This is a genomic window from Microvirga sp. BSC39 (genome assembly GCF_000739015.1).
Lineage (GTDB): Bacteria > Pseudomonadota > Alphaproteobacteria > Rhizobiales > Beijerinckiaceae > Microvirga.
In genome coordinates this window covers 1-92572 of the sequence record NZ_JPUG01000069.1, presented here as the reverse complement: position 1 = coordinate 92572, position 92572 = coordinate 1, and the positions used below count along the sequence as shown (strand labels likewise).

At 63.9% G+C, this 92572-nt stretch carries 96 protein-coding genes, 1 tRNA gene and 1 pseudogene; 71 read left to right on the top strand and 27 right to left on the bottom strand.

What is annotated here, in order from left to right; translation table 11 throughout:
• Positions 1 to 481, bottom strand: a pseudogene (locus tag MA07_RS17675) (hypothetical protein); the annotation flags it as partial.
• A gap of 196 nt (positions 482 to 677) precedes the next feature.
• On the opposite strand from MA07_RS17675, the gene recO reads away from it, so the two are divergent.
• From recO to MA07_RS17660, 3 genes are all read left to right on the top strand, one after another.
• A complete protein-coding gene (gene recO / locus MA07_RS17670; RefSeq protein WP_036353933.1) occupies positions 678 to 1409 on the top strand; it encodes a DNA repair protein RecO in 732 nt (243 codons plus the stop codon).
• A gap of 66 nt (positions 1410 to 1475) precedes the next feature.
• On the top strand, positions 1476 to 3722 hold the full coding sequence (parC, locus tag MA07_RS17665) for a DNA topoisomerase IV subunit A (RefSeq protein WP_036353930.1): 2247 nt from the start codon (positions 1476 to 1478) through the stop codon (positions 3720 to 3722).
• A gap of 73 nt (positions 3723 to 3795) precedes the next feature.
• On the top strand, positions 3796 to 4194 hold the full coding sequence (locus tag MA07_RS17660; protein WP_052003279.1) for a hypothetical protein: 399 nt from the start codon (positions 3796 to 3798) through the stop codon (positions 4192 to 4194).
• 24 nt (positions 4195 to 4218) lie between these two features.
• Here the strand turns inward: MA07_RS17660 and MA07_RS17655 are convergent, their stop codons facing one another.
• The 5 genes from MA07_RS17655 to hemB form a co-directional block, all read right to left on the bottom strand.
• Positions 4219 to 4965 (bottom strand): arginyltransferase, encoded by a 747-nt coding sequence (locus MA07_RS17655; protein WP_036353926.1) that lies wholly within the window; start codon positions 4963 to 4965, stop codon positions 4219 to 4221.
• A 362-nt stretch (positions 4966 to 5327) separates the two neighbouring features.
• Complete coding sequence (locus MA07_RS17650) at positions 5328 to 5807, bottom strand: RDD family protein (RefSeq protein ID WP_052003278.1); 480 nt, start codon at positions 5805 to 5807, stop codon at positions 5328 to 5330.
• Positions 5808 to 5817: 10 nt separating this feature from the next.
• Positions 5818 to 7059: a threonine ammonia-lyase gene (locus MA07_RS17645; protein ID WP_036353922.1), complete on the bottom strand. Its 1242-nt coding sequence runs from the start codon at positions 7057 to 7059 to the stop codon at positions 5818 to 5820.
• A 28-nt stretch (positions 7060 to 7087) separates the two neighbouring features.
• The gene (locus MA07_RS17640) at positions 7088 to 8443 is read right to left on the bottom strand and encodes a branched-chain amino acid ABC transporter permease (RefSeq protein ID WP_052003277.1); all 1356 of its coding nucleotides are present in this window, start codon (positions 8441 to 8443) and stop codon (positions 7088 to 7090) included.
• 26 nt (positions 8444 to 8469) lie between these two features.
• Positions 8470 to 9510, bottom strand: coding sequence for a porphobilinogen synthase (gene hemB, locus MA07_RS17635; protein WP_036353919.1), 1041 nt, complete (start codon positions 9508 to 9510; stop codon positions 8470 to 8472).
• A 187-nt stretch (positions 9511 to 9697) separates the two neighbouring features.
• On the opposite strand from hemB, the gene MA07_RS17630 reads away from it, so the two are divergent.
• The 12 genes from MA07_RS17630 to MA07_RS17575 all read left to right on the top strand — a co-directional run bounded on the left by MA07_RS17630 (position 9698) and on the right by MA07_RS17575 (position 22365).
• Positions 9698 to 10750: an enoyl-CoA hydratase/isomerase family protein gene (locus MA07_RS17630; protein WP_036353915.1), complete on the top strand. Its 1053-nt coding sequence runs from the start codon at positions 9698 to 9700 to the stop codon at positions 10748 to 10750.
• Complete coding sequence (locus tag MA07_RS17625; RefSeq protein ID WP_036353913.1) at positions 10750 to 11208, top strand: DUF6163 family protein; 459 nt, start codon at positions 10750 to 10752, stop codon at positions 11206 to 11208. The genes MA07_RS17630 and MA07_RS17625 overlap by 1 nt, the downstream gene beginning before the upstream one ends.
• Before the next feature lie 258 nt (positions 11209 to 11466).
• On the top strand, positions 11467 to 12738 hold the full coding sequence (locus MA07_RS17620) for a L,D-transpeptidase family protein (protein ID WP_036353992.1): 1272 nt from the start codon (positions 11467 to 11469) through the stop codon (positions 12736 to 12738).
• 385 nt (positions 12739 to 13123) lie between these two features.
• On the top strand, positions 13124 to 14428 hold the full coding sequence (glyA, locus tag MA07_RS17615; RefSeq protein WP_036353909.1) for a serine hydroxymethyltransferase: 1305 nt from the start codon (positions 13124 to 13126) through the stop codon (positions 14426 to 14428).
• Positions 14429 to 14443: 15 nt separating this feature from the next.
• Complete coding sequence (gene nrdR / locus MA07_RS17610) at positions 14444 to 14950, top strand: transcriptional regulator NrdR (protein ID WP_036353905.1); 507 nt, start codon at positions 14444 to 14446, stop codon at positions 14948 to 14950.
• Positions 14947 to 16095, top strand: a complete 1149-nt coding sequence (ribD, locus tag MA07_RS17605) for a bifunctional diaminohydroxyphosphoribosylaminopyrimidine deaminase/5-amino-6-(5-phosphoribosylamino)uracil reductase RibD (protein ID WP_036353902.1) — start codon at positions 14947 to 14949, stop codon at positions 16093 to 16095. The genes nrdR and ribD overlap by 4 nt, the downstream gene beginning before the upstream one ends.
• Positions 16095 to 16730: a riboflavin synthase gene (locus MA07_RS17600; RefSeq protein ID WP_036353897.1), complete on the top strand. Its 636-nt coding sequence runs from the start codon at positions 16095 to 16097 to the stop codon at positions 16728 to 16730. Before ribD ends, MA07_RS17600 begins: the two co-directional genes overlap by 1 nt.
• A 154-nt stretch (positions 16731 to 16884) precedes the next feature.
• A complete protein-coding gene (gene ribH / locus MA07_RS17595) occupies positions 16885 to 17373 on the top strand; it encodes a 6,7-dimethyl-8-ribityllumazine synthase (protein ID WP_036353894.1) in 489 nt (162 codons plus the stop codon).
• Positions 17374 to 17377: 4 nt separating this feature from the next.
• A complete protein-coding gene (gene nusB / locus MA07_RS17590; RefSeq protein ID WP_036353891.1) occupies positions 17378 to 17860 on the top strand; it encodes a transcription antitermination factor NusB in 483 nt (160 codons plus the stop codon).
• 26 nt (positions 17861 to 17886) lie between these two features.
• Positions 17887 to 18876: a thiamine-phosphate kinase gene (gene thiL / locus MA07_RS17585; RefSeq protein WP_036353887.1), complete on the top strand. Its 990-nt coding sequence runs from the start codon at positions 17887 to 17889 to the stop codon at positions 18874 to 18876.
• Complete coding sequence (locus MA07_RS17580; protein ID WP_052003276.1) at positions 18851 to 20089, top strand: MFS transporter; 1239 nt, start codon at positions 18851 to 18853, stop codon at positions 20087 to 20089. The genes thiL and MA07_RS17580 overlap by 26 nt, the downstream gene beginning before the upstream one ends.
• A gap of 149 nt (positions 20090 to 20238) precedes the next feature.
• Positions 20239 to 22365, top strand: coding sequence for a sodium-translocating pyrophosphatase (locus tag MA07_RS17575; RefSeq protein ID WP_036353884.1), 2127 nt, complete (start codon positions 20239 to 20241; stop codon positions 22363 to 22365).
• 117 nt (positions 22366 to 22482) lie between these two features.
• On the opposite strand, the gene MA07_RS17570 is transcribed toward MA07_RS17575, so the two are convergent.
• Entirely contained in the window at positions 22483 to 22938 is a 456-nt protein-coding gene (locus MA07_RS17570; RefSeq protein ID WP_052003275.1) for an outer membrane protein assembly factor BamE, read from the bottom strand.
• A 104-nt stretch (positions 22939 to 23042) separates the two neighbouring features.
• Here MA07_RS17570 and MA07_RS17565 point away from each other — a divergent pair, with 104 nt between their 5' ends.
• From MA07_RS17565 to MA07_RS17535, 7 genes are all read left to right on the top strand, one after another.
• The gene (locus MA07_RS17565) at positions 23043 to 23573 is read left to right on the top strand and encodes a ubiquinol-cytochrome C chaperone family protein (RefSeq protein WP_036353983.1); all 531 of its coding nucleotides are present in this window, start codon (positions 23043 to 23045) and stop codon (positions 23571 to 23573) included.
• Between the two features lie 12 nt (positions 23574 to 23585).
• A complete protein-coding gene (locus MA07_RS17560; RefSeq protein WP_036353881.1) occupies positions 23586 to 24101 on the top strand; it encodes a DUF177 domain-containing protein in 516 nt (171 codons plus the stop codon).
• Between the two features lie 141 nt (positions 24102 to 24242).
• A complete protein-coding gene (gene plsX / locus MA07_RS17555) occupies positions 24243 to 25277 on the top strand; it encodes a phosphate acyltransferase PlsX (protein WP_036353879.1) in 1035 nt (344 codons plus the stop codon).
• Positions 25278 to 25369: 92 nt separating this feature from the next.
• On the top strand, positions 25370 to 26347 hold the full coding sequence (locus MA07_RS17550; RefSeq protein ID WP_036353876.1) for a beta-ketoacyl-ACP synthase III: 978 nt from the start codon (positions 25370 to 25372) through the stop codon (positions 26345 to 26347).
• 125 nt (positions 26348 to 26472) lie between these two features.
• Positions 26473 to 26784, top strand: a complete 312-nt coding sequence (locus MA07_RS17545) for an integration host factor subunit alpha (RefSeq protein WP_009491113.1) — start codon at positions 26473 to 26475, stop codon at positions 26782 to 26784.
• Between the two features lie 5 nt (positions 26785 to 26789).
• Complete coding sequence (locus tag MA07_RS17540) at positions 26790 to 27305, top strand: MerR family transcriptional regulator (RefSeq protein WP_244445276.1); 516 nt, start codon at positions 26790 to 26792, stop codon at positions 27303 to 27305.
• Positions 27306 to 27457: 152 nt separating this feature from the next.
• Positions 27458 to 27534, top strand: a tRNA-Asp gene (locus MA07_RS17535).
• Positions 27535 to 27706: 172 nt separating this feature from the next.
• Here the strand turns inward: MA07_RS17535 and MA07_RS17530 are convergent.
• Positions 27707 to 28606, bottom strand: coding sequence for a hypothetical protein (locus MA07_RS17530; protein WP_036353872.1), 900 nt, complete (start codon positions 28604 to 28606; stop codon positions 27707 to 27709).
• 355 nt (positions 28607 to 28961) lie between these two features.
• On the opposite strand from MA07_RS17530, the gene MA07_RS17525 reads away from it, so the two are divergent.
• The 36 genes from MA07_RS17525 to lpxB all read left to right on the top strand — a co-directional run bounded on the left by MA07_RS17525 (position 28962) and on the right by lpxB (position 70109).
• Positions 28962 to 29327: an NADH-quinone oxidoreductase subunit A gene (locus MA07_RS17525; RefSeq protein ID WP_036353869.1), complete on the top strand. Its 366-nt coding sequence runs from the start codon at positions 28962 to 28964 to the stop codon at positions 29325 to 29327.
• Positions 29318 to 29902 carry an NADH-quinone oxidoreductase subunit B gene (locus tag MA07_RS17520; protein ID WP_036353867.1) on the top strand — a complete coding sequence of 195 codons (585 nt, stop codon included), beginning with the start codon at positions 29318 to 29320 and terminating at the stop codon, positions 29900 to 29902. Before MA07_RS17525 ends, MA07_RS17520 begins: the two co-directional genes overlap by 10 nt.
• Before the next feature lie 14 nt (positions 29903 to 29916).
• The gene (locus MA07_RS17515; protein ID WP_052003274.1) at positions 29917 to 30543 is read left to right on the top strand and encodes an NADH-quinone oxidoreductase subunit C; all 627 of its coding nucleotides are present in this window, start codon (positions 29917 to 29919) and stop codon (positions 30541 to 30543) included.
• Positions 30540 to 31730 (top strand): NADH-quinone oxidoreductase subunit D, encoded by a 1191-nt coding sequence (locus MA07_RS17510; protein ID WP_036353861.1) that lies wholly within the window; start codon positions 30540 to 30542, stop codon positions 31728 to 31730. The genes MA07_RS17515 and MA07_RS17510 overlap by 4 nt, the downstream gene beginning before the upstream one ends.
• Positions 31731 to 31843: 113 nt before the next feature.
• A complete protein-coding gene (gene nuoE, locus MA07_RS17505) occupies positions 31844 to 32902 on the top strand; it encodes an NADH-quinone oxidoreductase subunit NuoE (RefSeq protein ID WP_036353859.1) in 1059 nt (352 codons plus the stop codon).
• Positions 32903 to 32916: 14 nt separating this feature from the next.
• On the top strand, positions 32917 to 34218 hold the full coding sequence (nuoF, locus tag MA07_RS17500) for an NADH-quinone oxidoreductase subunit NuoF (RefSeq protein ID WP_036353856.1): 1302 nt from the start codon (positions 32917 to 32919) through the stop codon (positions 34216 to 34218).
• A gap of 8 nt (positions 34219 to 34226) precedes the next feature.
• Entirely contained in the window at positions 34227 to 36305 is a 2079-nt protein-coding gene (gene nuoG / locus MA07_RS17495) for an NADH-quinone oxidoreductase subunit NuoG (RefSeq protein ID WP_036353853.1), read from the top strand.
• Between the two features lie 12 nt (positions 36306 to 36317).
• Positions 36318 to 37343: an NADH-quinone oxidoreductase subunit NuoH gene (nuoH, locus tag MA07_RS17490; RefSeq protein WP_036353850.1), complete on the top strand. Its 1026-nt coding sequence runs from the start codon at positions 36318 to 36320 to the stop codon at positions 37341 to 37343.
• Between the two features lie 12 nt (positions 37344 to 37355).
• Complete coding sequence (gene nuoI, locus MA07_RS17485) at positions 37356 to 37844, top strand: NADH-quinone oxidoreductase subunit NuoI (RefSeq protein WP_036353847.1); 489 nt, start codon at positions 37356 to 37358, stop codon at positions 37842 to 37844.
• A 140-nt stretch (positions 37845 to 37984) separates the two neighbouring features.
• Positions 37985 to 38599: an NADH-quinone oxidoreductase subunit J gene (locus tag MA07_RS17480; protein ID WP_036353844.1), complete on the top strand. Its 615-nt coding sequence runs from the start codon at positions 37985 to 37987 to the stop codon at positions 38597 to 38599.
• An 11-nt stretch (positions 38600 to 38610) separates the two neighbouring features.
• A complete protein-coding gene (gene nuoK, locus MA07_RS17475; RefSeq protein ID WP_036353841.1) occupies positions 38611 to 38919 on the top strand; it encodes an NADH-quinone oxidoreductase subunit NuoK in 309 nt (102 codons plus the stop codon).
• An 88-nt stretch (positions 38920 to 39007) separates the two neighbouring features.
• Positions 39008 to 41068, top strand: a complete 2061-nt coding sequence (nuoL, locus tag MA07_RS17470) for an NADH-quinone oxidoreductase subunit L (RefSeq protein ID WP_036353838.1) — start codon at positions 39008 to 39010, stop codon at positions 41066 to 41068.
• Positions 41068 to 42579, top strand: coding sequence for an NADH-quinone oxidoreductase subunit M (locus tag MA07_RS17465; RefSeq protein ID WP_036353835.1), 1512 nt, complete (start codon positions 41068 to 41070; stop codon positions 42577 to 42579). The genes nuoL and MA07_RS17465 overlap by 1 nt, the downstream gene beginning before the upstream one ends.
• Positions 42580 to 42586: 7 nt before the next feature.
• Positions 42587 to 44026 carry an NADH-quinone oxidoreductase subunit NuoN gene (gene nuoN / locus MA07_RS17460; RefSeq protein WP_036353977.1) on the top strand — a complete coding sequence of 480 codons (1440 nt, stop codon included), beginning with the start codon at positions 42587 to 42589 and terminating at the stop codon, positions 44024 to 44026.
• Between the two features lie 2 nt (positions 44027 to 44028).
• Positions 44029 to 44859 (top strand): biotin--[acetyl-CoA-carboxylase] ligase, encoded by an 831-nt coding sequence (locus MA07_RS17455; RefSeq protein ID WP_052003273.1) that lies wholly within the window; start codon positions 44029 to 44031, stop codon positions 44857 to 44859.
• On the top strand, positions 44859 to 46532 hold the full coding sequence (locus MA07_RS17450; RefSeq protein WP_036353832.1) for a ribonuclease J: 1674 nt from the start codon (positions 44859 to 44861) through the stop codon (positions 46530 to 46532). Before MA07_RS17455 ends, MA07_RS17450 begins: the two co-directional genes overlap by 1 nt.
• 24 nt (positions 46533 to 46556) lie before the next feature.
• Positions 46557 to 46961 (top strand): methylmalonyl-CoA epimerase, encoded by a 405-nt coding sequence (gene mce, locus MA07_RS17445; RefSeq protein WP_036353829.1) that lies wholly within the window; start codon positions 46557 to 46559, stop codon positions 46959 to 46961.
• Between the two features lie 7 nt (positions 46962 to 46968).
• Positions 46969 to 47307: a DUF1467 family protein gene (locus MA07_RS17440; RefSeq protein WP_244445278.1), complete on the top strand. Its 339-nt coding sequence runs from the start codon at positions 46969 to 46971 to the stop codon at positions 47305 to 47307.
• A 391-nt stretch (positions 47308 to 47698) separates the two neighbouring features.
• The gene (gene proS, locus MA07_RS17435; protein ID WP_036353826.1) at positions 47699 to 49027 is read left to right on the top strand and encodes a proline--tRNA ligase; all 1329 of its coding nucleotides are present in this window, start codon (positions 47699 to 47701) and stop codon (positions 49025 to 49027) included.
• 6 nt (positions 49028 to 49033) lie between these two features.
• Positions 49034 to 50323, top strand: coding sequence for a lipoprotein-releasing ABC transporter permease subunit (locus tag MA07_RS17430; RefSeq protein WP_036353822.1), 1290 nt, complete (start codon positions 49034 to 49036; stop codon positions 50321 to 50323).
• A gap of 2 nt (positions 50324 to 50325) precedes the next feature.
• Positions 50326 to 51021, top strand: a complete 696-nt coding sequence (locus MA07_RS17425; RefSeq protein ID WP_036353819.1) for an ABC transporter ATP-binding protein — start codon at positions 50326 to 50328, stop codon at positions 51019 to 51021.
• 391 nt (positions 51022 to 51412) lie between these two features.
• Positions 51413 to 54886, top strand: a complete 3474-nt coding sequence (dnaE, locus tag MA07_RS17420; RefSeq protein WP_036353816.1) for a DNA polymerase III subunit alpha — start codon at positions 51413 to 51415, stop codon at positions 54884 to 54886.
• Positions 54887 to 55687: 801 nt separating this feature from the next.
• Positions 55688 to 56713, top strand: coding sequence for a 30S ribosomal protein S2 (locus MA07_RS17410; protein ID WP_036353809.1), 1026 nt, complete (start codon positions 55688 to 55690; stop codon positions 56711 to 56713).
• Between the two features lie 105 nt (positions 56714 to 56818).
• Positions 56819 to 57748 (top strand): translation elongation factor Ts, encoded by a 930-nt coding sequence (tsf, locus tag MA07_RS17405; protein ID WP_036353805.1) that lies wholly within the window; start codon positions 56819 to 56821, stop codon positions 57746 to 57748.
• A gap of 69 nt (positions 57749 to 57817) precedes the next feature.
• Positions 57818 to 58534: a UMP kinase gene (pyrH, locus tag MA07_RS17400; RefSeq protein WP_036353966.1), complete on the top strand. Its 717-nt coding sequence runs from the start codon at positions 57818 to 57820 to the stop codon at positions 58532 to 58534.
• A gap of 70 nt (positions 58535 to 58604) precedes the next feature.
• Positions 58605 to 59165 (top strand): ribosome recycling factor, encoded by a 561-nt coding sequence (frr, locus tag MA07_RS17395; protein ID WP_036353802.1) that lies wholly within the window; start codon positions 58605 to 58607, stop codon positions 59163 to 59165.
• 89 nt (positions 59166 to 59254) lie between these two features.
• Positions 59255 to 59962 carry an isoprenyl transferase gene (locus MA07_RS17390; RefSeq protein ID WP_052003281.1) on the top strand — a complete coding sequence of 236 codons (708 nt, stop codon included), beginning with the start codon at positions 59255 to 59257 and terminating at the stop codon, positions 59960 to 59962.
• Between the two features lie 2 nt (positions 59963 to 59964).
• Positions 59965 to 60819 carry a phosphatidate cytidylyltransferase gene (locus tag MA07_RS17385; protein ID WP_036353799.1) on the top strand — a complete coding sequence of 285 codons (855 nt, stop codon included), beginning with the start codon at positions 59965 to 59967 and terminating at the stop codon, positions 60817 to 60819.
• 6 nt (positions 60820 to 60825) lie between these two features.
• Positions 60826 to 62010: a 1-deoxy-D-xylulose-5-phosphate reductoisomerase gene (dxr, locus tag MA07_RS17380; RefSeq protein WP_036353795.1), complete on the top strand. Its 1185-nt coding sequence runs from the start codon at positions 60826 to 60828 to the stop codon at positions 62008 to 62010.
• Positions 62011 to 62028: 18 nt separating this feature from the next.
• Positions 62029 to 63192 carry an RIP metalloprotease RseP gene (gene rseP / locus MA07_RS17375; RefSeq protein WP_036353792.1) on the top strand — a complete coding sequence of 388 codons (1164 nt, stop codon included), beginning with the start codon at positions 62029 to 62031 and terminating at the stop codon, positions 63190 to 63192.
• 166 nt (positions 63193 to 63358) lie between these two features.
• Positions 63359 to 65659, top strand: a complete 2301-nt coding sequence (gene bamA / locus MA07_RS17370) for an outer membrane protein assembly factor BamA (RefSeq protein WP_036353789.1) — start codon at positions 63359 to 63361, stop codon at positions 65657 to 65659.
• Positions 65660 to 65697: 38 nt separating this feature from the next.
• Complete coding sequence (gene lpxD / locus MA07_RS17365) at positions 65698 to 66762, top strand: UDP-3-O-(3-hydroxymyristoyl)glucosamine N-acyltransferase (protein ID WP_036353787.1); 1065 nt, start codon at positions 65698 to 65700, stop codon at positions 66760 to 66762.
• Positions 66763 to 66801: 39 nt separating this feature from the next.
• Positions 66802 to 67266 carry a 3-hydroxyacyl-ACP dehydratase FabZ gene (gene fabZ / locus MA07_RS17360; protein WP_036353784.1) on the top strand — a complete coding sequence of 155 codons (465 nt, stop codon included), beginning with the start codon at positions 66802 to 66804 and terminating at the stop codon, positions 67264 to 67266.
• A complete protein-coding gene (gene lpxA, locus MA07_RS17355) occupies positions 67266 to 68075 on the top strand; it encodes an acyl-ACP--UDP-N-acetylglucosamine O-acyltransferase (RefSeq protein ID WP_036353781.1) in 810 nt (269 codons plus the stop codon). Before fabZ ends, lpxA begins: the two co-directional genes overlap by 1 nt.
• A complete protein-coding gene (gene lpxI, locus MA07_RS17350; RefSeq protein WP_244445275.1) occupies positions 68072 to 68938 on the top strand; it encodes a UDP-2,3-diacylglucosamine diphosphatase LpxI in 867 nt (288 codons plus the stop codon). Before lpxA ends, lpxI begins: the two co-directional genes overlap by 4 nt.
• Positions 68931 to 70109, top strand: coding sequence for a lipid-A-disaccharide synthase (gene lpxB, locus MA07_RS17345; protein WP_036353779.1), 1179 nt, complete (start codon positions 68931 to 68933; stop codon positions 70107 to 70109). Before lpxI ends, lpxB begins: the two co-directional genes overlap by 8 nt.
• Before the next feature lie 180 nt (positions 70110 to 70289).
• On the opposite strand, the gene gltA is transcribed toward lpxB, so the two are convergent.
• Both gltA and gltX read right to left on the bottom strand, forming a co-directional pair.
• Complete coding sequence (gene gltA, locus MA07_RS17340) at positions 70290 to 71582, bottom strand: citrate synthase (protein ID WP_036353776.1); 1293 nt, start codon at positions 71580 to 71582, stop codon at positions 70290 to 70292.
• A 169-nt stretch (positions 71583 to 71751) separates the two neighbouring features.
• Entirely contained in the window at positions 71752 to 73179 is a 1428-nt protein-coding gene (gene gltX, locus MA07_RS17335; protein ID WP_036353773.1) for a glutamate--tRNA ligase, read from the bottom strand.
• Between the two features lie 140 nt (positions 73180 to 73319).
• Here gltX and MA07_RS17330 point away from each other — a divergent pair, with 140 nt between their 5' ends.
• Positions 73320 to 74045, top strand: a complete 726-nt coding sequence (locus tag MA07_RS17330; protein WP_036353769.1) for a DUF4131 domain-containing protein — start codon at positions 73320 to 73322, stop codon at positions 74043 to 74045.
• Between the two features lie 143 nt (positions 74046 to 74188).
• Here MA07_RS17330 and MA07_RS17325 read toward each other — a convergent pair whose 3' ends face one another.
• The 7 genes from MA07_RS17325 to MA07_RS17295 form a co-directional block, all read right to left on the bottom strand.
• A complete protein-coding gene (locus tag MA07_RS17325) occupies positions 74189 to 74794 on the bottom strand; it encodes an exopolysaccharide biosynthesis protein (RefSeq protein ID WP_052003271.1) in 606 nt (201 codons plus the stop codon).
• A 64-nt stretch (positions 74795 to 74858) separates the two neighbouring features.
• The gene (locus MA07_RS17320; protein WP_052003270.1) at positions 74859 to 75956 is read right to left on the bottom strand and encodes an SDR family NAD(P)-dependent oxidoreductase; all 1098 of its coding nucleotides are present in this window, start codon (positions 75954 to 75956) and stop codon (positions 74859 to 74861) included.
• A gap of 81 nt (positions 75957 to 76037) precedes the next feature.
• Complete coding sequence (locus tag MA07_RS17315) at positions 76038 to 77150, bottom strand: patatin-like phospholipase family protein (protein ID WP_152568908.1); 1113 nt, start codon at positions 77148 to 77150, stop codon at positions 76038 to 76040.
• 146 nt (positions 77151 to 77296) lie between these two features.
• A complete protein-coding gene (locus MA07_RS17310; protein WP_052003280.1) occupies positions 77297 to 78676 on the bottom strand; it encodes an NAD(P)/FAD-dependent oxidoreductase in 1380 nt (459 codons plus the stop codon).
• Between the two features lie 148 nt (positions 78677 to 78824).
• On the bottom strand, positions 78825 to 79127 hold the full coding sequence (locus MA07_RS17305; RefSeq protein WP_036353949.1) for a hypothetical protein: 303 nt from the start codon (positions 79125 to 79127) through the stop codon (positions 78825 to 78827).
• Positions 79128 to 79171: 44 nt separating this feature from the next.
• Complete coding sequence (locus MA07_RS17300; RefSeq protein ID WP_036353767.1) at positions 79172 to 79498, bottom strand: hypothetical protein; 327 nt, start codon at positions 79496 to 79498, stop codon at positions 79172 to 79174.
• Positions 79499 to 79556: 58 nt separating this feature from the next.
• The gene (locus tag MA07_RS17295) at positions 79557 to 79901 is read right to left on the bottom strand and encodes a response regulator (RefSeq protein WP_036353764.1); all 345 of its coding nucleotides are present in this window, start codon (positions 79899 to 79901) and stop codon (positions 79557 to 79559) included.
• Positions 79902 to 80464: 563 nt separating this feature from the next.
• Between MA07_RS17295 and MA07_RS17290 the strand changes: the two genes are divergently transcribed.
• From MA07_RS17290 to MA07_RS17275, 5 genes are all read left to right on the top strand, one after another.
• A complete protein-coding gene (locus MA07_RS17290) occupies positions 80465 to 81067 on the top strand; it encodes a sigma-70 family RNA polymerase sigma factor (protein WP_052003267.1) in 603 nt (200 codons plus the stop codon).
• A 282-nt stretch (positions 81068 to 81349) separates the two neighbouring features.
• Positions 81350 to 82108 carry an SGNH/GDSL hydrolase family protein gene (locus MA07_RS17285; RefSeq protein ID WP_052003266.1) on the top strand — a complete coding sequence of 253 codons (759 nt, stop codon included), beginning with the start codon at positions 81350 to 81352 and terminating at the stop codon, positions 82106 to 82108.
• A 163-nt stretch (positions 82109 to 82271) separates the two neighbouring features.
• Complete coding sequence (locus MA07_RS17280) at positions 82272 to 82610, top strand: DUF2934 domain-containing protein (RefSeq protein WP_036353759.1); 339 nt, start codon at positions 82272 to 82274, stop codon at positions 82608 to 82610.
• Positions 82611 to 82634: 24 nt separating this feature from the next.
• Positions 82635 to 82796 (top strand): hypothetical protein, encoded by a 162-nt coding sequence (locus MA07_RS30215; protein ID WP_160195455.1) that lies wholly within the window; start codon positions 82635 to 82637, stop codon positions 82794 to 82796.
• 78 nt (positions 82797 to 82874) lie between these two features.
• On the top strand, positions 82875 to 83414 hold the full coding sequence (locus MA07_RS17275) for a LemA family protein (protein ID WP_160195454.1): 540 nt from the start codon (positions 82875 to 82877) through the stop codon (positions 83412 to 83414).
• A gap of 176 nt (positions 83415 to 83590) precedes the next feature.
• Here the strand turns inward: MA07_RS17275 and MA07_RS30210 are convergent, their stop codons facing one another.
• The 5 genes from MA07_RS30210 to MA07_RS17255 form a co-directional block, all read right to left on the bottom strand.
• Positions 83591 to 83728, bottom strand: coding sequence for a hypothetical protein (locus MA07_RS30210; RefSeq protein ID WP_160195453.1), 138 nt, complete (start codon positions 83726 to 83728; stop codon positions 83591 to 83593).
• Positions 83728 to 83997 carry a hypothetical protein gene (locus tag MA07_RS17265; RefSeq protein ID WP_036353751.1) on the bottom strand — a complete coding sequence of 90 codons (270 nt, stop codon included), beginning with the start codon at positions 83995 to 83997 and terminating at the stop codon, positions 83728 to 83730. Before MA07_RS17265 ends, MA07_RS30210 begins: the two co-directional genes overlap by 1 nt.
• 46 nt (positions 83998 to 84043) lie before the next feature.
• Positions 84044 to 84253 (bottom strand): hypothetical protein, encoded by a 210-nt coding sequence (locus MA07_RS17260; RefSeq protein WP_036353747.1) that lies wholly within the window; start codon positions 84251 to 84253, stop codon positions 84044 to 84046.
• 38 nt (positions 84254 to 84291) lie between these two features.
• Positions 84292 to 84444 carry a hypothetical protein gene (locus MA07_RS30205; RefSeq protein WP_160195452.1) on the bottom strand — a complete coding sequence of 51 codons (153 nt, stop codon included), beginning with the start codon at positions 84442 to 84444 and terminating at the stop codon, positions 84292 to 84294.
• Positions 84445 to 84636: 192 nt separating this feature from the next.
• Positions 84637 to 84816, bottom strand: a complete 180-nt coding sequence (locus MA07_RS17255; RefSeq protein WP_036353744.1) for a hypothetical protein — start codon at positions 84814 to 84816, stop codon at positions 84637 to 84639.
• 206 nt (positions 84817 to 85022) lie between these two features.
• Between MA07_RS17255 and MA07_RS17250 the strand changes: the two genes are divergently transcribed.
• A complete protein-coding gene (locus MA07_RS17250; RefSeq protein ID WP_036353741.1) occupies positions 85023 to 85295 on the top strand; it encodes a hypothetical protein in 273 nt (90 codons plus the stop codon).
• Positions 85296 to 85409: 114 nt separating this feature from the next.
• Here MA07_RS17250 and MA07_RS17245 read toward each other — a convergent pair whose 3' ends face one another.
• The gene (locus MA07_RS17245; protein ID WP_036353738.1) at positions 85410 to 85619 is read right to left on the bottom strand and encodes a cold-shock protein; all 210 of its coding nucleotides are present in this window, start codon (positions 85617 to 85619) and stop codon (positions 85410 to 85412) included.
• A gap of 236 nt (positions 85620 to 85855) precedes the next feature.
• Here MA07_RS17245 and MA07_RS30200 point away from each other — a divergent pair, with 236 nt between their 5' ends.
• From MA07_RS30200 to MA07_RS17235, 3 genes are all read left to right on the top strand, one after another.
• Positions 85856 to 86056: a DUF2934 domain-containing protein gene (locus tag MA07_RS30200; RefSeq protein WP_160195451.1), complete on the top strand. Its 201-nt coding sequence runs from the start codon at positions 85856 to 85858 to the stop codon at positions 86054 to 86056.
• A 175-nt stretch (positions 86057 to 86231) separates the two neighbouring features.
• Positions 86232 to 86750, top strand: coding sequence for a hypothetical protein (locus MA07_RS30945; RefSeq protein ID WP_244445279.1), 519 nt, complete (start codon positions 86232 to 86234; stop codon positions 86748 to 86750).
• On the top strand, positions 86642 to 87499 hold the full coding sequence (locus MA07_RS17235; RefSeq protein ID WP_244445277.1) for a ComEC/Rec2 family competence protein: 858 nt from the start codon (positions 86642 to 86644) through the stop codon (positions 87497 to 87499). The genes MA07_RS30945 and MA07_RS17235 overlap by 109 nt, the downstream gene beginning before the upstream one ends.
• Here MA07_RS17235 and lexA read toward each other — a convergent pair.
• A complete protein-coding gene (gene lexA, locus MA07_RS17230) occupies positions 87477 to 88181 on the bottom strand; it encodes a transcriptional repressor LexA (protein WP_036353732.1) in 705 nt (234 codons plus the stop codon). The genes MA07_RS17235 and lexA overlap by 23 nt on opposite strands.
• A gap of 198 nt (positions 88182 to 88379) precedes the next feature.
• Here lexA and MA07_RS29045 point away from each other — a divergent pair, with 198 nt between their 5' ends.
• From MA07_RS29045 to MA07_RS30195, 3 genes are all read left to right on the top strand, one after another.
• The gene (locus MA07_RS29045) at positions 88380 to 89087 is read left to right on the top strand and encodes a calcium-binding protein (RefSeq protein WP_348270409.1); all 708 of its coding nucleotides are present in this window, start codon (positions 88380 to 88382) and stop codon (positions 89085 to 89087) included.
• A complete protein-coding gene (locus tag MA07_RS17215; protein ID WP_052003264.1) occupies positions 89084 to 89761 on the top strand; it encodes a calcium-binding protein in 678 nt (225 codons plus the stop codon). The genes MA07_RS29045 and MA07_RS17215 overlap by 4 nt, the downstream gene beginning before the upstream one ends.
• Positions 89762 to 89886: 125 nt before the next feature.
• The gene (locus MA07_RS30195) at positions 89887 to 90045 is read left to right on the top strand and encodes a hypothetical protein (RefSeq protein ID WP_160195450.1); all 159 of its coding nucleotides are present in this window, start codon (positions 89887 to 89889) and stop codon (positions 90043 to 90045) included.
• 146 nt (positions 90046 to 90191) lie between these two features.
• On the opposite strand, the gene MA07_RS17210 is transcribed toward MA07_RS30195, so the two are convergent.
• The 3 genes from MA07_RS17210 to MA07_RS17200 form a co-directional block, all read right to left on the bottom strand.
• Complete coding sequence (locus MA07_RS17210) at positions 90192 to 91070, bottom strand: calcium-binding protein (RefSeq protein ID WP_280114245.1); 879 nt, start codon at positions 91068 to 91070, stop codon at positions 90192 to 90194.
• A 6-nt stretch (positions 91071 to 91076) separates the two neighbouring features.
• On the bottom strand, positions 91077 to 91514 hold the full coding sequence (locus MA07_RS17205; RefSeq protein ID WP_036353718.1) for a hypothetical protein: 438 nt from the start codon (positions 91512 to 91514) through the stop codon (positions 91077 to 91079).
• A 187-nt stretch (positions 91515 to 91701) separates the two neighbouring features.
• Positions 91702 to 92520, bottom strand: a complete 819-nt coding sequence (locus MA07_RS17200) for an IS5 family transposase (RefSeq protein ID WP_036349069.1) — start codon at positions 92518 to 92520, stop codon at positions 91702 to 91704.
• Positions 92521 to 92572: the final 52 nt, after the last annotated feature.

Below are 92572 nucleotides of genomic sequence, written 5' to 3'. Positions count from 1 at the left end.
GGGCGCGTTCCGCAGGCTCTCCCTGGGCTGGACGCGCTGGCGTGGCAGGCGTCGTGCCGGAGGGCGGCGTGGGCCGCTCGGCCGGTTGTGCCGCGCCACGGCGCGGCGGCGGGGCATCCTCGGATTCGGTGGCGCGCGAGCCGCGCGGCCCATCGGGACCGCCGCGCTCCGCCGGACCGGCACCGCGGGGCGGGCGCTGGCCAGGCTCTTCGGAGGCGCCGGGGGCGCCGGCATCCTGGCCGCCCTGCCTGCGCTCCTGCGCGTCCCGTCGACGCTCCTGGCCCTGGCCGCCGCCGCGCGGCGAATCCGCGTCCTCGCGGGGTCTGCGACGGACGCCGGGTTGATCATCCTCCCCGGCGCTCGGTCCAGCCTGAGCGACGACAATGGGCGTCGCGGCTTCCGGCTGGAGGGCCGACACGTTCGCCGGCAGCAGCATCAGGGGAAGGGCGGTGCTCGCAAGAAACAGGCTGGAGAGTTTCATGGTTCTCGATTCATCACTAGACACACTAAGGTGTTCGACAATGTGAAGAGGGAATTTTGGTTCCCTCGGGGCGGATTCCGCTTTTGCAACAGAATTTTAGAAGTTGCCGGATATCGTTGAAAAACATGGCTGAATGCCCCCTGAATGCTTACATCAGGATTCCGGCAGATATCTTTTCCGAAGGCCACCACGACCGATGCACTGGACTGACGAAGGCGTCGTTCTCGGCGTCCGCAAGCATGGCGAGGCGAGCGTCATCCTCGAGCTGATGACGCGCGAGCACGGCCGGCATATGGGCCTTGTCCACGGCGGGCGCTCCAAGACCCTTCAGGCCGTCCTTCAGCCCGGCAACACCGTGCAGGCGACCTGGCGGGCGCGGCTCGACGAGCATCTGGGCACCTATCAGGTGGAGGGCCTGAACCTGCGCGCGGCCCGCCTCATGGGCTCGTCCATGGCGCTCTATGGATTGGCGACCCTCGCCCATCTCCTGCGGTACTTTCCCGAGCGGGATCCGCATTTCGCGCTCTTCGAGACGCTCACCGTCCTGGTCGACCACCTGGACGATCCCGATCTCGCTCCCGCCCTGTTCGTGCGCTTCGAGCTTGCCATGCTCACCGAGCTCGGCTTTGGGCTCGATCTCACCAGTTGTGCCGCGACCGGATCCGAGCGGGATCTGACCTATGTGTCGCCCCGGAGCGGGCGGGCGGTGTCGGCCGAAGCGGGCGAGCCCTACAAGGACAGGCTGCTCAAGCTGCCCGGGTTCCTGATCGGCCAGACTAGGGCCAATCGGCCGCGGGAGGAGGACATCCGGGAGGGATTTGCGCTCACCGACTTCTTCCTGCATCAGAACGTGTTCGGCCCGCAGGGGCAGCGGGCGCCGGACGAGCGGGCGCGTTTCGTCGCACTGGCCACGGCTGGGGACGAATGAGGTTTGTTTCTGTTATGTTCTTTTTTCAGATGATAAGAAGCGATTCGCAGTTGAGGATTTCGAGTCATGGGTAAGCCGGTCAATCCGCCGTCAGGGGGCGAGATCGAGAACATCAATCTCAAGGACGCCCTTGAGGAACGCTATCTCGCCTACGCGCTCTCGACCATCATGCACCGGGCGCTGCCGGACGCGCGCGACGGGCTGAAGCCCGTTCACCGGCGCATCCTGCACGCCATGCGGCTCCTGCGGCTCGACCCGAAGTCCGCGCCGAAGAAATGCGCCCGCATCGTCGGCGACGTGATGGGTCAGTTCCACCCCCACGGCGACCAGTCGATCTACGAAGCCCTGGTGCGCATGGCGCAGGATTTCGCACAGCGCTACCCGCTGGCGGACGGACAGGGCAACTTCGGCAACATCGACGGCGATGGCGCCGCCGCCATGCGCTACACCGAAGCGCGCATGACGGAAGTGGCGCGCCTGCTGCTGGAGGGCATCGACGAGGACTCCGTCGACTTCCGCGAGACCTACGATCAGGCCAACGAGGAGCCGGTGGTGCTGCCGGCCGCCTTCCCGAACCTGCTGGCCAACGGCTCGCAGGGCATCGCGGTGGGCATGGCCACCTCGATCCCGCCGCACAACGCAGCCGAACTCTGCGACGCAGCCCTGCACCTGATCGCGAAGCCCAATGCCGATACCGAGCAGTTGATGCAGTTCGTGCAGGGCCCCGACCTGCCCACCGGCGGCATCATCGTCGACACGCCGTCCGCCATGGCCGAGACCTACCGCACCGGGCGCGGCTCGTTCCGCGTGCGCGCCCGCTGGTCGAAGGAGGATCTCGGCCGCGGCAACTGGCAGATCATCGTCACCGAAATTCCTTATGCGGTGCCGAAGTCCCGCCTGATCGAGAAGATCGCCGAGCTGCTGCAGGAAAAGAAGCTGCCGCTTCTCGCCGACGTGCGCGATGAATCGGCCGAGGACATCCGCGTGGTGCTGGAGCCCCGCGCCAAGACGGTCGATCCGATCATCCTCATGGAATCGCTGTTCAAGCTCACCGAGCTCGAAAGCCGCGTTCCGATGAACGTGAACGTGCTCGCCGGCGGCAAGGTGCCGAAGGTGTTGAGCCTCGCCGAGTGCCTGCGCGAATGGCTCGACCATCGCCGAGAGGTGCTGATCCGCCGCTCGGGCTTCCGGCTCGCCGCCATCGACCGGCGCCTGGAAATCCTGGGCGGCCTGCTCATCGTCTATCTCGACCTCGACCGGGTGATCAAAATCATCCGCGAGGAGGACGAGCCGAAGGTGGAGCTGATGCGCGTTTTCCAGCTCACCGAGGTGCAGGCCAACGCCATCCTCGACACGCGCCTGCGTTCGCTCCGCAAGCTCGAGGAGATGGAGCTCAAGCGCGAGCAGAAGAACCTGCAGGACGAGAAGGCCAAGATCGAGGAGCTTCTGGGCTCCGAGAAGGTGCAGTGGAAGACGATCGCCGGAGAGATCAAGGAGGTCCGCAAGACCTTCGGTCCCGACACCGCGCTGGGCCGCCGCCGCACCACGTTTGATCTGGCGCCGGACACCTCCGACATCGACTTCGCCGAGGCCATGATCGAGCGCGAGCCGATCACGGTGATCGTGTCCGAGAAGGGCTGGATCCGTGCCATGAAGGGCCATCAGGCGGATCTCTCCGCCGTGCAGTTCAAGGGCGACGATGCGTTGAAGACGGCCTTCTTCGCTGAGACCACGTCCAAGATCGTCGTGGTGGCGGATAATGGACGCTTCTTCACCCTGGAGGCCTCCAAGCTCCCGGGCGGCCGTGGCTTCGGCGATCCGATCCGCCTCATGGTCGATCTGGAGGAGGGCGCCGACTTCATCGCGGCCTTCCCGTACAAGGCCGGCGGGAAGCTGCTGGTCGCGGGCACGGACGGTCGCGGCTTCGTGGTGCCCACCGACGAGATCACGGCGAACACCCGCAAGGGCAAGCAGATCCTCAACCTCGACGCACCGTCCAAGATGGTGGTCTGCACCGAGGCCGAGGGCGACCATGTCGCGATCATCGGCGAGAACCGGAAGCTGCTGATCTTCCCGTCGAAGCAGGTGCCGGAGATGACCCGCGGCAAGGGCGTGCGCCTCCAGCGCTACAAGGACGGCGGCGTCTCCGACGCCAAGGTCTTCAAGCTGAAAGAGGGCCTGACCTGGAAAGACACGTCGGGCCGCACCTGGACGGTGGCCAAGGAAGACCTGCGCGACTGGATGGGCGATCGCACCGAGGCCGGCCGCCTGCCGCCGAAGGGCTTCCCGAAGTCAAACAGGTTCGGGGAGTAACGATCTCCCGGTTTTCTATCGGAACCCTCCCGCCAGTCGGGAGGGTTTCTTTTTGCCTCGACGAGAGATCACCATGAAGGCCGTCATTGCGGGCATTCTCTACTGCGCCATCGTCTTCGCGCTCGGCTTCGTGCTCGGCACGATCCGTGTCCTGCTGGTCGCTCCGCATCTGGGCGAGACTGGTGCGGTGTTGATCGAGTTGCCGATCATGTTGGCGGCGTCGTGGGCCGCTTGCGGCTGGGTGCTGCGGCGGCTCCGCGTGGGGAGTGGCCTGGGCGAACGCTTCGCCGTGGGCGGCGTCGCCTTCGCCCTTCTGATGATGGCGGAACTCTGCGTCTCGGTGCTGGCCTTCGGCCGCACGCCAGCCGAGCATCTTGCCACTTACCGATCTGCGAGCGCCCTTCTGGGGCTTGCCGCACAACTCGTCTTCGCGGCCATGCCCCTCCTGCGGCGGACGAAACCCTACGCCTGATGCGCCTCCCGCCGAGGGCGGAGGTCACCCCACCCGCGCCCAACCATTCGCCAGCAGCCGCTCCTGCGGCTTGAAGCGGGCCTTGTAGCCCATCTTCTTGGAGCCCTCGACCCAGTAGCCGAGATAGAGGTACGGCAGGCCCATGGCCTTCGCGCGGCGGATGTGGTCGAGAATCATGAAGGTGCCGAGGCTGCGGTCGTGCTGCTCCGGCTCGTAGAACGAATAAACCATGGAGAGGCCGTCGCTCATCTCGTCGGTGAGGCAGACGGCAATGAGATCGCCCGAGCCCTTGCCGGTGATGCCGCTGTCGATGCCGCGCCGGCGGTACTCGATGAGCCTGGTGTCCACGTGGCTGTCCTCGACCATCATGGAGTAGTCGAGCACCGTCATGTCGGCCATGCCGCCATCCGCGTGACGGGTGTCCACGTAGCGGCGGAACAGGGAATACTGCTCGGAGGTGGGGCGGTTGGGCAGGGCGCTGCCGATGAGATCGGCATTGTCCTTCATGACGCGCTTGAGATTGCCCGAGGGCTCGAACTCATCCACCAGCACCCGCACCGACACGCAGGCCCGGCAGGTATCGCAGGCAGGCCGGTAAGCGATGGTCTGCGACCGCCGGAAGCCGCCTTGCGTGAGGATCTCGTTCAGCTCCCGCCCGCGCCGGCCCACGATGTGCGTGAAGACCTTCCGCTCCTCCTTGCCCGGCAGATAGGGACATGCGGACGGGGAGGTGAGGTAGAATTGCGGGGCGTCGCGGGGCTGGCTCGTCAATCGGGAAAGCCTTGTGGAGAAACCTTGAGCGCTTCGTCAACGCTTGAAGGATAACATTGGTGTCCCGCACGTCCAGGAAAAGTGGGCGAATGTCACACGGGTGTGTTTTCAGAAGGTTCGCACCTCGGTGTCATCCCCAGCGCACGAACTGCGGGAAGGGGATCCACTCACACGCACTGCGCTATGGATTCCCTTCCCCTCCGCTGCGCTCCGGCCGGGAATGACACCCACCACGTCATGACCGTCCCCGGACTTGATCCGGGGATCAGTCCCGGCCATCCCGATCAGGATAGGCGCCTCAATCAATCGAGATCACCGGCACAGGGCCGGTGAAGACGAGAGCGGGCTTCAACTCCGACGGATCAGGCCCGCACCACCATCATGCCCGTGAGCAGGTCGCGGATGAAACGGCGGTCGTCGCGGATGAAGCCGACGAACACGTCGCAGGCCCAGAGCAGGAAGGTGGAGATCGCCACGTAGAAGAACAGCGCGTGCACGGCAGCCGACAGCGGGGAGGCGCCCCGGCCGGTGCGCGGGTCGATGACGCGAAGGCCCATATAGCGCATGCCCACCGTCGCCTGGGACGCGCCGCCGATGGTCACCGCGTTGTAGACGATGAAGATGAGCGCCGTGAGCGGAAGCGCGAAGAACAGCCCCCAGCCGAGCCCGAGCGTGATGATCCCGAGGAAGAAGATCCCGATGGAGATCAGCACGACCCAGAGGGCGATCACCACGAGGTCGATCAGGTAGGCCCAGAAGCGCCGGCTGATGACGCCGTCCGTCACCCGGTCCACCTCGTAGGACGGGTAGTTCAGGGTCGGTGGGTAGGGACGGTTGACCATGGGTCTCTCCTCAGAAGGCTGTCTCGGGCAGGCTGCGGGACACGATCCGCTGCGGAGCGAGTCCCTCGGCTGCCAGAGCCTCGAACACCTCCAATGTATGTTGTCTGTCGCGCGTTTCGATAGTGATGTCGATGGAAACGCCCTTGGCAGGCACGTCCAGGAACAGGCGTCCATGGGACACTTCCAGGATGTTGGCCCCGAGCTGGCCCAGCAGGCTCGCCACGCGGCCCAGCAGTCCCGGACGGTCGTTGGAGGTGATGCGGAAGGAGGTGATGCGGTCGTCGCGCTCCAGTTCGCGCACCATGACGGAGGCAAGGATCCGGGCGTCGATGTTGCCGCCGCAGAGCACGAGGCCGACGCGCTTGCCCTCGAACCGTTCGGGCTGCGCCATCATGGCGGCAAGCCCCGCAGCACCCGCGCCTTCCGCCATGGTCCGCTGCAGGGTGGCATAGGCATTCACCGCGCGCTCGATCACGGGCTCCTCGACGGCGATGATGTCCGACACGAGATCGCGCACGATGGGCAGGGGCAGCTGGCCCACGGTCTTCACCGCGATGCCTTCGGCCAGGGTCGCGCCGCCGATCGGCTGGTTCTGGCCCAGGATGGCGTTGCGGAAGGACGGATAGAGGGCCGCCTCCACGCCGATGATCTCGATGTTGGGCTTGAGCGCCTTCACGGCGACCGTGATGCCGGAGATCAGCCCGCCGCCGCCGATGGGCACGATGATCTGGTCGAGGTCGGGCGCGTCGGCGAGCATCTCAAGCCCGATGGTGCCCTGGCCGGCCATGACCTTCGGGTCGTCGTAGGGATGCACGAAGACGAGACCCTCGGCCTCTGCGATCTCGCGGGCGCGGGCGGCCGCCTCATAGAGCGTTTCGCCGAACAGGATCACCTTGGCTCCGTAGGAGCGGGTGTTCTGCGCCTTCACCAGGGGCGTGCCCTCCGGCATGACGATGGTGGCCGGGATGCCGAGGCGCCGCGCATGATAGGCCACCGCCTGGGCATGGTTGCCGGCCGACATGGCGATGACGCCGCGGGTGCGCTCGTCGGCTTTGAGGCTTTCCAGCTTCGTCACCGCACCGCGCTCCTTGAAGGAGCCGGTCGGCTGCATGTTCTCGTGCTTCACGCAGACGGTGGCGCCGGTGAGCTGCGACAGGCGAGGGGCGGGAACGAGCGGCGTCCGCAGCACCTGGCCACGGATCGTCTCCGCGGCACGTGTGACATCGTCGATGGTGATGGGGTAATCGGCCACTGTGTCCTCCGGAATCGTATTATAGCCCTTAAACGGGTCTTGGTGTCGGATCTTGGAAACCCAGCAGGCCGCTGGGCCGGAAGATCAGGAACACGACCAGCGCCGCGTAAAGCGCCATGTCGCGAACCTCGATAGGCAGATACGCCGACCACAGGGTCTCGAACAAGCCCACGGCGAAACCTCCTAACATCGCCCCGGGGATGGAGCCAATCCCGCCGATGATGGCGGCGATCAGCGCCTTGAGACCGTACTGGAAGCCTCCGGCAAACCCCAGGCCCCCATATTGAGCCACGATCAGCATCCCCGAGAGCCCCGCCATGGCGCCCGCCAGAGCCAGAGTTTGGACGAGCAGGCGAGGGCCGTTGACTCCCATGAGCGCTGCGGCTTTTGGATCGTCCGCATAGGCCCGCCAGGCTCGTCCGAAAGCGGTGGCCCTGACGAGCCAGAGAAGGCCCAAGGCCGCGACCAAGCCGATGCCGGCCGTGATGGCCGTGATCGGCGTCAGGCTGACGAGAAAATCCTGTGCACGGGCCAGCGGCCAGGCCTCGGACCAGATCGGCGGCAGCCACACGGTCACGGGACTCTGCACGAGCCGCAGGTATTCCATGAGGAACAGGGAAAGGCCGACCGTCGCGATGAGACTCGGCTGCGGACTCTCGGCGGTGATGCGCCCGATGGTGAAATGACCCCCGACCGCACTGTGGATCGCGCCCGCGAAGAGCGCGGCCCCGAGGCCGACTGCGAGCCCGAGCACGGGCGCGCTGGCGCCCGCCACCAGCACCACCGAGGCGCCTGCAATGGTGGCTGCCGATCCGACGGCCGCGAGTTCGCCGAAGGCGAGATTGATCCGTCCGCTCAGGCCGAACACCAGGGCGAAAGCCGTGGACAGCAGGGCGTAGATGGCGGTTCGCGGCAGGCTCACCAGGATCTGCTGCAGCCAATAGGCGGCCGCCATCGGGATCTCGGTCACGTCCGCATCGGTGCGGCTGCCGGGATCGCCCGCCGCGCCTTCGGGCGTGTCGAGATAGTAGCGCTTGAGCATGTAGAGGCTGGCGCCGGACAGCGGGCCTTCCTCGGTGCCGAGGCCCGTCAGCTCCGCCTTGTTGGGCGACAGCCCCGCCGCGGCGAACTGGCAGATCGCGAACCGTTCCAGCACCGGGCGGTCGGGATACTGGGCAATGTAGTCGATCCGCAGGCTTCGCGCGACCGGTCCTTCGCGCACCCTCTCAACGGCGATCACCGCACCTGGATTGAGCGCCGGCAGGGCCGAGCGGCAGACCCGCGCCTGCTCGGCGTCGATGGAAAGGCCGCAGGCAGATATGAGACTCAGACTCCACAGGAGGGCGGCAAGCCGCCACAACCTGACGAATCCTGAGCCTGACATGTGCGAGCCTGAATGATTGGCGGCAATCAGCCCTGCTTCAGCTTCTCCGCGACCCGGGGAGCGAAGTAGGTGAGGATGCCGTCCGCGCCGGCTCGCTTGAAGGCCAGAAGGCTTTCCATCATCGCCCGCTCTCCGTCGATCCAGCCATTGGCGGCCGCGGCCTGGATCATCGCATACTCGCCGGAGACCTGGTAGGCGAAGGTCGGAACCGCGAAGGTGTCCTTGGCCCGGCGCACGATGTCGAGATAGGGCAGGCCGGGCTTCACCATGATCATGTCGGCGCCTTCATCCAGATCGAGGGCGATCTCGCGCAGGGCCTCGTCGGAATTGGCTGGGTCCATCTGATAGGTGCGCTTGTCGCCCACGAGGCAGGCGCTGGTCCCGATGGCGTCGCGGAACGGACCGTAGAACGCCGAGGCGTATTTCGCCGCATAGGCCATGATCTGCACGTCCTGGAACCCGGCCTCGTCGAGACCGGCGCGGATCGCCGCGACGCGCCCGTCCATCATGTCGGAGGGCGCGATGATGTCGGCGCCGGCCTCGGCCTGGAGCAGGGCCTGGCGCACCAGGAGGGCCACCGTCTCGTCGTTGAGGATCCGCTCGCCCTCCAGCACGCCGTCATGGCCGTGGGTGGTGTACGGGTCGAGAGCGACGTCGCAGATGATGCCGATGGTCGGCACCGCCTTCTTGATCTCGCGCACGGCGCGGCAGACGAGGTTGCGGCTATTGAGCGACTCGGATCCGGTCGGATCGCGCAAGGACGGATCGGTGTAGGGAAACAGCGCGATGGCCGGGATGTCGAGCGATGCGGCCCGCTCGGCCTCGCGCACGGCTTCCGTGATGGTCAGCCGCTCGACGCCCGGCATGGATGTGACTGGTGTGCGGCCGCTCGCGCCCTCGACGATGAAGATCGGCCAGATCAGGTCGTTTACCGTCAGCACGTTCTCGCGCACCAGCCGTCGCGCCCATTCCGCTTTGCGGTTGCGCCGCGGGCGATGAGATAGGTTCAGGGAGGACGAAAGGGCTTCCTCTGAAGCAGGGCGGGGGAATGGCGACAGTTTCGACATGATCCTCATCCAGGCCGGCTTCGCTGCGCCGGGGGCTTGGGAGAGGGTTAGCACACTTAAATCATTCTAAAAAAGGGTTCGAGGTCGCACATGGAAAGGATCCGTGGGACATTGTGCTCAACCCAGCCATCCATTGACGGCCGGCCCCGGCCTTGTTTTAAGCCGCATCGAGATGAAGGAGTGTTTCATGGACGAGAGCGTCGAAATCGTCGGCGAGAGGCAGGGTGAGGCCGGGCTCATCACGCTCAACCGTCCCAAGGCGCTCAATGCCCTCAACCTCCCCATGGTGCGCGAGATGCGCCGGGCGCTCGACGCCTGGGAGCGGGACCCGTCCGTCACCCGCATCGTCGTGCAGGGAGCCGGCGAGAAGGCCTTCTGCGCCGGCGGCGACATCCGGCAACTCACCGAGGACCTGAAGGCCGGCAAGCGCGACGAGGCGCTCGCCTTCTGGCGCGAGGAGTACCAGCTCAACATCCGCATCAAGCGCTATCCCAAGCCCTACATCGCCCTCATCGACGGCATCGTCATGGGCGGCGGGGTCGGGGTGTCCCTGCACGGCTCGCACCGGGTGGCGGGCGAGCGCTACCTCTTCGCCATGCCCGAGGTCGGGATCGGGTTCTTCCCCGATGTGGGCGCCACCTACGCCCTGCCGCGCCTGCCCGGCGAGACCGGCATGTACCTTGCGCTGACGGGCGAGCGGGTGAAGCGGGCGGACGCCGTCATGCTGGGGCTGGGGACGCACTCGGTGGCGAGCGCAAGCATCCCAGGATTGCGCGAGGCGCTGATTGCCGGCGAGCCGGTGGACGAGGCTCTTGCCCAAGCCGCTGCCGATCCCGGCGCCGCGCCCCTGGAGGCCAATCGGGCCATCATCGATTCCTGCTTCTCGGCCGAGAGCGTCGCCGCCATCCTGCAGCGCCTCGACGAGGCTGCCGCCAAGGGCTCGGACTTCGCCGCCAAGACGGCCGCCGGCATGCGCACCAAGTCGCCGACGAGCATGAGCCTGGCCTTCGAGCAGGTGCGCCGGGGTGCCTCCCTCGACTTCGAGGAAGCCATGAAGGTCGAGTTCCGCATTGTGTCCCGCATCGGCGACGGCCACGATTTCTACGAGGGCGTCCGGGCGGTCATCATCGACAAGGACAACCAGCCCCGCTGGCAGCCCGCCTCCATCGAGCAGGTGGACAGGGCCGTCATCGAGCATCACTTCGCGAGCCTCGGACCGCACGAGCTGGAGATCGCCTGATGCCCCGCAGCGGCAGCCAATCGTCCGGCCACGCGGCACGGGAATATTTGTCCGATCGGATCGAGGAGCGCCCCGCGCCCCAGGGCTTCATGCGCTGGAGCTTCGTGCTCACCTGCTTCATGCGCATCCTGGCGATTCTCTGGATCATGAAGGGCCTGAGCGCCTGGGCGGTGATCCTCGGCATCTGGACCCCTGTGGGCCAGTTCGAAGCCCGCTCCACGGGCTATCAGGCCACCATCATCTACTTCGCCCTGATCGACCTGATCGCCGCCGTCGGCCTGTGGATGGCGAGCACCTGGGGGGGAATCATGTGGCTTCTGGCCATCATGAGCCACCTGATCCTGGCGGCCTTCTTCCCCGGGATCCTCTCCAGCGGGGTGACGACCGTGGCGTTCTTCCTCACGCTGATGGCCGTCTATCTCGGCATCTCCTGGCTGGCGGCCCGGGAGGGGCACTGACCCGCTTCCCATAGCCAAGCTCCTCACGCAGAAGTGTATCATCAAGACAACAGTTCAAGGTTACATGGCCCTCGAGAGCGGTTCCGAGGCGCGAGGAGCGGCCCGTCGGGCGGATTGCCATAAAACGGCCCCGATGTTCCTCGTTTTCGATACCGTTCTTTAATCCTATCCCGGCACTTAATCGCCAGGAGAGGGGGAGCCGGGCGTCTGTCCGTCACTCCCGCCATGACCACACCTAACCGGGAAGAGCCTGCGCTCATGTTGTCTCGCCGTAACCTACTGACTGGATCGCTCGCCCTGATCTTCACGCCGGCCACCGGAGCCCTGGCGCAGCAGTTTGCCCAGACCCAGGCCGAGTGGTCGCAGAATTACGAGGCGGTTTCCCGCACCCGCGTGCAGCGGACCTCGACCCCGATGCTCTCGGCCGAGTCGCTCGCCGCCACCGAGCAGATGATCGAGTACTACCGCAACATCGCCGCCCGCGGCGGCTGGCAGCCCGTGCAGGGCGCCCAGGGTCTGCGCGTAGGCTCCAAGAGCCCGGCCGTCATGGCCCTGCGCCAGCGCCTCATCATCTCCGGCGATCTCGATCCGGCCGCCGGCGAATCGCCGATCTACGATTCTTACGTCGAGTCGGCCGTGCGCCGCTTCCAGGCCCGCCACGGCATCAGCTCCACGGGCACCATGACGGGTCCGACCGTGGTCGCCGTGAACGTACCGGTCGACCTGCGCATCCGTCAGCTCGAGATCAACGTCGCGCGCCTGCGCAGCCTCGTCGGCACCGGGCTGCCCGGCCGCTACGCGGTGGCCAACATCCCGGCCGCTCTCGTCGAGGCGGTGGAGGGCGGCGTCGTCCACACCCGCCACGCGGCCGGCGTCGGCAAGATCGACCGCCAGTCGCCCCTGCTGAACTCGAAGGTGGTCGAGGTCAACTTCAACCCGTTCTGGACGGCTCCGGCCTCCGTGGTGAAGAAGGACCTCATCCCGAAGATGCAGAAGGAGCCGAACTACCTGACGGAGAACAAGATCCGCATCTTCAATGCGGCCGGCCAGGAAATTCCCTCCAGCCAGATCAACTGGTTCTCGGACGAGGCGACCCGCTACCGCTTCCGCCAGGATCCGGGCGGCGACCTGAACTCCATGGGGTTCGTGCGCATCAACATCCCGAACCAGCACGGCGTCTACATGCACGATACGCCCTCCAAGGGCATCTTCGGCGACGACTTCCGCTTCGTCTCCTCGGGCTGCATCCGCATCCAGAACGTGCGCGACTACATCGAATGGCTCCTGAAGGACACCCCCGGCTGGAGCCGCGAGCAGATCGACGCCACCTTCCGGTCCGGCGAGCGCATCGATGCGCGCCTGGCGCAGCCGGTTCCGATCCACTGGATCTACGTGACCGCCTGGGCGACCCCCGACGGCCTCGTGCAGTTCCGCGACGACATCTACAACAAGGACGGCCTCGGCAACGCCATCCCGGTCGCCAGCCGCGTGCCCACCGAGCCGGACCAGGAGATGTTCCTGCAGAACTGACCTGCGGAGCTCACCTCTATCGCGACGTCATCACCGGCCTTGTGCCGGTGATCTCGTTTCCGAGAGGCGCGACGCTTTTCGATCGGGATGGCCGGGACGAGCCCGGCCATGACGAGGAGGGTGTCATCCCCGGCGCACGAAGTGCGGGAAGGGGATCCACTCACACGCTCAGCTTCATTGAATCCCTTCCCCTGCGCTGCGCTCCGGCCGGGAATGACACTGGAACCGGCCTCCGGCTTCTATCCGGGCCGGCCGTTGCATTCCTGAAGCCCAGTGGGCATGTCCTGCGAGCGGGTTGGCGCGGTGAAGCCAGCCATGATAAAGCCCAGGCAACCAGGATTCAGCGGCCCGCCTCTGGCGGGCTCACACCAAGGCGAGGGTACTCATGAGCGCGAGTGAAGCGGCACACAGCCATCTCTCCAACAGCTTCTTTTCGGCAAGCCTCGCCGACAGCGATCCGGAGATCGCTCGCGCCATCGGCCTGGAACTCGGCCGCCAGCGCGACGAGATCGAGCTGATCGCCTCCGAGAACATCGTGTCCCGCGCCGTCCTGGAAGCGCAGGGCTCGGTGATGACCAACAAGTATGCGGAAGGCTATCCCGGCCGCCGCTATTACGGCGGCTGCCAGTTCGTCGACATGGCCGAGGAACTCGCCATCGACCGCGCCAAGCGCCTGTTCGACTGCAAGTTCGCCAACGTCCAGCCGAACTCCGGCTCCCAGGCCAACCAGGCCGTGTTCATGGCGCTCATGAAGCCGGGCGACACCTTCATGGGCCTGGATTTGGCCTGCGGCGGCCACCTGACCCACGGCTCGCCGGTCAACATGTCCGGCAAGTGGTTCAACGTGGTGAGCTACAAGGTGCGCGAGAGCGACCAGATCATCGACATGGACGAGGTGGCCCAGCTCGCCCGCGAGCACAAGCCGAAGGTGATTGTGGCCGGCGGCTCGGCCTATTCGCGCTTCTGGGACTTCGCCCGCTTCCGTGAGATTGCCGATGAGGTCGGGGCCTTCTTCATGGTCGACATCGCGCATTTCGCCGGCCTCGTGGCTGGCGGTGCCCATCCGTCCCCGTTCCCGCATGCCCATGTGGTCACCACCACCACTCACAAGACCCTGCGCGGCCCCCGCGGCGGCATGATCCTGACCAACGAGGAAGACCTCGCCAAGAAGTTCAACTCGGCCATCTTCCCGGGCCTCCAGGGCGGCCCGCTCATGCATGTGATCGCAGCGAAAGCTGTTGCTTTCGGCGAGGCCCTGCGCCCCGAGTTCAAGCTCTATGCCCGCTCCGTGGTCGAGAACGCCAAGGTGCTGGCTGACACCATGCAGGCTGGCGGCTACGCCATCGTGGCCGGCGGCACGGACAATCACCTGATGCTGGTCGATCTTCGCCCGAAGAAGCTCACCGGCAAGGCGGCGGAAGCAGCAATGGGGCGCGCCCACATCACCTGCAACAAGAACGGCGTGCCATTCGATCCCGAGAAGCCGATGGTGACCTCCGGTGTCCGTCTCGGCACGCCCGCCGCCACCTCCCGCGGCTTCGGTGTGGCCGAGTTCAAGCGGGTCGGCGAGCTGATCGTCGAGACCCTCGACGGTCTGGCGAAGAACGGCGACGAGGCCAATGCCTCGGTGGAGGAATCGGTGAAGGCTCGCGTTCACGAGCTGACCCGCCGCTTCCCGATCTACGCCTGAGGGTAAAGCTGATCCATGCGTTGCCCTTACTGCGGGGGCCTGGACACCCAGGTGAAGGATTCCCGCCCCACGGACGATTCCTCGTCCATCCGCCGCCGCCGCATCTGCCCGGATTGCGGCGGTCGGTTCACGACCTTCGAGCGCGTGCAGCTGCGCGAGCTCACGGTGGTGAAGCGCTCCGGCCGGCGCGTTCCCTTCGACAGGGACAAGCTGCAGCAGTCGGTTGACGTGGCCCTGCGCAAGCGGCCGGTGGAGCCCGAGCGCGTCGAGCGCATGATCAACGGCATCGTGCGCCAGCTCGAGAGCATGAGCGACGGCGAGGTGTCGAGCGAGCAGGTGGGCGAACTCGTCATGGAGGGGCTGAAGGGCCTCGACGACGTGGCCTATGTGCGCTTCGCCTCCGTGTACAAGAATTTCCGCGAAGCCAGGGACTTCGAGGAGATTCTTGGCAAGCTGGCTGAGGGCGAAACCGTCGACCTGCCGCCGCCTCCCAAGAAGAAGCGCGCGCCGACCGAGCCATGACCGGACCCGGCGCCAGGGGGCTGCCGCCTGACCGGACGAGCGAGGACGAGCGCTTCATGCGCCTCGCCATTGCGCTTGGCTCCCGGCATCTCGGCCTGACCTGGCCGAACCCCTCCGTGGGAGCCGTGCTGGTCGATGAGAGCGGCGAGGCGCCTGTCATTGTCGCGCAAGGCATCACCCAGGCTGGCGGTAGGCCCCATGCGGAGCGGATGGCCCTTGAAGCTGCCGGGGAGCGCGCCCGAGGGGCGACCCTCTACGTGACCCTCGAGCCCTGCGCCACCCGCAGCAGCCGGGACCACGGCCCCTCCTGCACCGATCTCATCGTGGCGGCCGGGATCGGTCGCCTCGTCGTCAGCGTCGCCGACCCGAGCCCACACGCGGCCGGCCAGGGACCGGAGCGCTTCAGCCATGCGGGCATCCCGATGACCATCGGGTGCCTGGCCGAGGAGGGTGCAAGGCTTCATCGGGGACACGTCACCCGGGTCGCGAAGGGGCGACCTGCCGTGACCGTGAAGCTCGCCCGGAGCACGGAAGGTTTCGCCGGATCGCGCCATGGCCCGCGCCTGATCCTTACGGGAGAGATCGCTCAGGCAAAGGTCCACCTGATGCGCGCCCATGCGGATGCGATCATGGTCGGCGTCGGGACGGTGCTGGCGGACGATCCGCTGCTGAACGTGCGCTTGGCTGGCCTGGAGAGCCGCTCCCCGGTCCGCGTCATCGTCGATTCCCACTTAAGGACGCCGATCACATCGCGGGTTGCAGCCGGTGCGCGGGAGATCCCGACCTGGATTCTGACGACCGTGGAAGCACCTGTCGACGCCGAAAGGGTGCTGACGGCGCAGGGTGTCGAGGTTCTTCGGGTCTCCAGCGACGAAGCCGGTCGCGTCTGCCCGCCCGAGGCCCTGGGGCTTCTCGGCGCACGCGGCGTCACGCAGGTCTTCTGCGAGGGCGGGCCGGATCTGGCGGATGCGCTGGCAAGAGTCGATCTCATCGACGATCTGGTCCTGATCACGGGCCGCTCGGCGCGGGGCGAGGGCGACGTTCCGGCGCTCGGCCTGTCGCTGCAGGACCGCATGGACAATCTTAGCCTATGGGCCGAGGAGCAGATCGGCCCCGATCTTTTCATGTTCTGGGAGAGACCCTGATGTTTACGGGTATCGTCACCGATGTCGGTGAAGTCGCGGCGGCCGAAGGGTCTCAAGGCACCCTCAAGCGCCTGCGCATCCACTCGTCCTACGATCCCGCCACCATCGTGCTCGGCGCCTCCATCGCCTGCGGCGGGCCGTGCCTCACGGTCGTTGCCTTCGGCGAGCGGGAGGGCGGCTGCTGGTTCGACGTGGATGCCGCGGCCGAAACCCTGGAGCGCACCACGGTCGGCGAGTGGCAGGCGGGCACCAGGGTCAATCTGGAGCGCTCCCTGAAGATCGGCGACGAACTCGGCGGACACATCGTCACCGGGCACGTGGACGGGTTGGCCACCATCGTGGCCAAGGAGGCGATCACGGCGGGCGACGATCCCTGGGGACCGACCGCCCGATTCACCCTGAAGGTGCCGCCGGCGCTTGCCCCGTTCATTGCCGAAAAGGGCTCGGTCTGCCTCGACGGCACGTCGCTCACCGTGAACACGGTCAACGACGACATGTTCTCCGTGCTCATCATCCCGCACACGCTCGCCGTGACCACCTGGGGCGACCGGCAGGTGGGCGACAGGCTCAACCTGGAGGTCGACCTCATGGCCCGCTATGCGGCGCGGCTTGCGGACGCGCGCCGGGCGGGGTAGGGACTTTCAACTTTCCTTATATAGCCCTCATCCTGAGAGTCGGACCGAAAAGGTCTGGCGCGGGTTTTCCCTCCCCACAAGGGGGAGGAGAACTGCCGGCGCTTTTCGTCCAGACGCTTGGAATGAAGGCTCACACTAAAGGTGTTCGAGACCTATGGTCGCCCATTCCGCCAAGCCGCAAGGCTCCCGTCCGCCGGTCCCCGGTGCCCGCATTCTCGTCGTCGAGGCCCGCTTCTACGACGACATCGCCGATGAGCTTCTGCGCGGCGCGCAAGGCGCCGTCGAGGCGGCGCAGGCCACCATGGACGTGCTGACCCTGGACGGTGCCCTCGAGATCCCGGCCACCATCGCCATCGCGCTCGACGCAGCCGAGAAGGCCGGCCGGCCCTATGATGCCGTCGTGGCCCTGGGCTGCGTGATCCGCGGCGAGACCGGACACTATGACATCGTTGCCGGCGAGAGCGCCCGCGCCCTCATGGACCTGTCGGTCGAGCGCCGCATTCCGCTCGCCAACGGCATCCTGACCGTCGAGAATGATCAGCAGGCCTGGACCCGCGCGAGCGTGAATGAATTGAATAAGGGTGGGGGCGCGGTGGAAGCGGCTCTCGCCGTCCTGCGCATCAAACAGAAACTGGAGGCCTGATATCATGACGAAGCCAGCAGAGCGCTCGGCCGCTCGCCTCGCTGCCGTCCAGGCCCTCTACCAGATGGACATTTCCGGCAAGACCGTCATCGACGCGCTCGCCGAGTTCGAGGCCTTCTGGATCGGCCGCGAGGTCGAGGGCATCGAGTTCAAGCCGTCGGACACCACCTTCTTCCGCGACATCCTGTCGGGCGTGGTCAAGAACCAGCGCGACATCGACGTCAGGATCGACAACGCGCTCGCCACCGACTGGCCCCTCAAGCGGATCGAGGCCGTGCTGCGCGCGATCCTGCGCGCCGGCGGCTACGAGCTGATGTTCCGCAAGGATGTCCCGGCCCGCGTGGTCATCACCGAATACGTGGACGTGACCCACGGCTTCTACGGCGACGACGAGCCGGGTCTCGTCAATGCGGTGCTCGACAAGGTCGCCCGCGAGGTTCGCCCCGGCGAGCTCGAGAAGAAGGCCGCCGGGCAGGGCGGGCGGTAACGCGAACGGGCGATGGTGGCCGGCCGATGAGTGCGAGCGAACGCCCGAGCGAGGACAGCCTCATCGCGCGATTCTTCGCTCCCATCGCAGGTGAAGGTGCCCTCGGCCTCAAGGACGACGCAGCCTGCCTGACGCCGAAACCCGGCCACGACCTCGTCCTCACCACGGACGCCTTGGTCGAGCGCGTCCATTTCCTGCCCGAGGACGCTCCCGGCTCCATCGCCCGCAAGGCGCTTGGCGTGAACGTCTCCGATCTTGCCGCGAAAGGCGCCGATCCGGCAGGCTTCCTCCTGAGCCTCGCCCTGCCTGACGGCTGGACCGAGGACTGGCTTGCGGATTTTGCTGCCGGGCTCGGCCAGGCGTCGCGGGATTTCTCGTGCCCGCTTCTCGGCGGCGACACGGTGAAGGCGAGGGGGCCCCTGACCCTGTCGGTCACCGCCGTGGGGCAGGTGCCGGCCGGCCGCATGGTCCAGCGGACCACGGCGCAGGCCGGTGACCTCATCTGCGTCACCGGCACCATCGGCGACGGGGCCTTAGGGCTCAAGCTCCGCTCCGCCCCGTCCTGGAGCGATGGCCTCTCGCCGGACGAGAAGGCGCATCTCGCCGGCCGCTATCTCCACCCCCAGCCCCGCCACCGGCTCGCTGCCGCCCTGCGCGATCATGCCAGCGCCGCCATGGATGTCTCGGACGGTCTTGCGGGCGATCTCGCCAAGATGATGAAGGCCAGCGGCGTCTCTGCCCTGATCGAGGCGGATCAGGTGCCGCTGTCGGCGGGGGTCGCCAAGGCCATTCAGGCGTCGCCCGAACTGCTGGATCTGGCCCTCACCGGCGGCGACGATTACGAGATTCTCTGCACTGTCCCGGAAAAGGCTCTCGACAGGTTCCGCCAGGAGGCCGATAGCATCGGCATCCCCCTGTCCGTCATCGGCCGAGTCGTCCCAGGGTCCGATCGGCCGCTCTTTCGGATGAACGGTCTCGAAAGACGCTACGATGTCGGCTCCTACCAGCATTTCTGACAGCTCCTACCAGGCGCCCTCCAGTGACGGGATCGCCAAGCACAATGCCGTCGTGTTGGCTGTCGCCATGGCGCTCGGCGGGTCTAGCCCAGCTATCGTGGTCTCCCTTGGTGGCCTCGTGGGGCAGGCCTTGGCGTCGAACAAGGAACTGGCGACCCTTCCCGTGAGCCTGCTCAATCTCGGGCTGGCCCTCGGCACGATTCCGGCCGCCATGCTAATGCGCAAAGCGGGACGCCGCATCGGCTATGTGGTCGGCGCCGGCATCGGCCTGGCCGGCGGCTGCCTCGCGGCCTACGGCATCGCCTCCTACAGCTTCGTGCTCTTCTGTCTCGGCACCCTGATCATCGGAAGCTACGGCTCCTTCAACCAGAGCTACCGCTTCGCCGCGACCGACGCGGCCTCCGAGGCCTTCAAGCCGAAGGCGATCTCCTGGGTCATGACGGGCGGCCTAGTTGCCGGCGTGGTCGGGCCACAGACCGTGATCTGGACCCGGGATGCGGTTGAGGCCGCGCCCTTCGCCGGAGCCTTCCTGGGGCAGGCAGCTCTCGCGTTCCTCTCGATGATCGTGGTGTGGTTCATGCGGCCGGCGCCGGTGAGCGTTGCCTCCACAAAGGCTGGGGGTGGCAGGCCCTTGAGCGAAATCGTGCGCCAACCCCGATTCATCGTGGCCGCCGTTACGGGGCTGGTGTCGTACAGCCTCATGACCTTCATGATGACGGCGGCCCCGCTGGCGATGATCGGCTGCGGCCATTCGGTCGGAGCCGCGGCGCTCGGCATCCAGTGGCATATCCTGGCCATGTTCGGCCCGAGCTTCTTCACCGGCCGCCTGATCTCCCGTTACGGCAAAGGGCCGGTGACGGCGGCGGGGCTCGTGCTGATCGCTATTTCCGCCGTGATTGGGCTGTCGGGCATAACCATCGCCCACTTCTGGATCACTCTGATTCTGCTTGGCCTTGGCTGGAACTTCGGCTTCATCGGAGCCACGGCTCTGGTGACCGATTGCTATCGTCCCGAGGAGCGCGCCAAGGTTCAGGCCGCCAACGACTTCCTGATCTTCGGCTCGGTCGCCGTGGCGTCGTTCTCCTCCGGCAAGCTCCTGAGCGCCGGCGGGTGGGAAAGCGTGAACTGGCTGGTCTTCCCGCCTGTCCTCATTGCCCTAGCTCTTCTGGCTTGGCAGCAAAAGGCCAAGGTGATCGCACCCGCTAAAGTCTAAAGGTATTCCTGTGTGTTCTTTCCGCAGGATTGTTGCGAACTGCCTAGTTTTTTGCCACCAAATATAAAGTTCGCTGGGGGTAGGGGCCGCTCAAGGCCAGAAAACGAGCCTTGAGGAGCGGCTTTCTGCTTTCCCATAACAAGGATGGCATGATGGCACTCACCCTAATTATCTTGGGCGGGCTTCTTTCGATCGCATATGGCTTCTGGGCCATCAGCGACGTGATGAAGCGGGACGCCGGTTCGCAGCGTATGCAGGAAATTGCCGGGGCAATTGCCGAAGGCGCGAAGGCTTATCTCCGCAGGCAATACGTCACCATCGCAATCGTCGGCGTAATTCTGTTTGCCATCATCGCCTATCTGCTCGGCATACGGGTCGCCATCGGCTTTGCCATCGGCGCCATCCTCTCGGGTCTAGCGGGCTTCATCGGCATGAACGTGTCCGTCCGCGCCAATGTGCGCACCGCCCAGGCTGCAACTCAGTCCCTCGGGGGAGGCCTCGATGTGGCCTTCAAGTCCGGTGCCGTCACGGGCATGCTCGTGGCCGGTCTCGCCCTTCTCGGTGTCGCCCTCTATTACGGCTATCTCACCCGGATCGATGGGTTCCGGCCCTCTGACCGCGTGGTCATCGACAGCCTCGTGGCGCTGGGCTTCGGCGCCTCGCTGATCTCCATCTTCGCCCGTCTCGGCGGCGGCATCTTCACCAAGGGCGCCGACGTGGGCGGCGACCTCGTAGGCAAGGTCGAAGCCGGCATTCCGGAGGACGATCCGCGCAACCCGGCGACTATCGCCGACAACGTGGGCGACAATGTCGGCGACTGCGCCGGCATGGCGGCTGACCTGTTCGAGACCTACGCGGTGACCGTGGTCGCCACCATGGTTCTCGCGGCGATCTTCTTCGCCGGGCAGGCGAATCTCGACACCATGCTGTTGTATCCGCTCGGCATCGGCGCGGCCTGCATCGTGACCTCGATCCTCGGCACCTTCTTCGTCAAGCTCGGACAGAACGAGTCCATCATGGGCGCGCTCTACAAGGGGCTGATCGTGACCGGTGTGCTGTCCGCCATCGCCATCGGCCTCGTGACCTGGCAGATGATCGGCTTCGGAACGATTACGGGGGCGGAGTTCACCGGCCAGGACCTGTTCTGGTGCGCCATCATCGGCCTTGCCGTGACGGCTCTGATCGTCGTCATCACCGAGTACTATACCGGCGTCGGCTTCCGTCCCGTGCGGTCCATCGCCCAGTCCTCGGTGACCGGCCACGGCACGAACGTGATCCAGGGCCTCGCGGTCTCCCTCGAGTCCACCGCGCTTCCGACCATCGTCATCATCGCGGGCATCATCGTGGCCTTCAAGCTGGCGGGTCTCTTCGGCATCGCCATTGCGGTGACGGCGATGCTGGGCGTCGCGGGCATGATCGTGGCTCTCGACGCCTTCGGTCCGGTGACGGACAATGCAGGCGGCATCGCCGAGATGGCCGGCCTGCCGAAGGAGGTCCGCAAGTCCACGGACGCTCTCGACGCTGTCGGCAACACCACCAAGGCGGTGACGAAGGGCTATGCCATCGGCTCCGCGGGCCTCGGTGCATTGGTGCTCTTCGCGGCCTATACCTCGGACCTGAACTACTTCACCCAGAACGCGGCGCAGTATCCGTACTTCCAGGGCGTGGCTCCGAACTTCTCCCTGACCAACCCCTACGTGGTGGTGGGTCTTCTGTTCGGCGGTCTCATCCCCTTCCTCTTCGGCGGCATCGCCATGACGGCCGTGGGCCGGGCAGCCGGTGCGGTGGTCGAGGAAGTGCGCCGTCAGTTCCGGGAGAAGCCGGGTATCATGGCCGGCACCGACCGTCCCGATTACGGACGCGCCGTCGATATGCTGACCCGGGCGGCGATCAAGGAAATGATCGTGCCGTCGCTCCTGCCGGTGCTGGCTCCCATCGTCACCTACTTCGTGGTCTACTGGGTGGCGGGCAAGTCCGAGGCCTTCTCGGCCGTCGGTGCCATGCTGCTGGGCGTGATCGTGACGGGTCTCTTCGTTGCCATCTCGATGACCTCGGGCGGCGGCGCCTGGGACAATGCTAAGAAGTCCTTCGAGGATGGGTTCACCGATGCCTCCGGCACGACCCACCACAAGGGTTCGGAGGCCCACAAGGCATCCGTGACCGGCGACACCGTCGGCGACCCCTACAAGGACACGGCAGGCCCTGCCGTGAACCCGGCGATCAAGATCACCAACATCATCGCCCTGCTTCTCCTGGCCATCCTGGCTCATTCGTAGAAGCAGCGGTCCTGAATGCACGAAACCCGCGGTGAGAGCCGCGGGTTTTTTCATGAGGCGTTCGCCATGAAAATGGCCGGGGCGAGCCCGGCCATCAAGGTTTCCGAAAGCTTCGGCTCAGGTGCCGAACGGGTTGAAGCCGCTCGCGCCGCGGAAGATCTGTCCGAGGAAGCTCGATTCCTCACCGCCGGCAGGGGTGGTGCGGCTGATGAAGTCGAAGACACGGCCATCCTGCAGGCCATAAAGGGCGATGCGCTCGACGCGGAGACTGTTGTCGAAATAGACCGCCGTCACCTGCTGATCCACGACCTGCTCGCCCATGAACTGCAGGGAGCGGCGGGACTTCTGGCTGATGTAGTACCAGTTCCGGTTGCCCACGGTGGACACGGTCGAGGGGGTTCCGAGGGTCTGCAGAACCTGCTCGGCGCTCATGCCCTTCCTGACCTGGGAGATGGCGCGCTCATCCACGACATAGCCGCGTTGGAATTCCTCGCCCACCGTGCAGGCGGCGACGGACGAAGCGAGAAAGGTTGCTGTAGCCAGGCGCACCAAAAGAGGATGATATCGACGCATCGTGCGGTTCTTCCAGAAAATGCGGCGCGGATAAGCTTGCGCCTATGGACCGTGATGGCGTAACCCGGGGCTACGATTTTGACAAGCTTTGGAAGGGCAGGGCTGTGATCTTCAGTCTCTTCCGCAAGGATCCCCGGCGCACAATCATCGCGACGCTCTACAAGAGCGTCGCGACCGCATCCCGTGAGCCGGGGCTCTACGCGTCACTCGGCATTCCGGACACCGTCGAGGGACGGTTCGAGGCTCTGTCGCTCCACATGATCCTGGCGCTTCGGGCCCTGCGCGAATTGCCGAGCCCTGCCGATGAGGTCGCCAAGGACCTGACTGACGCCTTCTTCCGGGACATGGATGCTTCCCTGAGGGAGATGGGCGTGGGCGATACGGTCGTGCCCAAGCGGATGAAGAAGATCGCCGAGTCCTTCTACGGAAGGGCCCAGGCCTATGACGGTCCTTTCAACGCCTCCGACGAGGCGGGTCTCGCCTCGGCTCTTGGCCGGAACGCTTATGGCAGCGAGGCACCGGCGACCGCCCTTGCGTGTTATGCTCTCGCGGCCGATCAGCAGTTCAAGACCGCCAGCCTCGACGTGCTTCTGGAGACAGGGCCCGTCTTCCCGAGGCCCGAAGCTTTCGCATAAGGAGGGAACCCCATGACACCTGAAACCGTGGGTCCATTGTCGCGGCTCATCGACGTCATGAAGATCCCGCCGCGCGGGCAGGACGTGCATGTGGAAGCAACGGCCGAAGAATGCGCAGCCCTTGCCCGGGATTTCGGGCTGCCAGCCATCCAGTCGCTCAGCGGCGATTATCACCTGAAAACCTCGGCCAAGGGGATCAATGTGACCGGGGTGGTCAAGGCCTCCATCACCCAGATCTGCGTCACGACCCTCGAGCCCTTCGACTCCGCCGTCGAGGAGGAGGTCGAGGTGGATTTCGCCGAGTCCTCGGGCATGCCGGCCGAGCCGCCGACCGACATCAACGAGTATGAGCCTCCGGATGAGATCGTGAACGGCCAGATCGACCTAGGTGCACTCACGGCCGAGTTCCTGGCTCTCGGGCTTGACCCCTATCCGCGCAAACCCGGCGTCGACTTCGATTATCGGGACCCTTCCGATGAGAAGGACTCGCCGTTTGCGGCCCTGAACAAGCTGAGGGAAGGCAAGTAACGGGCGGTTTGGAAGCACGGGCGTCATGGTTTTCGCCTCCCCTGACCCTTTTGCCCGGAGCTCAGAATTCAGTTGCGGAGCCCCGGCAAACCGCTATTTTCCGCCCCCTGTTGAACGACTTAAAAGAAAGAACAACCGCTTATGCCGAAGCCGGTGCGTATTTCGCTTGATGCGATGGGGGGCGATCACGGCCCATCCGTTGTGATCCCGGGCGCTGCCTTGGCCTTGGAGCGGCACCCCGACCTGCGCTTCCTGATGTTCGGCAACGAGACGGTGATCGCGCCTCTGTTGGACGCGCACCCCCGGCTGAAGGCAGCCACGGAGTTGCGGCATACCGACATGGCCATCTCCATGGACGAGAAGCCCAGCCAGGCTATCCGCATGGGGCGGGGCAAGTCCTCCATGTGGCGCGCCGTGCAGGCGGTGCGCGACGGGGAGGCAGATGCCGCGGTCTCGGCCGGCAATACTGGAGCCCTCATGGCGACCGCCAAGGTCTGCCTGAAGACGATGGCGCATATCGAGCGCCCGGCGATTGCGGCCATGTGGCCGACGATGCGGGGCGAGAGCATCGTGCTCGATGTGGGAGCGACCATCGGCGCCGATGCGGGCCATCTGGTCGATATGGCCATCATGGGTGCTGCCATGGCGCGGATCGTGTTCGACCTCGAGCGTCCGACGGTCGGGCTCCTCAATGTCGGCACGGAGGAGATCAAGGGGATCGAGGCGGTCAAGGAGGCCGGTCGGATTCTCAAGGAAACGAGCCTCCCGAACCTCGACTATCGCGGGTTCGTCGAGGGAGACGACATCGGCAAGGGCACCGTCGACGTGGTGGTCACGGAAGGTTTCACGGGTAACATCGCCCTGAAGACCGCCGAAGGCACCGCCAAGCAGATCGGCCAGTATCTCCGCTCGGCCATGAGCCGGACCCTGATGGCCAAGATCGGCTACCTTTTCGCGAAACAGGCTTTTAACGCTCTCCGGGACAAGATGGACCCCCGCAAGGTCAATGGCGGCGTGTTCCTGGGCCTTGAGGGGGTTGTGGTGAAAAGCCACGGCGGGACCGACGATCTCGGCTTCGCCAGCGCCATCGATGTCGCCTATGACATGGCTCACTTCGAATTGATGAACACAATCCGGAGCATGCTCGATCATGATCCGGTCGGGCAGCCTGCTTAGAGCATGTACATGCTCTTATCTTTTTGGAATAGCATGACCTTTTCGGGCAATCGGTTCCCACCTGCCTGGATCGTGCTGTAGGAAGGCGCATCTTGAAACGCACCCGTTCCATCGTACGCGGCATCGGCTCCTATCTGCCGAGGCGCAAGCTGACGAACCAGGATCTTGAGAAGCTGGTGGATACCTCGCACGACTGGATCGTGCAGCGGACCGGCATCGAAGAGCGCCACATTGCCGAGGACGACGAGACCACGTCGGTTCTCGGCATCAAGGCGGCTGAGGCGGCCCTGGCCGATGCCGGGCTGACCGCCAATGACATCGATCTCGTCATCTGTGCGACCTCCACGCCCGACTACACCTTCCCGTCGACCGCCACCATGATCCAGACCGGCCTCGGTATGACCCATGGCATGGCCTTCGACCTGCAGGCGGTCTGCACCGGCTTCGTCTATGCGGTCGCCACCGCCGACAAATTCCTGCAATCCGGCTCGCACAAGCGCGCTCTCGTGGTGGGGGCGGAGACCTTCTCGCGAATCCTCGATTGGAACGACCGCACCACCTGCGTGCTCTTCGGCGACGGCGCGGGCGCCCTCGTGCTCGAGGCCCAGGAGGGTGAGGGCACCTCCGCCGACCGCGGTGTGCTGACATCCCATCTCCGTTCCGATGGGCGCTACCGGGACAAGCTCTATGTGGACGGCGGTCCGGGTTCCACGAAGACCACCGGTGTCCTGAAGATGGAAGGCCGCGAGGTCTTCAAGTTCGCCGTCGGCATGGTGGCGGACGTGGTGCAGGACGCCTTCAAGGCAACGGGCACGAGCTCCGACGAACTGGACTGGTTCGTGCCGCACCAAGCCAACCGACGCATCATCACGGCAAGCGCCGACAAGCTCGGGATCGCGCCGGAGAAGGTGGTCATCACCGTTAACAAGCACGGCAATACCTCGGCCGCCTCGATCCCGCTGGCTCTCGACGCAGCGCGAAAGGACGGCCGGATCAAGGATGGCGACCTTGTGATGATCGAGGCGATCGGTGGTGGCTTCACCTGGGGAAGCGCCTTGATCCGCTGGTAGGATCGAGGCAATTGACCTCTGGTGTTCCGATGGTTCACACCTTGGCGGTTGACCGTAGGGAGCCATCTGCATAGCGTCGTCACAAGGCGACAGGACCAACGAACTCAAGTGCGCTGGGGAGCTCAATGGCTGGCAAGACGATAACGAGAGCGGATCTGAGCGAGGCGGTTTACCAGAAGGTGGGCCTGTCGCGGACAGAATCAGCCGAGTTGGTGGAACGGGTCCTGGCTGAAATCTGCGACTCCCTGGCTGCCGGCGAGACGGTCAAGCTGTCCTCCTTCGGCTCGTTCATCGTGCGCAGCAAGGGCGAGCGCGTCGGCCGCAACCCGAAGACCGGCGTCGAGGTTCCGATCGATCCGCGCCGGGTCATGGTTTTCAAGCCTTCGAACGTCTTGAAGGCGCACATCAACGGTGAGACCTTCGAAGGCGAGGATTGATCCGGATGGCAAGCGGCGTCATGGACAAGAGCCCCGACGCATTCCGCACGATCAGCGAGGTTGCCGACGATCTCGACGTGCCCCAGCATGTGCTGCGCTTCTGGGAGACCCGCTTCAACCACATCAAGCCGCTGAAGCGCGGCGGCGGGCGCCGCTACTACCGCCCGGATGACGTCGACCTGCTCAAGGGAATCCGCCACCTTCTATATGGCGAAGGTTACACGATTAAAGGGGTTCAGCGGATCCTGAAGGAGGAGGGGGTACGCTTCGTCCAGGGGATTGGCCGGGGTGAGCAGACCCTTGCTGAACTCGGCCCCGAGCGCGACGTTGCACATGCCGATGAGGACGCTCCGGTTTCAGAGGGGCTAGTGCCTGAAGAGGACGATCTCCCGCTTGCCTCACAACAGGAGCTGCCCCGGGAGGCGCTCCGCAGACTTCAAGTCGCTCTGGAGGAACTCTATGAATGCGACCGGGTGCTGACGTCCTTGAGAAGCCCCGGAGATGCTGTGGTGGTGGAATAGACGCCTGCCAGGCAGCTGCTACCTGCTTTGGGATTCAATCGGCCTCCATCGTACCCGTTTTGACAGGGCAATTGAAAATGAGTGCGTTGCACCCTTGACAGGGGGATGGGCGGCTCTTAAACCGCACCCACACCGCTTCGGCGGTCCGATGCGCGGGCGTAGCTCAGTCGGTTAGAGTGCCGGCCTGTCACGCCGGAGGTCGCGGGTTCGAGCCCCGTCGCCCGCGCCACTTTCCCCAAAATCAGGTTCAATCCAGCACAATCCACCGTCGGTGGACGTAGGACTGCATGACCCGTGCGGAGCCGGACGGCCGCCCTGAGGGTGATCCGCAGGAGGAAGGGCATTCGAGCCTTTTCATCGCCTCGAATGCTTCCGTCTGCCAGGACGCCATTCAGCCGAGCTTAGCCCCGCACGAACCGCCAGGTGAGGGTGCCCGTCATGGGGGCAACCGTCTGGCCTGAGTTGTGAGACACGGACCCTACATTCTCGAACCGGCCCTGGCCGCTCCATGTGGCCTCGTCCACCTTGATGGGCTGGTCGAACAGCTCGAACTTGCCCCGGCCCTCGAGGAACGGAACCGACGTCTCTTTCGTATAGGCTTGGCCGCTCATCTGGACCGGGACCGGGATGTTGAGCCCATTCAGGCGCAGGCTGAGAAGGCCCTTCTGAAGGTCGACGGAGATCTCGGCCTGACACGCCTTGTCCAGAACGCCCGTAGGCTGCCCCGAAAGGTCCAGTTTGCCGGTTCGCTGGAACTTGTAGGGCTTGGCCGGGGCGGGCTGTGAGATGTTCATTCCATCTCCTTCGTCCGCCACCATAGCGACACCTGTCGCGCAGGGAATGCGCCGGTCGGCCACCCAGTTCTGGAAGCGGGCGTCATCCGGCTGCATGGCTCCGAGACCCCCGGGGCTGGCCATCATCTTCTGCATGATGGCCGTCGCTGCCTGCCTCTCGCAGGCTTGGTCCCCTTTGCACGTCTCGACCGCATTCTTGAGGGCAGCCATGCCTTCGGGCATGGGCGCATTGCTCTGGTCGATGCCGCCGACCTTGATCATGGGGGCCGGGCTCTTCGTGGGCATGTACATGGCAAGCTCGAGTTCCAGCTTGCGATCGGCCGTGAGCCGGTACCATTCGACCTTGTTGGATAGATCCTTCCTCCCGGAACCCTTCAGATCGACAGTGATGAAAAGGCGGCCGGTGGGGGCAGGAGCCGCAGGCCGGCGGCTGCTCTGGGCCGACGCAGCCGTGGGGATAAGGCAGGCGAGCGCCAGGGCAGCCAGCTTATGGAAACGAATGTACATCCGAGGCTCACGTTACGAGACGAAATGCCGAACTATATAAAGTAACTAGACCGTAAGAGCGAATCTTCAGCCCTTCCAATGGCTTCGCGGTCCTTGCGCCTCAAACTGCCTTGGGTATGCCGCTAACGCTGAGTCGCACCGGTTCTGTCAGGCCCGGAGCCATGCAGAAATCGAATTCCCAGTTTGGAATCGTTCTTTTTGCGGCAGTGCAAACACTTGTCACGGAAGGGGATCTCGGCTAAGGCTCCGGCGCAATCAGCGTGATGTCGCAGGGGGGTGTTTTAGGCCTTTCTGAGGCTTAAATGCGTTGCAGATTGCCGGCCCCGGGCCGGATTCCTGTCCTTCTAGGTGTCGTATGACGAATCTCCTCGCCGACTACCTGCCTCTTGTCATCTTTATCGGCGTCTCTCTCCTGATTGGGGTGGCGTTGCTCGTGGCGCCGTTCATCGTTGCCTACAGCCGTCCGGACCAGGAGAAGCTGTCCGCCTATGAGTGCGGCTTCAACGCATTCGATGATGCCCGCATGAAGTTCGACGTGCGGTTCTATCTCGTGGCCATCCTTTTCATCATTTTCGACCTTGAAGTGGCGTTCCTGTTTCCCTGGGCCATTACGTTCGGGAATCTCGGCTGGTTCGGCTTCATCTCCATGATGCTCTTCCTTGGAGTGCTGACGGTCGGCTTCATCTACGAGTGGAAGAAGGGAGCCCTGGAATGGGATTGATCTCTGACAATCAGTCGACCCTGGTCGCTCCTGCCCCCCGTGGCATCATCGACCCGAATACCGGCAGCCCGGTCGGTTCGACGGATCCTTACTTCGTCTCCATCAACGAGGAGCTGTCCGACAAGGGCTTCCTCGTCACCTCGACCGAGGATCTCATCACCTGGGCGCGCACCGGCTCGCTCATGTGGATGACCTTCGGCCTGGCGTGCTGCGCCGTCGAGATGATGCAGATGTCCATGCCGCGCTATGATGCCGAGCGTTTCGGTTTTGCGCCGCGCGCCTCGCCGCGCCAGTCGGACGTGATGATCGTGGCCGGAACGCTCACCAACAAGATGGCGCCCGCCTTCCGCAAGGTCTATGACCAGATGCCGGAGCCGCGCTACGTCATCTCCATGGGCTCCTGCGCCAATGGCGGCGGCTACTATCACTATTCCTACTCCGTGGTTCGTGGCTGCGACCGCATCGTGCCGGTCGACATCTACGTCCCGGGCTGCCCGCCCACGGCTGAGGCACTCCTCTATGGCGTTCTCCTTCTCCAGAAGAAGATCCGCCGCACCGGCACCATCGAGCGCTGAGCAAAGGTCATTGCATGAGTGCTGAGCTCCAAGCCCTGAGCGATCACATCGCCTCGTCCCTCGGCGAGGCGATCGAGGACCGGGCCATTGCCTATGACGAGCTGACGGTCGTCGCCCGCCGCGAGGACATCGTGCGGGTGGCAACGTTCCTGCGGGACGATCCGCAGTGCCGGTTCGTCTGCTTCATCGATATCTGCGGCGCGGATTATCCTGCCCGCGAGGAGCGCTTCGATGTGGTTTACCACTTCCTGGCGCCGCACCATAACCGCCGTATCCGCGTGAAGGTTCGGACGGACGAGGTGACCCCCGTGCCGTCGCTCAACAGCGTCTTCGCGGCGGCGAACTGGTACGAGCGTGAAACCTACGACATGTACGGTGTTCTTTTCACCGGGCACCCGGACCTGCGCCGTATCCTCACCGATTATGGCTTTGAAGGGCACCCCCTGCGCAAGGACTTCCCGATGACCGGGTATGTCGAGGTTCGCTATGACGACGGTCAAGGCCGGGTGGTCTATGAGCCGGTGAAGCTCAGCCAGGAGTTCCGCAACTTCGACTTCCTCTCTCCCTGGGAAGGCACCGACTACGTGCTGCCCGGCGACGAGAAGGCCAAGGCCTTAAGGGGCGGAGAGAGCGACCGATGAGCGAACACAACATCCGCAACTTCACCATCAACTTCGGCCCGCAGCATCCGGCGGCGCACGGCGTGCTGCGCCTCGTGCTGGAGCTGGACGGCGAGGTGGTCGAGCGCGTCGATCCGCATATCGGCCTGCTTCACCGCGGCACCGAGAAGCTGATCGAGTACAAGACCTACGTTCAGGCCAATCCCTATTTCGACCGGCTCGACTATGTCGCGCCGATGAACCAGGAGCATGCCTACTGCCTCGCCATCGAGAAGCTCCTCGGCATTTCTGTGCCCCGCCGGGCCCAGCTCATCCGAGTGCTCTTCGCTGAAATCGGGCGCCTGCTCTCGCACCTCCTGAACGTGACCACGCAGGCCATGGACGTCGGCGCGCTCACGCCGCCCCTCTGGGGCTTCGAGGAGCGCGAGAAGCTGATGATCTTCTACGAGCGCGTCTCCGGCTCCCGCCTGCATGCCAACTACTTCCGGCCCGGTGGCGTCAACATGGACATCCAGCCGGAGCTGATCGACGACATCGAGGCTTTCTGCGACCCGTTCCTGCAGGTGCTCGACGATCTCGATACCCTCGTCATGGGCAGCCGTATCTTCAAGCAGCGCAATGTCGACATCGGCACGATCACGCTGGACGATTGCTTCACCTGGGGCTTCTCCGGTCCTCTGGTCCGCAGCTGCGGCGTGGCCTGGGATCTGCGCAAGTCGCAGCCCTACGAGTGCTACGAGGAGATGGAATTCGACATCCCTGTCGGCAAGAACGGCGACAACTACGACCGCCAGGTCATCCGCATGGAAGAGATGCGCCAGTCGGTCCGCATCATGCGCCAGTGCCTCGACAAGCTGCGGGCGCCGGACGGGCAGGGGCCCGTGACCACGCTCGACGGCAAGATCGCCCCGCCATCCCGCAAGGACATGAAGCGTTCGATGGAAGCGCTGATCCATCACTTCAAGCTGTACACGGAAGGCTTCCACGTCCCTGCGGGCGAGGTCTATGCCGCCGTGGAGGCTCCGAAGGGTGAGTTCGGCGTCTATCTCGTGTCGGACGGCACCAACAAGGCCTATCGCTGCAGGATCCGCGCCCCGGGCTTTGCCCACATGCAGGGCATGGACTTCATGTGCCGCGGCCACATGCTGGCCGACGTCGCGGGCGTCCTGGGCTCCCTCGATATCGTGTTCGGCGAGGTCGACCGCTGAGGAATACCTGCCCCGCAGCCGGAGCAGGAAGCCACGCTCTTTGAAGCGTGCTGAATTGGTTCAAGTCGTGTGGCCGGGCTGATGCCCGGCCATGACGATGAGGAGAAGAGTGTATGGCCGTTCGTAAGCTCGCGCCTGAAGAATTGCAGCCCCAGAGCTTCGTTCTCTCCCCGGAGACCGAGGCTTTTGCGGACAAGGAAATTGCCAAGTATCCCCCGGGCCGGCAGGCCTCGGCCGTGATCGCGTTGCTGGGCAAGGCTCAGGAGCAGGCGGGCGGCTGGCTGCCGCGCAAGGCTATCGAGGCCGTGGCCGCGAAGCTCGACATGGCGGTCATCCGCGTGATGGAGGTGGCGACCTTCTACACGATGTTCAACCTCGAGCCGGTCGGAAAGCACTTCATCCAGTTCTGCGGCACGACGCCCTGCATGCTGCGTGGAGCCGGCGACATCCGGAAGGTCCTGGAAAGCCGCGTCGGCGAGCAGAACCATGTCAGCCCCGATGGCAACTTCTCGTGGCTCGAGGTCGAGTGCCTGGGCGCCTGCTCCAATGCCCCGATGGTGCAGATCAACGACGACTACTACGAAGACCTGACGGCTGAGAACTTCGAGAAGCTCCTCGACGATCTTGCCGCCGGTCGTCCCGTGAAGAAGGGTTCGCAGATCGGCCGGAACCGGTCGGAGCCTTTCGAGGCCGTGAACACCCTGCAGGATCCGACGCTGTATGACGGCTCGCTCGTCGGGGCCTGGCGCAAGCGCTTCGACGAGCAGGCAAAGGCTGCTGAGACTGGTGAAGCCGCCGCCGCGATGGCCTCCATCCCGCAAGAGGTGAAGGCCGCAAAGCCGACCGCAGGCCGCCCCATCGAGAGCCCTGTCGCCGACACCCCTGCGGAGCGCGCCAAGAACGGCGAGACGCCGATCAATCCGGTTGACCGCAAGGAAGCCGCCGATCCGTCGACGGCCACCAAGGGCAAGTCGCATACGGAAGAGGGCGCAAGGCCTGCTCCGCAGAGCCGCAAATCCTACGTGGCTTCGCCCACCAAGGATGGCGAGGCCGTGCCCACCAGCCCGACGACCCCGGAAGCCGGAACGCCGCCCGCCGAGGCCGAGACACGCCGCGACGGCAGCGAGAGCAAGCCGGATGTGGTCGTCGACAAAGACAACATGACGTCCTGATGGAGTGATCGGGAATGCTTCAGGACAAAGATCGTATCTTCACCAATCTCTACGGCTTCCATTCGCCGGATCTCAAGGCTGCGCAGATGCGCGGCGCATGGGACGGAACCAAGTTCCTCCTGGAGCAGGGCCGCGACTGGATCATCAATGAGATGAAGGCCTCCGGCCTGCGCGGCCGCGGCGGCGCAGGCTTCCCCACGGGCCTGAAATGGTCCTTCATGCCCAAGCAGTCGGACGGCCGTCCGCACTATCTGGTCGTGAACGCCGACGAGTCGGAGCCGGGCACCTGCAAGGACCGCGAGATCATGCGGAACGATCCGCATCTCCTGGTCGAGGGTTGCCTTCTCGCATCCTTCGCCATGGGGGCTCATGCGGCCTACATCTACATCCGTGGCGAGTACGTGGCCGAGCGCTTTGCGCTCCAGCGGGCGGTGGATGAGGCCTACGAGGCCAAGCTGATCGGCAAGGACAACATCCACGGTTATCCCTTCGACCTCTACGTCCATCACGGTGCAGGCGCTTACATCTGCGGCGAGGAGACGGCTCTGATCGAGAGCATGGAGGGCAAGAAGGGCATGCCGCGCCTGAAGCCGCCGTTCCCGGCCAATATGGGTCTCTACGGCTGCCCCACGACCGTCAACAACGTCGAGTCCATTGCCGTCGCCGGCACGATCCTGCGCCGCGGCGCCTCCTGGTTCTCCGGCATCGGCCGTCCGAACAACGTGGGCACCAAGCTCTTCTGCGTGTCGGGTCACGTGAACAAGCCCTGCAACGTGGAAGAGGCCATGGGCCTCACCTTCCGCGAGCTGATCGACCGCCATTGCGGCGGCATCCGCGGCGGCTGGGACAACCTGCTCGGCGTCATCCCCGGTGGATCCTCCGTGCCGATCGTTCCGGCCCATGAGATCGCCGACGCCTACATGGATTTCGACACCCTTCGTAATCTCAAGTCGGGCCTCGGCACCGCCGCCGTGATCGTGATGGACAAGTCCACCGATATCGTCCGCGCCATCGCTCGCCTGGCATACTTCTACAAGCATGAGAGCTGCGGCCAGTGCACCCCGTGCCGTGAGGGTACGGGCTGGATGTGGCGGGTGCTCAACCGCATGGCCGAGGGCCGCGCCCAAAAGCGCGAGATCGACATGTTGCTCGAAGTCTCGACCCAGATCGAAGGCCACACCATCTGCGCGCTCGGCGACGCGGCGGCTTGGCCGGTTCAGGGTCTGATCCGCCACTTCCGTCACGAGATCGAGAAGCGGATCGACGATTACGCGGCGAACCCGCATTCCGAATCCGTCATGATCGCGGCGGAGTGAGATTGAAGATGGCGAAAATCATCGTTGATGGCGTCGAGGTCGACGTTCCTGCGGAATACACCCTGCTCCAGGCGGCTGAGGCGGCCGGTGCGGAGATTCCGCGCTTCTGCTACCATGAGCGGCTCTCGATCGCCGGCAACTGCCGCATGTGCCTCGTCGAGGTGAAGGGCGCGCCGAAGCCGGTCGCGTCCTGCGCCTGGGGCGTACGCGACTGCCGTCCGGGCCCGAACGGCGAGCCGCCGGAAGTCTCCACCAAGTCGCCGACGGTCAAGAAGGCGCGGGAAGGGGTGATGGAGTTCCTCCTCATCAACCACCCGCTCGACTGCCCGATCTGCGACCAGGGCGGCCAGTGCGACCTGCAGGACCAGGCCATGGCCTACGGGGTCGACACCAGCCGCTTCCACGAGAACAAGCGCGCGGTCACCGACAAGTACCTCGGCCCGCTGGTGCGCACCTCCATGAACCGGTGCATTCACTGCACCCGCTGCGTGCGCTTCTCGGCCGAAGTGGCCGGCGTGCCGGATCTCGGCGCCCTGTGGCGCGGCGAGGACATGGAGATCACGAGCTATCTCGAGAAGGCCCTCGGCTCCGAGCTTCAGGCCAACGTGGCGGATCTCTGCCCGGTCGGCGCTCTCACCCACAAGCCGGAAGCCTATCATTACCGCCCCTGGGAGCTCACCAAGACCGACTCCGTCGACGTGATGGATGCGGTCGGCTCCTCGATCCGCGTCGATTCCCGTGGGCGCGAGGTCATGCGCATCCTGCCGCGCGTGAACGAGGCGGTGAACGAGGAGTGGATCACCGACAAGACCCGCCAGATCGTGGACGGCCTGCGCCTCCAGCGCCTCGACCGCCCCTTCGTGCGGGAGAACGGCCGCCTGCGCCCTGCCTCCTGGCAGGAGGCCTTCGCCACCATCGCTGCCCGCGTGAAGGGCACTGACCCGAAGCGCATCGGCGCCATCGTGGGCGATCTCGCTGCGGTTGAGGAGATGTACGCCCTGAAGCTCCTCATGGAGAGCCTCGGCGTCACCAACATCGACGCCCGCCAGGACGGCAGCGTGCTGACCCCGGTCTACGGCCGCGGCTCCTACCTGTTCAACACCACCATCTCCGGCATCGAGGATGCGGACGCGATCCTGATCGTGGGTTCGAATCCGCGCATCGAGGCCTCGCTCGTCAACGTGCGTATCCGCAAGCGCTGGCGCATGGCCCCGCCGCCGATCGCCATGATCGGCGAGCATGCGGACCTCACCTATCCTTACGAGTATCTCGGCGCCGGTCCCGAGACGCTCTCGGAGCTCGCCTCGGGTCGCCACAGCTTCATCGAGAAGCTCCGCGGCGCCGAGCGTCCGCTGATCATCGTGGGGCAGGGCGTTCTTTCCCGCCCGGACGGTCTGGCGGTTCTCTCCACTGTCGCTCAGCTTGCCCGTGATGTGGGCGCGGTGAAGGACGGCTGGAACGGCTTCTCGGTTCTGCACACCGCCGCGTCCCGCGTCGGCGCCCTCGATCTCGGCCTCGTGCCGGGCGATTGGGGCCTGAACGCCCAGACCATGGCGCAGGGCGAAGTGGACGTGCTGTTCAATCTCGGCGCGGACGAGATCGACATCGCTCCCGGGGCCTTCGTGATCTACCAGGGCACCCATGGCGACCGCGGCGCGCACCGCGCCGACGTGATCCTGCCGGCGGCGACCTATACGGAGAAGTCCGGCACCTACGTCAACACGGAAGGCCGGGTGCAGCTCGCCAACCGCGCGGCTTTCGCCCCCGGCGAGGCCCGCGAGGACTGGGCGATCCTGCGCGCTCTGTCCGACGTGCTGGGCCACCGCCTGCCGTTCGACTCGCTCAATGCCCTGCGCGCCAAGCTCTATGCCGCCTATCCGCATTTCGCCGCGGTCGAGACGGTTCAGCCGGCGGACGGCTTCGCGGCCATCCAGGCGCTTGCCAATATCGGCGGCACCCTCGGACGCGAGCCTTTCGTGAGCCCGGTGAAGGACTTCTACCTGACGAACCCCATTGCCCGCGCCTCCGGCGTCATGGCCGAGTGCTCCGCGCTCGCCCGTGAGCTGAAGCTCGAGGCGGCTGAGTAAGAGGAACGGATCATGGAATTTGGGGACATCCTCCTCGCCGTCGCGATCATGCTGGGCAAGAGCCTGCTCATGCTGGTCGCGCTTCTCATCTTCATCGCCTACGCGCTCTATGCCGACCGCAAGGTCTGGGCGGCCGTTCAGCTGCGCCGCGGCCCGAACGTGGTCGGACCCTGGGGCCTGCTCCAGTCGTTTGCCGATCTGCTCAAGTTCGTCCTGAAGGAGCCGATCATCCCGGCGCCTGCCAACAAGGGCATGTTCCTGCTGGCGCCGTTGCTGATGTGTACCCTGTCGCTGGCGGCCTGGGCGGTCATTCCGCTCAATGCCGGCTGGGCCATCGCCGACATCAATGTGGGCATCCTGTACATTTTCGCGATCTCGTCGCTCGGCGTCTACGGCGTCATCATGGGCGGCTGGGCCTCGAACTCGAAATACCCGTTCCTCGGCGCGCTCCGTTCGGCCGCCCAGATGGTGTCCTACGAGGTGTCGATCGGCTTCGTGATCGTGACGGTGCTCATGTGCGCCGGCACCCTGAACCTGTCGGCCATCGTGGAAGCTCAGAACTCCAGCCTCGGCATCCTGGGCTGGTACTGGCTGCCGCTCTTCCCGATGTTCGTGGTGTTCTTCATCTCGGCCATGGCTGAGACGAACCGCCCGCCCTTCGACCTGCCGGAGGCCGAATCCGAGCTCGTGGCAGGCTATATGGTGGAATATTCCTCCACCCCGTACCTGCTCTTCATGCTCGGCGAGTACGTGGCCATCATGACCATGTGCGCGCTCGGCACGATCCTGTTCCTCGGCGGCTGGCTGTCGCCGATCCCGTTCGCCCCTTTCACCTGGGTGCCCGGCGTGATCTGGTTCGTGCTGAAGGCGAGCTTCCTCTTCATCCTCATCGCCATGGTGAAAGCCTTGGTGCCCCGCTATCGCTACGATCAGCTCATGCGCCTCGGCTGGAAGGTCTTCCTGCCCCTGTCGCTCGCCATGGTCGTGATCGTGGCGGCTGTCCTCATGGCAACCGGCAATGCGCCGGGCGTCCGCTAAAGGAGATCGGCCATGCAGCTCGACCGCATTGCCCAGTCGCTCCTGCTGAAGGAGTTCGTCGCAGGCTTCATCCTGACGGTGAAGTACTTCTTCAAGCCGAAGGCGACCCTGAACTACCCGTTCGAGATGGGCCACCGCGGGCCTCGCTTCCGCGGCGAGCACGCCCTGCGGCGCTATCCCAACGGGGAAGAGCGCTGCATCGCCTGCAAGCTCTGCGAAGCCATCTGCCCGGCGCAGGCCATCACCATCGAGGCCGGCCCGCGCCGGAACGACGGCACCCGCCGCACGACCCGCTACGACATCGACATGGTGAAGTGCATCTATTGCGGCATGTGCCAGGAGGCCTGCCCGGTGGACGCCATCGTCGAGGGGCCGAACTTCGAATTCTCGGTAGAGACCCGCGAGGAGCTCTACTACGACAAGGCCAAGCTTCTCGAGAACGGGGAGCGCTGGGAGCGCGAGATCGCGAAGAACCTCGCGAAGAACGCCCCCTACCGGTAAGAGCGCCTCTGGCCCGGTGAGGGCAGGGAGGCAAGCAGCTCCGGCGGGTTGTCCCCGCCGGATTCGGAATTTATAGACAGGCCGCCGGATTCTTCCGGGGCAACGTCGGAAGGGGCCGCCTTGTGCGGCTTGAACTGAGCATGACGGTTACCGCCGCCTTCTTCTATCTGTTCGCGACGATCACGATCGCCTCCGGCTTCATGGTGATTGCCTCCCGCAATCCCGTGCAGTCGGTGCTGTTCCTCATCCTGGCCTTCGTGAATGCGGCGGGCCTGTTCCTGCTGATGGGGGCAGAGTTCCTGGCGATGATCCTGGTGATCGTCTATGTGGGCGCGGTCGCGGTGCTGTTCCTCTTCGTCGTCATGATGCTCGACGTGGATTTTGCGGCGCTGCGCCAGGGTTTCCTGCAGTACCTGCCCATCGGCGGCCTGATCGGGTTGATCCTCCTGCTGGAGCTGATCCTCGTGGTCGGCACCTACACCGTCGATCCGGGCCTGGTCCGGTCCCCACAGGTGCCGATCCCGTCGGCCGACGTCATGACCAACACCGAGGCCATCGGCCAGGTGCTCTACACCCGCTACTTCTATTTCTTCCAGGCCGCCGGCCTGATCCTGCTGGTCGCCATGATCGGTGCCATCGTCCTGACCCTGCGCGAGCGGGTCGGCGTGCGGCGCCAGGACATTTCCAAGCAGAACGCCCGGACGCAGGAAACGGCCGTCGAGGTGCGGAAGGTTCCCTTCCGCCAGGGCATCTAAGGAGGCACGCCATGGTTATCGGACTGGGTCATTATCTCACCGTCGCGGCCGTCCTCTTCACGCTCGGCGTGTTCGGCATCTTCATCAACCGGAAGAACGTGATCGTCATCCTGATGTCCATCGAGCTGATCCTGCTCGCCGTGAACATCAACATGGTCGCCTTCTCGACCCACCTGAACGACATCGTCGGCCAGGTCTTCGCCATGCTGATCCTCACGGTCGCGGCGGCGGAGGCGGCCATCGGGCTGGCCATTCTGGTGGTCTTCTTCCGCAACCGTGGCTCGATCGCGGTTGAAGACGTCAACATGATGAGGGGCTAGGAGCATGATTCAGAAAAGTGGGAACCGGTTTTCTGAACAAAATCATGCATCAGCTGTAAGCCCGAACGGACCGGCGAAGTAAACGCACATGTATCACGCAATCGTCTTCCTGCCGCTCGTCGGCTTCCTCATCGCAGGCCTCTTCGGCCGCGTGCTCGGCCCCCGGCCGAGCGAGATCATCACCACGGCGCTGCTCTTCGTGGCGGCCGTCCTCTCCTGGGTGTCCTTCATCCAGGTCGGCTTCGGAGACGGCGCCACCCGGGTCCAGGTCGCCCATTGGATGTCCGTCGGCGACCTCCAGGTCGACTGGGCGTTCCGGATCGACACGCTGACGGCCATGATGCTGGTGGTGGTGAACACCGTCTCGGCGCTCGTGCACCTCTACTCTATCGGCTACATGCACGAGGATCCGCACCGCTCGCGCTTCTTCGCCTATCTGTCGCTCTTCACCTTCACCATGCTCATGCTGGTGACGGCCGACAACCTCGTCCAGATGTTCTTCGGCTGGGAAGGCGTGGGTCTCGCGAGCTACCTGCTCATCGGCTTCTGGTATCAGAAGGATTCCGCCAACGCGGCGGCCATGAAGGCCTTCATCGTCAACCGTGTCGGCGATTTCGGCTTCCTGCTCGGCATCTTCACGGTCTTCGTGCTTTTCGGCGGCGTCACCTTCGACGCGATCTTCCCGCGCGTGGCTGAGCTGGCGAATGCCAACTTCACCTTCCTCGGGATCGAGTGGCATGCCCTGACCATCGCCTGCCTGCTGCTCTTCATGGGCGCCATGGGCAAGTCGGCGCAGTTCCTGCTGCACACCTGGCTGCCGGACGCGATGGAAGGCCCGACCCCGGTCTCCGCCCTCATCCACGCCGCCACCATGGTGACAGCCGGCGTGTTCATGGTCGCGCGCCTGTCGCCGATCTTCGAGTACGCACCGGCTGCGCTCACCGTCGTGACGGTCATCGGCGGCATCACGGCCTTCTTCGCCGCGACCGTGGGTCTGGTCCAGAACGACATCAAGCGCGTCATCGCCTATTCGACCTGCTCGCAGCTCGGCTACATGTTCGTGGCCCTCGGCGTCGGCGCTTACAGCGCGGGCGTGTTCCACCTGTTCACCCACGCCTTCTTCAAGGCGCTGCTGTTCCTGGGTGCGGGCTCGGTGATCCATGCCATGCACCACGAGCAGGACATGCGCCACATGGGAGCGCTCCGCCGCTACATCCCCATCACCATGGCCATGATGCTCATCGGCAACCTGGCGCTGACCGGCTTTCCGTTCACCGCCGGCTACTACTCGAAGGACGCGATCATCGAGGCGGCCTACGCGGCCCGTTCGACCGCCGGCTCCTTCGCCTTCCTGGCAACGGTCGTCGCTGCCTTCATGACGTCGTTCTATTCCTGGCGCTTGTTCTTCCTCACCTTCGAGGGCACTGCCCGCTGGGGTCACAGCCATCATGGTCATGCGGCTCACGCGGGCCATGCGGCTCACGCGCCGCACGACCACGAGGGTGTAGAGCATGACGATCACAGCCGGGATGTGGAGCCTGCCCATCACGCCCAGCACGAGCATGGTCACCATGGGGACCACACGCCCCATGAGAGCCCGCTGGTGATGCTGGTGCCGCTCGTCGTGCTCGCCATTGGCGCAGTCCTGGCCGGTATCGTGTTCCACGATGCCTTCATCGGCGAAGGCTATCAGGACTTCTGGAAGGGGGCCCTGTTCGCCCGTCCCGAGAACCACATCCTGGAGGAGATGCACCACCTCCCGGGCTGGGTACCGCTCCTGCCGTCGATCATGATGGGTCTCGGCTTTGTGCTCGCTTGGTACATGTACATCGTCGACACCAAGCAGCCGGCAAGGCTCGCGTCCGATCACCCGATCCTGTACCGCTTCCTGCTCAACAAGTGGTACTTCGACGAGCTCTACGACGCGATCTTCGTGCGGCCCGCCATGTCCATCGGCCGCTTCTTCTGGCGGACCGGCGACCAGCGCATCATCGACGGACTTGGCCCTGACGGCATCTCCGCCCGCGTCCTCGACGTGACGCGCGGGGTGGTGCGGGTGCAGACCGGCTACGTCTATCACTATGCCTTCGCGATGCTGATCGGCGTTGCGGCTCTCGTGACCTTCTATCTCTTCAGGGGAGCCCACTAATGCTCGGCTTCGGCATCCTCTCGGGCCTTCTGGTCCTGCCGCTCGTCGGAGCGGCCTTCATCCTGACCCTGCGCGGCGACAGCGAGGCTGCTCGCTCCAACGCCCGCTGGGCGGCGCTTGCCACGACGATTGCCACCTTCCTGCTGTCGCTCGTCGCCTGGGCGCGGTTCGACACGGCCACGGCATCGTTCCAGCTCGTGGAAAGCCATGTCTGGCTGACCGAGACCATCCGGTTCAAGCTCGGCGTCGACGGCTTCTCCATGCCGCTGATCCTGCTCACCACCTTCCTGATGCCGTTCTGCATCCTGGCCTCGTGGGAGTCGATCGGCCATCGGGTGAAGGAATACTTCGTCGCCTTCCTGGTCCTCGAGACCACGATGATCGGCGTGTTCTGCGCCCTCGATCTCGTGCTGTTCTACCTGTTCTTCGAGGCAGGCCTGATTCCGATGTTCCTCATCATCGGCATCTGGGGCGGCAAGCGGCGCATCTACGCGAGCTTCAAGTTCTTCCTCTACACGCTGCTCGGCTCCGTGCTGATGCTGCTCGCCATCATGGCCATGTACTGGCAGGCGGGCACCACCGACATCCCGACGCTTCTCGCCCACAATTTCCCGTCGAACCTGCAGACCTGGCTCTGGCTCGCCTTCTTCGCATCCTTTGCGGTGAAGATGCCCATGTGGCCGGTCCACACCTGGTTGCCAGACGCCCACGTGGAAGCGCCGACCGCAGGCTCGGTGATCCTGGCCGGCGTTCTGCTGAAGATGGGCGGCTACGGCTTCATCCGTGTGTCGCTGCCAATGTTCCCGGAGGCTTCGGAGTATTTCGCCCCGTTGGTCTTCGCTCTTTCCGTCATCGCGATCATCTACACCTCGCTGGTCGCCCTGATGCAGGAGGACATCAAGAAACTCATTGCCTATTCCTCGGTGGCGCATATGGGCTTCGTGACCATGGGCCTGTTCAGCATGAACGAGCAGGGCATCCAGGGCGCCATGTTCACCATGATCTCCCACGGCCTCATCTCCGGCGCGCTCTTCCTCTGCGTGGGCGTGATCTACGACCGGATGCACACCCGCGAGATCAAGGCCTATGGCGGCCTCGTGAACCGGATGCCCATGTATGCGGTGGTGTTCCTGATCCTGACCATGGCCAACGTGGCCCTGCCGGGCACCTCGGGCTTCATCGGCGAGTTCCTGACCCTGATGGGAGCCTTCCGGTCCAACACCTGGGTGGCGTTCTTCGCGACAACCGGCGTGATCCTCTCGGCCGCTTACGCGCTCTGGCTCTATCGTCGTGTGGTCTACGGAGAGCTCGACAAGCCGGCGCTCCAGACGATCACCGACCTGAACCGCCGTGAGATCATCACTTTCGCGCCGCTGATCCTGCTCATCATCTATTACGGCGTGCAGCCCGGTCCGATCCTCGACGTCTTCGCGGCACCGACGGAGACGCTTCTCAACAACGTTCAGGCTGCGCTCGCCACCGTGAAAACGGCAGCTGTCGCCGCACACTGAGGTCATGATGAACCCCGCCTTCACCATCCCCGCATTCGGCCCCGTGCTGCCAGAGATCCTCATGGCGGCCGGAGCCCTCATCATGGTCCTGTTCGGCGCCATCCGTGGCGAGCGACCGGGCTACGCCATGAACATCATCGCCCTGGCGCTTCTCGCCGTCACCTTCGTGGCGGTGCTGATGCTGCCGGGCGAGCGTGTCGAGACCATGGGCGGCTCCTTCGTGGTCGACGGCTTCGCCAAGTTCATGAAGGCCCTGACGCTCATCGCCTCCGCCGGCGGCGTCATTCTCTCGCTCGACTACATGCGCCGCGAGGGGATCAGCCGCTTCGAGTACCCGATCCTGATCGTGCTCTCGACCATCGGCATGATGATGGTGATCTCGGCCAATGACCTGATCGCCCTCTATATCGGCCTTGAGCTTCTGAGCCTGTCGTCCTACGTCATCGCCGCCTTTGACCGCGACAACGTGCGCTCGACCGAGGCCGGCCTGAAGTACTTCGTGCTCGGCTCGCTCTCGTCCGGCATGCTGCTCTACGGCTCGTCCCTGGTCTACGGCTTCTCCGGCAGCGTCTCCTTCCCGGTCATTGCTACCGTCCTTCAGGGCAATGTGAGCATCGGCGCCATCGTCGGCCTCGTCTTCGTGGCCGCCGGCATCGCCTTCAAGATCTCGGCCGTGCCGTTCCATATGTGGACACCGGACGTCTATGAGGGCTCGCCCACGCCGGTCACCGCCTTCTTCGCCGCCGCTCCCAAGATGGCCGGCATGGCCATGGCCACCCGCGTGTTCATCGATGCCTTCCCGGGCATCACGGTCCAGTGGCAGCAGATCATCGTCTTCATTTCCATTGCCTCCATGGTGCTCGGCTCCTTCGCGGCCATCGGCCAGCGCAACATCAAGCGCCTGATGGCTTATTCCTCCATCGGCAACGTGGGCTATGCGCTGATCGGCCTCTCGGCCGGCACGGCCGAGGGCATTCAGGGCGTCATCGTCTACATGGCGATCTATCTCGCCATGACGCTCGGCACCTTCGCGGTGATCCTCGGCATGCGTCGCGGCAACGTGATGTACGAGACGGTGGACGATCTCTCCGGGATGGCGCGGACCCATCCGGTGCTCGCCTTCTGCCTCGGCATGATGATGTTCTCGCTCGCGGGTATCCCGCCGCTCGCCGGCTTCTTCGCCAAGTTCGCAGTGTTCAACGCAGCCATCGAGGCCGACCTGGTGGCGCTTGCCATCATCGGCGTTGTGACCAGCGTGATCGGCGCCTACTACTACCTGCGCATCGTGAAGGTGATGTACTTCGATGAGCCGGCCGAGCGTTACGATGCCATGCCGGCAGGCGTGAAGCTCGTCCTTGCGCTCTGCAGCATCTTCGTCGTCCTCTTCGGCATCGTTCCGGCGCCGCTGGTGGCGGCCGCGCGCGCTGCCGCGAGCTCCTTGTTCTGATCGTGCACCTGTCGCCCGAGACCGAGTCCGCCGGATACAGGCTGCTCTCCCTTGAGGCGACAGGCTCGACGAACGACGACGCCCTCCAGGCAGGCCAATCGGGCGATCCGGGCCAGCTCTGGATCGTCGCCGCCGAGCAGCTTGCCGGCAGGGGGCGGCACGGCCGGCAGTGGTCGTCGCCTCAGGGCAACCTCTATGCCAGCCTTCTGCTGATCGATCCCTGCGAGGTCGCCTCTGCGCCGCAGCTTGGTTTCGTGGCCGGGCTTGCCCTGCACGAGGCGGTGGAGGCGGTCACTGGCCTTGGCGCTCCGCGCCTTGCCCTTAAATGGCCAAACGATCTTCTGCTTGATGGCGCCAAGGTCTCGGGCCTTCTGCTCGAAGGGCACAGGCTTGAGCCCGGAGGGCAACTCGCCACCGTGATCGGCTTCGGGGTGAACGTATCGTTCGCTCCCTCCGGCACCCCGTATCCGGCAACGAGCCTGCAACAGGTGAAGCCCAACCTGAGCCGCGATCAGGTTTTTCTTGCTCTCTCTTCCGCCTTTGCCAGTGCCTTCGCGGCATGGCGGGCATCGTCCCGCATCAACGTGTCCGATCCGTTCGGCGCCATCCGGAAGCTCTGGCTCGAGCGCGCCGCCGGGGTGGGGCAGGAGGTCACCCTCCGGCTGCCCTCGGGCGAGAAGCGGGGCGTCTTCGAAGGCCTCGACCGTTTCGGACGCCTGCAGCTCAACGGCGCCGCCGGCATGGAACTCATCGACGCGGGCGACCTTTATTTTCCCAATTTGCTGCACGATATAACCAAGCCGAGCGCTGGCACGAAAAGGTCTCAATCTTAATGGCATCCCACCAGGACGAATTGGTCTTCCTCCCTCTTGGCGGTCTCGGCGAGATCGGCATGAACGCTGCCCTCTACGGCTTCGGCCCGGAGAACGACCGTCAGTGGATTCTGGTCGATTGCGGCATGGGCTTCGGCGGCGAGGAGAACCTGCCTGGCATCGACCTCGTCTATCCGGACCTGCGCTTCATCGAAGAGGAGCGCCACAACCTTCTGGGTATCTTCATCACCCATGCCCACGAGGACCACATCGGCGCCCTCGTCGAGATGTGGCCACGCCTGCAGGCGCCCGTCTATGCCACGAAATTCGCCATCGGTCTCCTGGAAACGCGCCGCCTGTCCGAGGCTGGCGCGCCGAAGATCGACCTGAACGAGATCGTGCCGGGTCAGCGGCTGAAGCTCGGGCCCTTCGACATCGAATATGTGCCGGTCGCGCATTCGATTCCCGAGTCGAACGCGCTTGCGATCCGCACGCCCCACGGTCTCGTGGTTCATACGGGCGACTGGAAGCTCGATAATACCCCTTATCTCGGCAGCCTGACCTCGGAGGAGGCGTTCCGCTCCTTGGGGGATGAGGGCGTTCTGGCGCTCATCTGCGATTCCACCAATGTGGTGCGCGAAGGCGTCAGCCCCAGCGAATCCGACGTGGCCAAGAACCTGGCACAGTTGATCAACGATGCGCCGCATCGGGTTGCCATCACGACCTTCGCGTCCAACGTCGCCCGCATCCGCTCCGTGGCGGAGGCCGCCCGCGAGTGCGGACGTGAAGTGATCGTTGTGGGCCGGGCCATGGACCGGGTCGTCGACGTGGCGAAGGAGTGCGGCTACCTCGAAGATCTGCCCGAGTTCCGCGCGGCGGATAGCTTCGGCTACATGCCGCGCGACAAAGTCGTGGCCATTCTCACAGGCTCCCAAGGCGAGCCCCGTGCCGCCCTGGCCCGCATCGCCCAGGATGAGCATCCGGATATTGCGCTCTCTGCCGGTGACCGCGTGATCTTCTCGTCCCGAGCTATTCCGGGCAATGAGAAGGCGGTTGGCTCCATCATCAACAGTCTGATCGAGCAGGGCATCGAGGTGATCACGGACCGAACCGAACTGGTCCACGTCTCAGGCCATCCGCGCCGGGGCGAGCTCGCCCAGATGTACCAGTGGACGAAGCCTCGCATCGCGATTCCCGCCCATGGCGAGCCGCTGCACCTGAGCGAGCATGCGAAGTTCGCCCGCCAGCAGGGCGTGCCGGAGGTGGTTCGCGCGAAGAACGGGAGCCTGGTGCGTCTCGCGCCCGGTCCGGCCGAGATCGTCGACAACATTCCGGCCGGTCGTCTCTATCGCGATGGCAACATCGTCATCGGCGCCGGGGACCGGGCACTGCCAGAGCGCCGCAAGCTTGCCTTCGCGGGCATCGTGACGGTTGCGATCGCTATCGACGACCGGGGCGAACTCGTGGGCGATCCGGTGATCGACGCCATGGGCCTGCCGGACAAGAACCGGCAGGGCAGGGATCTGACCGACATCATCGCCGACACCGTGGCGGACCTGCTCGATGGGTTGCCGAAGGCCAAGCGCCGGGATCCGGAGGCGGTCGAGAACGCCGTCCACCGGGCGGTCCGCGCGGCCGTGAACCAGGAATGGGGCAAGAAGCCCGCCTGCCATGTTCTCGTGATCGAGGCATAGGGTATCGAGCCCTGGGAGAGCCAGATGATCGGACGTCTCAATCATGTTGCCATCGCGGTTCGCGATATCGCGGCGGCTTCCGAGGTCTACCGCAAGACCCTTGGTGCCCAGGTGTCGGCGCCTGAGCCGCTTGAGGAGCACGGTGTGACCGTCGTGTTCATCACGCTGCCCAACACCAAGATCGAGCTGTTGGAGCCCTTAGGCGCGGAATCCCCCATTGCCCGCTTCCTGGAGAAGAACCCGGACGGCGGGATGCATCACATCTGCTACGAGGTCGACGATATCGAAGTTGCACGGGACCAGCTTGTGAATTCCGGGGCCAGGGTGCTCGGAACCGGCGAGCCGAAGATCGGAGCTCATGGAAAACCCGTGCTTTTCCTGCACCCGAAAGACTTCAATGGTACTCTCATCGAGCTTGAGCAAGCCTGAGGACAAGCTGTTGACAAACCTTGTGAAAACCCTTTCCGGCTCGGTCTGGTCCACCCTGGGCGTCGTGGTGGTCGTCTCAGCGCTTGGCGTAGCCATCGCGGTCAACGGCTTCGACCTGCGGGTGAGCGGCAGCTTGGCCCTCTACTTCGTGATCTGGTGGATTCTGCTCTTTGCCGTTCTGCCCTTCGGCGTCCGCAGCCAGGCGGAGACCGGTGAGGTGGTCCGAGGCAGCGAGCCCGGAGCGCCTGCGCTTCCCGCCCTGCGCGAGAAGGCGATCTGGACGACACTCGTCGCTTCGGTGGTGCTGGTGATCGTCGCAGCGGTCTTCCCGCTGGCAGGACTTTGAAGTCTTCGAGGCTCAGCCCAAAAGAAAAGCAAGGCTTTCGCCTTGCCTGAACTGCCTTTTGGCAATTTTTGATCCCTGGCATTCTTAGGCCGGCGCCTGTCTGGCGCTTAGGGGTCTTGTTCCTCCCGAAACTCGGACCGTAGCCTCTGACCCTTGAAGGTCTAAAGACGTTAGGATTTTGTTTATAGTCACCTTCCGTTGGGGTGTCACCTTTCTCAAGCCGTCGATGATGCAAAATTCGGCGTTTCATGTATTCATCTTTGGTCTAATCCGCCTCGCCGCAGGCCCTGCGAACCGATGACAGCTTGTCTTTTGCCCGGGGCCTGTGTTGTGTGCGGGAAACGAGTCGTTACTCAGCTTCCGTTCAGATCGAGACCTTAAAAGGCGTCCCATGCGTTTGAGCCGCTACTTCCTCCCCATCCTCCGCGAGACGCCCAAGGAGGCGGAGATCGTCTCCCACCGCCTGATGCTGCGCGCGGGCATGATTCGCCAGGAATCGGCGGGCATCTATGCCTGGCTGCCGCTGGGCTTGAGGGTCCTGAACAAGGTCAACGCCATCGTCCGCGAGGAGCAGAACCGCTCCGGCGCCGTCGAACTTCTCATGCCCACGATCCAGTCGGCCGATCTGTGGCGCGAGTCGGGTCGCTACGACGCCTATGGCAAGGAGATGCTGCGCATCCAGGACCGCCATGAGCGTGAGATGCTGTTCGGCCCCACCAACGAGGAGATGATCACGGAGATCTTCCGTGGGTATGTGCGCTCCTACAAGGACCTGCCCCTGAACCTCTATCACATCCAGTGGAAGTTCCGGGACGAAGTGCGCCCGCGTTTCGGCGTCATGCGTTCCCGCGAGTTCCTGATGAAGGACGCCTACTCCTTCGATCTCGATCAGGCCGGCGCCGTCCATTCCTACAACAAGATGTTCGTGGCTTACCTGCGCACCTTCGCCCGGATGGGCCTGAAAGCCATCCCGATGCGGGCGGATACCGGCCCCATCGGCGGAAACCTGAGCCACGAGTTCATCATCCTGGCCTCGACGGGCGAGAGCGAGGTGTTCTGCCACGCGGATTACCTGAACTTCGACATTCCGGCGGTCGACACCGATTTCGACGACGTTCCCGGCCTGCAGAGCACCGTCGACAAGTGGACGTCGCTCTATGCCGCGACATCCGAGATGCACGATGCTGCGGCGTTTGACGCCGTTCCGGGCGAGAAGAAGATGTCCGCGCGCGGCATCGAGGTCGGCCACATCTTCTACTTCGGCACCAAGTATTCCGAGCCCATGGGCGCGAGAGTCATGGGGCCGGACGGGCAGGAGCGGGACGTCCATATGGGCTCCTACGGCATTGGCCCGAGCCGCCTGATCGCCGCCATCATCGAGGCCAGCCACGACGAGAACGGCATCATCTGGCCCGAGGCCGTGGCGCCCTTCGACGTTGCGATCCTCAACCTGAAGGCAGGCGACTCCGCCACGGATGCTGCCTGCGAGCGGCTCTACCGCGAGCTCTCCGCCGCCGGCCGCGACGTACTCTACGATGATCGCGACGAGCGCCCTGGCGGCAAGTTTGCTACCGCCGACCTCATCGGCGTGCCGTGGCAGGTGGTGATCGGTCCGAAGGGCCTTGCCGAGGGCAAGGTGGAGCTGAAGCGCCGCGCCACCGGTGAGCGCGAGACGCTGTCCCTCGAGGACGTGGCCGCGCGCCTGATCGGTCACCGATAAGCTCCCATGGCCAAGGCACCGGACACCAAAGCGACACCTACGGGGACGAAACCCTTCTCGCTCTTCGAGTGGATGCTCGCCGGGCGTTACCTGCGCACGCGGCGGCGGGAAGGGTTCGTTTCGGTCATCGCCGGCTTCTCGTTCCTTGGCATCATGCTCGGCGTCGCCACGCTGATCGTGGTGCTCTCGGTCATGAACGGTTTCCGCAAGGAGCTGCTCGACAAGATCGTCGGCATCAACGGCCATATCTTCGTGGCCCCCCTGGAAAGCCCCTTGACCGACTATCCGGAGGTCGCCGCGCGCATCGCCGCCGTGCCGGGCGTCAGGCGCGCCATTCCGCTCGTGGAGGGGCAGGCCTTCGGTTCCTCGCAGTACAACGGCAGCGGTGTGCTCGTGCGCGGCATTCGCCCTGAGGACCTGCAGAAGATCCAGCATATCTCCGGCAATATCCGTCAGGGCACGCTCGATGATTTCGAAGGAGGCGAGGGGGTGGCGATCGGCCGGCGTCTCGCCGATGCCCTGTCGCTCCAGGCGGGCGATACGTTTACGCTGATTACGCCCCGTGGCGCCTCCACGCCGTTCGGCACGGCACCGCGGGTAAAAGGCTATCCGGTCAAGGCGATCTTCGAGATCGGCATGTCGGAGTTCGACTCCACCTTCGTGTTCATGCCGCTCACGGAGGCACAGAACTATTTCAACCGTCAGGGCGACGTGCAGCTGATCGAGGTCTATCTCGACAATGCCGACCGGGTGGACGAGGCGCGTATGGCCATCGACGAGGCGGCGGGGCGGCCGATCCTGATGACCGACTGGCGCCAGCGCAACCGAACCTTCTTCGGGGCGCTCGAGGTCGAGCGCAACGTGATGTTCCTCATCCTCACGCTCATCGTGCTGGTGGCGGCGCTCAACATCATCTCCGGCCTCATCATGCTCGTGAAGGACAAGTCGGAGGACATCGCGATCCTGCGCACCATGGGGGCGACACGCGGCGCCATCATGCGGGTCTTTCTCATTACGGGCGCTTCCATCGGCATCGTCGGCACCATCGCGGGCTTCGGCCTCGGTCTCCTGCTCGCGCTCAATGTCGAGACCATCCGCGATGTGATCTCGCGGCTCACGAGCACGAATCTCTTTCCGGCTGAACTCTATTTCCTGAGCCGACTGCCTGCCGATGTGAACCCCACCGAAGTGGCGACCATTCTCATCATGGCGATGGTGCTGTCGCTGCTCGCGACCCTCTATCCCTCCTGGCGGGCCGCGAAACTCGATCCTGTCGAAGCGTTGCGTTACGGTTGAGTATGTCGCCAGCCCAGTCCCAGCCCGCCCTGTACCTGTCGAAAGTCGAGCGTCGCTACCCGCAGGGTGACAGCTTCCTCGAAGTGCTGCGCGGGGCAGACCTTGCGATCTGGCCGGGCGAGATCGTCGCCCTCGTGGCGCCCTCGGGCACGGGCAAGTCGACCCTGCTTCATGTGGCGGGGCTGCTTGAAAAGCCCGATGGCGGCGAGGTCTTCGTCGGCTCGAAGCAGACGGCCGCCATGAACGACCAGGATCGCACCCGCGTCCGCCGCGAGGAACTCGGCTTCGTCTACCAGTTTCACCATCTCCTGCCGGAATTCTCCGCCCTGGAGAACGTGGTGATCCCGCAGCTCATCCGCGGTCTGCCGAAGGCGGAAGCACAGGATCGCGCGAAGCAGCTCCTGACCTTCCTGGGGTTGGGCAAGCGCCTCGACCACCGCCCGGGCGAGCTCTCCGGCGGTGAGCAGCAGCGCGTCGCCATCGCCCGCGCGGTTGCCAATGCCCCGCGCCTGCTGCTGGCCGACGAGCCCACCGGCAACCTCGACCCGCACACGGCCGACCGGGTCTTCCAGACCCTCGTGGCCATCGTCCGCGCCTCGAAGCTCGCGGCTCTCATCGCCACCCACAACATGGATCTCGCCGCCCGCATGGACCGGCGCGTGACCATCCGCGATGGGCTGATCGTTCAGCTGCCCTGAGCTTTCATTCTTTCAGTCTGAAGTGGCGCTAGACGCCCTTGAGGCGCTCCCGTCTGGGGGATCGCGTCTTTACGCTTTGTTGACTCCGTCACGACAGCAGCCTCTGCACAGGCTTTACACAGAACATCCAATGAACAAATATGAACATATTGGGAACACGGAGATCACACCATGCTTCGCTTCATCATCGAGACCGCCGCCGAAATCGCTTCTCTCGCCATGTTCGGCTTGGCCGTGGCAATCTGGGCTCTGGTTCTTTCTCCCATCGCTTGATACCGGAAATCCACAACAACCCACCGCGATTCACAGGAACATAGTCCTCAAGGTCCCGGGTTAGGATTTCGAGGAAAGAATCGTGTCACTATGCGTGCCATTGAGTGAGTAGAGTTTCATGGCGCGCATTCTTCACGATATCGGCTTCGTTCATCTGCACGTGCATTCCTCCTATTCGCTGCTCGAGGGTGCCCTGAAGATCGCGCAACTGGCGAAACTCGCCGCCGCCGACAAGCAGCCGGCGCTGGCGCTCACCGACACCAACAATCTCTTCGGCGGTCTCGAATTCTCCGAGAAGATGGCGAGCTCCGGCATCCAGCCTATCGCGGGCGTCCAGCTCTCGGTCTGTTTCGAGGAGGCCGACCCGGTGGCCCGCGTGGTGCCCCAGCCCGCCAACATCGTGCTGCTGGCGCAGAACGAGGAGGGTTATCGCAACCTCATGCGCCTCGTGAGCCACGCCTATTTCGGCGTGCCGCTGGGCGAAAGCCCCCGCGTTGCCGCTCCCGTGCTGTCGACTCACAGCCAGGGCATCATCGCCCTGACGGGCGGCTTTACGGGCCCCCTCGACAGCGCCCTGCGCAACGGCGGGCGTCAGGACCTGGCGCAGGCAAGGCTCGATACCCTGAAGGAAGCTTTCGGCCATCAGCTCTATGTCGAGATCCAGCGACATGGACTGGAGGACGAGCGCCTGATCGAGGGCGAGTTGCTGACGCTCGCAGACCGCAACGGCCTGCCGATCGTTGCCGCCAACGAGCCATTCTTCTCCTCGTCGAAGGACTACGAAGCGCACGATGCGCTGCTCGCCATTGCGGAAGGGCAGATCGTCTCGAACCCGGATCGCCGCCGCCTCTCGCCTGAGCACCACTTCAAGACGCGCCAGCAGATGATGGAGCTGTTCGCGGACCTGCCGGACGCGCTGCAGGCGAGCGTCGAGATCGCCATGCGCTGCGCCACGCGCGTGAGGACCCGCAAGCCCATTCTCCCGAGTTTCGGCACCGGCCCTGACGCCGCCACTCTCGACGAAGGCGAGGAGTTGCAGCGTCAGGCGGAGGAAGGCCTCGCCAAGCGTCTCGCCGCGCATGGGCCGGCACCGGGCCTGACCGAGCAGGACTACCGCGACCGCCTCGCCTTCGAGGTCGGCATCATCCGCAAGATGCAGTTCCCCGGCTACTTCCTGATCGTGGCGGACTTCATCAAATGGGCGAAGGACCACGATATTCCCGTGGGCCCGGGCCGTGGCTCCGGTGCCGGTTCGCTCGTGGCCTATGCGCTCACCATCACCGACCTCGATCCCCTGCGGTTCAGCCTTCTCTTCGAGCGCTTCCTGAATCCGGAACGCGTGTCGATGCCCGACTTCGACATCGACTTCTGCGTCGACGGACGCGAGCGCGTCATCCAGTATGTGCAGCAGCGATACGGCGAAGAGCAGGTGGCGCAGATCATCACCTTCGGCACATTGCTCGCCCGCGGCGTGCTGCGCGACGTCGGCCGCGTGCTGGAGATGCCCTACGGCCAGGTGGACAAGCTCACCAAGCTCGTGCCGCAGAACCCGGCCAACCCGGTGACTCTCGCACAGGCCATCGAAGGCGAGCCGAAACTGCAGGCGGCCATCGACGAGGAACCCGTCGTCAAGCGGATGCTCGACATCGCGCAGAAGCTCGAGGGCCTGCACCGGCACGCCTCGACTCACGCGGCCGGCGTCGTGATCGGCGACCGTCCGCTGCAGGAACTGGTGCCGCTCTACCGAGACCCGAAAACCGGCATGCGCGTGACCCAGTTCAACATGAAATGGGTCGAGCAGGCGGGCCTCGTGAAGTTCGACTTCCTGGGCCTCAAGACGCTCACCGTCCTGCGCACCGCGGCCGACCTCATTCGCCGCAAAGGCATCGAAGTCGATCTCTCGGCGCTGCCGCTCGACGACCGCAAAACCTACGAGATGCTCCAGCGCGGCGAGACGGTCGGCGTGTTCCAGGTGGAATCGGCGGGCATGCGCAAAGCCCTCGTCGAAATGGAGACCGACCGCTTCGAGGATATCATCGCCCTCGTGGCGCTCTATCGTCCGGGTCCGATGGCGAACATCCCGGTCTATTGCGCCCGTAAATTGGGCAAAGACGAGCACAACAAGAAGGACTGGTACCCCCACGACAAACTGGAGCCGATCCTGCGCGAGACCTTCGGCATCATCGTCTACCAGGAGCAGGTGATGGAGGTGGCCAAGGTCCTCTCTGGCTACTCGCTCGGCGACGCGGACCTTCTGCGCCGCGCCATGGGCAAGAAGATCAAGGCCGAGATGGACGCGCAGCGCGAGCGCTTCGTCTCGGGTGCCAAGGAGGGCGGCCTCGACAAGGCGAAGGCCAACGAGATCTTCGACCTGCTCGCGAAGTTCGCCGATTACGGCTTCAACAAGAGCCACGCGGCGGCCTATGCGCTCGTCGCGTTCCAGACCGCCTATCTGAAGGCCAATCATCCGGTCGAGTTCCTGGCCGCGTCCATGACGCTCGATCTCGACAACACCGACAAGCTGTCGGAATTCCGCCGCGAGGCGCAGCGCCTCGGCTTCAAGGTCATCCCGCCGTCCATCAACCGGTCGGGAGTGGTGTTCGACGTGCAGTACGATGCGGACGGCCAGGGGCAGATTCTCTATGCGCTGGCCGCCGTCAAAGGCGTGGGCCGGCAGGCCATCGAGAGCGTGATCGAGGTCCGTGGGGACAAGCCCTTCAAGGATCTCGCCGACTTCGCCCGGCGCATCAATCCGCGCATGCTCAACAAGCGCACGCTGGAGAACCTGATCGCCGCCGGCGCATTCGACGAGATCGAGCCGGACCGCGCCAAGGCCTGCGCATCCATCGACGCCATGATGAGCCTCGCCCAGCAATCCCATGAAGCCGCCAATGGCGGCATGATGGACATGTTCGGAGGCGTCGCTTCAGCCGATGTCCAACTGCGGATCGGGCACTACGATCCCTGGCCGGCGGCCGAGAGGCTGCAGCGGGAATACGATGCGGTCGGCTTCTTCCTGTCGGGCCATCCGCTCGACGAATACGGCGACCTGCTCAAGAAGCTGCGGGTTCAGACCTGGGTGGAATTCTGCCGTTCCGTGAAGGCAGGCAATTCCGTCGGGCGTGTCGCGGCCACCGTGCTCGACCGGCAGGAGCGCCGGACCAAGACAGGCAACAAGATGGGCATTCTCATGCTCTCCGATCAGACCGGGCAGTTCGAAGCCATCATCTTCTCGGAGGGCCTGATGCGGTTCCGCGAGGTGCTGGAGCCTGGCGCCGCCGTCGTCCTGATGCTCCAGGCCGGAATGGAAGGCGAGGAGGTGAGGGCGCGCATCGGCATCGCCGAGCCTCTCGAAGAAGCTCTCGCCAAACACCAGAAGGGCATGCGGATCTTCCTGCGGGACGAGCGGCCGATCCCGAGTGTGCAGGAGCGCCTGAAGGCGAGAGGCGAGGGCGAGGTGTCCCTGGTGCTGATTCTCGACGATGGAGACCGGGAGGTCGAGGTCAAGCTTCCCGGCAAATACATGGCCTCGCCTCAGGTCGCCGGCGCTCTCCGGGCGGTGCCCGGGGTGGTGGACGTTCATATGAATTGAGGCAGTGCGGGAGCCCTCCCTCGCACAGGGAGAGGGGTGGCGGGCGCATGTGTGTTCTTGTTTTGTTCTTGACAAAAGCTGCAAGCTCGGCTATATCGTTGTGTAGACCTGCCTCTGACGAGGGGCGCGCTCGCGAGGCGTCGCAGTGTGGAGGCAGGCACGGTCCCATAGCAGGGTCTCGCAAACCCGGCTGATGGGAGGCCCAGGCTGTGTGCCGGTGGTCGGAATCGGTCTCAGGCCCCCGTCGAGCAGGCGGACCCCGCCTTGAGCGGTCCCCGGGCCGGCACCGCTTGTCCGCCTAAAGAAGCCGTGCGCGAAGAGGCACTCCGGCTCTTCCATTCCAATACACACATCGAGCCGGGCTGCCATTCGCGCCACCCTCGATCACCTTCAGGCTTGAGGCTTCCCGGCCTCAGGCCTAGAGGCGCTGGCTCTTTGACAGAGATCGTCATCCCGAACGGCGCAGCCGATCCGGGATCGTCCTCAAAATAAAACGCTGTCATCCCGGGGCGGCGCAGCCGAGCCCGGGATCCATAACCGCTGACGAGGCAGGATGAAGCGTAACGCTGCCCGCCTTTCCTAAAACGTCGTGTTTATGGCTTCCCGCCTGCGCGGGGATGACAGCGGGGAGGAGACGGCGCCATGCCCCGGCAGGAGAACGTCCCGCTTGCGTTTCCTCGCGTTTGCTCCTATATGCGCCCGCATCCCACACGCGGAATCCCCTCATGACTCATGAGGAACCCCCGGTGGCCGGAAGGGTCCGGTCCACTGTTCCGCGGAGGCTTAACCGGAGAATAGATTATGGCGCTTCCCGATTTTTCGATGCGCAGCCTGCTTGAGGCTGGCGCTCACTTTGGCCACCAGGCCCACCGCTGGAACCCGAAGATGGGTCAGTTCATCTTCGGCACCCGCAACAACATCCACATCATCGACCTCGCCCAGACGGTTCCGATGCTGCACCGCGCCCTCCAGGCCGTCAGCGACACGGTGGCCAAGGGCGGCCGCGTGCTCTTCGTCGGCACGAAGCGTCAGGCTTCCGATGCGGTTGCCGATGCGGCCAAGCGTTCGGCGCAGTACTACGTGAACTCCCGCTGGCTCGGCGGCATGCTGACCAACTGGAAGACCATCTCCGGCTCGATCTCCCGCCTGCGCAAGGTCGACGAGATCCTCGCCGGCGGCGGCCAGGGCCTCACGAAGAAAGAGCGCCTCATGCTCGCCCGCGAGAAGGAAAAGCTCGAGCGCGCCCTCGGCGGCATCAAGGACATGGGCGGCACGCCCGACCTGATCTTCGTCATCGACACCAACAAGGAGCAGCTGGCGATCCAGGAGGCCAAGCGCCTCGGCATCCCGGTGGCGGCCATCGTCGATACGAACTGCGATCCGGACGGCATCACCTTCCCGGTCCCGGCCAATGACGACGCCGGCCGTGCGATCTCGCTCTATTGCGACCTGGTTGCCCGCGCTGCCCTCGACGGCATCTCCCGCGGCGCCGGCGACATGGGCATCGACATCGGTGCCTCCGAGAACCCGATGGCTGAAGAGCTTCCGGCCAACGACACGGCTGCCGTCTCCGCCTATGAGGGCGAGCAGTTCGAGCGTCTGGCTGCTCCCCGCGGCGCTCCGGACGACCTGACCAAGCTCAACGGCGTTGGCCCGCAGCTCGAGAAGAAGCTGAACGAAGCCGGCATCTTCCACTACTGGCAGCTCGCTGCCATGCAGCCGGGCGATATCGCCCAGCTCGACAAGGACCTGAAGCTGAACGGCCGCCTCGAGCGCGATGGCTGGATCAACCAGGCCCGCTCGATGATCGAAGCCGCTGCTGCGTAAGCCTTACGGCGCCGCACCCTGCAGCGCCGCTTGAACGAATGATCGAGCCCGGCGTTCCACGAGCGCCGGGCTCCCTCTATGCGTAAACCTTTGAAAGGAACAGCCATGGCGAACATTACCGCTGCGATGGTGAAAGAGCTGCGCGAGACGACCAGCGCCGGCATGATGGACTGCAAGGCCGCTCTCGCCGAGACCAACGGCGACATGGAGGCCGCGATCGACTGGCTCCGCAAGAAGGGTCTGTCGAAGGCCGCCAAGAAGGCCGGCCGCGTCGCTGCCGAGGGCCTCGTGGCCGTCGAGTCGTCCGGTCACACCGCGACGATCCTCGAGGTCAACTCCGAGACCGACTTCGTCGCCCGCAACGATCAGTTCCAGGCCTTCGTCCGCGAAGCCGCCAAGATCGGCCTCATGGGCAACGGCACCATCGAGTCCCTCGAGGCTGCCCACTTCCCGGGTTCGCAGACGACCGTCAAGGACCGGCTGCAGGAGCTCATCGCCACCATCGGCGAGAACATGACCCTGCGCCGCGTGACGAAGCTTGAGGTGTCGAAGGGCGTGATCGCGTCCTACGTGCACAACGCCGTCACCGAAGGCCTCGGCAAGATCGGCGTGCTCGTGGCCCTGGAATCCGAGGGTGACGTGACTGTTCTCGGCACGCTCGGCCGTCAGATCGCCATGCACGTGGCGGCAACCAGCCCGCTTGCTCTCGATGCCTCCGGCGTCGATCAGGCCACCGTCGAGCGCGAGAGCGCCATTCTGCGCGACAAGAACGCCGGCAAGCCGGACCACGTCATGCAGAAGATCATCGAGAGCGGCCTGAAGAGCTACTTCAAGGAAGTCACGCTCCTGGAGCAGCCCTTCGTGCACGATCCGTCCAAGACCGTGACCCAGGTGCTCAAGGAAGCCGAGGGCAAGGCCGGCAAGCCGGTGACCCTGAAGGCCTTCGTCCGCTATGCCCTCGGCGAGGGCATCGAGAAGGAGGAGGCTCCGGACTTCGCGGCGGAAGTGGCCGCCCAGGCCGGTCTCAAGGCCTAAATCGACCTTAAGCAAAACGGCGGCTCCTCAGCCGCCGTTTTCATGAGAGGGTTCGAAAAGAAAGGTCTGATGATGGCAACGTTCCGGCGCATCCTGGTGAAGCTCTCCGGTGAGGCCTTGATGGCTCCCGACGGCTACTGGCTCGATCCTCAGACTCTGTCCTCCCTGGCTGAGGATCTCGCCCAGGCCACCCGGGCCGGCTTCGAGATCGCCGTGGTCATCGGCGGCGGCAACATCATCCGCGGAGCCCGCATGAGCGCTGCCGGCTGGATCGACCGCCCCACGGCCGATTCCATGGGCATGCTCGGCACGGTCATGAACTCGCTCGCCATCGAGACGGCCCTGAACGCCGCCGGCGTTCCGGCCCGCACCATGTCGGCGGTTTCCATGCCGACGATCTGCGAGACCTATGCCCGCCAGCCCGCCCTGCATCACCTGGACAAGGGGCAGGTGGTTGTCCTGGCCGGCGGCACCGGCAACCCGTTCTTCACCACCGATACCGCCGCGGTCCTGCGCGCGGCCGAACTGCGCTGCGATGCGGTGCTCAAGGCCACCCAGGTGGACGGCGTCTACTCGGCCGATCCCAAGAAGGACCCGGATGCGGTCCGATTCGACCGTCTGACCCATGACGAGGCCATCGCCAGGGACCTGAAGGTGATGGACACGGCGGCCTTCGCACTGGCTCGCGAGAGCAAGCTGTCGATCATCGTGGGCTCGGTGCATGCTCCCAGCTCCGTCACGGCTCTTCTCCAGGGGAAAGTGCCCTCCACGGTCGTCGCCCCTTGATCCAAGGGTCTTGATGCGGGACCTTGGGGGGCGTAAGCCCGTTTAGACAGTTCGCGTAAGGACAAAACCGATGGCTACGACCTTTGATATCGCCGATGTGAAGCGCCGCATGCAGGGCGCCATCAACGCTTTCAAGAACGACCTGGGCAGCCTCAGGACGGGCCGCGCCTCCCCGAATCTGCTCGATCCGATCCAGATCGACGCCTATGGCGCAGCGATGCCGATCTCGCAGGTGGCTACCGTCAACGTGCCGGAGCCGCGCCTGCTCAGCGTGCAGGTCTGGGACCGGGGCATGGTGGCTGCCGTGGAGAAGGCGATCCGCGAGTCGGATCTCGGCCTCAATCCCCAGACGGAAGGCCAGGTCATCCGGCTGCGCATCCCCGAGATGAACGAGCAGCGCCGCAAGGAGATGGTAAAGGTCGCGCACAAATATGCCGAAGAGGCGAAGGTCGCCGTTCGTCACGTGCGCCGCGACGGCCTCGATCTCCTCAAGAAGCTTGAGAAGGACAGCGCGATCAGCGAGGATGACGGAAAGCGCCATGCCGACCAGGTGCAGAAGGCGACGGATCAGTTCGTGACCGAGATCGACAGCATTCTGGTCGCCAAGGAAAAGGAAATCATGCACGTCTGAGGATCAGACGTGCATCGGAACAGGACATCATGAGCGGCGAAGCCAAACGGGTGGATCCAGGCTTTGCCTGCAGGGAAGCAGGCGAGGGGATGCCGGCCCACGTTGCCATCATCATGGATGGGAATGGCCGCTGGGCTGCTCAACGGGGCCTGCCCCGCTTCGAGGGGCACCGGCGCGGCGTCGAGGCGATCCGTCGGGCCGTGCGGATCGCGGGTGCCCTCGGGATCCGCTACCTGACCGTCTACAGCTTCTCCGCCGAGAACTGGCGGCGTCCGGCTGAAGAGGTCTCCGATCTCATGGGGCTTCTGAAGCGGTTCGTCCGCCATGATCTGGCCGAGCTTCACACCAACAACATCCGGGTCCGGATCATCGGAGAGCGGGAGGGCCTGGCCTCGGACATCCGCCTCCTCCTGGACGAGGCGGAGCAGCTCACCCGTTCCAACACGGGTCTGACCCTGGTGATCGCCTTCAACTATGGCGGGCGGCAGGAGATCGTGAGCGCCATCCGGGCTCTGGCCCTGCGGGTGAAGGAAGGCAGCCTCGATCCAGCCGATATCGACATGGATACGGTCGGGGCGGCTCTCGACACCCATGGCATACCGGACCCGGATCTGGTCATCAGGACGTCCGGGGAGCAGCGGGTCTCGAACTTCCTGACGTGGCAGACTGCCTATTCCGAGTTCGTGTTCCTGCCGGGCTACTGGCCCGATTTCGACGAGACGGTGTTCAAGTCCGCCATCGATGAGTATTGCAGGCGCGACCGCCGCTTCGGCGGGCTGAGCGCCCGGGCTGTCTGACGATGGTTGCGGACGAAGGCTCATCGCCGCCTCACCCCAAGCCGGTCCCATCCAAGGAACTGTCGGCCAGGGTCCTGTCGGCCCTTGTCATGGTGGCCGCCGCGCTCCTCACGGCCTATCTGGGCGGCTGGCCTTTTGCCTTGTTCTGGCTGGCAGCCGGGATCGCCATCGTGGTGGAATGGACCGACATGACAGGGATCGAGCCCCGTCGCCTTGTCCAGACCATCCTTGGTTTGGGCCTTGCGGCCTTGACGCTCCTTTTCCTGCTCAGCGCCGGCATCTGGCTCTCCCTCGTCGTAAGCCTCGCCTTCTTGCTGGCCGGAGCCTTGGCGGTGTCCGGTGCTCAGAAACGAGTCTGGGCTGTTTCCAGCTTTGTCTATGCGGCCCCGGTCGTTCTCATCCCACCGATCGTGCGCGCTCATCCGGATCTTGGGATCGTCGGCCTGCTCTGGATGTTCGCGGTGGTCTGGGCCACCGATATCGCAGCCTATTTCACGGGTCGGACCTTCGGGGGGCCGAAGCTCTGCCCCCCCATCAGCCCCAAGAAAACGTGGTCCGGTTTCATCGGTGGGGTCGTTGCCGCAACCGCGTGCGGGCTCCTAGTCGCCTGGGTCGGTCAGCGCTATGACGCCGCCCTGCCTCTGACTTTTACCGGCATCGCGGCTCTTTCCGTCGTGGCGTCCATCGCCAGCCAGGTCGGCGATCTTGGCGAGTCGGCTCTCAAGCGCCATTGCCAGGTCAAGGATTCAAGTCACCTCATCCCAGGCCATGGCGGAGTCATGGATCGGCTCGATGGCTTTTGGGCTGTCTGCCTCATCGTCGCTCTTGTTCTTCTGACCCTCGATCCCACCGTATAGGCCTTGATGACCCGTTCCCTCACGATCCTTGGAGCAACCGGCTCGATCGGCCGATCGACGGCGAATGTGGTGCTGGCCCACCGCGACGAACTCAGTGTCGAGGCTGTTGTGGGCGGCCGCGATGCTCTGGCCTTGGCAGAGGTCGCCCGCCGTCTTGGGGCAAAATTCGCAGCGCTGGCCGACGAGCGCGGAGGTGAGGCCCTGCGGCAGGCACTCTCCGGGACGGGAATCGAGAGCGGAGCAGGCGAGGCCGCCGTATTGGAGGCCGCCGGGCGCGAGACCGACATTGTCCTGGCCGCCATCAGCGGAACTGCAGGCCTCGCCCCGACCTATGCCGCCCTGAAGCCGGGGAGGCGGATTGCCCTGGCCAACAAGGAAAGCCTTGTCTGCGCCGGCGATGCCTTCATGGCCGATGCTCGTCGCCTCGGTGCCGAGATCATGCCGGTCGATTCCGAGCACAATGCGTTGGATCAAGCCCTCGCCGCGGGCATCAACCGGGATGTCGAAAAGGCGATCATCACCGCAACCGGCGGGCCGTTCCGCAACACGCCGAGAGAGCAGATTGCGAAAGCCAGCGCCAAGGAGGCTTCGGCTCACCCGGTCTGGTCCATGGGATCGAAGATCAACATCGACTCCGCCACCCTGATGAACAAGGGCCTCGAATTGATCGAGGCTCATCATCTGTTCGGTCTCGGCGCAGAGCGCCTCGATGTGCTGGTTCATCCGGAGGCCATCGTTCATGGACTTGTCCAATGGAGCGATGGCGCCGTCACGGCCGGCCTCGCCTTGCCTGACATGAAGGTCCCGATCGCGAATGCGCTCCGGGGTGACAAGCGCCTGAGGATGGACCTGCCTCGTCTCGATCTTGCCGCGATTGGCCGTTTAAGCTTCGAGCGGCCCGATGAGGACCGGTTCCCGTGCCTGTCCTTGGCGAAGGCTGCGCTCAAGGCAGGAGGGGCGATGCCCACGATCCTGAATGCCGCCAATGAGATCGCCGTCGAGGCCTACATGGCAGGCACAATCGGATTCTATGATATTTCAGAGATTGTTGAGAGGCTTTGCTCGATTTTCTCCGGAAGACAGATTTCAACGCCGTCGACCGTCCCCGATGCCCTGGCTATCGATCAGGAGGCCCGGGAGACGGCGCGCAGGCTCATTCCAGCCCCTGTCGAAGCCGTACAGGTTCGATAGGGCGCGAAAGGGACACAGATGGACTTTCTCTCGATGATCGGCGGCGCAACAGGCTCTCTGTTCCTGACCCTGGTCGCTTTCCTCGTCGTGCTCACGGTGGTCGTCTTCGTTCATGAGTTCGGCCACTTCTGGGTCGGTCGGCTGTGCGGCGTTGGCGTGACGGCCTTCTCCATCGGATTCGGGCGCGAGCTGATCGGCTGGACGGACAAGAAGGGGACGCGGTGGAAGATCTCTGCCATTCCTCTCGGAGGGTACGTGAAGTTCGTTGGCGATCTCAACGCCGCGAGCGTCCCGGACCAGGGTCAGCTCAATCAGATGCCGGTCGAGCAGCGCGCCATCAGCTTCCCTCACCAGAATGTCGCCAAGCGGGCTGCCATCGTGGCAGCGGGGCCGATCGCCAACTTTATCCTGGCAATCGCGATCTTCGCAGGCTTCAACTACTTCAACGGACGGGCGGTTCTGGAGCCGCGGATCGAGGCGGTTCAGCCGGGCAGCGCGGCCGAGAAGGCAGGTTTTCAGCCCAAGGATCTGATCCTGACCGTCGAGGGCAGGAGCATCCAGACCTTTGCCGACATGCAGCTCATTGTCAGCTCCAGCGCAGGCGAGCCCCTGGCGTTCACGGTGGAGCGCAACGGCGAAACGGTCGCCCTTACGGCGACGCCGAATTTCGTCGAGCGGACCAGTCCATTTGGTAAGCAGCGCATCGGCCTTCTGGGCGTTGAGGCCTCCCGTGACCCCTCGGCCATCAAACGCCTGACCTATTCTCCCTGGGGGGCCTTGAAGGCTGCCGTGGTCGAGACCTGGAACCTTGTCGAGCGGACGATCAACTTCATCCGGCGCCTGGTGGTGGGGGTGGAATCGGCCGATCAGCTCTCGGGGCCGATCGGAATCGCCCGGGCCTCCGGGACTGCTTTCGATATCGGCGGGGTGTACAGCCTTGTCAGCCTGATCGGTTTCATGTCGGTCTCCATCGGCCTCATTAACCTTTTCCCCATTCCCCTGCTGGATGGCGGCCATCTCCTGTTCTATGCCATTGAAGCCGTGCGCGGCCGTCCTCTGAGCGAAAAAGCCCAGGAAATTGGCTTCAGAATCGGGTTTGCCCTGGTGGCGATGCTCATGTTGTTCGCCACCTGGAATGATCTTGTTCACCTTGGCACCAGTTTTATGAGCCCGGGATCGTGACAAGGACGCCACGCAGGATAAAAATCGCTACTCTGTTGTGGACGCGCCGTTTGCAATAGCGGCGAAAGTTTGTACAAGCGCTTCACATGGATAAGGTTGGGGGCACTCGTCTCCAGCCTGCGGGGACACCCCTGCTAGGGATTAAAGACAAAGAACGGGCCAGTTGATGATGTCGACGACCACGCCTCGCCGGAAGAAGCCGGCCACCACCGCCGTTATCGCGATCAGCGCGCTGATGGCTGGGATTACTGCCGCGGAGAGCGCCTTCGCGCAGCAGGTGGCCCCAAGGAATCGCCGTGCTTCGGCCGCTCAGGGTCCCATCGTCAACCGTGTGGTGGTCGAAGGGAACAAGAAGGTCGAGAGCGCGGCCTTTCAGGATCAGTTCCAGGCCCGCGCTCGCGCGCCCTACAATCAGGCCGCTGTGGATGCCGACGTTGGTCGCATCCTCGAGATTTATCGGATGTCCGGCCGGGGCCTTGCCCAGGTCACGCCGCGTGTGGTCGACCTCCCCAATGGCACGGTGGACGTGGTCTACACGGTCGTCGAGGGTGACAAGACCGGCGTGAAGGAAATCCGGTTCGTCGGCAACAACCAGGTCTCGTCCAGCCGCCTGCGTGGCGTCATGCAGACCACCGAGACGAATCTCCTAAGCTTCCTCAAGAGCACCGACGTCTATGATCCGGCCCGCATCGCCAACGATCTGGAGCTGATCCGTCGTTATTACCTGAAGAACGGCTATGCGGACTTCCGCATCGTCTCCAGCGACGTTGCGTTCGATGCCAATGGCGGTGGCTACGTCATCACCATCGCGGTCGAAGAGGGTGAGCAGTACCGGGTCGGCAGCGTGAGCGTCGATCCCCGTCTGCCCGGAGTCGATCCCGAGGCCCTGCGCAGGGGCATTTCGACCTCGGAAGGCTCGGTCTACAACGCCGAAGCCGTTGAGAAGTCGGTTCAGAATCTCACCGCCAACGTTGCCCGTCAGGGCAATCCCTTCGCCCTCGCGCGTCCCGTGGGTGCCCGCGACCCGTCGACCCGCACGATCAGCCTCACCTACGTGGTTGAGGAAGCCCCGCGGATCTACATCGAGCGCATCAACGTACGCGGCAACAGCCGCACCCGCGATTACGTTATTCGTCGCGAATTCGAGCTCGGCGAAGGCGATGCCTACAACCAGGTTCTGATCGACCGCGCCGAGCGTCGCCTGAACAATCTCGGCTACTTCAAGCAGGTTCGTGTCTCCAACGAGCCTGGTTCCTCGGCCGACCGTGTGGTCGTGAACGTGGATGTGGAAGATCAGTCCACCGGCGCCTTCTCGATCTCGGGCGGCTACTCGACGGCCGACGGCTTCATCGGCGAAGTCTCCGTGACCGAGACCAACTTCCTGGGCCGCGGCCAGTTCGTGCGCCTCGCAGGCCAGCTCGGACAGCGCGCTCACGGTATCGACTTCTCGTTCACCGAGCCGTACTTCCTGGGCTACCGGATGTCGGCAGGTATCGACCTGTTCTCGAAGTTCAGCGACCAGACCCGGTACTCCCGCTACGAGAACCGGATGACTGGCGGTACGCTGCGCCTGGGCCTTCCGTTCACGGAAGAGTTCACGGTCACGGCACGGTACTCGCTGTACCAGCAGGAAATCACGATCCCGAACGATGAGGATCGTCCGTACAACGATTGCTCGTTCCCGATCCCCGGGGTCACGACTGCCACCAACTGCCTGGAGAACGGCGAGGCATCTCTCGCCATCAAGAACGCTCAGGGCGAGACGATCACCTCCCTGGCCGGCCTGACCTTCAACTATAATACCCTCGACAGCACCCGTAATCCTCGCAACGGCTTCTATGGCGAGGTGAAGACGGACTTCGCCGGACTTGGCGGCGACTCCCGCTTCTTCCGTGTGACCGGTGACGCTCGCTACTACCGTGAACTCCTCGAGGATGTCGTCGGTATCGCCCGCATCCAGGGCGGCCACATCATGGGCCTCGGCGACAATGGCGACGCGGGCGGCGATCTGCGGATCATCGACCACTTCTTCATGGGCCCGTCCCTGGTGCGCGGTTTCGCGTCCAACGGCATCGGCCCGCGCGACATTTCGACAACCGACAGCAGGGCGAATGCCCTCGGTGGGACCACCTATTTCGGCGGCTCGCTCGAAGTGCAGTTCCCCATCCCGGTCCTGCCGCGTGAACTGGGTCTGAGAGGCGCCGTGTTCGCCGACGCCGGTACGCTCTACGGCTATGACGGCCCGACAGTCTTCGAGGGTGTCGACGGCGGTAGGATCGATGTCCAAGACAGCAGCAAGCTGCGCTCGTCGGTCGGTGCTTCGATCCTGTGGACCTCTCCGCTCGGTCCGATCCGCTTCGACTATGCGTACGCACTCTCCAAGGAAGAGGGTGTAATCAGAAACGGAGCTCTGGTCGGCGGCGACCGCACCCAGGCCTTCCGGTTCACGGGCGGCACACGCTTCTAATCGGGGAGGGCGCCGAAAGGCGCCCTCACTTATTCTTCATGGCTGAATCGAACTTCTTCCCGCAAAGCCAGACGTTGAATCTGCGTCAGGTGGCGGAGATGGCCAATGTAACGCTCCCCGACGGCGCCGACGGGGAGTTTTTGCTTCGTGGGGTTGCTCCCCTCGAGAACGCAGGTCCTGGCGATCTCGCCTATATGGACAATCCCGCCTATGTCGGGGCGCTGGTGGCGACCAAAGCCACAGCCTGCTTGGTGACGCCACGCTACGCCTCCAAGGTGCCCTCCGGCACGGTGGCCTTGGTCACGCCCCAGGCCTATCGGGTTTTCGCTCAGGTTCTGGCGATCCTGTTTCCGTCCGCCATGCGGCCGGAATCGTCCTTTGCCGCGACCGGGGTATCCCCCGGCTCCTTCGTCCATCCCTCTGCGAGGCTGGAGCATGGGGTGCGCGTGGATCCAGGCGCCGTCATCGGGCCGCATGCGGAGATCGGATCAGGCACCCTGATCGGCGCTCACTCGGTCATCGGACCGAACGTCAGGATTGGGCGGGACTGTTCCATTGCCCCTAACGTGACTGTCACCCATGCCTATCTCGGCAACCGGGTCATTCTCCATCCGGGTGTCAGGATCGGGCAGGACGGCTTCGGTTTTGCGATGGGGCCGCAGGGGCATCTGAAGGTGCCGCAGGTCGGACGCGTCATCATCCAGGACGACGTGGAAATCGGGGCGAATACGACGGTCGACCGGGGTGCCAGCCGCGATACCGTGATCGGCGAGGGCACCAAGATCGATAACCTCGTCCAGATTGCCCATAATGTGGTCATCGGGCGTCATTGCGTGATCGTGGCCCAGGTCGGCATCGCCGGCTCGACCACCATCGAGGATTATGTGGCCATCGGCGGCCAGGTGGCCGTGAAAGGGCACGTCCGGATCGGCATGGGTGCCCAGATCGCAGCCACCAGCGGCGTCAACGGCGATGTCCCGCCGGGAGCTCGCTGGGGTGGCATTCCCGCCCGACCCATGCGGGAATGGTTCCGTGAGATCACGGCGCTGAAAAAGCTTGCATCCGGGGGCGATTCCGCCAAAGACGACGATGCGTCTTCATAACGTTTGTTGAAGGCATTCTTACCGTTCGGAGTTCCCGTCATGTCCGAAGCGCCCACCACGCTTCAAACCGCCGATATCATGGAGATCCTGGAGCTGCTGCCGCACCGGTATCCCTTTCTTCTGGTCGATAAGATCATCGAGATCGACGGCGACAATTCGTGCATCGGCATCAAGAACGTCACCTTCAATGAGCCACAATTCACGGGCCATTTCCCCTCGCGCCCGATCTTCCCTGGCGTTTTTCTGATCGAGGCGATGGCTCAGACGGCGGGCGCCATCTGCGTGAAGGCCAAAATGGCCCAGATGGCCAAGCCGAAGCAGGTGTTTTTCATGACGATCGACAAGGTGAAGTTCCGCAAGCCGGTCGAGCCGGGCGACCGGGTCGAGTTCCACATGCGCAAGCTGAACAACCGCCGCAACATGTGGTGGTACAAGGGCGAGGCGAAGGTCGATGGTGTTCTCGTCTGCGAAGCCGAAGTCAGCGCCATGCTGGTGAACGACTAATGGAAACGGTGATTCATCCGAGCGCCGTCATCGAGGACGGCGCCAAGATCGGTCCGGGCGTGAAGATCGGCCCGTTCTGCACAGTTGGACCCGAGGTGGAGCTCGGCGAGGGCTGCCAGCTCATCAGCCATGTTGCTTTGGCCGGGCGTACCACAATCGGTCCTCGGACGAGGATCTTTCCGTTCGCTTCCATCGGCCACATTCCGCAGGATCTGAAGTACAAGGGCGAGGCTTCGACGCTCGAGATTGGTGCCGACTGCATGATCCGCGAAGGCGTGACCATGAACCCCGGCACCGAGGGCGGCGGCCTCCGCACCGTGATCGGCGATCGCTGCGCCTTCCTGGCCGGCTCCCATGTGGGCCACGACACGAAGGTTGGGAACGACTGCATTCTGTCCAACAACGTCATGCTGGCAGGCCATGTCACGGTGGGCAACTTCGTGATCTTCGGTGGGGGCTCAGCCGTCATTCAGTTCGCCCGCGTCGGCTCTCACGCCTTCGTGGGCGGCATGTCAGGGCTGGAGAACGACCTGATTCCCTACGGCATGGCCATGGGCAATAGGGCGCATCTCGCCGGCCTCAACATCATCGGCCTGCGCCGCCGCGGGTTCACCCGCGAGCAGATCCACGATATCCGTCGTGCGTATCGCCTTCTCTTCGCCGATGAGGGCACCTTGTCCGAGCGCGTTGAAGATGTGGCAGGCGAGTTCGACAGCCATCCCTTCGTGCACGAGATCCTCGACTTCATTCGTGAGGGCAAGGATCGAGCAATCTGCACCCCACGGGATCCCGTCAGCTCATCCGGATGATGCCCCACGGCCCCATTGCAATCCTCGCCGGGGCCGGGCAGCTTCCCATCCAGCTCTTGAGCCATCTGGAGCGGACGGGACAGGACGTCCGGGTCTTGGCCTTCCGCGGCTTTGCGGAGGCCGAACTGCAGCGCCGTGCTCACGCTACCGTCGATCTTCTCGATCTCAAGACCATCATGAGCACCCTCGAGGGCTGGCGGCCACAGGCCGTCTCCCTCGTCGGAGCCGTTCGCCGACCTGGCTTTTCCGCACTGCTGAGCGCCTACTCCCTGCTTCGCAACATGCACGAGGTGAAGGAGGTCATTGCGCGAGGGGATGACCAAGTGCTGCGCGGCGCCGTGATGCTGCTGGAGGAGCGTGGGCATCGGGTTATCGGCGCCCATGAGCTTGCCCCCGATCTCGTAGCCTCCCGCCTGCTCACCGGTGCGCGGCAGCCGGGAGCCGACGACCATGAGGCCATAGCCTTTGGGCTGGAGCTTCTCGTTTCCCTATCGGACTTCGATATCGGGCAGGGAGCCGTCGTCGACCGCAGGCATGTCCTCGCCATCGAGGGGCCTGAAGGCACCGACGGAATGATCCGACGGGTAAGACACCTGCGACAGTCATGGTTCGGCCTTCGCCGCCGCGAAGAGGGTGGGGTGCTGATCAAGGCCGCCAAGCGCGGTCAGGACCTGCGGGTCGACATGCCGACCATTGGTCCCCGCACTGTCACAGAGGCGGCCAGAGCGGGACTGGCCGGTATCGCCATCGGGGCGGGATCCACGTTCGTCCTAGAGCAGGAGGAAACACTGCGCGCGGCCGACCGCCTTGGTCTCTTCCTCATCGCCGTCGATCTGCCGTGGATGGAGAAGTCTCTTGGCTGACAGAAAGCCCCTGACGGTCTGGATCGTGTCCGGCGAGGAATCGGGCGATCAGCTCGGGGCCAAGCTGATGCGCTCACTGAAGGCGCGGCTTGGAGCCGAGCGCCTGCGCTTCGGTGGTGTTGGCGGACATGCCATGGCCAAAGAAGGCTTGAGCTCTCTTTTTCCCCTGGAAGAGATCGCCGTGATGGGCATTTCCGCCGTGATCGCGCGGCTGCCGGCCATCCTGAAACGCATCCGCATGACGGCGGACGCGGTGGTCGCGGCAAAGCCCGACATGCTGGTGATCATCGACAGCCCGGATTTCACGCACCGTGTCGCGAAGGCCGTCCGCCGGCGCGCGCCGCACATTCCCATCGTCGATTACGTCAGCCCGTCCGTCTGGGCATGGCGGCCAGGACGCGCCCCGAAGATGCGGGCCTATGTGGACCATCTCCTCGCGCTGCTGCCCTTCGAGCCCGAGGCGCATCAACGCCTGGGCGGCCCGCCGACGACCTATGTCGGGCACCCGCTCATCGAGCGTCTCGACGAGATCAGGCCTGCACCCGGTGAGAGGCAGCGCGTCGAGGGCCAGCCCATCAACCTGCTCGTCCTGCCCGGCAGTCGCCGCTCGGAAGTGAGCCGTCTCATGGAGCCGTTTGGCGCTGCCCTGGCGCTGCTGAAGGAGCGCTCGGCGCCTCCTTTCGAGGTGACGATCCCGGCTGTTTCTCATGTTGCCGATGAGATTCGAGCGCGGGTAGAGAACTGGAGCGTGAAGCCTCGGATCGTCGAGGGCGAGGGGGCCAAATGGGCCGCTTTCCGGCAGGCCGACGCGGCTCTTGCCGCCTCGGGTACCGTCACGTTGGAACTGGGGCTCTCAGGCGTGCCGATGGTGGTGGCCTACCGGGTCTCGAAGATCGAGGAAGTGCTGAAATACCTGATCAAGGCGCCTTCCATCGTGCTCACGAACCTGGTGCTCGGTGAGAACGTCATCCCTGAGCTCATTCAATGGGACTGCACGCCCGAGAGGCTGGCCGATGCGCTCCTGCCCCTTCTCAGCGACACCCCGGAACGCCAGCGGCAGATCAGGGCGTTCGGCAAGCTCGACACTCTCATGAAGATCGGCGACGAGGTTCCGAGCGAACGGGCGGCGCGGATCGTGGAAGAGGTGCTGTCATCCAAGGGAGAGGCGTAGCGCCTCCTGTCTGTCATCCCGGCGGCCCGAGGGCCGGGAATGGGATCTGCGATCAGGCGCGGTGTTATGGACTCCCTTCCCCTCCGCTGCGCTCCAGCCGAAAATGACACGCTGGTCCGAGGACGCAGATACGAAAAAGGGGCCTTTCGGCCCCTTTCATTATTATCGCACCCGATGTCTTCAACCGCGCTGAGCGACGGTCACGTAATCGCGCTCCGGCGAGCCCGTGTAGAGCTGGCGCGGACGGCCGATGCGCTGGGACGGGTCCTCGATCATCTCGCTCCATTGGGCGATCCAGCCGACCGTACGGGCGAGCGCGAACAGCACCGTGAACATGGAGGTGGGGAAGCCCATCGCCTTGAGGGTGATGCCCGAATAGAAGTCGATGTTCGGGTAGAGCTTCTTCTCGACGAAGTACTCGTCCTTGAGCGCGATCTGCTCGAGCTCCACGGCCACGTCCAGGAGCGGATCGTCCTTGATGCCGAGCTCGTTGAGCACCTCGTGGGTGGTCTTCTGCATGATGCGGGCGCGCGGGTCGTAGTTCTTGTAGACCCGGTGGCCAAAGCCCATGAGGCGGAACGGATCGTTCTTGTCCTTCGCCTTGGCGATGTATTCCGGAATGCGATCCGGCGTGCCGATCTCCTCCAGCATCTTCAGGGCTGCCTCATTGGCGCCGCCATGGGCAGGGCCCCACAGGCACGCGATGCCGGCCGCGATGCAGGCGAACGGGTTTGCTCCCGAGGAGCCTGCGAGGCGAACGGTCGAGGTCGAGGCGTTCTGCTCGTGGTCGGCGTGCAGGATGAAGATCCGGTCGAGGGCGCGGGAAAGAACCGGGTTGACCTTGTACTCCTCGGCCGGGACCGCAAAGCACATCTTCAGGAAGTTGGACGTGTAATCCAGATCGTTCTGCGGATACACGAACGGCTGGCCGATGGAATACTTGTAGGCCATGGCGGCCAGCGTCGGCATCTTGGCGATCATGCGCATGGACGCGATCATGCGCTGGTGCGGATCCGAGATGTCGGTGGAGTCGTGGTAGAAGGCCGAGAGGGCACCGACGCAGGCGACCATGATCGCCATCGGGTGCGCATCGCGGCGGAAGCCGGTGAAGAACCGGTTCATCTGGTCGTGCACCATGGTGTGGCGCGTGACGCGATAGTCGAAATCGGCCTTCTGGGCAGCCGTCGGCAGCTCTCCGTAGAGCAGCAGGTAGCAGGTCTCGAGGAAGTCGCCATGCTCGGCCAGCTGGTCGATCGGATAGCCACGGTAGAGCAGGATGCCCTTGTCGCCGTCGATATAAGTGATCTTCGACTCGGTGGCCGCCGTGGAGGTGAAGCCCGGGTCGTAGGTGAACATCCCGGTCTGGCCGTAGAGCTTGGAAATGTCGACGACGCTCGGGCCGATGGTGCCTTCTTTTACCGGCAGCTCCACGGACTTGCCGTCGACTGAAATGGTGCTGGTGCTGGAACTCATGCGTCGTGGCCCTTTCAAAAGGAGGCCGGGCAGAACCTAGAGCAACCGGGGGAGCGGGGTAGGCCCTCGGGGCTGCCGAACCAGGGTTTGCCGGTCGGTCGGTTTATGGCGCCTTCGGTAGCTTATCCATAGGGAGGGGGCAAGCACGTCTAAAGGCGAGATTTGCCCGTTATGCAGCGGGCGCATCCTTGGTCTGATCGCGTAGCCGCAACAGGGTTTCGTCCTTGCCGAGAACCGCCATGACGTCGAAGAGTCCCGGCGACGTCGCGCGGCCGGTCACAGCCGCCCGAAGGGGCTGCGCCACCTGGCCGAGCTTCGCTCCGACAGCCTCCGCATGCTGACGCACGACGGCTTCCACGCTCTGGGCCGACCAATCGGAAACGCTATCGAGCTTCTCAGCGATTCCGTCGAGGCGAGCCCGTCCGTCCGCGAGGAGGCTGGCGGCTTTCTCATCCAGATGAAGCGGCCGTTGGGCATAGAGGTAGTAGGCACTGTCGAGCAGCTCTACGAGGTTCTTGGCGCGCTCCTTCAGGCCCGGCATGGCGGCAGTCATCTTGTCGCGCAAGCCCGGGGAGAAGGTTGTGCCGATCCCGCGCTCTGCTCCGAGTTCCGGCAGGATCTCCTCAATGGCCTTCACCAGGTTCTCATCCTCCGTCTGGCGCATATAGTGCCCGTTGAGGTTCTCCAGCTTGGCGAAGTCGAAGCGGGACGGGGAGCGTCCGATGTTCTTGAGATCGAAGGCGTCGACCATCTCCTGGGTGGAGAAGATCTCCTGGTCGCCATGGCTCCAGCCGAGGCGCACGAGGTAGTTGCGCATAGCCTCGGGCAGATAGCCCATGCTGCGATAGGCTTCGACCCCAAGGGCGCCGTGGCGCTTGGAGAGCTTGGCGCCGTCCGGGCCGAGGATCATCGGAACGTGGGCCATGTTGGGCACATCCCAGCCCAGGGCCTGATAGATCTGCGTCTGACGGGCCGCATTGGTGAGGTGATCGTCGCCGCGGATAACGTGGGTCACGTTCATGTCGTGGTCGTCCACCACCACGGCCAGCATGTAGGTGGGCGTGCCGTCCGAGCGCAGGAGCACGAGATCGTCCAGATCCTTGTTCTGCCAGACCACGCGGCCCTGCACCTCGTCCTCGACCACCGTTTCGCCCTCGGTCGGCGCCTTCAGGCGGATGACGGGCTTCACGTCCTTGGGGGCCTCGGACGGATCGCGGTCGCGCCAGCGTCCGTCATAGCGTAGGGGGCGGCCCTCCTTGCGGGCAGATTCGCGCATCTCCTCCAGCTCCTGCTGGGAGGCATAGCAGTAATAGGCGCGGCCCTGGGCGAGCAGGCTCTCGGCCACTTCCTTATGCCGGGCAGCGCGGGAAAACTGATAGACCACGTCGCCGTCCCAATCGAGGCCGAGCCATTGCAGCCCGTCCAGGATGGCCGCGATGGCGGCGTCTGTGGAGCGCTCCCGGTCCGTATCCTCGATGCGCAGCAGCATCTTGCCTCCATGCCGCTTGGCATAGAGCCAGTTGAACAGGGCCGTGCGCCCCCCTCCGATATGGAGAAAGCCGGTGGGAGAGGGGGCGAAGCGGGTGACGACGGTCATCGCAGGAGAACCTTGACTAAAGAAACCGGGGGTCGCGCGGCCGTGCTGCCGCAGCCATCCGACTCAATCCACAGGGCGGCTTGGGGCGGAGCGTGCGGTCGTCTAGCATGCAACCGAACCCGCGTTAAGCCGAAGCCGCGATGGAAGACAACCGAGGAAAGATCCGCCGGATCCCGCGCAGCGTTGCGCGGGTGGTGGCGTTGCCCCGGTCTTGGAGCGCCGGCATCGAGTGGAGGCTCCTCGATGCGCGCGGCTGGCTAGCAAAGGCCGTCACGTGTGAGATTGAGCAGCGTCGGCTCTTCCCCTGGATTCCGGTCTGTTTCGGCGCCGGCATCCTCCTGTTCTTCCAGGCCGACGGCATGCCGGCCCTTTGGGCGCCGATGGGAGCCTTTGCCTTGTGCGGTGCGGCAGCGATCGCCCTGCGCCGGAGCATGACGGCTTTCATCGCCATGATTGCGCTGTCGGCTGTCTTTGCAGGTTTTTCGGCTGGCGTGATCCGCACTCGGAGTGTTGCCGCTCCGGCTCTCACCCGTATCACGATTACGACCATTGCAGGCTTCGTCGAGGCCGTGGAGGACCGGGAAGGGGGGCAGAGGCTCCTTATCCGGATTGTGGAGATGAAGGATGTTGCAGAGAGTGAACGTCCCCGTCTCGTGCGCGTCTCAGTGCGCACTGGGGCAGGGCTGACGGCCGGGCAGTTCATTGCCGGCTCCGCCCGTCTTCTGCCGCCACCGGAAGCGGCATGGCCCGGCGGCTATGGTTTCGCCCGCGATGCCTACTACAAGGGCATCGGCGCCGTCGGCTCCATGGTGGTGTCTGTGCAACGTTTGAGGCCGCAAAAGGTCCTGAACCCTTCCTGCAACTAAAGGTGCCACCATTCGCGACAGACCTGGCCTTGGCCATCAGGAGACAGTAGCTGCGTCCAAGCACGCGACAGGCACGCGCGGCCCTGGCGTGGATTGGCGCGCTCGTTCGGGCTTTGATAAGGTCAGCGTTCCTGCGCCTCCAATCACCCGAGCAGGTGAACAATCCCTGACCAGGCGGCCCAGGTCAGTGCGACGGAAACCCCGGTTGCCAGAAGTGCCAGAAGCAGGGCTCCCAAGACAGCAAGACCGTCATCGGCAGCCAGACCAAGGCCCATGAGGATCACTGAAAGGCCTGGAAGCGTGTTGCCGAATGGGATCGGCAAGGCGATCAAAGCTCCCATCAGTGCCATGACGAGAGCAAGAGGCAGCTTGCCTGTTCGTGTTATCAGCACGCTGGCACGGGGCCGCAGCCGACGCTCCACGCGCCGCAGCAGGGGAGGGCCGCGGCGGCTCAGAAGCGTGATCACCGGAGCCTTGAGCCTGACCCGGGCAAGCCAATGGGGAAGCCTGGGCTCTGCTCCAGAAACTGCCATCTGGCAGGCGATGATCGACAGAACCGTGCCGAACACCGCTCCAAGCGGAACCCCCGGGACCGGAATAAGCGCCGGGATGGCGATGGCGGCAAGCAAGATGCCGCCCGCCCGTTCCCCGAGCGCATCGACAAGGTCGCGAAGGCGCGGGTCGGGTGGCAGCGCTTGTTCGATGGCTGCCACGATCTGGGAGGCGGCTTCCGGTCTGTTGCAGGTCATCGCCCCAGTCTCATCGCATCAGGGTCGCTCCAGAGAATGGGCAAATGCCCGGTCCCACTGCAAGTCACGGCGTTGTCCGCCGCAGGGGTGAGGTCAGTGCGGCGGGCAGCTGGTCTGCTGCCGCGAAGGCGCCAGCCAATGAGGGGGCGAACTGCATGCTGAGTTGCTGGGCGAAGCCGGCCGATAGCTTCAACGTGTATAGCGCCGGTGCCATGGCGAGAAGCGCAGGGCTGGCCATCAGGGGCAGGGTGTCACCCACAGCAAACCCCGGCCGGTCCGGCGAGCTCCAACCCGCGCTCGTGCCGCCGTTGCCGCTTTCCGGCGTGAACAGCGATCCGTCGGTTGGTCCGGCGGGCTCATCCAGGAACAGGGTTTGTCCGGCATGGACGGCGACCAACGCCTCGGTCATGGCAGGCTGGGCTGCATACTGCTCACTCGCCATCCACCCTGACACGCCGGCGAACGCCTCGCGTTGCGGATACCGGATCAGATTGAGCAGCACCTCCGCCACCTGCTCCACGGGATGAACCGGGTCCAGCGGCTTGATCGCCCGTCCGCTGTAGTTTGCGCTGCGCTGCCACAGGGGCGTGTCGATCGACGCCGGCGAGAGGACGCAGATGTGAACGTCAGGCAGATGCATCACCTCCTGACGCATGGCAAACGAGAGCCCGCGGATGGCGAACTTGCTTGCGACATATGGGCTGTGGAACGGTGACGGGCAGTTGCCGATCAAGGAGGCATTGTTGATCAGGATGCCGGAGCCGCGCTCCAGGAAGTGGGGCAGGGCGGCCCGGGCGCCATAGACCATCCCCATGAGGTTGATCTGGAGGACGCGCTCAAAAGTCTCCGGTGGAATGTCCTCGAAGCGGCCGAAGGCGTCCATGCCGGCATTGTTGAACCAGACGTCGATCCGGCCGAAGGTATCAAGAGCACTCTTGGCAAGCGCCTGAACCTGCGCCTCCTCGGCAACATCGGTCGGCACGGTGATGACCTTAGCTCCTTTGGCGCGGCAGGCCTCTGCGGTGTCCTCCAGTTCCTTCTCCCGGCGTGCCGCCAGAACCAGGCGGGCTCCGTGATCGGCCAATGCCAGGGCACCAGCCTTGCCGATGCCGCTCGATGCGCCGGTGATGACGACGACCTTCCCGTCGATCCTGTCTGTCATGATGCTGTTTTCCTTAGTTCTTGCGGTATGGTCCGTATGGGAATGGAGCATGCAGGATGCTCTCGGATGCATCCCACACATTCACCGGGTCGTTGAGGTCGCTTGGTTCGATGCCAGGGCGCCCTGGAGCGCGGTTAACGCGTCCCTGGCCTTGCTTGCGCCGGCGTCCCAGCGTCGCATGATCGCCTGCTCGGAGTAGTCGTAGAACCAGCTGCCAACCTCGGGACCCGGATCCCCACCAATCGTCACCAGCCGCATGTCCGGCCGCTCCGCTTCCACCAGGGCAGCCCTGACCTCGGGTCGATCCCGCAACTCCTTGGGCACGAGATCAAGAACGGCCCGAAGCGTGTTCCGGACCCTGTCCTCGCGCACGTAAGCCTCCAGAAACCATCGGCTCTGATTGACAAACAAAAGCTCCTGGCGCCGGGCCACAGCCTCGGCAAAGGTCGTGCAGCGTTGCCTTCGAGCGGAAAACAGCTCGATGGCAAGGCAGAGGCGATCCCCATCAGGTTCGCGCCGCACCACGTCGATGGGCAGGTTGGACACCAGCCCACCGTCGCCATACAGGCGGCCTCCGATCTCGATGGGTCGGAAGTCCGGCAGCAGGGCGTTGCTGGCCATGATGTGTTCTGGGCCGAGCCAGTCTGTCTGCGTGTCGAACAGGACCTCGTCTCCGGTTTCCAGATCGACGGCAACCACCGTCAGCCGGACGGCGCCTGTGTTGAGGAGATCGAAGTCGACCAGTTGCGCCAGCGTGCTCCGCAGGGGCGACAGATCGTAAAGACCAATGGTGCCCGTTCCATTGGCGGTCATTCCGGTGAAGCTCGGCACGAACATGGCCGAATTCCCGAACGAGGCTGTCTGCAGTTGCCCGGCAAAGCGCTGCATGGCTTGGACCAGCCTATTTGGAGCAATCCCTCCGCCCGCTGCGGGCCAGGCCGCCTTCGACCAGAACGCTTGCAGTGCCTCTGTCCGCCGCTCCGGAGGATTGCCAGCAATGAGTGCGCCGTTGACGGCTCCAATCGATGTGCCCACCACCCAGTCGGGTTGCAGGCCGTGATCGTGCAGCGTCTGGTAGGCCCCGGCTTCGAACGCCCCAAGTCCGTTGCCTCCGGCGAGGATAAGCGCCAGCCGTTGCGCCGCTGTTGGGGCGTCCGTTCCTGTCTTGGCTCTGGACCGTTTCAACCTTGGCATGTTCAAAGATCGGCTCCACCCTTTGGCATATCTCCGCCTCCAACGACTGACAGCGTCGATGTGCTGCGCAAGAAGTGCAGGATTCCCCAGTCGATCAGCTCAGGTCCGCTGCCTTCCGGCCCTCGATGGCAACACGCATCAGCCTGTCATCCATGAACCCGGGGCGCATCCAATCCTCGGCTTGCACCAGGCTCGTTCGCCGCAGCACCGGTCTTCCGGCTCGTGCTCGTGTCCTTGGACAGGTCTCTGGTGACATCTTCCGCAATCAGCCGCGCCCCGCGCTGGAAGGTGAGATAGGTCCAGAGCCAGCGCATGGTGACCAGAAAGCGGTTGTGGAATCCAACCAGGAGGTACACGTGGGCAATCCCCCACAGGAGCCAAGCACCGAAACCCTTCAGCTTGAAGCTATCCCAGTGGACGACGGCCGAGTTTCGCCCGACCACAGCGAGGTTCCCCCGGTTGTTGAAGCGGAATGGAGGAGGCGTTTCGTTGCGCAGAATGCGGGCCGGCAAGGCCTTGCCGAGATAGCGGCCCTGCTGGTGGGCAACCTGAGCCAGGCCGGGCAGGGGTTTGCCATCCTCGCCCGTGGCAAGGGCAACATCGCCAAGCACATAAACATTGTCGAGACCTGGGACGGAGAGGTCAGGGGCCACGGCAGCACGCCCGGCCCGGTCAGTTCCGGCATGCAGCCACTGCCCGGCCGGTGAGGCTGCCACACCTGCGGCCCAGACGACGGTGGAGCACGGGATGAACTCGCCGCCGACCGTGACGCCCCGTCCGTTGACGTCCTCCACGGGCTTGCCTCTGAGCAGGGTAACGCCAAGCCGCTTGAGCGCCCGCTCCGCATTGGCCGAGAGATCCTTCGGGAACGGCCCGAGGATGCGCGGCGCCGCCTCAATCAGTAGAATGCGTGCCTTCGTCGGGTCGATATGGCGGAAATCCTGCGCAAGAGCCTGGCGGGCCAACTCTGCAATGGCGCTGGCCATCTCTACCCCAGTCGGGCCGCCTCCAATGATGGCAAAGGTCATCAGGCGCTCGCGCTCGGCGGGATCGCGCTCCATCTCGGCCTTTTCGAACGCCATCAGGATCTGCGCCCGGATGCGCCGGGCATCCTCCAGGGTCTTCAGCCCCGGCGCAAAGCGTGCCCATTCCGAATGCCCGAAGTAGCCGTGGGTGGCGCCTGTGGCGAGCACGAGGGTATCGTAGGTGAGAGCCTCACCATTGACAGAGACCTCCTTGCGCTCCGGGTTGATGCCGTCCACTTCGCCCAGAAGAACCGTGATGTTCTTGTGCCGCCCCACGATGCGCCGGATCGGCTGGGCGATCTCGCCAGGCGACAGCACGGCTGTGGCCACCTGGTACAGGAGAGCCTGGAACAGATGGTAGTTGCGGCGGTCGATCACGGTCACACGCAAGGGTGTGCTTCCGAGCGCCTGCGCAAGAGCAAGGCCAGCGAACCCGGCACCGACGATCACGACGTGATGAGCCAGTGAAGCGCTCGCTTCTCTCGTAGAAGCGGAAACCATGGGCTGCCGATCAGGAGATCCCATCCGCTGCGTACTTTCTTCAAACGATGTTCGAGTGGCCATATCGAGCCTCGGATGATCGCTGGCGGACCTTCAAAAGTATGGAATAGTGCAAGCGGCGGTCCGTTCGAACCCGGGCCCCGGCCGATCAGCCCGCTTCAACTTCCTCTTCCTCGGCCTCGACGAGGTAGACGACAGAGAAGGTATCAGGCTCCTCCTCGTCCTCCTGCTCCTCATCCGCAGCGGCCTGAACTCTCTTGAACCTCACGATCTCCTCCTCTGACGAGGGCCGCACCACCAGTGGGGCTATCCCATCCCACAAGCGCTGTCCTTGGCTCATGAGTTGCCCGAGATGGGCCTTGAACATCTGTCCCGCGAAGAATTCATGGGCCCGCTCCGCGCTTGCATCAGTCATGGCAACCGGCCGGCCGCCGATCTCCAAGGTGAACATCGCCTGCTCCTCTGCCGCTTCAGGCGCAAAATTGGTTTGGACCATCAACTCTGCAGGTGTGGTGGAATGGTCGAGACATCCTCATGATCATGGTCAATCGGCACGAGGAAGGTCACAAACAGGCCATCGTCATCCTCCGCGGCGTCAATATCATCGTCGAGGTCCATGTCAGGAGCCTCGAATGTAGCGGTCTCCTCTTGTGATGCGGGTCGGATGGTCAGAGGAGCCCTCCCGTCCCACAGCGGTATCCCTTCACTGGTCATTGCCGTCAGGTCCTGCTTGAACTCGTCACTTTCAAAGATGGCTCGCGCCTGAGCCTCGTCGGCATCGGTGATGGCAATCGGCTTGTCTCCGATCTCAAGGGTAAACATCGGCTCTCCTGCTCATCGCTGTTTCGGCGGTTGTCGAGGTGTCGTACTAATCCGCCGTTCAAGCATTTGTTCGCTCGAGGCGAGCAATCGTTGCAGTCAACTCCTCCCGTGGGACAGGCTTTTCCAGCCACGGCACGCCCTGGAGATCGTCCGGGAGGTTGCTCGTGAACGAAAGGCCTGAATAGACGGCAAAAGGCGTGTTACGCCCATTCAGTTCACGTGCGATGGGCAAGGAGGTGCCGTCCCTGAGGCTGACGTCCAGCACAGCAACGTGCGGCGTATTGTGCTCCAGCCAGCGCAGAGCATTGGCGCAGGAGAGGAATGGGCCAGCCACCGAGAACCCAGCGTCCTTCAAAAACGCCTCAAGTGACAGACCAATAAGCGCCTGGTCTTCAACGATCATGCAGTAGGGGCGAAGCCATCACGCGAGATCTCCCGTTGTTCAGGAACCGGAAGAGCCCCGTCGTTGGAGGTAACCGACAGGGCTCTCACTGGGGCCGATGGAAAGCAAAACCATTGAGACAGCCTGAGTGGGACTGACTATCCCCTCACTCACGTAGGCTAATCGTAGCCATACTTTTCCGGTCAAAGCCCTTCACAGTGTTCTCTCGTGCTACCTGACGCCTAATCTCAAGATCATCATAGGTTAATGGCAGGCCGCCTCCGATCATCTACGGGTAGGTTATCTTGCTGGTTCTCTGGAGAGCCATCAGAGAACTGTTGGTCTTGCTCGGAGGAACTAGCGTGCTGATGACGATGCCCAAAGTTACCCAGAGGAAGCTTGGTGACACTGGGGAGCTTCCGGTTGTCAAAACCGAAGGCCCCACGAGCCAGCCCTTCCACCCGACGTTGCCGCTTGTCTCGGAGAGCGGCTTCGCGCCTACTACGCCCACCTGATGAATGATCCCGTTCCCGAACAACTCATCCGGACCCTTGAAGCCATGAATGGAACGAGGAGCGCATACAATGACCGTTGATCCCTCTGTCCGTCAGGCGATGCTGGATGCGATCCCGCGTCTGCGCGCCTTTGCCATCTCGCTGTCCGGCAACATCACCTACGCGGACGACCTTGTTCAAGGGGCTCTGCTGCGTGGGCTCGAAAACCTGGACAAGTTCCAGCCCGGCACCAGCATGCAGGCTTGGCTCTTCACCATCTTGCGCAATCAGTTCTACACTGACATGCGTCGCCACCGCCGGGAGGTGGAAGATGCCGACGGAGCCATGGCGGAGAGACTTGCTGTAATGCCTGAGCAGAGTGCACGTCTGGACTTCAGCGACATGTTGGCGGCCTTGGCCCAGCTCAGCATCGAACAGCGCGAGGCCCTGGTTCTCGTCGCAGCGGAGGATATGTCCTACGAGGAGGCGGCTCAGATTTGCGGCACAAACCTTGGTACCATCAAGAGCCGGATCAACCGCGCCCGCACCCGGCTGGCGGAACTGCTCGATCTTGTGTCCGATGAGGATATTGGGCCGGACCGTCTGGTCCGAGCGACCCTGCTCATGCATGCCTCTATGTCAAGGCCCTTGCGTCAGAGGTTCTGCAAACTCGTTCAAACAGTGGTGTGCTGAGCCGAATGCAATGCGGATGGCCGACCGGAAGGCTCGCCGTCACGACCTTTCACATAGGAGGAAAGCAATGGAACTGACCCATGTGGGGCGGGAACAGATAAGTCCGTTGCCCATGCGCCGGGATGCAATTGCAAAAGCTGCCATTCGTTTCGAGTTTCGATGAGATGGACGCAAATCGAACTCGGCAAGCAGTCGGGAGCTAGCATGAAGTCTCTATCTCCAAGTGGAACCGCCATATTCCGTTCGATTGTCTCTCTCATCCTCTTTGCCGCGGTTGGTCTCATGAACTCTTCCGCCAAGGCCCAGCTGGCCTTTGATCAGATCGTCGTCTTCGGTGACAGCCTGTCGGACAACGGCAATGCGGGGCGCGCCTCGAATGGCCCCGTGTGGGTCGAGCACCTGGCCGAACGGCTCGGAGTGTCGCTCAAGCCGAGCCGGACGGGTGGATCCAACTATGCCGTCGGCGGGGCTCGTCTCGATCCGAGTTCCGGCAACACAAGCCTGCGGGCGCAGGCCAGCACCTATCTCCGAACATCGCGCCCAAATGGGCGCATTCTTCACATCGTGTATGGTGGAGGCAACGACCTGCTGGCGACCGTTGGGCAGCCTCAGGCGGCCACGATGGTGGATGCCGCCGTTGCTTCCCTGAGGAGCATTGTGGCCGATCTGGTGAGCCAGGGTGCCACCGACATTCTCGTGCCCAATCTTCCCAGGATCGGGATTACCCCGGCGGTGCGGGCTCAGGGCAGCCAGACTGTTGAAGCCGCAAACCAGCTTGCAGCACGCTTCAACAGCGCCCTTGATCGGGTCCTTTCAGATTTTGCTGGCCGTACAAGCCCACGGCCGTACCGTCTCGACGTCTGGCAGCTGGCCGAGCGGGTCTGGGCCGATCCAGCCGCAGCGGGCTTTGTCGATATCACCACGCCTTGCGGTCAGCGCCGGAACTGCAACGGCTATCTGTTCTGTGATGACATCCATCCGACCACGCAGGCACACCGGCGCCTGGCGGATGCGGCGGCCCAGGTGTTGGTGACGCGATAGAGAAGGTCACAGCACGATGGGCTGACGAAGCAAAACCGATAGCCCTTCTGCCGTGATCAGCAGGATCGCATTCCGACAGTGCTAAAAGGCGCTTTCAAGTTAGATGGGAAAGATGTTTCGGCGCCGGAGATTGATATGTAGATCCGCAAAAACGGGAGCAATCATGACACAGGATAAAACCGGACCGGATGCAACACCGCGCATCGGCCTCGATCTTGGTCGTCAGATCTTCGATGATCCAAGCGGCAGTGACCGCCAGGAGGAGCGGACTAGCCCAGGCGAGGAGAGGATCCGCCAGAGGGCCCACGAGATCTGGGAGAGCGAAGGCTGCTCGGGCGATCCGCAGGATCACTGGTTCCGAGCGGAGCGTGAGCTAAGTGGGACCACGCAGGAGCGCTCGGAAGCCAACGTGGAGGATGCGCCTGCCGCCGCTGCCACCGGAGCATCGGAAGCAGTCGGAAGCCCCCGTGACGGAGGGAATAACAATTCGTCTGCCACGTAGAGGGAGCAAACGAGGATCCTAATGATGACCCAGGACAAGCAGCAGCCGCAGTCGCAACCCGAGCCGAAATCCGAAGATACGGAACCCGGGAAGGCTACTCCGGGAATGGCACAGGTCGGCAACCAGAAGGTGCCGCGGCCCGACAAGGTAAGTGACCGCTCCGTGCCGGACGACATCGACGAGTAGTCAGCCCCTGCACAGCAGGAGGAGCTATTGCTCAGGGGCTTTGGACGGTGGAGCCTTGCTCTCGGCTTGATGTTTAGCGTGGTAGCCTGTGATCATGGCGATGTTCCCGCTCTGAGGGAGCGCGCGCAGCAGGCCTGGAGTGAGGTGCAGAGTCTGTACCGCCAGCGAGCCGACAAGGTGCCGCAGCTGGTCGAGGCTGTGCGAAGGCAGGCCCCCGCCGAGCGCGAGGTGCTCAATGAGGTCATGGCCGCCCGCGATGAGGTGATCGCCATCCTGAACGCCGATGGGTTCATCGCCGAACCGGAGCGGTTCCGGCACTACGAGGAGGCACAGCATCGCCTCACTGCCGCTCTCGCCACGTTGGACGATGCTGCCGAGCGCTATCCCGAGCTGACCGGCGACACGCACTTCGCGACGCAGCTGGCGGAGTTTCTGAGGTTGGAGGACCGGCTTGTGGTCGCGCGCAGCGACCTCATCAGCGCCGTGCGGGCCCACAACCAGGAGCTCCGTGGGTTCCCGGACGGCTGGGTTGCGGCCATTCTCAATCCAGACGCGAGACCTCTGACCGCCTTCGCCCGGGCTCAGCTGGAGCGTCCGTCGACGCACTCACCGCGATAGCACTCAACAGCCGCGTCATGGCACTCACTCATTCGGCCGTTTGGGGCATTTAAATTGGTGACGTCCATGAGGAACATGACAAAGCCTCCGTCGTCGTCCTCATCTGCTGCGGAGTTCTCGAACTGGGCCCGTTCGTCGCCGTTAGCCTCGCGCAGGCTCATTGCCGCCTGCCCGTCCTAGAGGGGACGGCCCTCGGACTGCAGGGCGGTGAGATCATCCCGGAATTCCTGGTCGCCAAGCAGCTCTTCCGCATCGGCGACGGTCGGGAGGTTCAGGACGGCGGCAGGTCGACCTCCAATCTCCACGGTGAACATCAAGCCCCTTCCTTGTCCGACCCGTGCGGCTCTGGCGGGATCACCACATCGAGCGGATTGGGCCTGCCGGCGGTCACCGGGTTCTCGCCAACCACCTCTTGGTAGTCGCGCGTCGAGCCGCCGCCGCCATAGCCTGCGGAATCGCCGAAGTCGCGTCCCGCCGGATCCGACACCGGTCCAAGGTTCGGAACGTCACCTTCGTCCTGCTGTGGGTCTCCGCCCTGATCGGCGGATGAGCGGCCGGCCGCTGGATCGTTCGGGTCTGGCATGGAAGGTCTCCTGACATCGGTGGGTTGCAAGAACGCGGGACGCCTCCTAGCCGTGGCCGCGGTTCTGGTGGTTGTTGTCGACGTCCTTGTTCGCCTGGCTCTGGCCCTGCGTCTTTGGGACGCCGCCACCGCCGTCGCCTTGGTGGCCACCCTGGTGGCCGGCGTCCTTATTGCCCTTCTGAACGGCCTCGTCATCCCGATAGGGCACGTGGCCCTTCTGCTTCTCGCTGCGGTTGTTGTGGTTACGAGTGGTCATGGGTCACCTGTGCTGCCGGCTGGTTTCTGGGGATGGAGCTAGGTCTTCTTCTGCTGCTGGCGCTTCTGGGCGCCGTTGCCGTCCTTGCCCTGGGGATGAGGGGTGCCGCGGCCATTGGAGCCGCCATGGCTCTCCTGGGGGATTTCCTCGGGGTTCGTCCGTGCGCCGGGGATAGGCTTCTGTTCGGACATGGGGCTTGCTCCTCGTGGTTGGTGTCGGTGGCTGTCTCAACGCGAGCCTTTAGCTGCGCTTCTGGGTGACCTTCTCGGCGCGGGATCCTGACGGCTGGGCTTTGGTCCGCCTCGCCTTCTTCCAGGACGGCCGCATGCGTGCCTTCTTGGCCATGGCTGTCTCCTATGGTCAGAGGAATGGTCGGTTGCGCCTCAGCTGCGGCCGCCGGTCATGTCGCTCGGGGCGCGCCCATCTGTTCCGGTCCCGGGGTCAAGCGGCTTCGCCTCGGTGTGCCGGTCCCCCGTCTCGTCGTCCTGCCGGCGCTTGCTATCCGCGCTCTTGTCCCGGGTCTTGTTGACCCCACCCTGATTGGCGCCTGCGTTCTGTGCCATCCGGCTTCTCCAAGAAAGCTGTGATCGGACTGAGCCAACCTGGATGGAGAGGCGATGTTCCCCTTTTTCCGTTTCGTCCTGAGCGACCCGCGGCCGCAGGATTGGTGACAGGTCCAGCGCACGCTGATGTCCTGCAGCAGGGAACGTGTGAACCTTCGCAGGATTGAGGGACTGAGACCGAGCGTCGTCGCAAGGGAGCCGTCAGCATGACCGACAGCAAGAACCAGAAGACCACGATCACCCTGGAGCCCGGACAGGTCGCTGTCGTCCTGGGCATGGAAGATGGCCAGATCAGCCGCCAGCTATTCGCCAGTCCGGATGTCGACGCCATGCTTGACGATGGGCATTCCGACATTCCGTTCCACTACTTCCTAGCCTCAGCTTTTCTGGTGCGCCTGGATCAGGATGAGGATTTCACCTCCGACCTGGCCGAGTGGTACGATGACAAGCTCCATGGGGAGGCAGCCGCTGGAAAATGAGGCCATGCCTCTATCTTCTCCGGAACTCCATGGTCTGGCCTGTCCCAAGAATAAGCCGCCCTGTCAGGAGCGGCTTGAAGGGTCAGCGCTGAGCTGACGAAAGGGTAGGCTCAATCAAGCCTTCTGCAGGTTGGTAGCAGACTCTTTGCCCGTACGGCGGTCGGCTTCCACCTCATAGGAGATCTTCTGGCCTTCAGCGAGGCCGCGCATGCCAGCCCGCTCAAGGGCTGTGGCATGGACAAACACATCCTTGCCGCCGTTGTCGGGCTGAATGAAGCCATAACCCTTTGTTTCATTGTACCACTTCACAGTCCCAGTCGCCATTGAATATTCCTTCAGTCCCTTCAGGTGCGCTTGCGCAGGATTATCCTGCCGCGTCTGGCGAACAGGTCAAGACCCCGGCGCCGACTAGGGGGCGCATGTCAGGCTCCTTTCACGCGCCAGAGCAGTCCCCTAGCTTCAAGGCAGAGCAGGTTCTGGGGCCGATCAGAGCACATGTGAGAGACGACATCACGCCTGCTTGGTTGAGGATAGTTGCCCCTGAGGCATGGAGTCGGGCGATGGCAAAGCACCTAGAGCAGAGGACCCGCGAGCGGGCCTACGAGATATGGGAGAGCGAGGGCTGCTCCGGCAGTCCGGAGGACCACTGGTCCAGAGCGGAGCAGGAGTTGAAGGGTGCCGGCACTTCGCAGGGGCAAGATGCTGCCGGAGCAATAACGCCGGATGACAAGATCATCGATCAGCTTGGCGATTTTGCGTAAGCGCTTACGCCTCCAGAAATTTCTGGAGGCCGGCTTTGTGTTGCTGTGGGGATGAGATCCGTCTTATTTGGTCGCCACCTGCTTAACGTGCCGTGTGCCGATCTGCCGTTGGACGGAGGGCACGGTTCGCGACGAGCGGCGTTGACACTGTCTTTCTAGGCAAGAACGCTAGAGCATGGCACGCAAGCGAAAACAGGAGACCGCCGACATCCTCCAGGACGCGATCCGCAGGGTGGCCCCGTCGCAGCGCGACGTCGACACCGAGGCCCTCCGGCGCTACCTGGGCCTGCCTGAGCACGATGGGTTCGTCGACGACGGCCGGGTGACCTCCGCCCTCGCCGAGATGCGGAGCCTTGAGGAATGGGCTGCAAAGGGGGCCGAGGAGCTCGCCAAGGCAGTCCCATCCCTGCGCTGGTCCGAGGGCGAGGATGGTGTCGTCTCGTGGTCCGTGCGGGTCTGCCTGCCGCTCCTCGACGACGGGCGCATGGAGCTGCGCCTCATGCTGCCACCCACGCCGCAGATGCTGGAGATCCTGCACCTCCCTTCGCCGCCTATCACTTCCAAACCCTCAATCCCTACGGTCTTATTGGCAATGCACTCGCCCTGCCGCTCGTCTCGGCTGTGGTCATGCCCTCGGCCGTTCTGGGTGTGCTCGCGTATCCCTTCGGTCTCGACCGTCCGGTCTGGCAGGTGATGGGTGCGGCCGTCGAGCAGGTGCTTGCGGTATCGGCCTGGGTCGGGTCTTTCAGCGGCTCGACCATGGTGGTGCCGGCGCTGAGCATTGGCGCGCTGGCATTCCTCAGCTTGGGCCTGCTCATCCTCACCATCCCGGCGTCACCGCTGCGATGGATGGCTCTGCTGCCTGCGGGGATGGGGCTTGCCTTCACGAGTGTTCCGGATCGCCACGATGTCTTCATCGATCGCGAAGGGGCGGGAGCGGCCATCCGCGGCGCTCAGGGACAGCTCGCCCTTGTCGGGCGGCCCTCCGATTTCGTGACCGAGCAATGGCTGCGTGCCGATGGTGATGGCAGGAATGTGGACGATGCCAGCCTCAGGCGTGAAGCACGCTGTGGCACCGCTGGTTGCGTCATGGTCGCAGCCGATGGACGGCGGATCGCCTTTGTCCAGGATTACGCTGCTTTCGAGGAGGATTGCCGCCGGGCTAACGTGATCGTCACCCGGCTGCAAGCTCCGCCCACATGCCGGCTGCCTTTCGTCCTCGACGGTAAGGCGCTGAAGGAGCGCGGAGCCACGACGCTGCGCTTTGGACCCGATAAGATCGAGGTCACGTCCGTCAGGAAAGGCCATGAGGTGATGACCTGGCCTGGCGACCGGTCAATCCAGATTGGGGGAGCGCCCGCTCAGGGGAGGCCAAGGGCTGCAAGGCCTGTCCCTGAGCAGGATCTTCCCGAAGACGAGGTCAGTACCGACGAACTAGACTGACGAGCTTGCCCTGGATCTTGACCCGGTCGGGGCCGAGCACGCGGGTCTCGTAGGCTTGGTTGGCGGCCTCCAGGGCGATGGAGGAGCCGCGGCGGCGGAAGCGCTTCAGGGTCGCCTCCTCCTCGTCGATCAGCGCCACGATGATGTCGCCCGTATTGGCATTGTCCTGCCGGCGGATGACCACGAGGTCGCCGTCGAGGATGCCGGCCTCCACCATCGAGTCGCCGCGCACCTCGAGAGCGAAGTGGTCGCCCTGGGCCAGGAAGTCGCCCGACAGGGTGATGGAGTGGCTGCGGGTCTGAATGGCCGAGATCGGCGTACCGGCGGCGATCCGGCCCATGACAGGGATCGACATCTCGCGGTCGCGGGGGTCGGAGGCCGGCGGCGGAGCGGCCTTGGCCTTACCGGCCAGCCCACCTTCGACCACGCTCGGCGTGAAGCGCCGCTGGCTGGCTGCACCGCTGGTGCTCTCCGGCAGGCGGATTACCTCGAGCGCCCGGGCTCGGTTGGGCAGGCGGCGGATGAAGCCGCGCTCCTCGAGCGCCGTGATCAGGCGATGGATACCCGACTTAGACTTGAGGTCGAGCGCATCCTTCATCTCGTCGAAGGACGGCGGAACCCCGGTTTCCCGCAGCCGCTCATGAATGAAGCGGAGCAGTTCGTGCTGTTTGCGCGTCAGCATGGCTGGCCCTTACTGCCTTGGAAAAGGCGATTCTGAAACAAATCAGGAACAAGGTAGCCGTTCTTGCTGTGTTCCGCAAGCCTTATGGCTGAGCTAGGGCGCTCGGTTGAAGAAATGTTTGCATTTCTGGGGCTGCTCATGGATAAATGTCGATACGTAATATCGCTATATTTTTGAGACTTCTATGAGCAATCGGACATCTGGGGAAGTGATGATCTGCTCAACAATGTTCAGGTTCAACTTGCTCCCGCAATCACGGCTTTCGCGATAGGAAAGGTATGGACTGGCACCGATGCGGATGAAGCCGAAGAGGGTACCGTCAATGATGATACCCTGGAAGGGGAAGGCGGAAATGACCGGCTTACTGGCAACCTTGGGAACGATCTCCTCTCCGGCGGAATGGGCAATGACAACCTTTTTGGCGGAGATGACAGCGATACACTTGCTGGTGGACTGGGGAACGATCTCCTTAAAGGAGGATCAGGTTTTGACTTTGTCTCCTATGCTGAAGCTACCAGTGCAGTAGAGGTCTCCCTGAGCAGCCCTGTCCTTAACACCGGCAATTACGCGGCTGGCGATATCTACGACAGCATCCAAGGGGTGATCGGCTCAGACTTCAACGACCGGATCACGGGCGACCTGGACAGAAATCATCTTATCGGCGGGGAAGGGAGTGATACCCTGGACGGCGGAGCCGGCACTGATACTCTGGACGGCGGCGCGGGCGACGATGTCTATATCGATCCTCTCGGCGACACCATAATTGACATCTCCGGTTTCGATACAATCCGGACGAGCCAGAGTTTCACTCTTGCCGAAGGCTTGGCCATCGCAAACTTGGTCGCTCACGATCCCGCAGGAAGCGTCCGTTTGACCTTACCGGAAACGGACTCGACAACACTTTGATCGGCAATCGAGGCGCCAATCGGCTCGATGGAAGAGGCGGCAGAGACGTTCTCATCGGCGGCCTTGGTGACGATACCTATATCGTTGATCACACCTCGGATCAGGTGAGGGAAGGCCGCAGTGGAGGGTTTGACACGGTTCTCACCTCTGTGAGCTATGCCCTTTCTGGAGATGCCGAGGTCGAGGTTTTGAGCCTTATGAACCCGGCCAGCGAGGTATCCTTCAACCTCTCCGGATCGAACTCGGATAACAAGATCACTGGAGGGGCAGGCAACAATACTCTTATCGGCTATGGCGGGAATGATGTTCTGAAGGCGGAGGCCTGCCTCGACGAACTTTATGGGGGCGATGGCAACGATCAGATGGATGGAGGTAGCGGCAACGACAAGATCTATGGAGGTGCCGGCAACGACACCATCTTTGGCGGTTTCGGTGTGGATCGTCTCTATGGCGAGGCGGGCCGCGACAACTTCGTCTTCGACGCTAAACCGAGCAAGGTTAATGCGGACCGTATCTATAAATACAGTGTGAAGGACCGGGTGATCCTTGGCTCGCAGAACTACAACTTTGAAATGGCTGCGACTGGTCAGAAGGTCGAGCCAAGTATCGAAGCTTTGGACAATGGTCGCTTTGTTCTCGCAGTTGCCCATCGGAGTACAAGCACAGCCAAATAGGTGATCCGTGCCCAAGTGTTCAATGCGGATGGAAGCCGCCCCTTGATGAGGAGGAGATCGTAGTCAATACCGGTGGGGGAGAGGCCGTACAGCCTGACATCACCGTCCTCAGGGACGGGCGCTTCATGATCAATTGGTCGGAAGTTGCCTTTGATGGAACGATGAGGGCCAAGGCGCAGGTCTTCGATGCGCGGACGGGCAAGATCAGTGTAACAGGAACGGTATCGGACGATATCTATGTTGCAACCCGCTTCGCCGGTGATGAACTCTTTGGTGAGGCCTGAGGCGAGATGATCTCTGCGGCCGATCTTTGGAGTAGGATGATTGGGGCCGAAACCCCTCTTGGCTGATAGCTTCTCTGGATGGTGGGCAACAAAAAACCCGCTTCGGCCTAAGTCGAAGCGGGCTGAATAGGTAGTTTCTCGGTCGCTTAGATCAGGATGAAGTCCGAAGCTGTCAGCTTGAGGTTCTTGTTAAGCGTAGCAAACTTGATCGCCCCGAATGCGGTGCCTGTTCCATCCGCATCGTCGGAGAGGGCGCCGGTCGACTTGTTGTAGATGATGCGGTCGTCGGCATCCTTGGCACTGGCGCCGATGTAGAAGGCGGACGTAGCCAGCTTGCCTCCTGCAAGGCTGGTGAAGATCTCCGTGTCCAACGCGATCTTGTCGTCCTTGGTCGAGAAGCTGACGATCTTGTCGACATTGCCACCCAGAGCGGTGTCGAAATAGAAGGTGTCCCGTCCTGCGCCGCCGGTGAGCTTGTCGGTGCCGAGGCCGCCATAGAGCTTATCGTTGCCGGCGCCACCATCAAGCTGATTGTTGCCCAGGCGACCTTCCAGGATGTCGTTGCCGTTCATACCTTTCACGGAGTTCTTGCCGTTGTGGCCAATCAGGATGTTGGTCTTGGCATTTCCCGTGAGGTTGATCGCCTTGCTGAGCGTATCGTCCGCGGCCAAGCCTTCGAACTTGTCATTCGTGGACAACGTTGAGTTCTTTGAGACCATCCTGCTGTCGAGGCCGCCGGCATCGATGACGATGTCGACCTTCTCATTGAACTTGTAGACGTCGTTGCCCTTCCCGCCCTTCAGGATGTTCGGTCCATCACGGCCACGGTCATTGCCTCCGATGAGCGTGTCGCTGCCGTCGCCGCCATCGAGCACGTCGATACCTTCGCCGCCATCAAGGTAGTCGTCACCGGCGTTGCCGTAGAGGAGGTCACGGCCATTGCCTGCCGTGACGCGTTCTCCCGCCGCGCTGCCGAAGAAGCGATCGTCGAAGGTCTTTGAGGCGTCGGTGTTTAAGTCGACCAGAATCGTCTAGTTGGCGCGTCCCCAATTCGCGAAGACTGTTCCGGAGAGGTCGAGATTGACTCGCTCCGAAGCGCTTGTGAAGTGGATGGTGTCGATGCCAGCAGTGGATCCTACGACCTGTGACACACCGAAGCTGCTGTTGGCACTGTAGGTGAGGGTCGTGGCAGAGTTCGGAGATGTAAAAGTCAGAACGTCGATAAAGCTCAATGCGTTGAAACGTGCGGAGACAGCGAGGTGGACAACATCCCACTGAAGCTCTGACCTGAATCCTGCGCTATCGGAACCTGAAATGCTGATGCCGTAGACGTAATTATTTACGAGGAAAGTATTTACGAGGAAAGTGTCGTCTCCACCCAATCCATGGAAAATTTCATCGGAATCATCAGTAGTGACGTTGTAGATAACCTGTGTATCATTATTCTCGGTAAGTGGAATATAAGCCATTGGTGCCCCCAGAACTAGCGAATTTTTGAAGATTTATAACATTGCACATAGAGGACGGTTGAGCAACGGGAGGCCTTGGCCTCTAAATATAATTTCCAATACATTGGTTATCCTGCCACAGGGCTGTTCTGGACCACTCCTGTCCCTAAGACGCGCTTTCTCTCAAAGCGGAAGGTAGTCTGAAGGACTAGAGGCTGTTATGGACTGCGCTGTAGTTGACGGCCTGTCGCAGCATAATACAGACCAGTGCAATCACATGCAGGTCTGCGAGGGTTTGAGGTAAACGCTCGTAATCGCGCACCAGACGGCGAAAGCGGGTGGCCCAGGCGAAGGTCCGTTCGACCACCCATCGGCGCGGCAACAACACAAAACCGCGCTTGGCCTCAGCCAGCTTGACCACCTCCAGCTCAATCCCATGCTCGCGGGCGGCAGCCGCGGCCCTCTCGCCCGTGTAGCCCTGATCGACATAGGCCAGATCCACACTCTCGCCGGTGGCGGCCTGCATGGCTTGCGCCAGTTGTCCCACCTCAGCCCGATCATCAGCGGTGGCGGGTGTGACGTGGGCCGCCAGCAGATGGCCGAGGGTGTCCACCGCCATGTGCAGCTTGGAGCCCTTCTTGCGCTTGGCGCCATCATAGCCCGCGCGGGCTCCGCTCTCCGGGCTGGAGCGCAGCGTACGGCTGTCGAGCACAGCGGCCGAGGGCTCCTCATCGCGCCCGGCCGCCAGGCGCAGCACCGCGCGAAGGTCGTGCGCCAACTCTTCGAAGCAGCCGGCGTTGAGCCAGCGCTGGGTCTGCTGGTAGACCTCAGCCCAGGGCGGCAGGTCGTTGGGCATCCAGCGCCAGGGCGCTCCCGTCTTGATGATGTAGCGAAGGCCGTTGAACACCTCACGCAAGGAGTGTTCACGCTGACCTGCCTCTTCAGGCAAAAGCGTCAGATAGGGCGCCACCAGCGCCCATTCTTCATCGGAGACATCGGAGGGGTAAGGCTTGCGAGGTGAGGTCATCTCACCCCAACGGCAATGACCTCAAGCCGGGTCCATAACAGTCTCTAGTCCG

Excerpts from the sequence above, each read along its gene's own strand:
- recO (WP_036353933.1), top strand. The coding sequence starts at position 678 with ATGCACTGGACTGACGAAGGCGTCGTTCTCGGCGTCCGCAAGCATGGC.
- parC (WP_036353930.1), top strand. The coding sequence starts at position 1,476 with ATGGGTAAGCCGGTCAATCCGCCGTCAGGGGGCGAGATCGAGAACATC.
- MA07_RS17660 (WP_052003279.1), top strand. The coding sequence starts at position 3,796 with ATGAAGGCCGTCATTGCGGGCATTCTCTACTGCGCCATCGTCTTCGCG.
- MA07_RS17650 (WP_052003278.1), bottom strand. The coding sequence starts at position 5,807 with ATGGTCAACCGTCCCTACCCACCGACCCTGAACTACCCGTCCTACGAG.
- MA07_RS17640 (WP_052003277.1), bottom strand. The coding sequence starts at position 8,443 with ATGTCAGGCTCAGGATTCGTCAGGTTGTGGCGGCTTGCCGCCCTCCTG.
- hemB (WP_036353919.1), bottom strand. The coding sequence starts at position 9,510 with ATGTCGAAACTGTCGCCATTCCCCCGCCCTGCTTCAGAGGAAGCCCTT.
- MA07_RS17630 (WP_036353915.1), top strand. The coding sequence starts at position 9,698 with ATGGACGAGAGCGTCGAAATCGTCGGCGAGAGGCAGGGTGAGGCCGGG.
- MA07_RS17625 (WP_036353913.1), top strand. The coding sequence starts at position 10,750 with ATGCCCCGCAGCGGCAGCCAATCGTCCGGCCACGCGGCACGGGAATAT.
- MA07_RS17620 (WP_036353992.1), top strand. The coding sequence starts at position 11,467 with ATGTTGTCTCGCCGTAACCTACTGACTGGATCGCTCGCCCTGATCTTC.
- glyA (WP_036353909.1), top strand. The coding sequence starts at position 13,124 with ATGAGCGCGAGTGAAGCGGCACACAGCCATCTCTCCAACAGCTTCTTT.
- nrdR (WP_036353905.1), top strand. The coding sequence starts at position 14,444 with ATGCGTTGCCCTTACTGCGGGGGCCTGGACACCCAGGTGAAGGATTCC.
- ribD (WP_036353902.1), top strand. The coding sequence starts at position 14,947 with ATGACCGGACCCGGCGCCAGGGGGCTGCCGCCTGACCGGACGAGCGAG.
- MA07_RS17600 (WP_036353897.1), top strand. The coding sequence starts at position 16,095 with ATGTTTACGGGTATCGTCACCGATGTCGGTGAAGTCGCGGCGGCCGAA.
- ribH (WP_036353894.1), top strand. The coding sequence starts at position 16,885 with ATGGTCGCCCATTCCGCCAAGCCGCAAGGCTCCCGTCCGCCGGTCCCC.
- nusB (WP_036353891.1), top strand. The coding sequence starts at position 17,378 with ATGACGAAGCCAGCAGAGCGCTCGGCCGCTCGCCTCGCTGCCGTCCAG.
- thiL (WP_036353887.1), top strand. The coding sequence starts at position 17,887 with ATGAGTGCGAGCGAACGCCCGAGCGAGGACAGCCTCATCGCGCGATTC.
- MA07_RS17580 (WP_052003276.1), top strand. The coding sequence starts at position 18,851 with ATGTCGGCTCCTACCAGCATTTCTGACAGCTCCTACCAGGCGCCCTCC.
- MA07_RS17575 (WP_036353884.1), top strand. The coding sequence starts at position 20,239 with ATGATGGCACTCACCCTAATTATCTTGGGCGGGCTTCTTTCGATCGCA.
- MA07_RS17570 (WP_052003275.1), bottom strand. The coding sequence starts at position 22,938 with ATGCGTCGATATCATCCTCTTTTGGTGCGCCTGGCTACAGCAACCTTT.
- MA07_RS17560 (WP_036353881.1), top strand. The coding sequence starts at position 23,586 with ATGACACCTGAAACCGTGGGTCCATTGTCGCGGCTCATCGACGTCATG.
- plsX (WP_036353879.1), top strand. The coding sequence starts at position 24,243 with ATGCCGAAGCCGGTGCGTATTTCGCTTGATGCGATGGGGGGCGATCAC.
- MA07_RS17545 (WP_009491113.1), top strand. The coding sequence starts at position 26,473 with ATGGCTGGCAAGACGATAACGAGAGCGGATCTGAGCGAGGCGGTTTAC.
- MA07_RS17540 (WP_244445276.1), top strand. The coding sequence starts at position 26,790 with ATGGCAAGCGGCGTCATGGACAAGAGCCCCGACGCATTCCGCACGATC.
- MA07_RS17530 (WP_036353872.1), bottom strand. The coding sequence starts at position 28,606 with ATGTACATTCGTTTCCATAAGCTGGCTGCCCTGGCGCTCGCCTGCCTT.
- MA07_RS17525 (WP_036353869.1), top strand. The coding sequence starts at position 28,962 with ATGACGAATCTCCTCGCCGACTACCTGCCTCTTGTCATCTTTATCGGC.
- MA07_RS17520 (WP_036353867.1), top strand. The coding sequence starts at position 29,318 with ATGGGATTGATCTCTGACAATCAGTCGACCCTGGTCGCTCCTGCCCCC.
- MA07_RS17515 (WP_052003274.1), top strand. The coding sequence starts at position 29,917 with ATGAGTGCTGAGCTCCAAGCCCTGAGCGATCACATCGCCTCGTCCCTC.
- MA07_RS17510 (WP_036353861.1), top strand. The coding sequence starts at position 30,540 with ATGAGCGAACACAACATCCGCAACTTCACCATCAACTTCGGCCCGCAG.
- nuoE (WP_036353859.1), top strand. The coding sequence starts at position 31,844 with ATGGCCGTTCGTAAGCTCGCGCCTGAAGAATTGCAGCCCCAGAGCTTC.
- nuoF (WP_036353856.1), top strand. The coding sequence starts at position 32,917 with ATGCTTCAGGACAAAGATCGTATCTTCACCAATCTCTACGGCTTCCAT.
- nuoG (WP_036353853.1), top strand. The coding sequence starts at position 34,227 with ATGGCGAAAATCATCGTTGATGGCGTCGAGGTCGACGTTCCTGCGGAA.
- nuoH (WP_036353850.1), top strand. The coding sequence starts at position 36,318 with ATGGAATTTGGGGACATCCTCCTCGCCGTCGCGATCATGCTGGGCAAG.
- nuoI (WP_036353847.1), top strand. The coding sequence starts at position 37,356 with ATGCAGCTCGACCGCATTGCCCAGTCGCTCCTGCTGAAGGAGTTCGTC.
- MA07_RS17480 (WP_036353844.1), top strand. The coding sequence starts at position 37,985 with ATGACGGTTACCGCCGCCTTCTTCTATCTGTTCGCGACGATCACGATC.
- nuoK (WP_036353841.1), top strand. The coding sequence starts at position 38,611 with ATGGTTATCGGACTGGGTCATTATCTCACCGTCGCGGCCGTCCTCTTC.
- nuoL (WP_036353838.1), top strand. The coding sequence starts at position 39,008 with ATGTATCACGCAATCGTCTTCCTGCCGCTCGTCGGCTTCCTCATCGCA.
- MA07_RS17465 (WP_036353835.1), top strand. The coding sequence starts at position 41,068 with ATGCTCGGCTTCGGCATCCTCTCGGGCCTTCTGGTCCTGCCGCTCGTC.
- nuoN (WP_036353977.1), top strand. The coding sequence starts at position 42,587 with ATGAACCCCGCCTTCACCATCCCCGCATTCGGCCCCGTGCTGCCAGAG.
- MA07_RS17450 (WP_036353832.1), top strand. The coding sequence starts at position 44,859 with ATGGCATCCCACCAGGACGAATTGGTCTTCCTCCCTCTTGGCGGTCTC.
- mce (WP_036353829.1), top strand. The coding sequence starts at position 46,557 with ATGATCGGACGTCTCAATCATGTTGCCATCGCGGTTCGCGATATCGCG.
- proS (WP_036353826.1), top strand. The coding sequence starts at position 47,699 with ATGCGTTTGAGCCGCTACTTCCTCCCCATCCTCCGCGAGACGCCCAAG.
- MA07_RS17430 (WP_036353822.1), top strand. The coding sequence starts at position 49,034 with ATGGCCAAGGCACCGGACACCAAAGCGACACCTACGGGGACGAAACCC.
- MA07_RS17425 (WP_036353819.1), top strand. The coding sequence starts at position 50,326 with ATGTCGCCAGCCCAGTCCCAGCCCGCCCTGTACCTGTCGAAAGTCGAG.
- dnaE (WP_036353816.1), top strand. The coding sequence starts at position 51,413 with ATGGCGCGCATTCTTCACGATATCGGCTTCGTTCATCTGCACGTGCAT.
- MA07_RS17410 (WP_036353809.1), top strand. The coding sequence starts at position 55,688 with ATGGCGCTTCCCGATTTTTCGATGCGCAGCCTGCTTGAGGCTGGCGCT.
- tsf (WP_036353805.1), top strand. The coding sequence starts at position 56,819 with ATGGCGAACATTACCGCTGCGATGGTGAAAGAGCTGCGCGAGACGACC.
- pyrH (WP_036353966.1), top strand. The coding sequence starts at position 57,818 with ATGATGGCAACGTTCCGGCGCATCCTGGTGAAGCTCTCCGGTGAGGCC.
- frr (WP_036353802.1), top strand. The coding sequence starts at position 58,605 with ATGGCTACGACCTTTGATATCGCCGATGTGAAGCGCCGCATGCAGGGC.
- MA07_RS17390 (WP_052003281.1), top strand. The coding sequence starts at position 59,255 with ATGCCGGCCCACGTTGCCATCATCATGGATGGGAATGGCCGCTGGGCT.
- MA07_RS17385 (WP_036353799.1), top strand. The coding sequence starts at position 59,965 with ATGGTTGCGGACGAAGGCTCATCGCCGCCTCACCCCAAGCCGGTCCCA.
- dxr (WP_036353795.1), top strand. The coding sequence starts at position 60,826 with ATGACCCGTTCCCTCACGATCCTTGGAGCAACCGGCTCGATCGGCCGA.
- rseP (WP_036353792.1), top strand. The coding sequence starts at position 62,029 with ATGGACTTTCTCTCGATGATCGGCGGCGCAACAGGCTCTCTGTTCCTG.
- bamA (WP_036353789.1), top strand. The coding sequence starts at position 63,359 with ATGATGTCGACGACCACGCCTCGCCGGAAGAAGCCGGCCACCACCGCC.
- lpxD (WP_036353787.1), top strand. The coding sequence starts at position 65,698 with ATGGCTGAATCGAACTTCTTCCCGCAAAGCCAGACGTTGAATCTGCGT.
- fabZ (WP_036353784.1), top strand. The coding sequence starts at position 66,802 with ATGTCCGAAGCGCCCACCACGCTTCAAACCGCCGATATCATGGAGATC.
- lpxA (WP_036353781.1), top strand. The coding sequence starts at position 67,266 with ATGGAAACGGTGATTCATCCGAGCGCCGTCATCGAGGACGGCGCCAAG.
- lpxI (WP_244445275.1), top strand. The coding sequence starts at position 68,072 with ATGATGCCCCACGGCCCCATTGCAATCCTCGCCGGGGCCGGGCAGCTT.
- gltA (WP_036353776.1), bottom strand. The coding sequence starts at position 71,582 with ATGAGTTCCAGCACCAGCACCATTTCAGTCGACGGCAAGTCCGTGGAG.
- gltX (WP_036353773.1), bottom strand. The coding sequence starts at position 73,179 with ATGACCGTCGTCACCCGCTTCGCCCCCTCTCCCACCGGCTTTCTCCAT.
- MA07_RS17330 (WP_036353769.1), top strand. The coding sequence starts at position 73,320 with ATGGAAGACAACCGAGGAAAGATCCGCCGGATCCCGCGCAGCGTTGCG.
- MA07_RS17325 (WP_052003271.1), bottom strand. The coding sequence starts at position 74,794 with ATGACCTGCAACAGACCGGAAGCCGCCTCCCAGATCGTGGCAGCCATC.
- MA07_RS17320 (WP_052003270.1), bottom strand. The coding sequence starts at position 75,956 with ATGACAGACAGGATCGACGGGAAGGTCGTCGTCATCACCGGCGCATCG.
- MA07_RS17315 (WP_152568908.1), bottom strand. The coding sequence starts at position 77,150 with ATGCCAAGGTTGAAACGGTCCAGAGCCAAGACAGGAACGGACGCCCCA.
- MA07_RS17310 (WP_052003280.1), bottom strand. The coding sequence starts at position 78,676 with ATGGTTTCCGCTTCTACGAGAGAAGCGAGCGCTTCACTGGCTCATCAC.
- MA07_RS17305 (WP_036353949.1), bottom strand. The coding sequence starts at position 79,127 with ATGTTCACCTTGGAGATCGGCGGCCGGCCGGTTGCCATGACTGATGCA.
- MA07_RS17300 (WP_036353767.1), bottom strand. The coding sequence starts at position 79,498 with ATGTTTACCCTTGAGATCGGAGACAAGCCGATTGCCATCACCGATGCC.
- MA07_RS17295 (WP_036353764.1), bottom strand. The coding sequence starts at position 79,901 with ATGATCGTTGAAGACCAGGCGCTTATTGGTCTGTCACTTGAGGCGTTT.
- MA07_RS17290 (WP_052003267.1), top strand. The coding sequence starts at position 80,465 with ATGACCGTTGATCCCTCTGTCCGTCAGGCGATGCTGGATGCGATCCCG.
- MA07_RS17285 (WP_052003266.1), top strand. The coding sequence starts at position 81,350 with ATGAACTCTTCCGCCAAGGCCCAGCTGGCCTTTGATCAGATCGTCGTC.
- MA07_RS17280 (WP_036353759.1), top strand. The coding sequence starts at position 82,272 with ATGACACAGGATAAAACCGGACCGGATGCAACACCGCGCATCGGCCTC.
- MA07_RS30215 (WP_160195455.1), top strand. The coding sequence starts at position 82,635 with ATGACCCAGGACAAGCAGCAGCCGCAGTCGCAACCCGAGCCGAAATCC.
- MA07_RS30210 (WP_160195453.1), bottom strand. The coding sequence starts at position 83,728 with ATGTTCACCGTGGAGATTGGAGGTCGACCTGCCGCCGTCCTGAACCTC.
- MA07_RS17265 (WP_036353751.1), bottom strand. The coding sequence starts at position 83,997 with ATGCCAGACCCGAACGATCCAGCGGCCGGCCGCTCATCCGCCGATCAG.
- MA07_RS17260 (WP_036353747.1), bottom strand. The coding sequence starts at position 84,253 with ATGACCACTCGTAACCACAACAACCGCAGCGAGAAGCAGAAGGGCCAC.
- MA07_RS30205 (WP_160195452.1), bottom strand. The coding sequence starts at position 84,444 with ATGTCCGAACAGAAGCCTATCCCCGGCGCACGGACGAACCCCGAGGAA.
- MA07_RS17255 (WP_036353744.1), bottom strand. The coding sequence starts at position 84,816 with ATGGCACAGAACGCAGGCGCCAATCAGGGTGGGGTCAACAAGACCCGG.
- MA07_RS17250 (WP_036353741.1), top strand. The coding sequence starts at position 85,023 with ATGACCGACAGCAAGAACCAGAAGACCACGATCACCCTGGAGCCCGGA.
- MA07_RS17245 (WP_036353738.1), bottom strand. The coding sequence starts at position 85,619 with ATGGCGACTGGGACTGTGAAGTGGTACAATGAAACAAAGGGTTATGGC.
- MA07_RS30200 (WP_160195451.1), top strand. The coding sequence starts at position 85,856 with ATGGCAAAGCACCTAGAGCAGAGGACCCGCGAGCGGGCCTACGAGATA.
- MA07_RS30945 (WP_244445279.1), top strand. The coding sequence starts at position 86,232 with ATGGCACGCAAGCGAAAACAGGAGACCGCCGACATCCTCCAGGACGCG.
- lexA (WP_036353732.1), bottom strand. The coding sequence starts at position 88,181 with ATGCTGACGCGCAAACAGCACGAACTGCTCCGCTTCATTCATGAGCGG.
- MA07_RS30195 (WP_160195450.1), top strand. The coding sequence starts at position 89,887 with ATGATCAATTGGTCGGAAGTTGCCTTTGATGGAACGATGAGGGCCAAG.
- MA07_RS17205 (WP_036353718.1), bottom strand. The coding sequence starts at position 91,514 with ATGGCTTATATTCCACTTACCGAGAATAATGATACACAGGTTATCTAC.
- MA07_RS17200 (WP_036349069.1), bottom strand. The coding sequence starts at position 92,520 with ATGACCTCACCTCGCAAGCCTTACCCCTCCGATGTCTCCGATGAAGAA.